Genomic DNA, 115,343 nt, shown 5'->3' with positions numbered 1-115,343 from the left:
CAACTGGTGGTGTTTCGGTAGGTGACTATGACTATTTACCAGCGATATACGAAAAGTTAGGCGCGTCAGTTCTTTTTAATAAAGTAGCCATGCGGCCGGGTAGCGTCACAACAGTAGCGCAATTAAACGGGAAATTGTTATTCGGATTATCAGGTAATCCATCTGCTTGTTACGTAGGTTTTGAGTTATTTGTAAAACCTAGCATTCGTACGTATATGTTTAGCGAAAAACCATATGTAAAACGAGAAAAAGCAATGCTCGGAGAAGATTTTCTAAAACCGAATCCATTTACAAGATTTGTACGAGGTAAGCAGAAGTATAACGAAGGACAACTAATCGCTTATCCATCAGGCTTTGATAAATCTAGTTCCGTTTCTTCATTAGCAGAATCAAACATTTTTATCGTCCTACAAGGCGGAACGAGAGGATATAAGAAAGGGATGTTTGTAGACATTCTTTTATTAGAAGATAACGAAGGTAGTGAATGGCCTTGGACATTCCGTAAAGTGGGGAGAGGTTTTGATGGGACAAGCACGATTTGAAATTGTAGATAATCCGATTGTAGTTCAAGAAGTAACGGATAAAGTAGCAAGACGAGAAGCAGGAGCAATTACAACTTTTATTGGAACGGTAAGAGAATTAACGAAAGGAAAACGAACGTTACATCTTGAGTATGAAGCATATAAACCGATGGCAGTAAAAAAGCTTACTGAAATTGGAGAAGAAATTAAGAAACAGTGGCCGGATGCAAAAATAGCAATCACGCACCGAGTAGGGCGATTAGAAATAATGGATGTTGCAGTTGTCATTGCAGTATCGTCACCACATCGTAAAGTAGCGTACGAAGCGAATGAATACGCAATTGAACGTATAAAGAGAATCGTACCAATTTGGAAAAAAGAATTTTGGGAAGATGGAACGGAGTGGATTGGAGATCAACTTGAAAATACTCCCTATCCAGAAGGAAAACCAAAGAAAGAAGAATGAGAGAATGATAACAATTTTACTGTTCGCAAATTTACGAGAAGAAGTCGGCTCAGAGAGATTAGCAATAATAGAAAAACGAGAGATGAATGTTTATCAATTGAAAAAATGGCTGAAAGATAACTATCAATTACAGACGCTAGAAAAAGTTATGGTAGCAATTAATGAAGAATTTGTAGCGGACGAAGATATTGTAAAAGCCGGAGATACTGTTGCGTTTATCCCGCCTGTAAGCGGAGGGTAATTTTTTATTCGAGTATTAAATCTTTCATACGTTAAGGAGGATCATTATGAGTGAATTTTCACACTGGAATGAAGAAGGAAGAGCTAAAATGGTTGATATCTCTCAAAAAGATATTTCAACACGTACAGCTGTTGCACAAAGTACAATTTCTTTATCAAATGAACTATTTGAAGCAATTCAAAGTGGTGGATTGAAAAAAGGAGACCCGCTCCAAGTAGCGCAAGTGGCTGGCATAATCGGTGCTAAAAAAACATCGGATATTATCCCTATGTGTCACCCAATATTAATCCAAGGAACAGACTTTACGTTCCATTATGAAAAGAAAACCGATGGCTATGAGTTAATCATACGAGCGACAGTAAAATGTAGTGGGAAAACAGGTGTAGAAATGGAAGCATTAACTGCCGTATCGATTGCCGCCCTTACTTTTTACGATATGTGCAAAGCTGTTGATAAAACGATGGTTATGAAAGAAACATATTTAGTTCAAAAAACGGGTGGGAAAAGCGGAGACTTTTTTCACAAGGTAAAATAATTACAATGGAAGGAATGTGTATGATGATTACTCACGAACAGATTATGAACGCTTTAAGCGATGTAGAAGATCCAGAATTACACAAAAGTATTGTGGAATTAAACATGGTAAGGAATATACAAATTGATGGTATAGAAGTTGGGCTAGAAGTAGTTTTAACAATTCAAGGCTGTCCGTTGAAAGCAAAAATACAACAAGATATTGAAGACTCACTTCGAAACGTTGGGGCATCAAAAGTTTCCGTAACATTTGGCTCAATGACACCGGAAGAACGAGCGTCATTAACAGCGTCTTTAAAGAAAGAAGCTAGAACAGAAACAGGAATGCCTAGTATGCTTCGACCTGATTCAGGTGTGCGTTTTATTACTGTAACGAGCGGAAAAGGAGGAGTTGGTAAATCAACTGTGACGATTAACCTTGCTACTACTTTAGCTCGTATGGGAAAGAAGGTTGGGATTTTAGATGCAGACATATATGGATTTAGCATCCCTGCTATGATGGAAACGAATGAAAAGCCAACAATGATCGATCAAACAGCAATTCCAGTCGTAAGTCACGGTGTTAAAATTATGTCGATGGGATTCTTTACAGATGGTAATAACCCAGTAATGTGGCGAGGACCGATGTTAAACAAATGGATTCAAAACTTCCTTGCGAACACGCACTGGGGAGAACTAGACTATCTTCTTCTCGATTTACCACCTGGAACAGGAGACGTTGCGATAGATGTGGCTGCGATGATTCCGCAAGCGAAGGAAATTATCGTTACAACTCCTCATAGTGTAGCTTCATTTGTCGCTTCTAGAGTAGGAGTAATGGCAAAACATACGAAACACGATATTTTAGGTATCGTTGAAAACATGGCATATTACGAAGAACAAGACGGCTCAAGAAACTATCTCTTCGGAAAAGGCGGCGGTGAAACGTTAGCAGAACAACTGCAAGCAGAAGTAATCGCCCAAATACCGTTTGCGAAGCGTGAAGAAAATAAAGGCTCATGTGTATATGATGAAGACTCACTTGTTGGGGAGATCTTTACTTCTTTAGCTGAGGATATTATTTATTATGAGGACTAGTATATAAAATAAGAGGAGAGATACATAGTGTATGTGTATCTTTCTTTTATCTTTTATGAATTGCTTACGGCTGTAGTAAATTAGAAATGTTTTGTGAAACTACATTAAGAACAATTAAATGCGTATTCTTTCTTAGGACTGCCAAATATGCTCTTTTATAAATTGATGTAGTCATTGTTTTAAAGTTATTAAAAGGGTACGAAAACAAAAATGGAATTTTTACTACAGAGGGGGAAAGTAGGGACTGCCTGCTTCTATGCATGGATGTATTTTCTACCTAAGCGATAAAAGGGAATTTATCGCTCTTTATCTATATATAAAGAAAAAAGAACTTCTCTATAAATAGAGAGGTTCTTTCATGAAACTAACTCAAATGGTTTATTGTAATAATTTAGAAACCATTTGAGGAGTTTGGTTTGCTTGAGAAAGCATACTAATACCAGCTTCGTTCAAGATTTTGAACTTAGTCATTTCAGACATTTCTTTCGCCATGTCAGCGTCTTCAATTTGAGAAGCAGAAGATGCCATGTTAGAAGCTTGGTTATTTAAGCTTTCTACGTTAAAGTCTAAACGATTTAATGTAGCACCTAAATCAGCACGGCTACCTGCGATAGATGCGATCATGCCATCGATAGCTTTAATTGCTTCGTTAGCATTATTGATAGCAGCAGTATCACCTTCAGTACCAGCTGTTCCATCAGCGCCTGCGTTTGTTGCTGAGATAGAAATTTGGCTAAGTTTCTTACTATTACCTTCTAAATTAGCGCTGGTAACATTTGCTAGTGTGATATCGATAGTGCCGTTAATAGCAGGTTTTGGAGTTTCAATACCCCCTTCATCAGATGTACCCTCATCAGCTAATGCTGGAGCTGAAGTTGCTGCTTGTCCATCATCATAACTATGAATTTTAACAGATCCATTATCACCATTTAATAATGTTTTTCCGTTAAATTGAGTGTTAGTTGCAATGTAATCAATTTGATCTCTTAATGCAGAAAATTCTTTTTCTAGTGCACCACGGTTTTCGTTTGTGTTTGTACCGTTGGCAGATTGAACTGCTAGGTCACGCATACGAAGTAAGATGTTTGATACAGAGTTCATTGCTGAATCAGCTGTACGAATCATAGAAATACCGTCTTGTGTATTACGAGATGCAACACCTAATCCGTTTTCTTTTGCGCGCATACGAGTTGCGATAGCAAGTCCTGCTGCATCGTCAGCTGCACTGTTAATACGTTTACCGCTTGATAAGCGATTCATAGAAACGTTCATTTTGTCTTGGTTTTGGCGCATGTATTCTTGCGTACGCATGCTATTAATGTTTGTATTAATTCTCATGGTAAGAACCCCCATTTTTTATATTGATTTTTCTGCGAATTTAAAAATTCAAATATACGAAAAAATCGATTTCGAATTCATTGTAAGTCCTGCTATATCAAGTGTCAACTGAAAATTTGAATTAATAAATATAAAAAAATAAAATTTTAACAATTTAGTTGTTTTTTTATTACAAAGGATTATTGCAAATTTTTTTAAAAAACTCTAATATTATATTATCTTTATTTATCGAAAAGGTGATATTATGGTAGTTGGAAATATTGTAAAAGAAGTTCTTGTGTATAAAAAAGGACTAATTCAGCAAAAGTTAAGTAGTCCGCAGGCGTTCGTTAGTAGTCGTTTTCAAGATCAATTGCAGAGTGAACCTGCGAAGGAGACGAAGGTTACTCCACAAGCGGAAAAAGTAGAGGCTATGAACCAGTCGGTACAATCTACGAAAATAGAAACGGTTGTTAATAAGCCGATAGAGCCTATTAAAGCAGAGGAAACGAGTAAGCTTGAGGAGACGGAGAAAGCTGAAACGAAGAAAGTGGATGAAGTGCAAATCGCACAAAAAGAGTTTAAGCGACGTTTCTCAGAAACGAAAAATGAGTCTGCTGATACGTGGAGATTAACGAAAAAGTATAATATTCAAAAGATACGTTATTCAAATGAAGGTAAGTATGAGGATATTATTGATCGCGCTAGTCGTACATATGGAATTCCGAAAACGTTAATTCAAAAAATGATTGAAGTAGAGTCTAATTTTAATCCGAAAACGGTGTCACATGCAGGAGCGATGGGGCTGATGCAGCTTATGCCAGCAAATGTGAAAGAGATGGGTATAAAAAATCCATTTTCACCAGCTGAAAGTATTGACGGTGGTGTGAAAGAGTTAAGCGGTTATTTAAAGAAAAATAACGGTGATCTCATACTAGCACTTGCTTCTTATAATGCTGGTCCTGGTAATGTGAGAAAGTACGGAGGCGTACCACCATTTAAAGAAACGCAAGGGTATATAAAGAAAATATTGAATATAGACGCTTCGAAATAAGAAATTTCATTTATATAAAGTGAAACTTTAATCAGTGTTTTGTTCATCCACCACTGATTATTAGCCTTCACCAATCGGGCTTTTATGGGCAGTGGATCCCCCACCTAACTTCTTTGCTTTCGCTGAATTTTGGGGGAGGGGTCTTACTGCCCGCAAATAGCGGGATAAATAGAGAATATGAAATGTTCGTGAACATGATATGGGAGTTGGCTAGATTTGAAATTACAAGATGATATTCCGTTAACAATTTATTTTGAAATCGGAAATACAAAAAAGAAGATTGAAGATCTGCTTCATATTACGAAAGGTACATTGTATCGTCTTGAAAATTCAACGAAAAATACGGTGCTTATTATGCTTGAGAATGAAGATATTGGAACCGGAAAGATTTTGACGAAGAATGGAAAAATGTACGTTGAAATTGTTGAATTGAAAAGGTAGGGAAGGAGATTTTCATGAGTGGCGATAAATTAAGCCAAGAGCAAATTGATGCCCTGTTGAAGGCGGTCAATGAAGGCGAGGAAATGCCAGCTTTTGCACAAGAAGCAGGGAAACAAGATAAATTTCAAGAGTACGATTTTAATAGACCGGAGAAGTTTGGTGTTGAGCATTTACGTAGTTTGCAAGCGATTGCGTCGACTTTTGGAAAACAGACGTCACAGACGTTTTCAGCTCGTATGCGTATTCCGATTGAACTAGAGCCGTCGACTGTTGAGCAAGTTCCGTTTACGAGTGAGTATGTGGAGAAAATGCCGAAAGATTACTATTTATATTGCGTTATTGATCTCGGTCTTCCAGAGCTTGGAGAAATCGTAATTGAAATTGATTTAGCGTTCGTTATTTATATTCATGAATGCTGGCTTGGCGGGGATAGTAAGCGTAATTTTACGATGCGTCGACCGTTAACTGCGTTTGAGTTTTTAACGCTTGATAATATATTTGCTCTTCTTTGTAAAAATTTACAACAATCATTTGAAAGCGTTGTTGCGATAAAGCCGAAATTTGTAACGACGGAGACAGACCCAAATGCGCTGAAGATTACAACAGCGAGCGATATTATTTCATTACTGAACGTAAATATGAAAACAGATTTTTGGAATACGACAGTTCGTATCGGGATTCCATTCTTATCTGTTGAAGAAATTATGGATAAGTTAACGTCTGATAATATTGTCGAAAATTCTTCGGATAAGCGTAAAAAGTATACATCTGAAGTAGAAGTGAAAGTAAATCAAGTGTATAAGCCTGTACACGTTGCGATTGGTGAGCAGAAGATGACAATGGGCGAGATTGAGCAAATTGAAGAAGGTGATATAATTCCGCTCCATACGAAAGTAACAGACCAACTACGTGGTTATGTAGATGGAAAACATAAATTTAATTGTTTTATCGGGAAAGATGGAACGCGTAAGGCGCTCCTATTTAAAAGTTTTATAGAGTAGGAGGATCCATATGAAACATGAAGTATTTCCTGTGTCACTAATGGGGTTGGAAGAATTTGCAAGGGATTGAAATGAAGCGGGGAAGGCACATATTGATACCATTTCAGATATTTCGATTGAACTTGGAGTGAAACTGGGGAAGTCATCTATTACGCTTGGTGATGTGAAGCAATTAAAAGTTGGCGATGTTCTTGAAGTAGAGAAAAATTTAGGACATAAAGTAGATGTATATTTAAGCGACATGAAAGTCGGTATTGGTGAAGCGACAGTAATGGATGAGAAGTTCGGCATTATTATTTCTGAAATTGAAGCTGACAAGAAACATGCAGCGCTTATGAAGGTGCAAAATCAAATGCAGGATAAAGAGTAGAGGAGGAGTCATATGTCGTATATGACGACCTTATTTTAAGTCGTTTTACTGTTTGGTGCGTTCGGCTACGGTGCGTATTATATGACGAAAAAGACGCGCAAACAGCAGTTTTTTAAGCAAGGTGAAAATGGCCATATTCAAGTGAAAGACGGCGTGTATTTAAATCATCAAACGAGCGCCTTTTTATTTGAAGTGGACGGGAAGCAAGTGTTCACTATTATTAGTAATAACGGTGTGCAATCTGTGCAATTAACAGGGACAGGAAATCAGTTTCAACAAGCACTAGAAGACGCGGTGAAGAGTGAAACGAAAAAAGTAGAGGATCCATCATGAAAATAAAGAAACAGTTATCGTTATTTGCCGTTATTTTCGCATTTTCTATTATTTTTTCATTTGTTTTTGTAAATCCAGCGTATGCAGCCCCGAACGGTTTTATTAATTTCGAAAATGGAAAAGAGTTTACGAGTAATTCAAGTGTACAGTTATTTGCACTCGTTCCCCTTCTATCATTATCTTCTTCTATCGTTCTTTTATTTACGCATTTTACTTATTTTATGATCGTTCTTGGGATTACTCGTCAAGGACTTGGGGTTATGAATTTACCACCAAACCAAGTGCTTGTTGGACTTGCTTTGTTTTTATCACTATTTACGATGCAACCGGTGTTAGGTCAGTTAAAGAGTGATGTGTGGGATCCGATGACGAAAGAACAAATAACAGTAAGTCAAGCTGCGGAGACGACAGCTCCGATTATGAAAGATTATATGGCGAAGCATACATATAAGCATGATTTAAAAATGATGCTGAAAGTACGCGGTGAAGAGTTGCCGAAAGATTTGAAAGATCTTTCATTATTTACGCTCGTACCATCCTTTACGTTAACGCAAATTCAAAAAGGATTATTAACGGGGATGTTCATTTATTTAGCGTTTGTTTTTATTGATTTAATTATTAGTACACTTTTAATGTACCTCGGGATGATGATGGTACCGCCGATGATTTTAAGTTTACCGTTTAAAATACTCGTTTTCGTATATTTAGGTGGATATACAAAAATCGTCGATATAATGTTTAAAACGGTCGCCTGAAGCGTTTGATGCTATGTGATAGGAGTCATATAAATGAATACGTCACCAATTATAGATATTTTTCAAACCTTTTTTTATAAAGGGGTTATGATTTTAATGCCGGTTGCCGGTGTAAGTATGATTGTCGTTATTATTATCGCGGTCATTATGGCGATGATGCAAATTCAAGAGCAAACGCTGACGTTTTTACCGAAAATGGCGAGTATTGTGCTCGTTATTATCATTTTAGGTCCGTGGATGTTTCAAGAGTTAACGACACTTATTTTAGATTTATTTGATAAAATCCCATCGCTATTGCGTTCTTACTAAGATAGGTGAACTGAAATGAATATGGAATTATGGGCGGCGACGTTTTTTGCGTTTTGCCGCATTACTTCATTTTTATATTTTTTACCGTTTTTCTCAGGACGATCGATTCCGGCGATGGCAAAGGATAATAAAACAGAAAAGGCCACCCCGCAGAAGCGTAAGAAATCGCGTGAAGAAGGGAATATTGCCCGGAGTAAAGATTTAAATAATTTATTTTCCATTCTCGTATTAGCAGTTGTCGTTTATTTCTTTGGGGATTGGCTCGGTTATGAGATTGCCAATTCCGTAGGGGTGCTGTTTGATCAAATCAGAAAAAATACAGATTCGACCGAGTATTTTTATTTAATGGGGATTTTGCTACTAAAAGTATCGGCTCCTATATTAATACTCGTATACGCTTTTCATTTATTCAATTATATGATTCAAGTAGGTTTCTTATTTTCTTCTAAAGTCATTAAGCCGAAGGCGTCGCGTATTAACCCAAAAAACTATTTTACGAGACTGTTTAGTCGTAAAAGTTTAGTAGATATTTTGAAATCACTATTTTATATGGGACTAATCGGTTACGTTTCTTACGTTCTCTTTAACAAGAATTTAGAGAAAATCGTTAGTATGATTGGATTTAACTGGACTGCGTCACTTACTGAAATTATTAGGCAAATTAAATTTATCTTTTTAGCTATTTTAATTATATTAATCGTTCTTTCTATTATTGATTTTATTTATCAAAAATGGGAGTACGAACAAGATATTAAGATGAAAAAAGAAGAAGTAAAAAGGGAGCATAAAGATAATGAAGGGGACCCGCAAGTAAAAGGGAAACGAAAAAACTTTATGCATGCGATCTTGCAAGGGACAATTGCGAAGAAGATGGATGGTGCAACATTTATTGTAAACAATCCGACTCATATTTCGGTCGTACTTCGGTACAATAAACAGGTTGATGCGGCGCCAATTGTCGTTGCAAAAGGGGAAGATGAGCTCGCATTATATATACGAACGCTTGCCCGCGAACAAGAAATACCAATGGTGGAAAACCGTCCGCTTGCTCGTTCTTTATATTATCAAGTCGAGGAAGACATGGCGATTCCAGAAGATTTATATGTAGCTGTAATTGAAGTTATGCGCTATTTAATTCAAACGAATGAACTTGAAGTATAATAGCGCGGTTGGAGGAGATCTCTTGTGTTTAAGATAGATTCTGCAAGAACCTATTTTTCTATCTTTTTAGCAGCGTCATTCGTAGTGGCGCTCTTAATTCCACTTCCACCATTTATACTTGATATCGTTATCGTTTTTTTACTAAGTATGTCAGTGCTTATTTATATGCGAGCAACAAGTATTAACGAGTGGGATGAATTAAAGTCATTTCCGACGATGTTGTTATTAATCGGGATTTTCCGCGTATCGATTAACGTTTCGACGACGCGAGCGATTTTGACAGACGGAAATGCCGGTCATGTTATTGAAGAGTTCGGCCAGTTCGTAATTGGCGGGAACTTATTAATTGGTATCGTTATTTTTACAGTATTAATCATATTCCAGTTTATTGTTGCAAACGGTGCGTCTCGTACAGCTGAAGTAGCAGCTCGTTTTACGCTTGATTCTTTACCAGGGAAACAAATGTCTATCGATGCTGACTTGAATCAGCGCATTATTACTGAGAAAGATGCACAAGCAAAACGAAAAAAATTAAATATGGAAACAGAGTTTTACGGAGCGATGGATGGTGCCGGAAAGTTCATTAAAGGGGACGTTATTTTCGGAATTGTCATTTTATTCGTAAACATTATTTTCGGTTTAATTGTCGGTATGATGCAGCAAGGAATAAGTTTTGGAGAAGCAGCCATTCATTATACACAGTTAACTGTCGGTGACGGAATCGTAAACCAGATCGGTTCGTTAATGCTTGCAATTTCAACAGGTATCATCGTAACGCGAGTATTTGACGGTTCACCTGATACAGTAACAGAAGGAATCTTTAAAGAGTTATTAGCGCATGAAGTTGTTGTATATGCGCTCGGTGGTTTATTTATCGCAATGGGTATTTTTACTCCGCTACCATTTCTACCATTCGCTCTCGTTGGAGGCACGATCATCTTCTTAGGTGTTCATAATAAAAAGCGAATAAAGAAAGAAAAAGAAGACGAGCTTCAAAAAGAATTAGAAATGATTCAAGGCGATGAAGAGCAATTGCAACAAGTGGAAGATTCATTCGGCGTGTTTACAGATAAATATCCAATTATCGTAGAGCTTGGTTTAGATTTAGCGGCACTTGTAAAGCAGAAGATAAACGGGGAAACAGCTCGTGATAAAGTTGTTCTGATGCGGAAATCGATTATTACCGACCTCGGTATTAACGTTCCTGGAATTAACTTTAAAGATAATACGAGTTTTAGACCGCGCGGACGTTACATTATTCGTATTAAAGGTGCGAAGGCGGCTGAAGGTGTTTTAAAATCAGGTTACTTATTAGCACTGAAAACACCGAATGTAATGGCCGATTTAGATGCAGAACCAGCGAAAGATCCGATTTTCGGTGAAGATGGATATTGGATTTTAGAGCATATGGTACAAGATGCACAAATGAAAGGCTATCAAGTGTTAGAGGCACTTAGCATATTAATAACGCATTTAGATGTTGTCGTTCGACGTAATCTTCATGAGTTAATTCAGCGTCAACATGTAAAAGACTTAATTAACTCGCTTGAAAATGATAACGGGGTTTTATTAGAAGAGATTAAGAAGAAGGAAATTGACTTATCACTCGTTCAAAATGTTATTAAACAACTGCTAAAAGAAGGTATTTCTATTCGTGATTTACCAACCATTATCGAAGGTATTATTGATGGGAAGGAAATTTATCAAAACCATGTTGATGGTGTCACTGCATTTGTTCGTGAATGTATTTCAAAAGTTATTTGTGAGAGTGCGAAAAATCCTGATGGGAAAATCTATGCGGCGCTCTTCTCTGATTCAATTGAATTGGATGCAGATGTTGTGAATAATTCATACCAAGGTTATTTATTAAACTGGGATTTAGATTTAGAAACGCGAGTAGTAGAGCAAGCACAGCGCATTTTCAAACAAACTCGTTTAATGGGAAGAGAGCCAGTATTATTAACACGCAGAAAAGATTTCAGATTTGCGATTGTGAGACTTCTTGAACGTTATCAAATAGAAGCTAAAGTATTATGTATTAGTGAACTAGCACCAGAAATTGTTGTAGATCAAATTGCTTATATTGAATAGTAGGGGGTGAAGTAATGGAAAGTACAGAAAAAAAAGAAGTGTTAATGCGAATAAAAGCAGCCTCGAAAAATGAATTGTATCGAAAGTTATTTGACCAATATAGTACAGATTATTACTATGTTGTCGATGAAAGTGTAAAACGAAACATCCCGTTTTTTTGGAAAAAGAATTATGAAATGTTAGTCGCTTTTCCTGAAGATAAACAGGAAGAAAGTAACGAAGGCGTAACTCAATTTCATGAACAATTAATGGATGTTGTAAATGAACCTTCAGAAGAAATCGTGAAGGCGAATGGAATTCAATCAGTCTTGCACAATTTAGAAAACGTGACGACTTCTATGTCATATGCGGCAATGCAAACAGGAAATAGTGAAGGATGGACGAGAAAGAAAGAGAAACTATTAAAGTTGTTTGAAAAAGGAATCGTCGTTGTGAAACAGACGGAAGAAACGAAAGTAATGAAAAAGAAAAAAGCTGTAAAAAAAGAAAAGCAAGAATCTGTACCGTTTATTATTCAAAAAGTAATTCGGATGCTAGAACAAAACGATGTGGAACATTATTTCATTCATGCATATGCTGAAAAATTAAAAAAGAAGTTTGAGAATGCAACGATGATTACAGAAGAGGAAGTCATCGAATACATATTGGAAGATATGAGATCTCATTTTAATACTGAAAACGTATTTGAAAAAGAAGTACAAACGATTGCATTAATCGGTCCAACTGGTGTTGGAAAAACGACGACACTTGCGAAAATGGCATGGCAGTTTCACGCTAAGAGAAAAACAGTTGGTTTTATTACGACAGACCATTCTCGCATTGGAACAGTGCATCAATTACAAGATTACGTAAAAACAATTAGATCAGAAGTAATTGCTGTGCGAGATGAAGCAGCTATGACAAGGGCACTCACTTATTTTAAAGAAGAAGCACGCGTCGATTATATATTAATAGATACAGCCGGGAAAAATTATCGTACGTCAGAGACAATTGAAGAAATGATTGAGACGATGGGACAAGTAGAGCCAGATTATATTTGTTTAACGTTATCAGCTTCTATGAAAAGTAAAGATATGATTGAAATTATTACGAACTTTAAAGATATTCATATAGATGGTATCGTGTTTACGAAATTTGATGAAACAGCGAGCAGTGGTGAATTGTTGAAAATTCCAGCTGTATCATCAGCTCCAATTGTATTCATGACAGATGGACAAGACGTGAAGCAACATATACATATCGCTACAGCTGAACATTTAGCGAAACAAATGTTACAAACATCGTAAGAAGAGAGGTGAAGAATAAGGCATCTGCCTTATTCGAAGGAGTATGAACGGTCTTTATATAGGTTCTATGGGTATGATGAATTACATGCAGCGCATTAATGTTCATTCGAATAACGTTGCAAATGCTCAAACGACAGGATTTAAAGCAGAAAATATGACTTCTAAAGTATTTGATGTGCAAGACACATATCGCCGCGGAGATGGATCCACGACAAATATCGGTTCGGTCGATTACGCTGTAGTACCAGCTGCGACGCATGTGAACTTAGTACAAGGGAATGTACAAATTACAAATAGCCCTACAGATTTCTTTTTAGATGACGGTGCAGCCGGCACATCATCATTTTTCGTTACATTTAAAAACGATGAAACATTTTTAACGAGAGATGGTAGTTTTACATTAAATAGTGATCGTTATTTGCAAACATCGTCTGGTGCATATGTTATGGATGTAAATAATGAACGTATTCGTATTCCTGAAAATGTGAATTTCTTTGTATCTAATAATGGAGAAATTTATAGAGAAATTAACGAGGGAACTTTGCAAAAACCAGATATTCAGAGAATCGTAATTGCACAGTTGCAAACAAAAACAGTAGATGCAGAAACGAATGCTCGTCTCGTGCAACGTGAAAACAAAAGCTTTACACTAGCAGAAGGAAATATTGCTAATTTACTGAACGGAACAGGAATAGTAAAAAATCACATGCTAGAAAATTCAAATGTGGATATGACGAAAGAAATGGCCGATCTTATGACGAATCAAAAAATGATTCAAGCATCGCAGCGCATCATGACTTCATTTGATAAAATTTACGAAAAAGAAGCGAATGAAATATTGAGATAAAGGACTTCCCGTTAGTGGGAGTCTTTTTTTATTGCATTTATTTCAGTAACACCATAAAATGATATTGATAATCATTATCATTTTATGGTGTTTAATAAGAATGGAAGCTGTGATGGTCGTATCACTTGTTTAACTAGGTGAATTAAAAACTAAGGGGAAGGTGTATTTATGTCTACTAAAAAGCAACTTTGCATTGGATTATGTTTAATTTCTAGAAAGAAAGAACAAGAGAGTATGTTTAATTCAGGGATAGATGAACAAGTAGAGTTGGCACTACAGGCAGAAAAGGCTAAGTTAGATTTTGTTTTTAAGGCAGATTATTTAGTGGCACACCCTGATTTAATCGCTCGTAATAAGGGGAATGTAATTTTAGATCCAACATTATTATTTACTGCTATTGCTTATGTAACAGAAAAAATTGGAGTTGTTACGACAGCTTCAACATCATTTTATCCACCATACATACTAGGGAGGCAACTACAATCTTTAAATTGGATTAGCAATGGCCGAGTAGGATGGAACATTGTCACATCCATTGACGGTGCTGAAAACTTTGGTGAGGCAGGGATGCCACCATCTGAGGAACGATACGCGAAAGCGGCAGAATGTACAGAGTTAGTAAGAAAACTTTGGAGGAGTCATCCTTATGAGGCTTTGAAAGAAGATAACGCAGATGTAATTAGAGAGATGGTACAGCCAATTGAGCATCGTGGTGAACATTTTGAGGTGAAAGGTCCGCTTAATGTCCCTCAGCACATTTCTGGAGAAATGCCATTATTTCAAGCGGGTGCTTCAGAGTCAGGGCGGAATTTCGCTGCTTCTGTTGCTGATGCAATTTTCGCTGCAATGCCAGATGTAGAATCAGGAATCGAACTTCGTCAAGATTTAAGAAGAAGAGCAGAGCAACATGGTCGTCAGTCAGATGATATACGTGTATTGCCTGGTTTATATTTCTTTATTGGTGATTCATATGAGGAAGCACTAGGAATGCATAGGCAAGCTCATCAACATCTTACAAAAGAGAAGAGGTCCGCTTTACTCGAAATGGTTCTCGGGTTAGACGTTAGAGGGCTTCCGTTAGACAGTAAGGTTACTGAATGTATGCTACCAAGTAGGAATCAAGCTGTACGTAGTAAAACACATGCCGAATTATTACGGAATTTCATCATTAAAAATGAACCAACTGTTGAGCAAATACTAGAACGACCAGAAGTTGTTGGTTCTGCTCATTGGGTCGCTATCGGTACACCACAAGACGTTTTTAAGCAAATTATGGAAAGATTTGAAGCAGGAGCATTAGATGGATTTATTGCAATTCCAGGTGGGCCTCAGAAATCATTGGATCTATTCTTTAGTGGAGTTATTCCGTTATTTGTGAAAGCAGGTGTATTTAGAGAAGAGTATACAGGTTCAACCTTGCGTGAGCATTTGGAGGGGAACATATCAAATACTTTGCAGTTAAAATAAGTGGAATAGTATGTACAAAAAGCCTTTCACAAGAAGGCTTTTTATTCTGTTTTAAAATTCGGAATTATCAATTGACTTTATAGGTCTTCTTTTTTATATTGGTAGGTATAGTAATAACTACTAATATAAAATGCATCGTTTTGAAATGAGAGTTATTTAGATTGTGAGGGATTACCGATGGATGAAATTATAAAAGAATTACAAAAGTTAGGTTTTTCTCAATATGAATGTAAAGCATATATTGGTCTATTAAAACATTATCCAGTAACAGGTTATGAAGTTAGTAAACAAACAGGAGTACCCCGTTCAATGATTTATGAGGTACTCGGTAAGTTGATGGATAAAGGAGCGGTACATATCGTTCCTTCTGAACCAGTGAAATATGTGCCAGTACCAGCTACGGAATTAATGTATCGAATGCGAAAAGACTTTGAAAAGTCCTTTGAATTTTTAGACCAAAAATTAAATTGTTTAGAGCAGGAGCGACAAATTGATGTAATTTCGCATATTCGCTCAAATGATCGTGTTTTAAAAGAAATATGCAATATAATTAGTAGAGCAAAGGAAGAGTTATGGATTTCTGTATGGGAAGATCAAGTGCATGAGATTGAACCGCTTATTCATATAAAGGAAGCGGAAGGAGTACATATATTTTCAATCTTATTTGGTGCCCCAGAAACAAAAATAGGAGCGACATTTCATCATAATTATATGACGCCTCACGTTGTTGAAAAGAGAATGGGGGGTCATTTAACTGTTATCGCACGTGATGGGGAAGAAGTGTTAATTGCTAACTTCTCAAATGATAGTACTTCATGGGCCGTTACAACGTACGACCCAGCTTTAGTTCTCGTTGCTACGGAGTATGTGCGGCACGACATTATGGTGGAAGAGATTACGAAGGAATTTGGAGCTGATAAGTTAGATACGTTATGGCGAGAAAATATAGATTTAGTTCACGTTGTAACAGGAAAACGTAGTATGGAAGAAATGGGGGGAGAGAAAGGTGAATAAAGCTCAGGCACATATGACATTGCAGAGTGATGATACATTTCAACAAGGTGTAAAGGATTGTTTACCAACTGTATTTGGATATTTGAGCATTGGTATAGCGGCTGGTGTTATTGCAAAAACAGCGGGTTTTTCCATTATAGAAATTGCCTTTATGTCCACTTTAATTTATGCAGGTTCTGCCCAATTCATTTTAGCGGGTATGTACGCAGCTGGTGCTCCGGCTTCGGCAATCATTTTTACCGTATTTTTTGTTAATCTACGGCATCTTTTAATGAGCGCAGCGCTCGCACCCTACTTCACGAAAATTCCTCTATTTAAAAACTTGATCATTGGTTCGCAAATTACAGATGAAACTTTCGGCGTTGCAGTGCAGCATGCAGCGCAAAAAGGTTATTTAGGTGAAAGGTGGATGCTAGGACTAAACGTAACAGCATATTTAAATTGGATTCTTGCTACAGTTATCGGTGGGCTCTTTGATGAATGGATACCAGATCCGCATACGTACGGGATGGATTATGCATTACCAGCGATGTTTATCGGATTATTTGTACTTCAGCTAATAAGTAGTAAACCGAAACTGGCAATTCATCTAAGTGTTGCAATTATAGCGATTATTATCGCATATGTTTCACACTTATTTATGCCAGATAGTATAGCAGTTATTATCGCAACGCTGTTAGCTGCGACTATTGGGGTGGTGATTGAGAAATGGAAATGAGATTAGAAGTATTATTACTTTTACTAGCAGCAGGAGCAGTTACGCTTGTGCCCCGTATATTACCTCTACTCGTATTTAGTAAACTACAAATTCCAGACTGGGGTTTGAAATGGTTGAATTATATACCGATTGCGATATTAGCAGCACTTTTAGCACAAGTATTACTTATGCATGAGACGATGCAATGGGATTATCTTATCGCCGCAATTCCAACATTTCTTGTTGCGATATATACTCGTAGTTTATTAGGAACAGTATTAACTGGAGTCATTGTGATTATTTTGTTACGTTTATTTTTCTAAAAAGGATTCAGCTCATATAATAGCGAAAGGTGTAATAACATGAAATATATAGGGGTGGTGTTATGATACTTTTAACGATAGGAGCAATATTGTTAACGTTGTTTATTTTTTTTATTATCGGATTTATTACGTTTATGATGTTTGTGGATAAGGCGACACCTCAAATTTACTACACACCTTGTGAGTCAGTGACAGTGAAATCTAAAGGTAAACATAGAAGGAAGAAAAGTTGATGTTTGGCTTTTCTTCCTTCTATTTTATCTGATTCTTCTGTATAATTTAAGTTAGTTATTCAACTAACTTAAAAGGTGGTGATATAAATGGCTAAACCGAATGTTGTTAACAAACAGAAGTTGCTAGAAGCAGCAAAAGAAATTATTGCAGAGCACGGGATGGAAAAATTAACGTTAAAAGCAGTTGCAGAGAATGCTAAAGTTACACAGGGAACCGTATATTATCATTTTAAAACGAAGGATCAATTATTACTTGAAGTGACTGAATCGTTTTGTAAAGCATCGTGGGAACAAATAGGAAGGGATGTACAGCTAGAAAAGGCTTTACAATCGGCCAAAAGTAGATGTGTGAAAGATTCAATGTATCATCATTTGTTTTTTCAATTAGTAGCTAGTGGACTACAAAATGATGCGATGAAAGATAAAATTGGTGAACTGTTACATTATGAAAATCAAGAATTAAAAAGAGTTTTAGATAAAAAAGTAGGAGGTGCAATTACGTCTCAAATTTCAGCTGAAACGTGGAGCATTGTATGTAATGCATTAATTGACGGATTGGCATTGCAAGCTTTATTCAATCAATCTTTTTCTACAGAAAGAATATATGACGATTTGTCTTTGCTTTTAGAAACATTTATGAGATTGCAAAAGGGAGGGAATGGTAGTGAATAAAAAATTATGGATTACCATTTTGTTTTCTGTCGGTATTTGGTTTGTTGCCTCAGCGTTTTTTATTGTCCTCGGTTCTTCAGTTTTAGAAGAGTACACATCAAGTAAATTTTTTCTACACATGACCTTTCTAGAATTAGGAACGGCAGTAGCAATTTATTTTGTGATGTGGTTATATGAAAAACTAGACTCCTCGAAATATGCAGTTATTAAGTTAGGTATATGCGGTACAGCAATTGGATTAATTTTAGATTCTTACATCTTGTATAATTCTTCCAGTATACTTTCACAATTATCCTCACAGCAAATCATATCATTTACCATTTGGATGGTTATTGCTTATGCTTTATATTTAATAATTCCTTTAGTCATGGAACGAAAAAAACTGTTGTAAAGAGGTTTTTATCTTCTTTACAACAGTCACATTCCCGAAAGAACTAACAACAATAATCCAAGTAGAAAACTAATAAAAGAAAGAAAACCGATAGAGATGGAAAAAACACGATTGTTTTTCCATTCGCGTGAGAAAACGATAAAGCCTAAAACGCAAAGGAAAAACCAAATAGGTAGAAATATAAATCGACTAACTTTCTCAGGTAGCAATGAATAAAAATTTGTTAAATATAATATCCAATTCGCAAAAAATAGAGCACATACGATGAATGATTGTAAGTATGGTCTGTTTAAAAAATTTCCTTTTTTAACTGTCATAAAAATGAGAGCTAATGCTGAAATAAAGGGAATGATTATGAATATGAGCAATAGTAATGTTAGTGGCATATGAAACTCCTTTACAACATAATTTTCATAAGAAACGAATCTATTATTTTGTATACTTGCGTTGTAGATTGTTCGTTATATGTTACTGCGGATGGATTTAAAAATCCATGTTCGCCATGTAGTTGTTTTATTCCTAATAACGGATTGTCTTGTTGATGTAATGTTTTGATCAAGGAGGATACTGAAAAACTCACTTCTTTTTCAGGGAAAATAAGCAATGTAGCGCATGCAGGTTTTATTTGTAAATAGTCGCGTATACGTGAACCGTAACATCCGATGATAAAATCTATTTTTGGATTGTTACTACAGAGCCAGGCGATGGTAGCCCCAACACTAAAGCCGATAAGTCCTATATGCGTGTAATCATTTGAAAGGGTAGAAATTACCTCATTAATTTGTTCTTTCCCATAATCAAATCCAGTATGATTCATAAAATATTGATATGCTTTTTCTTCATCACTATAATGAAATGAATTTTGTAGTTGTAGAAGGTTAGGACAGAATACATCTGTATTAGATGATGTGAAGTGGTCTATAACGTGCTGCATATGATCATTCACACCGTATATTTCATGAACAACAACGAGAGCCAATTTTTTCTTCATAAGTTACAAGGTACCTCTATGAAACTTATATTCTTTCTCAACAAGGCAGATACGCAGGTGGAAGTTTTCATACCATTGTTCACGGCCTCTTTTTTTCGCTTCTTTATGTAAGGCGTTTTTTTTCCAATTTTCAATTGCTTCAAGTGAATCCCAATAAGAAATAGTAATTCCGAGTCCCGAATTATCACGTGCGCTTTCGACACCTAAAAATCCAGTTTGCTGTTTCGCAAGATCCTCCATCTTTTCGGCAACGGCATTATAGTCTGTTGTATCATTCGATAGATTAGAAGTGAATATAACTGCATAATAGGGCTTGTTTTTTTCTAAATCAGATTTCATTATCTTTCCCCCTTAATGTATAGTGCGAATAATTAATTCATAGTTTGTATTTTAGCAGGTTAAACAAAGAAAAGAAGTAGAAGATTCTTATTTTTTAGGTGTTGTAAAACAGAGGGTAGAAGGAATTTATATTAAGTAATCTAAAGTAAGAAAAATACCACTTCAAAATCGAAGTGGCATTTCTTATATTTCCTCTAAGCTATTAACTGGAACAGTTAATTCGCGACCTGGATTTTTTACTTCATATATGCGGGCGGTTTCGTTGCTTTCGTCGACGTGTTGAATCATAACAGGCATGCCTTGAAAACTGACATTAGCATGTTCCGCTGACACAGAAAGCTCTTTAGCACGTTGAATATTCATTTATATTCCTCCCATCATTATTATCTTTGCTAAAAAGGAGGAATAATATACCATTTCTAGACATTTTTAAAGTTTTTGTATTATTTGTAATGTTTCCTTAATAAATGATGAAAAGATGGAATCCGGATAAGGTTGTATTTTTTGAGCTGCTTCGATTGCTTCTTCAAGCGCTCTTTGCTTATCGTTAAGTTTTACATAACAAAGGGCACGATATGCACCTGCTGTTGTAAGCCATGCTTGATCAAGTGGATGCATCATATAATCTGGTATTTTAGCACGTTGAAAAGCTTCCAGAGCTTCCTCGTATTTCTTTAATCCGTACAAAGCTTTTCCAGTTTCGAGGTAATACAACCCATCTTCTTGGAAAATCGGTTCGTCTTTTAGTTTTTCTCGAAATTGTTCTACATGTTCTAATGCAATTGTATATTCTTTAGTAATCGTGTTGTAGTAATACGCTTTTAATATATCTACGATCGCAACGGATAAAGTGTCTTCTGTAAAAATGGCGAATTGCTCAGATTTCTTAATGTAATGTAAATACTGTTCTTTATCAGCCGTCATGACTTTTTGATAAGATAATATGCGATAAAATTCATCTGTTTTATAATACACTTGATGTTTTTTTGAAAATGCTAATGCTTCTAATATGATTTTTTCACATTCCTCATATTTGCCACATGCGAGTAAAATAATGGCTTCTTTTAAGCACAATCTGATATGTATAATAAGATCCATTTCTAAATGGTTCGCTTCATAATCATCTCGAATACGAGCAATAAGCTGCAAACATTCCTCATACTTTTTACGTGAGAATAACGTATAAGAAAATGTTAATTTTGTTTCAGTACTGTCTCTGTATAAAATATATTTTTCAAAAATAGAAGTTGCTTTTTCAACGTAAGACTCAATGCTGTAATCTTTCATTATAGCTGCTCCAGTAATAAATTGTTTATATAATCGGGCAGTATTTAAAGTGAGAGGGAGTTCCTTTTGAACGATAGGAAGTAAAGTTTCATACACCTTATCACATTTATTAGCCTTTATAAGTTGATCCATTTGTTGAATGAGTTCTACAATTTCTACATCATCATCTTCTAGTAAAAAACTCGTTTCGCACCCAAGTTTTTCAGCGATATATTGTAATGTTTTCATGGAAGGTGTAGCTTTTCCATTTTCAATTTGACTAAGCATGCTTTTTGTCAATTCGGAACCTGCTAGTGCTGTTTGTGTAAGTTTTTTTTCTTTTCGTAATGCTTTAATTTTTTCTCCGAGAGTTGCCATATTATTGCTCCTTTATAATTAAGAAAGTTAAATACAATTTAACTTTTTGTTGTAAAAATTTGAAAGTTAATTATATAATAAGTTTAACACAATTTAACTTTTGAGGGGAGAGTGTCATAATGGGGGATGTAAGTATAGTTCCAAATGATTCAAAAATGAAGACTGCAACGAGAAATATTATTTTAATGATGATTGGAAAGATGACGTCTTTGCTAGGGGCAGGTATTTATACGTTCGCAATGGGGTTATACGTATTAAAGACAACTGGTTCAGGGATGGGGTTTGCTACTACGCTCGTTTGTGGATCACTTCCAAGGATGATCTGTGGTCCGATTGCAGGTGCTGTAGCAGACCGTGTTAATCGAAAATGGCTTGTCATTGGCACTGATTTATTAAGTAGCTTAACGATGCTTATTATGTTTATTCTTGCTACTATATTTGGACCATCACTTCTTTTTATTTATATTTCAGCAGCATTATTATCAATTTGTGCAAGTTTTTATTCTGTTGCATTAACTTCGTCTATTCCGAGTTTAGTAGATGAGGGGCGTATTCAAAAAGCGAGTGCTTTAAATCAAACGGCAGCTTCTTTATCAAATATTTTAGGGCCGATTATTGGTGGAGTTGTATTTGGTTTCTTTTCAATCAAGTCGTTCTTTTTGTTAAATAGTATTACGTTCTTTTTAGCGGTTATTTTGCAATTATTTATTGTATTTGATTTATATAAAAAAGAAGTGGCTGAGAGTAAAGAGCATTTCTTGACGAGTATAAAAGAAGGTTTTTCATATGTAAAACGACAGCATGAAATATATGGTTTAATGAAAATAGCATTGTGGGTAAACTTTTTTGCGTGTGGGCTAACAGTTGCACTTCCATACATTATCGTCCATACATTGCATTTATCTTCAAAGCAACTCGGTACTGTAGAGGGAATGTTAGCAGTCGGGATGTTAATGGGTGCGATTGCTTTATCAGTGCGTAAAGAAGTGAATAATCTGTTTCGTTCTATTTATAGTGGACTGTTTTTATTTGCGGGTTTGAGTTTATGTACAGTTTTCCCGTTGTTAGTTACCATTCCGAAAGTAGCAAGTTTTATTTACTATATTGCTTTTATGATGTTAACTGGTATATCAATTATGATTGTAAATATTCCGATGCAAGTACATATGCAAAAGACGACAGATCCGAGCTATTTAGGGCGTGTGTTCGGCCTACTTGAAACAATTGCTACTGCAATCGCGCCGCTTGGTATGATTGTATATGGATTCTTATTAGATATGTTGCCAACTAGCATTGTTATGATGACAATAGGTGGAGGATTATTGTTAGTTGTATTAGTTGGAGTAAAGCAGCATATGGCGAAAAGAAAAGTGAATGTTTCAGCTTAAAGGAAAATTTTAACGGAATAAAAATGACTAAATTAGTATTTTAGTTTTTGAAACTCTTTTTCATGTATGTTACAGTAAAGTGAGCAGGCAAAGAAAAGGAGAAAACATCATGAAAAAATTAAGTTTTGTTATGCTTTTTCTGTTAGTAGTAATGACTGGATGTAGCAATTATGATACGTATATTGAAACAGGTATGCAATCATTGAAAAATGAAAAATATAGTGATGCAACGATGTGGTTTGAAAAAGCAGAAAAAGAGAAATCAGGAAATGAAGCGAAATCATATAAAGAAATGGCCGAGAAAATGGATCACGGAGCAACAGCATTAAAAGACGGTAAGTATTTAGAAGCGAAAGATATTGCAAATGAAGTGTTACAAATGAAAAAAGACGATGCACTTGAAACAGCTGTGACATCAAATGCAGAGAATATGCTTCAAAAAGCAAAGGATGTGGAAGAAAAAGTAAATGAAAGAGTGGCAAAGAGTAGAAAGGTAGAAGAAGAAGGAATCGATAAACTTATTAAAGCTGTCGATAGTATAGATGACGTGAAAGAAAAAGAGAAAAAAGTTTCAGAAGCATTAGATAAGACTGAAGAGGCACAAGCAAAAATTGAGGCGAAGAAAAATAAATAGAGTTTTAGTTTAAAAGGCTGTCGTGTATAACGACAGCCTTTTAATTTTTTTCTGCAAAAGAAGTAATGCTATGTAGTAAAAAAGAAATTATTTTAGAATTCCACCTGTCCTCATGATGAATGGTATAAATATTACGCTGAAATTCAAAATCAGGGATCGGTATATAGCATAGCTCATTTCGATGCACTTCTTGCTCAATAGCAAGTTTAGAAATAAAAGCGACACCATCACCATATTTTAAAATTTGTTTCATCGTTTCTAATGAATCTAGTTCAATTTCAGATTGGAATGTAATGTTATGTGCTAGCATCCATTGTGTAAGTAAATCTCGCGTTGTAGATGGGTTTCGATGCAATAATATGCGTTCTTTTTCAATATCTTGTAATGATATATTTGCTCTTTTAGAAAAATGATGTTCTTTGGAAAATGCAAGAACTAGTGTATCAGGTATTATATTTGCTTGTTTTAAAAGTGGTTCATCAAATGGTGCAGCAGAAATTACCCCGAGATCAATTTCATGATTTTGTAGCATCGTACGAATTTCAGGAGCCGTTTTTACCATGAGTGTTATTTTTATATTAGGAAATTCGCATTGAAATTGGTGAACAACTTCTGGTAAAAGATAAGTCGCTGGTACATAACTAGCACCAATTGTTATAGCACCTTTATGAAAATCTTTAAACTCTTGTGTGACCCGCCTAGCTTCTTTCATAAGTGCATCTATTTTACAAGCATAATGATGTAATGCCTCGCCAGCCTCTGTTAAGAAATACCTTCCGGAACGTAATTCAAATAAAGACACACCGAGTTCCTCTTCTAAGCTTTTTATATGAAATGTAATAGTGGGTTGTTTCACGCCAAGTTTTTCTGCAACAATCGTAAGCTTTTTGTATTTCTTAATAAGCACTACAATTTCTAATTTTAAGAGATTCATTATGAATTGTCCGCCTTTTTTATTTTAACTATAGAAAAAATCTATAGAAATAAATAGTTTATTAGAAGTTTTTTAATTTAATCTTTACAGTACATTAACATTCAGTATAAATCTTCCATATAGAATGAAAGCAGGTTAAGAATGAGGGGAGAGAGGTGAAACGATGGATATTAAAATTAGTGGATTAGAAAAGACGTTTGGAAAAATGCAGGCGTTAAAACCGCTACAAATTGTAATGAAAAAAGGGGAATTTACCACACTTTTAGGGCCTTCGGGATGCGGAAAAACGACTTTACTTAGAATGATTGCAGGGCTTGAAGAGCCGGATAGAGGTGAAATATATTTTGGAGATAAGTGCATGTATTCTGGTGCAAAAAAAATAAAAACATCTCCTCATGAACGGAATATCGGTATGGTATTTCAAGATTTTGCTTTATGGCCGCATATGACAGTGTTTGAAAATGTTGCATTTGGATTAAGGGCTACAAAGCAAACGAATCATTTACGAGAAAAGGTAGAAGATGCGATAAAGCGAGTTCGTCTGCAAGGTATGGAGAAAAGATATCCGCACGAACTTTCTGGTGGACAGCAGCAACGTGTTGCATTTGCTAGAGCAATTGTAACAAAACCTCATTTTATTTTGTTTGATGAACCGTTAAGTGCACTCGATGCAATTTTGCGTGAAGAAATGCGCTTAGAGCTTATGGATATCGTTCATTCTATTGGTTTAACGGCATTGTATGTAACGCATGATCAAACGGAAGCTATGTCAATGTCAGATCAAATTATTGTCATGAAACAAGGAGAAGTATTACAAAAAGGAACGCCAGAAGATATTTATGTGAAGCCGTCTCATGAATTTGTTGCAAAGTTTGTTGGTAAGGCAAATTGGCTTGTAGAGGGTAAACAAATGATTCGTCCAGAGCATGTGAGCTGGACGAAAAATGAAGTGTGCGACATGTATACAGGTGAAATTCAGCACGTTACATATGTAGGAGAACGTTATGAAGTAAAAGTAAATATGGGGACACTCGGTGTATGGACAGCTTATCACAATAGTAAGCTAAGCGTCGGTAAACCGGTATCGTTATATGTACCAAAAAAATGTATTCATCATATAGGGGGAGAATCGTATGAAGAAATTCAGTTCGCTTAAGTCTTTATTTGTATGCACTTTACTATTTTCTGCTGTAGTAGCAGGTTGTAGCTCAAAGACAGGTAATGTAGATGCAAAAAATAAAAATACTAATGAAAAGAAAATTGTTGTATATAGTGCAGGGCCAAAAGGGTTAGCAGAAAAAATTCAAAAGGACTTTGAAAAGAAAAGCGGTATAAAGGTGGAAATGTTTCAAGGAACAACTGGTAAGATTTTAGCGAGAATGGAAGCTGAAAAGAAAAATCCAGTCGTTGACGTTGTCGTACTCGCTTCTTTACCAGCGATGGAAGGATTAAAGAAAGATGGTCAAACGTTAGCTTATAAAGAAGCGAAACAAGCTGATAAGCTTCGTCCAGAATGGTCGGATGATAAAGGACATTATTTCGGGTATAGTGCTTCAGCATTAGGAATTGTGTACAACACAAAAAATGTGAAGACAGCGCCTGAAGATTGGAGCGATATAACGAAAGGAGAATGGAAAGGCAAAGTGAATCTCCCAGATCCAGCACTTTCAGGTTCGGCTTTAGACTTTGTAACAGGATACGTGAAAAAGAATGGACAAGATGGATGGAAGTTATTTGAACAGCTTAAGAAAAATGAAGTTACAGTAGCGGGGGCAAACCAAGAAGCGTTAGATCCAGTTGTAACAGGTGCGAAAGATATGGTAATTGCGGGTGTTGATTATATGACGTACAGTGCAAAAGCAAAGGGTGAACCTGTGGATATCGTATATCCAAAAAGCGGAACAGTCATTAGTCCACGTGTGGCAGGCATTATGAAGGATAGTAAAAATGTAGCAGGTGCAAAAGAGTTTATTGATTATTTATTATCAGATGATGTGCAAAAACAAGTTTCTAAAGCGTACTTATTGCCAGGTAGAACAGATATAAAAGCTGAAAATAGACCAAATGTAGAAGAGATTCCAGTATTAAATATTGATTGGAAAACAGTTGAGAAAGAACAAGATGAAATAGCAAAACAATTTAAGAAAGTATTTCAATAAGATGGTGATTACATGGTAAATCGATTCGTATCAGTAAGACAATTTGGAGTGACGGTAGCGTTGTTACTTGTGGCGATGTTAATCGTCATTCCGCTTTGTCTCATTTTATTTTCTAGTGTATATGAAAATAGCGGTTGGAATTTTTTAAAGCCTTTTGAAGTCATGCAGAGTGGTGGATTAGCTGGGATTTTTCTAAATTCGATGCTCCTAGGTGTACTCGTTGTAATAGGAGCTACCATATTTGCATTTCCATTGGCGTTCATTATGAGCAAAACAGATGTAGGAAAGTATAGTAAGTTAGATATTGTTTTTATGATTCCATTTATGACCCCGCCTTATATCGGATCAATGGGATGGATTTTGTTTATGCAACCTAACGGCTATTTTGAACAATTTTTTCCAGGCTTAAAGTCGATCTCATCATCGTTTTTTAGTTTAGGTGGTATGGTTTTAATTATGAGTCTGCATTTATTCCCATTCCTTTACTTCATGTTGAAAAATACGTTACTTCAAATTGGAAGTAGTAAAGAAGAAGCGGCAGCAGTTCATGGTGGAAGCTTTTTCTATCGTTTAAGAAAAATAATACTACCGTTATTGTTATCAAGTTATGTGATGGGTGCTTTACTTATTTTCGTAAAGACGATTGCTGAATTCGGAACACCGGCTACATTCGGACGTAGAATAGGATTTCACGTGCTAACATCAGAAATCCATAAATTTATTTCGAGTTGGCCAATTGATTTTAGTAGTGCAACAGCATTATCTTCTTTATTACTAAGTGCGTGTATGCTTATTTGGTATATGCAAAATGTATTGAATCGAAAGTATTCATATGCCATGGTTAGTGGAAAAGGTGTGAAATCTAAAAGGTATACTTTGTCTATAGTTACACGTTTTATAGCATGGATTTATGTAATTGGTTTACTAATAGTAGCAATTGGAATCCCATACTTTTCTATACTTATTGCTTCTTTGTCAAAATTAAGAGGCGGTGGCTTACATTTAAATAACTTTACAACAAACCATTATGAGGCATTGTTTACAATGGGATCCCCAGGGTTAGAAGCTTTATGGAACAGTTTTCTTTTTTCACTTGTAACAGCGATTGTTGCTGTAATTATTGGAGTCTTTTTAGCACTTATGATTCGAAAGGGGAAAAAGTCCTCTGAAAAATGGCTTGATATGTGCGGTATGTTACCGAATATGGTACCAGGAATAGTGATGGTTGTAGGGCTTATTTTATTTTGGAATTCACCATATATGCCTATGTCAATTTACAATACACCAGTCATGGTTATCGTAACGTATGTTGTTCTTTTTTTACCTTATACGGTGCAGTATGTAAAAGCTTCGCTCGGACAAATTGATGATTCCCTTGTACAGGCAGGGAGTATTTTTTCTGGAAATTATATTTATATTTTTAGAAAAATAATATTGCCTCTTATAATCCCGGGCGTTCTTGCTGGATGGGCGATGACATTTACGATTTCGATAAGAGAGTTAGTAGCGTCGCTTCTCGTACTACCTCCATCAGTAGAAACGTCAGCAACGTTTATTTTTGCTCAATTTGAACAAGGGGAAGTATCTATAGGAATGGCGATGGCCGTTGTTTCTGTTGGACTTACAACAATGTGCTTATTACTTCTGCAACATATGGAGCAAAAACGAAAAGGGGTAGCATGATGAGGATAGAAGTATGGGGAGGAGCAGGAGAATACGGTCGTTCCTGCTACTTCGTAAAAAATAAAGAGACGAAAATATTATTTGATTGTGGTATTAATCGATCCTATGAGGATAGTTATCCAAAAATAGTGAGAGAAGTTGTTCCATTTTTAGATGCGGTATTTTTATCACATATTCATGAAGATCATACGATGGGTTTACCTTTATTAGCGAAGTATGGATATAATAAAAAAATTTGGACGACTCGTTATACGAAGGAGCAACTGCCGTTATATTATGAAAAATGGAGAAACTACAATCTGATGCAAGGGTGGAATTTACCTTATAGCGACCAGCACATAAAAGATTTAAATTATGTATGTATTGATGAGATTAGTAATCCAAATGAATGGATACAAATTACTCCTACATTGCGGTTTCAATGGGGATATAGTGGGCATGTATTAGGAGCTGTTTGGTTTTTAGTTGATATGTGTAGTACATACGTATTTTATTCAGGCGACTATTCAGCAGAGTCTAATATACTACGAGCTAATTTACCTGAGAAATTAGGCCACAATATAAAAGTTGCAATTGTAGATGCCGCTTATCATACTGATGATGTTTCGCAACATGAACGAGTAAACGAACTATATGCAGAAATTGAACGAGCTGCGGGGAAAAAAGGAATAGCATTACTACCATTGCCACCGCTTGGTAGGGCGCAAGATATCGTATTGTATTTATATAAAAAATATAAAGAACATAAAGAACATAAAGAACTTCCCATTATAGTAGATCAAGAAATTTTAGATGGATTCCAAGAGATGATTATATATAAAGATTGGATCAAAAATAATGAAGAACTTGAAGAGCTAATGGAGAGTTTAAAAAGAAACATAATAGTTATGGATGATGACAGCGGTATGCAACATAGTTATGGAATAGTTGTAATGAGTGATGCAAATATGCAAACGAAACGAGCGCAATTATATTATGAACAACTTCGGCATGAAGAACGAAATTCTATTATCTTTACTGGGTATATTGCAAAAGGGAGTTTTGCAGAAAAAGTTTTGAAAGAACGTGTAGGTAAAGAATGTAGGGTGAAGCGAGTGTCATATAAAGTTCACCAAAGTATAAGTGATGTGAAAGAGATGTTAAATACACTATTACCAGAACATACGGTGTTAGTACACGCTTTGAAAGAAGATACGGATCGATTGCAGAAAAAGCTTAGTATAGCAGGATATGAAAATGTATATTCACTTGCAATGGAATGTGTAGAATTGACTTAACATGTATAGGAAAAAAAAGAATCCATAGACATATGGATTCCTTTTTCTAATATATGAGTATTAAGCTAAATCAGCTGACACGAACATATCATTATTTTGAAGGTTTTTAGAGCGTAAACTATAAGCAACTACCTTCTTTTTATGTTGCTTTACAACATCAACATGCTCTTCATGACTATAAATATAAAATGTAAACTCTTTTTTGCCACGTTTTGCATTGATAATTAAAGGTGTGCCCTCATTGTGAGGCGGTGCATAATAGCGATCTAAAAATAAGCCTTCGTTAAAATCATGAATAATTTTGGATTTCTGTTCGCCTTCTAAATTATTTCCATTGATTGTAACAGTCACATTCTCTTCTTCAAGTTGTGGATGTGTTTCGTACTTGCTAATGATGGATTCAATAACAGAGTTAGGAAGGCTAGAAACGATAATTTTAAATGCTCCAAATACAACTAACATTACAATAAACCAAGTCGTCATAGTATTTCATCCCCTTTATCCCGCATTAATGGTCCGTAAAATCCTGGTTAGTGCGGGCTAATAATCAGTGTGGGATGATCCCCCTTACTGATTAAAATTTCACTTCATCCTATTTAACAATATAACTCATATGGTAATAGTACATATGGTTAAGTTTTGTATATTTTGTGAAAAATTTTCCTTTTCCTGAACGAAATATTAGAAAAAACAATTTTTTTACAAAAAGTTGAAATCAAAGCTTTTTATAAAAAAAAGGTTTATAATAAAAATATAACTAATTACAAGGAAGTGTAACTATGAGTACTGTAGCTATCGTATATGGTATTATTCTTTCCACAATTATTATTTTATTTTTCGTTGGGGTTTCACGTTATATTCATAAATGGAAAGAAGGCGTTGCGAAATTAAATCACATTGAAGAAGAACTTAGTGATTTAATGTTACATCATGGTAAGTAAAAGAGTTATTTTTTAACTAAACAATGTGAAGGATATCACAAAACATGCTCTCGTAATGAAAGCATGTTTTTTTGTTATGTTGTTAATAGGCACATTCCTAAAAAATTCCCATACGATACAGTGTGAAATCAGAAATGTTCGGATCGGGAAAGAGGGATAAAATGAGTAATTCAGGTTATGTTACAGATAATAAAAATTTAAAGAAAAGCTCAGGAACGCCAAATCTTTTCTTTGATTCAAGAAAAAATGTCTTTTTTAAAAGAGATGAGAAAAATGTTGCGTATGAAGTTACGTCAACACAGTTACCGGCGATGATCGGAGGAGCATTTGTTGATTTGTTTATGACGAAGGGTCATATGCGAGAACCACATTGGCATCCGAATGCTTGGGAATTAGATGTTGTTGTCTCAGGGGAAGCAGTTACATCCATTTTAAATCCCGAAACGAATCAATTGCAAAATTATCATTTGAAAGCGGGGCAAACGGTCTTTATTCCAATGGGGTGGTGGCACTGGATCACGGCCGTAACAGAAGAAGTACAATTACATTTATTCTTCAATAACGATCAGTTTGAAACAGCAGAAGGATCGGACGTACTTAGATTAACGCCTCCAGAAGTATTTCAAGCAGCTTACGGTGTAAGTGCAGAGAAGCTAGCGATGGATCTTTCACCAATTAAAGAGTCAGTTGTAATTGGGCCGCCCACATCAAATCGTTCAAAAAGTGATAAACAGACTGACGATTCAAATATAGTAGTTACGTTAAATGGACAAATAACTTCATGTGAAATAGAATAACTCTTTCTATTATTAGGAAGAGTTATTCTATTTTGTATAATTTTGTAATTGGATTCGTTATAATTATGATATAGAAGGGAATGTATTAGAGGGGGCATATTGTGAACATATTAAAGATTATAGGAATTGTTGCAGGAGTCATTATAGTAGCCGTTATAGCTTTCTTTGTTATTATGAAGTACTATTTGTCAAAAGAAGATCCTGATTACGTATTAAAGTACATAAAAGAACATAAAGGTGATAAAACATGTTCATTACTGATTAGAAAAAATGGGGAAGTATTAACATCTATAAATGAAAATGTAAAATTGCCATTAGCGAGTACGGCCAAAATCGTAATAGCAGTTGAATTTGCTAAGCAAGTATCAGAAGGGAAAATAAGTCGAGATGAACAAATTTCATTACAGGAGCTAGAAAAATATTACGTTAAAAACACTGATGGTGGAGCACATCCTGACTGGTTAGAAGATGCCAAAGCGAGAGAATTAGTGAAAAATGGACAGATTACTTTAGAAGAAGTCGCTAAAGGGATGATTCATTATAGTTCTAATGCAAATACAACATATTTGTTAGAAAAGCTTGGAATAGAAAGAGTAAATGAAAGTATAAAAGAGTTAGAGCTTACCGGTCATGACAAGTTCTCCTCATATACTGCTTCACTATATATGAGAGGATACGTAGAAAAAGAGCTTCATGAGCCAGAAACTCAATCGTTAGAAACGATACGTAACATGTCAAAAGATGAATATAATAAACATGTGTTACAAATACATGAATGGATGAAAGATGAAGAAGAATGGAAAAAACGGGATATCCCATTAAAAGTAGATATGGAATTTCAGCGGATTTGGTCAGATCGATTAGTGGGTGCAAATGCTAAAGATTATATGAGTATAATGGAAAAGATAAATAGTAGAAATTATTTTCCAAAATCAATGCAAGATGAAATTGAGAATGTTTTTAAAGGAACAGTTGAAAATAGTAAGTTTGAATATGCTGGTCAAAAAGGTGGTTCTACCGCATTCGTATTGACAAAAAGCTTGTATACTACAGATAAGCAGGGGAATAAGGTAGAAGTTGTAATCATGTTTAATGATATAGATAATCAAATTACGCACCAAAAGCTTAAAAATAATATAGATTACTTTATTCGAGATGTTATAACAAGTGAAGAATTCAGAAGAAAGTTATAATGGAATAATTTTATTATGTAAACAAAAGAGCGCTTTTTAAAAGGTGCTCTTTTCTATTCATGATACAGGATTTCCTATTTACTGCATGGAATATAGATTGAAACTAAGAAAGGAAGTTGAATAATGACTACAGTATATTTCGTGCGGCATGCTCACTCTACATATACAAAGGAGGAAAGGGAACGGCCCTTATCTGAGAAGGGACACTGTGATGCAGAGAATGTAACAAGATTATTAAAAGATAAACATATTGATGCTGTGATTTCTAGTCCGTATAAAAGGGCGATTCAAACCGTGCAAGGGATTGCGAATACATATAATTTATCAATACAACTGGAAGAAGATTTAAGAGAGAGGTTATTAAGTAAAGAGCCAGTAACAGATTTTAACGATGCTATTCAGAAAGTGTGGGAAGACTGGACTTTTGCATACGAAGGCGGGGAATCAAGCAATATAGCGCAAAGGCGTGCTGTAATATGTATGCAAAATATATTGGGAAAATATAAAGGTAAAAATATTGTAATAGGTACTCATGGGAATATTATGGTTTTACTTATGAATTATTTTGATCCGAAATATGATTTTCAATTTTGGAAAACCCTTCATATGCCTGATGTGTATAAATTAACTTTTGATAATAATCGTTTCATTTCTGCTGAAAGAATAGAGAAAACAGGTCATCGGATAAATATTTTGTAAAAGTTTATCAAAAAAAGAGGAAAGAGAGAAGGTATTGTAGAAGTATGACTTTGTAACATAAAAAATATTGGTTAAAGGAGGCTGTTTACATGTTTGAGAAAGAGAAAGAAGGGCTTATTGAAGTTCACAACGTATATGAAATCGCACCAGCAGATGGAGCAATTATAGGTATGGCAACGGAAGAAGAAATGGAGATTGCTGCTGAACTAGAGTTACAGTACTATGCCCATTCTCGTTTATTAGAAGCAAATATTCAGTTAGACGGTTCCTCCTATAAAGAGTTACTTCAGGAGTTCCAGGAGTACGAAAGAAAATCAATGAACTTTTGGAGAGCAATACATAAACGTTTAGCTGTGCCATGGGCATGGGTATTACGTATTGATGTTGCGAATGGTCCTATATATGTAAGCAATGGGAGTTCGTATTATGAAGAAGTTGATGATGACGAAGAAGACTATGAATAGATAAGTAAGGAAGCAACTTCAGTTGCTTCCTTTTTTTATTGACAATGAGTGAATGGCTTCAATGATAGTATCTGGGCGATCATTTTCTATCCCATGACTAGCATGTTCAGCCAAAATATATTGGCTATTTATTGAGAGATTTAGTTGTTCACGAATAAGTTCTTGCCACATATCTTCAAGTTGTGTAGCTTCTTCTTTTGGCATACCACCCTCAATTAATTGATTAATAGAATATTGAGGATCTCTACCGATAACGATTAATGGTATTACTAATGTTTTATGTTGTTTTTTTATTGAGTGAGCGCAATATTTCCACTCGGACAGCTCAGCAGCTGTCGCTTTATATAAGGAAGGAGATGTGGAAAATTTGATATGCTGTTTTGTTGTATGGACAAGCATTGATTTTAGTTCATTATAAAGTGCTTCTGCATCCATGTTGGAGTAAGTATGATATTTTTGTAGCCACATATCATCAGAATCAGTTTGATCAGAAACCGGTAAATGCAGTTCATCTAATCGGTGTAAGTTCATGGAAGTAGAATCAACTAAAAGAAGTGCTTGCAGCCTATCTTCATGTAACATTGCAAAATGTTGTGCGCATAAACCTCCATAGGAATGACCGATTAAAATGATTGGATCATAAATATCAAGTTCATGTAGTAACATATGTAGTTCTTTTACAACTTGCATTGTTGTACGTCGATTAGTTCCTAGCTCACTTTCTCCGTAACCTGGGCGATGATATGAAATGACTGTAAAGTTTTGTGAAAGCTTTTCTATAATAGAAAGCCAATCGTAAAATGAGCAACCCATTCCTGTTTGAATGACTACAGTTTGTTTACTACTACCTCTCATATATACTTCTACATTTTGTCCAAATATCTCTACTGATCTATTAATAGTAATTCCCCCTAAGCTTGAAATACTTTTTGGCAAGTAAAGACGATACACCAGGCGACTATGCCGAAGAGTATAGATGTACTAAGTGAAAAGGAGTTCTTTAAACCGATATAAACAATAAATAATAGTAGTGCAGATGCAGGAAATCCATATAATACGCCTAAAGCGAATTGACTTAATTCCTGTTTACTCCCACCTTCGAAAGAAATCCAAACTAAACTAAGCAAACTAATAAGAGGAAGGGCTGCGATAAAGCCACCAAGCGTACTAAAATATTTGGCAAATTCGGTTACACTCCCAATAATGAGGGCGGAGACGATGACCTTAACGAGGAAATGCATATTTTGCCTCCTTAGCTAATAACGAAAAGGCTTTTTCTATTAGTTGTTGTTCTTCTTTTGATAACTGTGATTCTAATATTTGTATCTTTTCTTTGTCTAGCAAAGTATGCTTTTCTAATGCTTCAATTCCTTCTGTCGTTAATGTAAGATTCACAACTCTTTCATCTTGTTTATTTCTTTCTTTAATGATAAATCCTTTTTGAATAAGGCGTTTTACATGTTCGGACGCTGTATTATGAGATAAACCAAGTTCAGAAGCAATTTTTCCAATTGTTATATCTTTCTCTCGAGAAATGATTTGTAAAATACGAATTGCTTGATGAGAAAGATTGTCTTCATATTCATAGCGTAAGTGATAGTATATTGTCTCCCAATGTGGATTAATGTCTTTCATATTATAATTCCCCCTGATTTTTATATCGTATTATAAGATATATTCGCTTTGTAAGAATTAAATTCCTGTTATTTTCATAATAAATGTTGAAAAAGTTTATTTTTATTGAAATATAAGGTAATCTATGTGTAAAGGTATACATTTAGCAAGAGAGAGGATGATAGCTGTGAATACATTTAAATGGATTAGTCATGAAAAGATGTATGTAGATCAAATACATGTTGAAAAATGTGGTCCTCTTTCAGTCGGCGTATATGGAGGAAATCAAGAGAGTGATGCATATGAAAGAGGAGATGCAGTGCTAGCTTGGTGGGATCCGAAATTAGAATTTGAATTTGTTATGATTTTTGATACACATCATAAAACGAAAAATATACATTATATAATAGAAGCGATTTCAGAAAGAGAAGAAAAACTAAAAGAGTTATTTTCATACCCAATCCATTTAGCTTTTCATCATACACATATGTATTTATTAGCGTTATTTACAGATGAGCTCTTTATCGAGAAATGTGACCAAGATGATGAGGAACTTGCATGTTTAATTTGTTTACGAAAAGGCGAGTTCTTATATTGGCTATCAGTTGGTGATTGCTTCGCGTATTTATTCCATTCAGAGCAAACGAAAAATGGAAAAGGTAGGCTAAATAAGCGTAAGAACTATGAATATATAGGAAGAAAAAATGTTTTTGCAGCGAATACACCTTGCTTTACATCAGGGATAAGGGGATTAGAAAAAGGTCAAAATCACATTGTAATGGCAACAGATGGTATTTTAGAATGTGATAAACGAAAGTTTGATGATGATCAATCTTTAATAGAAATATTACACGACGGAAGTTGCTTACAGATTGAGCCAGTATTAACAAATGTACTGCAGTGGAAAGGGAGAGATTGTGCCACTATTATTGGATGGTCCATTGATACTGAAAATAGACAATGTGCCAATTAATAAATGAAAGAGAGTTCAAGGGTTTTTGTCCTTGAACTCTTTTTTGTTAAGCAATATGAATATGATACGTTTTTAACCATTCATTTACTTGTAGCATATACTCCATAGCACTTCTTGCTTCAAAATTGTTAATCACTTTATTACTTTGATCAGCAATTGCAAGTAATATGGAATGGTTAATGAGTGAGAAAACAGGATTGTTTTTATTACTGCACATATCAAGTGTTAAATTACGGATTGTTTGTAAGTAGTGTGGATCTTGTGAAGTTGGATAAGCACTTTTTCTTCTATTTCGGACGTCATCAGGTAAAGCTGGTTTCAGTGCCCTACGTAAAATTCCTTTTTCAATATTATCAATACTTTTTATGTTGAAAGGAACGTTCCATAAATATTCAACTAATCTATAATCGCAAAACGGTACACGAACTTCAAATCCTACAGCCATACTCATACGGTCTTTACGGTCGAGTAAGAACGGAAGGAATCGTGTTAAAAATAAATAAAACATTTGACGTTGTTTCGCGGATTTTTTACTTTCCCCTTCAAGAGTAGGTACTTCAAGAGCAGCCTCATGGAATCGTTTATTAATATAATGCTCAGGATTACATTGATTTGTTACTTCGCTTAATAATAGAGAAGATGTGTTTTTCCAGTTTGTTAACCATGGAAACTTATCTACATATAATAGTTCTTCTTGATGAAACCAAGGATATCCCCCGAATACTTCATCAGCAGATTCTCCAGATAAAGCTACGGTTGCATCTTTTTTCATTTCGCAAAATAGTAAATAAAGTGAAGTTTCCATTTCGCCAGCACTCGGTAAATCTTTCGCGTGAAGGGGAACGAATAAGTGATTTGCTAATTCTTCAGCATTCACAATTATGTCATGATGCGATGTCCCCACATAATCAGAAACACGTTTTACCCAAGGAGCATCTAGACCAGTGCGAGCAAATGTAAGTTCGAAATCTTTTGCGCTATTTACAAAGTCAACGGAATACGTATGAAGTGTTTTATTTTTCGCTGCAAATTCTTTACCCGCTAGTGCAGTAATACCGCTAGAGTCTAATCCGCCTGATAACATACAAACGAGGGGAACATCGGCAATTAATTGTCTTTTCACTGTATCTTGTAAAATAGATAAAATATGTGAAGATGTGTCTCTGGTAGAGTCTGTATGGACATTACTTTCTAAATTCCAATACTTCTTAACTATTTTTTTATCACGTGTAAATGTTATAGAATGTCCAGCACGCACTTCCTGAATACGTTTAAAGACACCACATCCAGGAGTTCGAAATAAGCCTAATCCAAATATTTCATTTATGCCATCCGCATCAATTTCAGCAGGAACAGATGGATGAGCTAGTAGTGCTTTTATTTCAGATCCGAAAATAATGCTGTCATTTCTTTCAGTATAAAAGAGTGGCTTTACGCCTAAATGATCACGTGCTAAAAATAATTGTTGCTTTTGATCATCCCATAAGGCGAAAGCGAAAATTCCGTTTAAATGTTGTACGCAATCTTCTTTCCATTCTAAATAAGCATGTAGTAACACTTCTGTATCTGAATGCGTTTCAAATGCATGACCACATTTTCGAAGTTGTTCTCTCAGTTCACGGAAATTATAAATTTCTCCATTATAAGTAAGAGCATACGTATAATCATCAGCACGAAATGTCTTCGGCTGCGTCCCGCCTTCTGGGTCAATAACAATTAAACGTCGGTGTGCAAAGGCCGCACGAGGAGAAAACCAAAATCCTTCAGCATCAGGACCACGATGCTGAATACTATTTGCCATCTTTTCTAAAATAACATGTTGATTTGAAAGATCCTTTTTCCAATCTACCCAACCTGTAATTCCACACATACATATCTCATCTCCTAATTTAAAATTATAAAAATAGATTAATTAAATGAAATGTACATCAGGTTAAAGAATGTCTGCATAAACAGTGTACTACACTAATTGAATTCCAGACTTGAGAAAATTTTCTTCAAGCTTATATTTATATGAGACAATGGCTAAGGAAAAGTCTCCCATTACATACAAAAAATAAAAAAAGATGAGAGAAAAAATTTCCAAAACGTTATATAGGGTGTAAAAGCTTTTACAAAAAAATAAGGGGAATCGCTACATGAAATCAAATGAGAAAAATTTTATAAAAAGATTGCAGCGGCAAAAAGAAGATGCGCTAGAATTTGTTGTCGATACATACTTACCGCTCATAAAGGGGATAACGCACAAAGTTCTTCTTCCAGTTCAAAATGATGGATTGATAGAGGAATGTGTAAATGATATATTTCTTTCCATTTGGAATAACGCAAATAAGTTTCATGGAGAGCCGAGTGATTTTTAAAAATGGATTGCAGCGATTGCAAAATTTAAGGCAATTGATTATTACCGAAAAGCGAATAAAAAAGTAGAAATCATTTCAGATGAGTTGCATATAAGTACGGAAAAATCGGCAGAAGACGAATTAATCGTTATGGAAGATAGGGCAGAATTATTGAAGCTTATTAATCAATTAGAACCGTTAGATCAAAAAGTATTCATCATGAAATATCTTCTCGGTATGAAGACAGAGGAAATAGGTGACAAATTAGGATTAACCAGGGCGGCGATTGATAACCGTGTGTACCGTGGAAAAAAGAAACTACAACAAAATGCTACGAATATTAGTTTTGGAGGTAGTGCAATATGAAAGACATTTATGAACTATTAAATGATATTGATATAGATGAAAAAGAACTTGAGGAAATTGAGGCTTCTGAAATTGAAAAAGAAAAAGTGAAGCGTAATGTAAAACAATCAATACGTACGAAGAAAAAGATGAAAAGTTGGAAAAAAGGTGTCGCTGCTGCATCTATTTTAGTAGGATTATCAGTTGCAACGCTTGGTATCGGATTTCCTACATATGCCGGGGGATTGCCAATTGTAGGTGACATATTCCGATTTTTAGATAATGGTAGAACAGGGTTATATGAAAATTATAAAGAGTTTTCGACTGAGTTGAATATGACGAGGGAGAGTAATGGGGTTAAGGTTACAATTAATGATGTAATTTCTGACGGCAGAACATTATCTATAACGTATTCACTGGAAAGTGAGCAAGACTTAGGGGATGATCCTATCATATTAGGCGGATTGGATATAATGGACGCTCATGGTAGTTCAGGAAGTGGGAAAATGACTAAAGTTACTGAAAAAAAGTATGTAGGTATGGTAACAACGACACACCATGATAGTAATAAAAAGGACAAAATAAACTTTAGATGGAATATAGAGGGAATAGAGATACCAGATAGGAAAAAATCAATACAAGGTAATTGGAATTTCGCGTTAACTGTAAAATCAATGGATAGTAAAGAGAGAACAATTGGTGGAAGTTCGGAAAAAGAAGGTATAAAAGCAAATATGGAAAAGGTCGCAATGTCGCCGGTTTCATTTATTCTTTATTACAATCAAGAAGTTTCTAAGGGTGCGAGGAAAGAATGGGATAGTGTAGATGTTGAATTGACGGTTAAGGATGATTTAGGGAATGATTATTCGGGTGAAGGAAATGGGGGAAGTGGCAACGATCCTTACAATATTCGATGGAGTGCTACATTCCAAAAGTTAAACGAAAATGCAACAAAGATTATCGTTACACCTCGTGTACACTTGCGAGTTCATACACCTGAAAATCATGGTGGAGTGGAGTATGTGAATGGAAAAGAGAAGAAAATAGAAGTGCCGAAAAAAGAAGCGAAGAGTAAAGATATTGTTCTAGATGATATCGTAATTGATTTAAAGAAATAAAAGAGAGACTGCCTAAAACCGTTAGGCAGTCTTTTTTTCGTTAAGAACTAGTAACGAGCAATGCATGCGGATGCTGCGTTTTATATTCATCTTTCCACGGAATGTTTAGTTGTTCCCACGATTCGCCGCTATCATTGGATTGAAACACGCCGTTGTTATTTAAAGTGTAAAACGTATGTGGTTCTGCTTGATTTGTAGCAAACATCGAAATGACTGTACCGATTGCAGATGGTAGACCTTGCTGTACTTGCTCGAAAGGAGTATCTTTCGTTTTTCGATAAATATAAGATTCATAAGGAATACGGTGATGAGCGAGATCAGCACTCGGTGCGGCAGAAACGAGAATTGTATTACAATCAGCTGGATCGATAGCCATGCTGTATAAATAATGATGCTCAAGTCCGTCACTACATGAGATCCAGCTGTTTCCACTGTTATAACTTTCAAGATATGCACGATCAGGTCCGCCCATAAATCCATCACCACATGATGCATAAAGGCGATTTGGGGCTTCAGGGTGCATAAGTAATTGATGAGCATCGATAGGAGCACCGAATTTTTTATCAATCCATGTATGCCCTTTATCATTACTTTGAATAACGGCACCAGCTTCGATTGAAACATGGATTGTATTTGGGTTAGTTGGATCAACTGTAATCCAGCGTACGTGATGGGTAAAAGGTCTAGGCGGAAAAGCCCACGTATAGGAAGATAATAATGATTTCATATTTTTAAGTTCAGTCCACGTTTCACCACCATTTTCTGAACGGAATAAAGTACTAGGTTCTGTACCTACATAAACGACACCATATCCGTTAACTTGTTCATTAGGGCTTATCGTAATGGAAGTAATCGAAGAATGTAAAATACCATCTTCTTTAGGGAAATCAAAGTAACGATAAGAATCTCCAATCGGTCTCCAGGAATCTCCGCCATCGTCACTTAGCCATAAACCTCGTCCAAAGGTGCCGCAATAAACACGATTTGTTTGGAAGGGATCAACCACAATACAGGTAGGTTGCATATTTTGTAAATGATATGTGGTTTCATAGTTACCATATTGTTCTTTTATTACAACAAGTTCACGCTCCATGCAGAGAAATAAACGTTTCATTTTAGTAACCTCCTTAAAAATTCTTTCATTATTAAACAATATGAAGTTGAAAAAGAAGTAGTCTTATTTTTTGTTGAGAAAAAGGACTTGTTTGAAAAGTAGCGAAGAGTGTATACAGAGGAAGCGGGCGTTTACGAGCAGTCAATTCGGGATAAAGATGGGGAGTTTGTTTCATACTAACATACAGATATTGCACTTAAAGGAGTATAAGTATGGGACATTCACATGATCACGGTCATTCAAAAAATAAAAAGGCGTTATGAATTGCCTTCCTATTAACAACAAGCTTTATGATTGCTGAAGTTATTGGCGGGTTTGTAACAAATAGCTTAGCACTATTGTCTGACGCAGGGCATATGTTAAGTGATGCAGTATCCTTAGCTTTAAGTTTACTTGCGTTCAAGCTTGGAGAAAAAACGGCAACGGCCGCGAAAACATATGGGTATAAGCGAGTCGAAATGTTAGCGGCATTATGTAATGGTGTCGTTCTTATTGTCATTTCAGTATATATTTTTATTGAAGCAATTCGTCGTTTTAAGGAACCAGTTGAAATCGCCAGTAATGGAATGCTCGTTATTGCTGTGCTTGGTCTGCTTATTAATATTGTATCAGCTTGGATATTAATGAGAGGCGGAGATGTGAAAGGTAATTTGAATTTAAGAAGTGCTTTCTTACACGTACTAGGCGATTTATTAGGTTCAGTTGGAGCGATTATTGCTGCGTTACTTATTAAATTTTTCGGATGGACTGCTGCAGATGCGATTGCTAGTATTCTTGTGTCTATTTTAGTCATTATTAGTGGGTGGCGTGTAACACGTGATACGGTCCATATATTAATGGAAGGTGTACCGCAACACATAAATGTTGAAGAAGTAAAAAGTACATTATTAAATATTCCGATTGTAAAAGAAGTTCATGATTTGCACATATGGTCTGTCACATCTGATTTTCAAGTATTAACTTGTCACCTTATTATAAAAGGTAATGAGACGCAAAGTGTATTAGAAGAGGCAACGGATGTATTAAAGGAGAGGTTTCATGTAGAACATGTCACCATTCAAGTAGAAATAGACGGTGAATTCAAGCATAGTGAAACAACTTGCAAAGTATGAAAGAAAAAGGATAAGAAAAAGTGTCATAACATTTTTCGCAGGGCATACATATATATAATGTGGCCACAAATACTTTGTAAGGTAAATATTTCATAAGATTACTTTACTTATTAAGAATCATCTTTTATAATCAAAAGTGGTAATTGATAAAGATTATCATTTTCAATGATCGTAGAAAGGAGTTTTTTAAAAGATGAGTAGTCAACTCCGTTTTGCTGTTGAAAATCGTAAGAGGCATTTAATTGATGAGTTAATTGGAGCAGGGGTGTTTAAGATTCGCGACCGACAATTATACGAGCTATCTTTAGAGGAATTGGAAAAAGAGTACGAAGATATTGAAGATTACGCAAATATTCAGGCATAGCATATAGATTATTAAAGAAGGAGCTGGTTACACTTTTGTGTAACCAGCTTTATTCTTCTTTCATAGAAATCATTTTTTGTATTTCTTTCATGGGACGGAGCCAGTTTTGAGCCATCATTTGTTCCATTCGTTTTTCGTCCTGCTTTTGAAGTGCTTGAATGATAGAGTGATGTTCTTTAATAGATTGACTTGCAGGCACAAAGTTTTGGAAAAACAAATATTCAAGCCGTAAAACGTGAAGCTGCATATTTTCTAGAAAAGGTTCAATATATCGGTTTTTTGCAATAGAAGTAATTATATTGTGAAATTGTATATCTAGTTTTAAAGCTTTTTTTGAATCTTTTTCATGTATAGATTGTTGAAAAGTATCATTTATCTCGGAAAGTAGTTTAATATCAGCATCTGTAACTTTTTGAAGTGCTTGTTTTCCTATAATTGAGTGAAGACCGGCCAGCGTCTTATAAATGATAGATACGTCTTCTAATTTAATAGGAGCAATTTTCGTTTTTTGACCGGGAATCATTTCTACTAGCCCAGAGAGCTCTAAAATTTGTAAAGCTTCTCTAACTGGTGTTCTACTTACTCCTAGTGCTTCTGCCAATTCCCCATCATTAATTTTTTCATCTGGTTGTAATACACCTTCTATAATCCAATCTTGTAGTTGGGTTAAAACGAGTGACTTTGCGGAAACTCTTCCAGGTTTTTTATAATTTTGAGGGACAGGCATAAATAATTCAATCCTTTCATTGTATATTTTGTTTTTTTCTACTCATAAGTTTTAGCTTCGGTTTTCCTTCATCCGGCTTTTGGCTTAATATAAGCACCATTACAATGACACAAAAAGCACCTAATAACTGAAAAGATTGAAACGGTACGTGCAAAATAAGTACGGAAGAAATAATAGCTGCGAGCGGCTCCGTACAACCAAATAACGTTGTTTCTTTCGGCGTAAGGTATCTTATGCTATCTAAGTATAAATAAAATGCTATGAGTGTCCCGAAAATGACTACGAATGTAATGAGCGGGAGGGTACTTAAATTTACATAGTTCATAGTGGATAATAAAATGAATTCGTTTGTGGAAATAAAGTGTAAAATCGTTACACCAATCCCCCCAATAATCATACCCCAGACAACGATAACAGATGAAGACCACTTTTCTAACAATTCTTTTGAATACAAACTATAAAATGCAAGAGATAGTCCAGAGAAAATGCCCCAAATGATAGCTGGTGTAGATACAGCTAATCTATGCATAGACCCGTTTGTTAATAAGAGAAAAGTCCCTACTAATGAGAGTGTAATTGAAATATAATCAATTTTTGATGGACGAACGTTCCATTTGAAAAGTAAGTATACAGTGATAAATATAGGGGCTAAATATTGTAACAAAGTTGCAACAGCAGCGTTTCCTTCTTTAATAGAGGCGAAGTACGTGTACTGTACAGCAAGCATGCCTAAAAGACCGAACAAAATCATTTTACTAGCGTCGGATTTTTGCTTCCAGATGGCAAAGATCTCTTTTTTTCTCGTTCCGAATGATGAAATAATGAGTAAAATAACCCCAGATATAAGCAAACGGATCGTAACTAACCATTCGGCTGAAACATTTTCATATTGAAAAAGTTGTTGCGCGGCTGTTCCTGACAACCCCCATAAACAAGCACCGATTATGACCATTATAATTCCTTTTAATCGATTTGGATTCATAAGGTATATAGTCCTCCTTCCAAAATATATATTGGATACAATATGCAATATATCACGAAATGGGGGATTTATAAATTGAAATTTCTGATTTCCTTAAATGGAAATCGTATGAAGTGTAGTTTGGTCTATAATACAAGGAAGTAGGTTAAATAAAGCAAGATAAAATTATAAAATTAAATCATAATCAAGAGGATAAAAAAATAAAGATAAGAGTAATTTGATTTGTTAAAAATATGTGTATAAGGAGATATGTGATGAGCTGGGTCACCCATAAACCAACATTTGAATTCGATAATTATAGTCATTTTATTCGGACGAATACAGCGTGGATTGGGCATTTAAATTTCGCATATGATTTAGTAAGGTTTGAAAAGCCGGAAGTATTAGTTGAGTTAGGGACACATTTAGGGGCTTCCTTTTTCAGTTTTTGTCAAGGGGTAAAAGATGGAGGATTAGGTACAAAATGTTTTGCTGTAGATACTTGGACGGGAGATGAGCATACAGGTCCATATGGGGAAGGTGTTTTTCAAATAGTAAATAAAGTAGTAAATACGAGTTATCCTAATATAGGTAATTTAATTCGCTCTACTTTTGACGAGGCTGTGGATCAATTTCAAGATGGAACGATAAATTTGTTGCATATTGATGGCTATCATACGTACGAAGCAGTTTCTCATGATTATAAAACATGGTTACCGAAACTTGCGGATAAAGGTATCGTTTTATTTCATGATATTGAAGTTAAAGAACTTGATTTTGGGGTGTATAAATTTTGGGATGAAGTTAAAGCGAAGCACCCTCATTTTCAGTTTGAGCATTCATATGGGCTTGGTGTATTATTTCCGAAAGGTTATAGCGATAAGTTTGTGGAAATACTTAAAAATAAAGAAGAAATACAAAATATGTATAAGTAGAAGTGGAGCATGCATCATTTTAATGATGTGTGTTTTTTTTATCTGGGAAATAATAGGGCTGCGTAAAAGGTGAGGATAATAGTAAAAAGTTTTGTCGTGGCAAATATTAAAAAAGTTACTCTTGGATTGATCTTTATAAATAAAAATATAATATTTTTATTTTTTTCATTGCGAAAAGTAGCATCTACTTTTACAATAGAAAGGGTTGTGAATATATTATACTGAAAAAATAAATCGAAATAATATGAAAATTTTGTTTTGTCTTCGCTAATTGTATACTACATACACGTAAGACGACATACATCATGTTATCGACTTGTAAGGAGAGAAGAAAATGAAAAGTGTAAGATTACCCTCGATGCTAGAAATCATCATTCTTTTATTCCTATTTCTTGCTGTCGTCTTTTCCTTCCAAACGATTTTTGATCTCCCAATTCAATTAGCGCTATTTATTTCATGGTTTTTAGTTATTGCGCTTGGATTAAGGTTAGGATTTCGTTATCAAGAATTGCAAGATGCAATTACGAAAGGGATTTCTAATGGATTAGAAGCAATTCTTATTTTAGTTGCAGTTGGAGCTTTAATTGGAACATGGATAGCTGGTGGTGTTGTACCCACATTAATTTATTATGGATTAGAATTCATTCACCCTAGCATATTCTTATTGGCAACTTTAATTATTTGTTCCATAACTTCTATCGCGACAGGAACATCATGGGGAACAGTTGGAACAGCTGGTATTGCTATGATGGCGATTGGTGAAGGGCTTGGATTACCACTTCCGCTTGTTGCGGGTGCAGTCCTTTCAGGAGCTTATTTCGGGGATAAGTTATCACCACTTTCTGATAGCACAGTTCTTGCAGCCTCTATGGCGAAAGTAGATGTTATTGCTCACGTTCGGGCTATGCTCGTGTTAGACGTTCCGGCTTATATTATTACCAGCATTATGTTTACTGTTGCTGGATGGATGTACGGCGGGGACAATGTAGACTTGAATAGAGTAGAGTTTTTAAAAGAATCTTTATTAAAGCACTTTGATATTAAAATATGGATGCTTGTTCCAGCAGTCATTGTTATTGTGCTATTGGCGCTGAAGAAACCTTCTATGCCAACAATTGCTATGGGAGCTTTAATTGGTGCAATTTGGGCAACTCTTTTCCAAGGAATGAACTTTGGAGAGGCGATTGGAACAGCATATAACGGATTTTCAATTCAATCGGGTGTTGAGTTTGTAGATAAGTTATTAAATCGTGGTGGAATTAACGGTATGCTTGGTTCAGTAGCCGTGATTATTTTCGGATTAGGTTTTGGTGGACTACTTGAAAAGCTAGGTGTTTTAAAAGTAATCGTATCAAAATTTGAGAAGAAATTAAATTCTGCAGGTAATGTAACATTGTCTACATTAATCGTGGCATTCTTAGCTAATATATTTGGTTGTGCGATGTACGTATCACTTATTTTAACACCGAAAATTATGGAAGATAGTTATGATAAATTAAAAATAGACCGCCGTGTATTAGCGCGTAACTCAGAAGTAGGTGGAACGTTAACTTCTGGTATGGTTCCGTGGTCGGATAATGGTATTTTTATGGCTGGTATTTTAGGTGTGGCAACGTTCTCATACGTTCCATTTATGTGGTTAAGCTTCGTTTCATTAATTTTGGCAGTTATTTACGGATATACAGGAAAATTCATTTGGTATGTAGATGACGTTGAAAAAGGAAAGCAAGCATCATAAAAAAAATACCTTCTGCGGTGGCAGAAGGTATTTTTTTTATATATAATAGTGAGAATTCTTATCATTTGGGTGGAAGTCTGTTAAAATGAGAAATGTAGGTATTTTATTTTCAAGGGGATGAAAAAATGGAGTACAGAATTGAAAGAGATACATTAGGAGAAATAAAAGTTCCAGCTGATAAATTATGGGCAGCGCAAACGCAGCGTAGTAAAGAAAACTTTCCAATTGGAACAGAGCAAATGCCGCTTGAAATTGTAAAAGCATTTGCAATTTTAAAGAAAAGTGCAGCACTTAGCAATCAAAAATTAGGAAAGTTATCAGAAGAAAAAGCAGGAGCCATTGTGGAAGCTGCTGATGAAGTAATTGCAGGGAAATGGAATGAACATTTTCCACTTGTCGTATGGCAAACAGGTAGTGGTACACAATCGAATATGAATGTAAATGAAGTAATTGCAAACCGCGGTAATCAAATTTTGAAAGAAAAGGGATCTGACGTACATATTCATCCGAATGATGACGTGAACATGTCTCAAAGTTCAAATGATACGTTCCCAACAGCGCTTCATGTAGCGTGTGTAATTGCGGTAGAAAATCATGTATTACCAGCTATTACGAAATTAAAAGAAACATTAGCAGAAAAAGTGACTGCATTTGAACATATTATTAAAATCGGTCGTACGCATTTACAAGATGCAACACCGTTAACATTAGGACAAGAAATTAGCGGATGGCACCGTATGCTTGAAAAAACAGAGCGTATGATTGCGGATAGCAATACATATATGAAAGAATTAGCAATTGGTGGTACTGCGGTTGGAACAGGTATTAATGCTCATCCTAAATTTGGTGATATGGTAGCAGAGGAAATTAGTCAATTTACAGGTAAGAAATTTATTTCTGCACCAAATAAGTTCCATGCGTTAACGAGTCATGATGAAGTTGTATTTGCACACGGAGCATTAAAAGCATTAGCTGCTGATTTAATGAAGATTGCTAACGATGTACGCTGGCTTGCAAGTGGTCCACGTAGTGGTCTAGGAGAAATTATTATTCCGGCAAATGAGCCAGGAAGCTCTATTATGCCAGGTAAAGTAAATCCAACGCAAAGTGAAGCGTTAACGATGGTTGTAGCGCAAGTTATGGGGAATGACGCAACAATCGGATTCGCTGCGAGTCAAGGTAACTTTGAGTTAAACGTATTTAAACCTGTTATTGCCTATAACTTCTTACAATCAGCTCACTTATTAGCGGATGCGATTGTTTCATTTAATGATAATTGTGCAGTAGGTATTGAAGCAGATGAAGAAGTAATTAATGAAAATGTGAATCGTTCATTAATGCTTGTAACAGCATTAAACCCGCATATTGGATATGAAAACGCAGCGAAAATTGCGAAGCATGCTCATAAAGATGGGTTAACTTTAAAAGAGGCAGCGCTGCAATCTGGATTACTAACAGAAGAGCAATTTGATGAAATTGTAGATCCGAAAAAAATGATTGCTCCGAAAGAGTAATAGAAGAAGCCAAGGTTCTTAGTATAGAATCTTGGCTTTTTTTGATATTCATTTTTATGTTTCCGCCACTTGTACTACTGCAAGCTCCAAAAGATATTATTTGTTAGCAGACGTATTCATTACTTTCATATGTGGGCAGTTCTCTTTTAAGAGGGAAATGAATTTTTCTTCTTCTTGTGGTACGAAAGTTGTCACAGAGTCAAATAAATTATAATCAATTTCTAATTGCTGCCTAGTCCATTTTTCTGAACGGAGTGTTTTGCCAGAATATTTAATGTGACGAATATCTTCAAATGGAATTTCAGTACGTAATATGAAACCGTGTTTTACAATAAGAGAAGATTCCGTTATGTTGTAGTGAGAGAAATAGAATGAAGAGAGATTCACGATATTTAACAGCATCATGAGAGTGAAAAAAATAGAATTCTCATTTTGCAAGAATAATGAAATGAAAAAAAAATTATAAATAATGTAATGAAAATGACGTGAAATGGATTTTTTTTTGCTTTAAATTTCAAGTTAGTCACCTCGGTATACGTGTTCTTTAAATAAATTAAATCACAACATCGTAATAAAACGTGGAAATATGCAGAATTGCATATTCTTTCGGTTTATTATTCGTGTAAAATTTTTTGATAGGATAAATTTAAATGAAGTTTTTAGTAGTGGAGTGGCATAAAGTGACTAACAAGAATAGAAGTGTAGTGCTAGTTATAATTAGTTGTATGATGATTATGAGTGGCTGCTCAAATAGATTCGTTGAGGATGGAAAGCGAAAACATGTATTTGTACAAGCGAGTAAAGTTTTAGTGGAAGTTGTTTATAAAATATATAAAGGGTAAAAAGGGTGTTTCTATATGTGGAAACACCTTTTTTGTAGTTAAAATTGAATGCTGAAGTTTTGGAATGTATGAATGCCGGTTCCATGTTGAATTAGGTTTTTATCACTTAAATATTGAACAGCATATTTCACTTCTTTCAATATAATAGGCGAAAGGCCAAGGGTGTGATGTGAACCATAAATTTGTTTAATAGGAGAGAAATTTGTAATTTTGTTTAGAGACTGAACTAAATCTACAGGGTTTGTTGATGGATAAAATGCAAAAATTGTGCCTTCATAAAGTAAATCTCCTGTAAATAAAAACGCAGTCTCGTAATCATATATACAAATATGTCCCGGTGAGTGACCAGGAGTATGTATAATTTGAACTTTCCGATTTCCGATATCAATAAGATATCCATCTTCTAGTAATTTTGTTGGTGTTCCTTGAAATGGTTTGAATGTTTCAGGTTGAAATGTTTTAGGGGGAGGTAAAGTGATATCACGAGCGATGTCTTTCCGGATTTGAGAAATAGGAAGTCCTTTTATACCGTTAATGAGCCAATCTTCTTCTAAAGCATGTACATAGATTTCATCATATTGTCCGTGACTACCAATATGATCCCAATGAACGTGTGTCGTGACTACTATAATTGGTAAGTTTGTTAGTTTGTCAGTAATACGTTTTATATTATCAATACCTAGTCCAGTATCGATAAGCAGTGCATTTGTATTGCCCGTAAGTAAGAAGGAATGTACTTTCTCCCAATGGCCATATTCACTAATTGCATATGTATTTTTCGCGATTTGTTTTATGGTAAAGCAAGGATCTTTCATAGTAACCATATTTTATTTCACATCCTAATAATAAGTGGTTTATTAAAACACATTCGCTGTTTGTTGTGATAAGTCCTTTTTATAATGTATAAATAGATGTTTTTATAAAAGTTTGTAAAATAGGCAAACGAAATATTGAATTGTTTGCTTTTGTTATGTTAAGATGATGGAGTGATAATAAACGATATCTTAATTTGTTTATGGTTTTAATAAACTTTTTGGAGGAATGTTTAGTATGAGTGATATTTCAGAGAAGTTTTGGGATGCGTCGGTAGAGGATTTGAAGAAAGGGTATGTGTTTGACGAGGTAGCAGAAGAATATATTTGTTTAGCTTGCGGAGAAACGTTTATAAAGGGGGTTATTTATCAAGATAATCAGGTTTTGTATGAAGCAGAGAAGTTTGTACAATTGCATATTCAAAATGAACATTCGTCTATGTTTGAGTATTTATTAAATCTTGATAAAAAGTTTACAGGTTTAACCGATTTGCAAAAGAAGATGGTTCAGTTTTTCTATATGGGACTTAATGATAAAGAGATTGTAAAAGAGATGGATGGCGGGAGCACATCAACAATTCGTAATCATCGATTTACATTGCGAGAGAAGATGAAGCAAGCGAAAGTATTTTTAGCGTTAATGGAATTGTCAGAAGAAAAATCAAAAGTTCAATCGAAATTTGTACCGATTCATAGAACAGCTACGATGGTGGATGATCGATACAATATTACAGAAGAAGAAAATAATGAAGTTTTAACAACGCATTTTACAGAAGGATTGGATGGGCCGCTTTCTAAATTTCCGAAAAAGCAAAAGCGTAAATTAATTATATTACGTCACTTAGTGAAGAAGTTTGATAGTAATGAAAAGTATACTGAAAAAGAAGTAAACGCAGTTTTAGAAAGTGTATATCCGGATTTTGTAACTTTAAGAAGATATTTAATCGAGTATGGTTTTTTAGATAGAACAGCCGATGGAAGCCAATATTGGGTGAAATTATAAGAATGAAGCAAAGCAAAGAAAGTGAATAGAAGCACATCATAAAAACAACTATACAAAGAGATAGGGATTGAAATATGTAGCACATTATAAAGACAAAAAAACGTATGTTGAAAGTATGATGAGCTTGAAGCATGAGAGGTCTCAAAAAGAAAGGGAATGGGCATTTCAATATCGAAAGTAGAATTGAAAAAATGCAACAGTACGGAGCACACGGGTGTAACCGTGCAAACTTTTAATAAAAGGAGAAATGAAATTTGAAACCACCTACAGATAACAATGAAGAAGGTGTAGAGTCACAGCAGTCAGAAAAGGGAAATAAACCAATATGGAAATCGATGTCTATGTTTTTAGTTCCGTTACTATTAAGTAATGTATTACAATCAGTTGGACAATTATTTGGTATGGTAGTCGTAGGGAGATGGCTTGGTGTAAATGATTTAGCGGCTATATCGGCATTCTTCCCATTATTTTTTCTACTCGTTTCATTTGTAATTGGAATTGGTTCTGGTAGTTCTATTTTAATTGGTCAGGCATTTGGTGCTAAAAATGAAGAACGTTTAAAAGCTATCGTTGGTACGACGCTTACGTTTACTTTTATTATCGGAGTTGTGTTGGCGGTAGTAGGAAGTGTGTTTGCACTGGATATTATGCGCATCATGGGAACTCCAGAAAATATTATTAATATAAGTGTACATTATGCACGTATTTTATTTATATCTATGCCAATTTTATTTTTATATTTTGCGTATACAACTTTTATGCGAGGGACGGGAGATTCCAAAACGCCATTTTACTTTTTGATCGTTAGTACAGCACTAAATATGTTATTATTACCGATTCTTATTTTTGGTTGGTTAGGACTTCCGAAATTAGATGTTTACGGAGCAGCATATGCTTCAGTTATATCTACAGTTATTACGTTTATTGTCATGCTAGTGTATTTAAAGAAGAAAAATCACCCACTACAACTAGATACAACGGTAAGAAAATATCTTCGAATGGATTTGGAGTTATTAAAGCTATTGTTACGACTTGGTATTCCAGCGAGTATTAATATGATATTAGTTTCATTATCTGAAATTGCGGTAATCGCGTTTGTGAATCGCTATGGATCAGATGCAACAGCGGCGTATGGTGTTGTGAACCAAGTTGCAAGTTATGTACAAATGCCAGCCGTTAGCCTAGGCATTACAGTATCGATTTTTGCAGCTCAATCAATTGGTGCGAACCAATTTGATCGATTACAGAAAGTTGTTAAGGCCGGAATTATCATGAATTATATCATTGGTGGTGTATTAATATCACTTATTTACTTGTTCTCAAGAGATATTTTAGCGTTATTTTTGACAAGTCAAACTACAATTGAAATTGCTCATAGCTTAGTTATGATTACTTTATGGAGTTACTTAATTTTCGGTCATGCACAAATTATTAGTGCGACAATGCGAGCAAGTGGTACAGTACTTTGGCCAACTGTGATTGGGGTTGTATCCATCTGGCTTGTTGAAGTACCTGTAGCGTATTATCTTTCTTACCATACGAGTCTTGGTATAGAAGGAATTTGGATTGGATACCCAGCGGCATTCATCGTCAGTTTAATATTACAGTATGCGTATTATAAGCTTTCATGGCAGAAGAAACGAATTACACGATTAGTGAGTTAAAAAATGAAAATGTCCCTAAGTCATTATACTTAGGGACATTTTTTTGATGAATGCTTATAAATAACTTTTTAAAGTTATGTCAAAATGTTGTCTAATGAGTTTTCCATTATTCATATAAAACTCCCAAGCTGTATCTGGCTCACCGATAATTTCAAATGAACCTTCTGTAATATATAAAGCACAATTATCTTCTAATGCAATGCCTTCTATATTACCTTGGTGAGTTTGTAAAAACGTATGGAAAGCATTCATTCTATTTAATTGATTGTAATGAGGGCAAAATCTTTTATTAACAATGCTCCAGCCACTACTTTCTATATAACCAGAACCTTCATAATCTGAACGAATGCTAGATGTGAACCAGCACATCGCACCGGCACTATACCCTGCAATAAGTGTTCCACGTTTTAAAGCAAATAGTAACTTTTCATCTAGTTTATGTTCTTTCCATTGTTCAAGCATGTGAACGTAATTTCCACCGCCAAGATAAATTAAATCGGCAGAATGAATCATCTCATCTATTTCATATTTAGTAGGTGTTTCGGTTGAAATGCGTAAAATTTGAACCTCACAATGTAATTGCTTTTCAAATGTTTCTAAAAATAACTTTATATATCCTTCATCATCACGACTAGCTGTAGGAATGAATAATACTTTTGGGTATTGTTTATTCGTTAATTCTATAAGTCGTTCATTAATATGCAAGTGATTTGGATCTTGTAAATCACCGCCACCAATGACAGCTAATTTCATAGTAAAGCACCACCTAATAATATTTGTTATGTAAAAATTCGATAGTGGGGAGTTACATTCCTTCTGTGATTTAATGAATAAGGGGAAATAAAGTGAACAATATATTAGAATAGCATAAGGAGTCGATAGCTCTGGATAGAAAGGAATTAGAAGCAGTTTATCCCGCTATTTGCGGGCAGTAAGATTCCCAACTCAAAATTCGACTGGATCAAAGCAGTTAAGTGGAAGCCCTGCTGCCCGTAAACGCCCGATTGGTGAAGGCTAATAATCAGTGGGGGATGAACAAAACCCCCACTGATTAAAGTTTCACTTTATTGATATATAATACTGGATAATATTGTTTCAAAGTATGGAAACAATATGTTTAAATGAATATAACGGCGTACTAATTAATATTGAAAGAGTGTTTATATTTAAAAAGTGCGGGGAATACCAGAGGTTTTACAAAAGCGGTTTTTACTTTTTATTGGAAGTTATTTTATAATATGGTAAAATTATATTAATATATTTATTGGCGTAGACTGAAAAGAGGGAGCGTGAAAGAGTGGATTTTCGATTTGAGTTCGCAGCGAAGGTGAAAGAATATTTAGATGATGAAAAAGATGAAAAAATAATAAAAGATGGACACAGAGATATAATTTATAAATATTTATATCCGTTAGAGAGTGAAATTGGAATTTTTAAAAATCCTAACTTTACTTTTTTTGCATCAGGAAGACGTTCACATATAGTATTAGAAAATATTGAATTTAAAACAGAAGTAAACGTAGAAAGTAATATAATTGAAATTACAAAAATAGTGGATAATGTGGCGATTCCATTAGATACTATCGTAGCTAAAGATCGGGAATTATTTGCACTCGGGCGTAATGAGAAATTTAGTGTGCAAATATTAGAATATTATCTCTATGATACATTTGGTGAGAAGTTAGGTTTACAATGAATCGAACGCGGTACAGCTAACTAATTAGTGGAGATTAGGATTCATTTAAGTATCAGTTAGTATCATTTATGTTTGACCTTCTATATATTTTATACTACAATCTGTAGTGTGAAAGGGGCCATACGATGTTTACTCAAAACTACAAGTTAAATGAGCAAGGGTTAAATCACTTTTTCGGACCGCTTGAAGCGAAAATAATGGAGATTGTTTGGGCTACGGAGGGTATTACCATTAAAGATGTGCAACAGAAATTAAGTGAAGAATCCCCGGTGAATTTTAATACTGTAATGACAGTTATGAACAGATTAGTAGAGAAAGCACATTTAGAAAAGCATATTGTGAAAAGAAGTGGTATGTATCGTACTACACAAACGAAGGAAGAATTTTTATCTAATCAAACGAAGAAAATGACACAGGAATTAATGGGTGAATTTGGGGCTCTTGTTGTGAACCATATGATAGATGAGTTAGAACAAGCTGATCCATCTTTAATAAAAAAATTAGAAGAGAAATTAAGTCAGCTAAAAAAAGAGGACCGATAAAATGAAGTGGCAAATGCGTAAAATCATTTTGTTAGCAGTGACTATTAGTGTGCTTTTTTTAAGCATGTTAGTATACTATGTTACATACCCATTTCTTTTTCAAAATAAAGCATTTTTCCTTTCGCAATTTTGTTTATTTGAATTACAAAAACATATGAGGGAACTATCGATACTTCGTATAATGATAGCCGGATTACTGTTATTTACTGTAATCATTATGAGTAAAAGAATTTGGAAGCAATTTTTTTATAGTAAAAGATTGAAAAGAAATCTCGTGTCCATTACTAGAAAAGGAAAGCAAGTGTACGTATTATCAACGTTACAGATTACGGCATTTACAATTGGATTATTTCGACCGAAAATTGTCATTTCAGAAGGAATGTTTCAGGCATTTTCTGAGGAAGAAATTGATGCGATTGTATTACATGAGGAATATCATCAAAAAAATCGAGATCCATTAAAGTTATTTTTCTTTACCTTGTTAGCTGAGGGAATGATGTATATTCCTATATTAAAAGGGATGCTGCAGCGTTATCATGTATATCAAGAGCTATCAGCTGATAAATATGCGATGCAAAAAATGAAATCTTCATTTGAGCTAGGTAGTGCATTATTAAAGTTAATTAAAATAAAGACGATGGAAAATCAATGTATTACAGCGTCGTTTGCGAAAACCGCAATTAATTTACGAATTGAGCAAGTATTGAATGAGAAAGTTGTTAAGCTGAATATGCCATTACATACAAATTCAGTATATGTAACGTTAGGGCTATTTTGTATGTCGATTGTACTTATTGTCGGAGAGTGCATATAGCCTCTTTTTTTAATAATCAACACTACACGTTGTAGTGTTTTTAGGAGGGATAAAATGAATGCGACGGATTTAACAATTTGGCTAGTAGTAGGGGCGGGGATACTTTCATTTATATCACCATGTTCTTTACCGCTATATCCATCTTATTTATCATATATTACAGGTGTTTCTATTCAAGATTTAAAAGAAAATCGTGGAATTATGCAAAAGTCAGCGATTATACATACAGTATTTTTTATGATCGGTTTCTCGGTTATTTTTTATGCGTTAGGTTTATCGGTAAGCTGGATTGGGATCACTTTTTCATCTAATCAAAGGTTGATTCAGCAAATTGGTGGGATATTTATTATTTTGATGGGGCTATTTATGACTGGATTGATTCAGCCTAAGTGGCTTATGGCAGAGAAAAAAGTACAATATAGAAGAAAATCGACAGGCTATATTCGCTCAGTTTTGGTCGGCATGACATATGCAGCAGGATGGACACCGTGTGTTGGACCAATATTTTCTGCAGTGCTTATGCTTGGTGCGACCAATCCTGAAAGTGCGCTTCTGTATATTACAGCGTACACCCTTGGATTTGCGGTTCCGTTTTTCGTGATGGCATTTTTTATTGGAAAGGTAAAATGGATTGTTACATATGCCAATGTCATGATGAAAATTGGCGGTGGAATTATGCTTGTAACAGGAGTTTTATTATATACAAATCAAATGACGAAAATTACAGCATTTTTTATTCGTATATTTGGTGGATTTACAGGATTTTAGAAATGAGGAGGAAGAAAAGTGAAGAAACTAATTGCTATTATACTGGCCGGGGCATTAATTTGGGCAGGGGTTAACTTTTATAATACAAAGAAAGAAGAAAAAGAAAGAAAAGCAAAACAAGCGGAGTTACAAGAAACAGAAGTATTACCACAAGTAGGATTTAAAGCGCCAAACATAACATTAAAAGGATTAGACGGGAAGCTGCATTCGTTAAATGATGCAAAGGGAAAACCATATGTTATTAATTTTTGGGCATCATGGTGTGGGCCATGTGAAATGGAGGCTCCTGATTTAGTTCGTTTGTATGATAAATATAAAAAGGATGTTGAAATTTTTGCGGTAAATGCAACAATCGGGGATCCAGTACAAGAAGCGAGTGCATTTGCAGATCGTCACGGATTTAAATTTCCTGTTCTATTAGATATGGACGGAGTAGCTGGAATAGATTATAAAGTATTTTCTTTACCAACGACATTTTTTGTTAATAAAGATGGAATTATTGTAGATCATGCACGAGGTGTATTACCTCCAGATCAATTAGAAGAGAAGTTTAAAAAAATAATTGAGAATTAAGAGGGGATTTCATAGTGATGGAGTGGATGGTGAGGTTACAACCAGTTTCTCTTATAATAGGAAGTCTATTTGGATTTACTATGATGAAACTAAGGATGAAAAAGCAAAATATTCAATATGAAAAAATGATGGATGCGGTAACGAATGGTTTTCTCATCATTGTATTAGCATGGAAATTCGCACCGGCAATTTTAAATCCGGTATGGGCCATTGGAGCGCCACTGCAAGCATTATTAGCTGTAGGAAGTATGCAGCATATTATAGCAGGATGTGTAATTGCGAGTGTATACATTGTTTGGAAAAGTAAAAAGGGACAATTTTCGCTTTGTATTTTACTTGATGCATTGCCTATTGGACTATGTATGAGTATTATTTTTTATTTTCTATTCAACCACAAAATAGGTGTACAAACGACACTGCCTTGGGGTGTGAAAATATATGAATCAAAATTTTTATATCACCCTATTTTCGTATATGAGATTATCCTTGCTCTTTGTATAATGGGCTTGTTATGGGTGAAAAATGAAAGACTCGGAAATGGAAAGAATATAAGTGTTTTTCTAATTATTGAGGGCGTTGCTCATATTATTATTTCGCTTATTAGTGAGCAAAATTCGGTTCTACTTGGTTTATCAATACAGCAAATAATGAGCTTCTTTGTTATTAGTTTAGGGATTTTGTTCGTGCCGAAAAAATAAAAAGATAGCTACATATGGAGTATGTCCATGCGTAGCTATCTTTTTATTTTATATTAAAAAATCGGCGGAGTAACAGAAAATAAAACAATCGCATTTTTCTTGAATTGATTTACCCATTTATGTTTTAAATAAGCTGGTATTTTTACGCTATCACCAGTTTCTAATGTGTATTCTTCTTCATTTAAGTGCAATGTGATTTTTCCGTCTAATACAAATGCTAATTCTTCTCCTTTATGTTCTAAAGGATTTTCTGATGAAGAAGTATTTGGAGGAACAGTCATAATTGCTGTTGCTAAATTTCCTGTGAAATCAGGCGATAACAATTCATATGATAAATTATCGATAATCATTTTTTTTCGTTTATGAGAGCGTACGATTAAATCGTCTGTATTTGTCTCTTCAAGTAAAAAACTAAATGTTGGAACATCAAGAGCTTTAGCGAGCACCTTTAATGTTTGAATAGAAGGGTTAGCAGAACCACGTTCAATTTGACTGAGCATAGATGGTGTGATTTCAGCCATCTTTGCTAGTTCTTTACTAGTTAACCCTTTTTCTTTTCTTTGTTTTTCAATCTTTTTTCCAATATCTATATTTTCCATAACGCATTCTCCTTAATAATTATTAAATTATATTTAAATAAATTAAATTGAAATTAACCGAAACTGAATTTTATGTTAAACTATATTTAAATTAATTTAATTATAATTTATTGTATGGCGAGCTACAAGGATATGAGGAGGAAGAGGAATGAAGGAGATAGAGGTATTAAAAGAACGATTCCCATTAGTAAATAACCTTATTGCAACGGAAGAAGTATTTTGGATAAATCCGAATACAGAAAAGTATGAAACGGCAATAAAAGATTCTCCATTGAATGAAGGAAATGTAAAAGATGCCGAAGAGAGGTTAAAGCGTTTTGCACCATATATTGCGAAAGTTTTTCCGGAAACGAAAAAAACGAGTGGCATTATAGAATCTCCTTTAGTGAAAATACCTACTATGAAACAATCTTTAGAGAAAAATTACGGGCAATCTATATGGGGAGAATTACTATTAAAATGTGATAGTCATCTTCCGATATCAGGTTCAATAAAAGCTAGAGGCGGAATATACGAAGTGCTGAAACATGCCGAGCAATTAGCACTTCAGCATGGAATGTTAACAGAGGAAGATGATTATTCAATTTTAGATAGTGATACATGTAGAGAGTTTTTTGCGAAATATTCAATTGCGGTAGGTTCGACAGGGAATTTAGGACTGAGCATTGGGATTATGAGTGCGAAACTAGGTTTTAACGTGACTGTTCATATGTCAGCAGACGCAAAACAATGGAAAAAAGATTTATTAAGAAGTAAAGGTGTAAATGTTATTGAATATGAGGCTGATTATAGTAAAGCAGTAGAGGAAGGAAGAAGGCAAGCAGATGCTGATCCTACCTGTTATTTTGTAGATGATGAAAATTCACATGATTTATTTTTAGGGTACGCAGTAGCAGCATCCCGTTTACAAAATCAATTAAAAGAGTTAGAGATTGTAGTAGATGAAGAACATCCTTTATTCGTTTATTTACCATGTGGTGTCGGAGGCGGACCTGGCGGAGTGGCATTTGGCTTAAAGTTATTATATAAAGACAACGTTCACTGTTTCTTTGCAGAGCCGACGCATTCCCCGTGTATGTTACTCGGGTTAATGACAGGACTTCATGATAAAATTGCTGTTCAAGATATCGGGATTGATAATGTAACAGACGCGGACGGACTTGCAGTAGGAAGGCCATCTGGATTTGTCGGTAAAACGATGGAACCATTTTTGAGTGGAAATTACACAGTGAGTGATGAAGAGTTATATAGATTATTAAAAGAACTGGCTGATACGGAAAATATTTATTTAGAGCCTTCTGCGTTAGCGGGTATGATTGGTCCGCTTAATGTATGTAAAGCTGAAAATGGGTATTTACAAAAGCAACAGTTAACTGAGAAGGTGAAGAAAGGTACTCATATCGTGTGGGGAACTGGTGGGAGTATGGTTCCAGAAGACGTGATGAATGGGTATTATAAAACAGGTGTGGAATTAACGTTAAAATGAAAATGAGGCTATTTGCAGCCTCATTTTTTTCATGTACATAAAATTCTTTGTTATTTTCACAATAGTTCTTTATAGTATATATAAAGGATAACTAATATTGAATAAATATAACAAACAGCTTTATTTTACATAATAAGAGGATGTGTATACGATGTCATTACAGACTAAATATATAGCGGGTATTTCGCTTGGGGTTATGGGCGTAGGTTTTGCGGCTTCAATCCCTTTTCAAGGAACGGTAGCTGGAGAGATTATTCAAGGGGGATTTGAAGCTGGTTTAGTTGGTGGACTTGCGGATTGGTTTGCGGTTACAGCTTTATTCCGTCATCCGTTGGGAATTCCAATTCCACATACAGCATTATTACCTAAAAATCGGAAGCGGGTAACAAAGGGACTCGTTTCTACGTTAGAAAATGACTGGCTGACGAAAGAAAGTATTACAAGTAAAGTAAAAGAAATGCAGCTAGCACAAATGGTACTGCAAATTGCTGAGAAAGAGTTACAGTCTGATGCTGTGAAAAAAGGGATTGTAACAATTGCTGAGAAAGCGATTCTTCAAATAGATACGGAAAAATTAGCAGTTATTATTGAAAAAGAATTGAAAACATATTTGCATACAATTAACACAAGTAACATATTACAAGTTCTCGTGGATCAATTAGTTGTGCAAGAATATGATGAAAAAACACTTGATTACATATTAGTAAAAGTGAAAGATTGGACAGCTCAAGATGAAGCACGTTATCAGCTCGGAAGCTTAGGAATGAAGGCGATGGAAAATATAAAAGTAGATGGATTCTTACAGTTTACTTTGAAATCATTTATGAATATTGTAGATGAAGATAAAATTGGCGGCATTTTGCAGAAGTTTATTATTAGCAATATTAACAGCTTACAAGATGCGGATAATAGCACAAGACAACTTATATTATCGAAAATTCGTCAAGAAATTATAAATGTAAAAGAGAATGAAGCGTTACTACAAGAATTAGAAAATTGGAAAGAAAAATGGATTGCCAATTGGGATGCTACTGACAAAATTAAAGAGATGCTGGAGCAAGTACAGAGTAGGGCGGTTACCTTTGTGAAGAATGAAGAATTTGCCGATAAATATGTTGTTCCATTCTTACAAACACAAATGAATAAAATAAAAGAAGACGAACTGACTGTTCAAAAAATAGAAGATTGGTTACAAAAACAAGTTGTTACTATTGTTGAAAAAAATCATTCGAAAATTGGAAAGCTTGTGCAAGAAAACCTTGATAAGTTAGATGATAAAACATTAATCGAAATGATTGAAAATAATGTCGGTAAAGATTTGCAGTGGATACGAGTGAACGGGGCGGTTTGCGGATTTATGATTGGATTAGTGTTAGAAGGAATTAAAGCGATTATATGAGAAAAACCTTCCGCAATTGCGGAAGGTTTTTCTTATTTTTCAATAACGCTCATATTTAAATTATAAGCTTTCTCAATATTTAACTTGTACGTGCCATTTCCAGTTTTAATTGAATTTTTATACCAATGTTCTTGGTTGTTTAATTCTGGATGTTCTTCTGAAGAATTATTTTCTTTTTTCGTTAAATCTTCTACTTGTTCCCAAGGTGTACTTCCATGTGTTTCTTTTTGATTCGTTACTGCTGTTAAAGATACATCACTCTCTTTTGCAAGATGGATAGACACTCTTGAGCTTTCCTGTACAAACCAATTATTTTGTAATTGACCTGGATAAAGAGATAGTTCGTTATTTGAAGCACGGATTTCCACATTTTTATTTTGCGGAAGAACAAGCGTTGGTTTCACCTGTGGTGCTGAATTAAATAACGTATGCTGAACAGGTAATGATTTTAAAGTGATATACATCGTTTCTCCAGCCGTTTGAACTGAAAGGAAATCATCTCGTTTTAAATTGAGTTTTTCATTTGCTTTCGTCGTCATTTCATAAGTTCCCAAAAGATGAATTTGATTTGTATTATTTCCCTCTATCGTTAGAGGTTGATGTCCTGCATCTACTACGATTTTTTTGATAGATTCAGATATATCAAATTGTCCGTCTGGAATATTACTCGTTTGTCTCGTTGTGTTAATAGAGTGACGAACTTCTTCTAGTAATCCAGTTGATAATAAACAGTAAAAAGCAATTCCGACGCTTCCTAAAACGCCGATAAAGAAAATGCTAAAAATATCATATTTAATAAATGATTGTTCCTTCTTAGAAAATAAAAGGTATAGTAAAACTTCAGCTCCAAGTATAATAAGTAAAACTGGCCACCATGCAGTTAGTGTATCTAATACTTGAATTCCTTTTACGACTGAAAATAGTAAAAAGCATCCTAACGATATAATAGAAAGCCCCATTGAGAATGTTCCAACACGCCAAGTCCTCATTCGCTTGTCCCACCTTTGTTTTCTTTATTTCCAAGTAACAATTTAAAGCCGCCGCCAATTAAAAGGAGCGCAACGATAGATGTTTGGAAATAGCGATAATATAGTTCACTAAGATGAATATTAAATATAGTTACAAAATAATCATTCAAAATAGGAAGGACTGTTTGATCTAATAAATAATAAACACCTAATGCGATTAATCCGATACCAATCCATCTTTGATGATTTATAAAATAATCGATAATTGGTTCGTCTTGTACTCGTTCTTTTCCGTATTTTGCTGTTTGCTGTAACGCATCAAAAAAGCTATAGAACCAAATGATTGGTACTAAAAATAAAAATGCAGAGAGTCGTAATAAATCGAGTAAATAAATAGATAGTAAAAAGGCTGCCATAAGCTGAAGACCACGACGTTGTAAACCTAAATACATATGTCCTGCTCCAGGGAACATCGCTAAAATAGAAGCAAATGTTTTACTTTTCTTTCCTTGTTCCCGATGTTCTTCAAAATCTTCGAAAATAGTGCGATCATCTAGTTGCTCGCCACGTTCTTTTTTCTGTAGTTGCTGAACGACATCGAAGAAATTATAAATCCATAAAACAGGTAACGTAATAAGAAAGATAAGGAAACTTCCTTGAGATGTTAATAAAGTCACAAATATAATCATGCTGCCCAAGCCAGCACAAGCGACTAAAAATGTAAGACCACGTTGCATAAGTCCTAATTGGAAATGGCCAAGTCCAGGGATGATGGATAGGAGAATGATATAAAATCGTTCGCTCTCTTTAGAGGAATTTATCAATTCTCCAGTTTCTTGTTTTTTCGTTTGTTTTATAATGGTGATAACTAAATCTAGTAAGTTAATTACCCATAGAACAGCTAGTAAAAATAGAGAAAGAAAAGCAATATCACGTTCTCTTACTACTATGGTACAAAATACTGCAAAGGAGAATAGAAATAAAGATCCTCCGCTATATAAAATAAACCGTCCTAGCTTTTTTAAGTATAAATGTCCAAGCCCAGGAATTAGCCCTAATACAAGTGCTAAAAAGGGGTTTTTATTCATGCTTTGAACCTCCGTCCTTTTTTGGTGTGTCTACCGATTTGTTTACAATTTGTTGTGAGATAGAAGTCTCATTGTGTTTCGAAGATTTTTCGAAATTTGATGTCGCTGTGAAAATATAATGGAATAAACCACTTACCATAAAAATAATTGTAGCCGCCGTCGCAATTATGTAGTGAATAATCGTACGCTTTAGCTGGTTTGATTTCATATTTTCATTAGGCTGTAACGTTTCGAAATTAATTTGCGATATAACTTCGTTCGTAAATGAATCATCATTTATCATTGGAAGGTTTTCATGTTGTTCATCAATATTTTCCATATAAAGTGCTAAACAATGATCACATTCATAAAGGTGCTCTTCCATAGATTCACGTTCATTGCTTGCTATAACATCTAATGTATACTTGTGCCAATCTTCTTTTGAATAATGCATCATAGAAACTCTTCCTCCTTCCAATGTTTTTTAATCCATTTTCTTGCCCGATACAGTTTCATTTCGACCGTTTTCACTTCGATGTTTTCTTGGAAAGCAATTTCTTGATAACTTTTTTCCTCTAAGTAATGCGCGAGAACGACGTCACGGTAATTGTCGGGAAGTTCTCTTAGTTTTTGAGCAATGAGTAATTTTTGCTCTTTCGTCAATAGTAAAGCTTCAATGTTATGAGAGGATTTTATATTTTCCTCTGTTTCTTTACATAAGGAGAGTTCTTCGTTTTCTCTAGCTTTCTTTCTCTTATAATCAATAGCGTGATTGGTGGCAATACGTGCCATCCACGTTTTTAATCCGCGAAATTGATAATTTGGGAGAGAGTTGTGAATTTTTACGAATACTTCTTGTGTAACATCTTTAGCATCTTCTTCATGTCTTAAAATAGAAAAGATAACTTGAAAAATATAATGACGATATGTTTGTACAAGGATACGAAAAGCATGCTCGCTTCCTTGCTGTGCTTTTTCAATTAATTGTTTTTCCTCAATCGGTCTCTCCCTCCTTTTTGACGCATTCTATTATATAGACGTAAAGAATGATAAGTCACCCTACACATTTTGTAAAAAAAGAATAATATATTTTTAGCAGGAGGGCTATATGAAAAGGTGTGAAAAAATGGTAAAGAGAAGTATATAATGAGCAAAGAGGAAATGCTACATGGAGAAAGGATGTGAATGTTAGTAGGATAAGGTCCATACTAACAAACATGAAAATTAAAATATTAATAGCCGATGATAATTCTTTTATTAGAGAAGGTATGAAAATTATTTTAAATACATATGAAGAGTTCGAAGTATTAGATACTGTAAATGATGGAAAAGAAGCTGTAGCGTATTGTAAAAAGCATGAAGTTGATATTGCGCTTTTAGATGTTCGTATGCCAAACATGAACGGGGTAGAGGCGACGAAAATAATTTGTGAAGAGACAAAAACAAAACCGCTTATTTTAACGACGTTTGATGATGATGAATATATTTTGGATGCAGTAAAAAACGGAGCGAAAGGTTATTTATTAAAAAATAACGATCCGGAGCGTATTCGTGATGCGATAAAAGGAGTATATAACGGTCAAACTGTTATGCAAGATGTAGTCCTTGATAAAATTAAGTCTAATTTAATGGAAAGTAAAGAGGAAGAATGTAAAATTGATAAGAGCCTTTTCACAGAAAGGGAGCTTAGTATTATCGCATTAATTGCAAAAGGTTTCTCAAATAAAGAAATTTCGAAACAGCTTTTTATATCTGAAGGAACAATCGCAAATTATATTACATCAGTTTTAGGGAAAACGGGACTTGAACACCGCACACAAATTGCGATTTACTACTTAACAGGGAAAGTAGATTAATGATATGGAATTTTGGTTAACTGTAAGTAAATTAATTGTCTTTATATATATTGTGTTCAGTTACATACATTCAAATGTTACGAACTTACCATGGGTTATATTTGCTTTGCTTTTATATCTTTCTGTAAACGTGCTGATCTCTATATTTAAAAAAGATACGTACAAAAAAATATTAATCTGTATTTCAATTAGTGTAGTTATGTTATTAACATGGAGGGTTCATCCATTTTTTATTTTGTTTTTACCTTTGAACTTATACGAAATTACATTCCATTACATAGAAAAGAATTGGTCACGCTTTGTGATTATGATGCTCCCAATTACGATTACAGATGAAAGTATTCGAATGACCTATGGATTAATTGTTGCATTTTCTTTTCTCATTTTAACTATGGCAGATCGTTATATCCCTCGTGTATTAAAGCTTGAATCACAAAATGATAAGATGCGAAAAGATATGCAACGACTGACGAAAAGCCTAAATGAAAATAAAGAGTACATAAGGCAATCAGAGTACACATTTAAGTTAGAAGAGAGAAATCGACTATCTCAAGAAATTCATGATAAAATCGGTCACTCAATGACAGGTGCACTAATTCAAATGGAAGCAGCAAAGAGATTAATGGAAATAGATAAAGAAAAATCTGCGGAATTATTACAAAATGCCATTCATATTTCAAAAGATGGAATCGAAAGCATTCGGATTACATTAAAAAATATGAAGCCGCCAACTGAACAAATTGGAATTCATCGTATGAAATTATTCATAGAGGAATTTGCTGGTAAGCATGATATAAATATTCCATTCGTATATAAAGGGAACTTAGATATGATTTCACCGATTCAGTGGAAGATTATCGGTGAAAATGTTATGGAGGCACTAACAAACGCGATGAAATATGCTGATGCGACAGTCATTTCAATCGATATTCATGTACTGAACAAGATGATCAAAGTACAAGTAAAGGATAATGGAAAAGGTGCAGCTCTTGTTAAGAAAGGTCTCGGGATTATGGGGATGGAGGAGCGAACAGCATCAGTAAACGGAAAAATTATTATAGATGGAACAAGTGGTTTTTCAGTAACGATGTTGTTGCCGATATGAGGGATGAATCATCTCATATGAAAAAAGTGAATAATCTCATGTGAAAAGAGTGAACTTCTGCACTGAGCAGGTTCATTCTTTTTGCTTATAATAAAGTGAAACTTCAATCAGTGGGAGTCTTACTGATCGCAAATAGCGGGATAAAAGCAGAGAAACCGAAATAGGGGTGAAATGATGAACACATTAGAAATTAAAAATTTAACGAAAAAATTTGGTGATTTCATCGCGGTAGATAATATGTCTTTATCTATTAAAGAAGGAGAAATATTTGGATTTTTAGGATCAAATGGTGCTGGTAAAAGTACAACAATTAATATGATTGCTGGCTTATTAAGAAGTAATGAAGGTGAAATTAGCATACTAGGAAAAAATATAAAGAAACATAATCGATTTGCGAAAATGAATATTGGTATCGTTCCGCAAGATATTGCGATTTATGAAGAGTTAACTGCCTATGAAAATGTGAAATTCTTTGCTGGATTGTATGGATTACGAGGAGCCGAGCTAAAAGCGAGAGTAGAGGAAGCACTTCAATTTGTAGGCCTTAGTGATAAACATAAAAGTTACCCGAAAAACTTTTCTGGCGGGATGAAACGAAGGCTGAATATCGCTTGTGCAATCGCTCATAGACCGAAGTTAATTATTATGGATGAACCGACAGTTGGAATTGATCCACAGTCAAGAAACTATATCCTTCAGTCTGTTCGGAAATTAAATGAAATGGGAAGTACGATTATTTATACAAGTCACTACATGGAAGAAGTAGAAGAGATTTGTACGAAAATAGCAATTGTAGATCACGGTAAAGTAATTGCAGAAGGCACGAAAGAACAGTTAAAAGCGATTATTACCGATACGAAAGACATTTGGATTGAAGTGAAGTCAGTAGAAAATCTAGACGTCGAAAAATTAAAAGAGATAAACGGTGTGAAAGCTGTTCAAATTGAAGAGAACGTAATCAAAGTAAATTCTGATGCAGGATTAAATAATTTAAATAAAATTATTCAACACTTTATTAATCATGATATTGAAATTCGTTCATTAGAAGAGCAGGCTCCGAATTTAGAAACAGTATTCCTTACATTGACCGGAAGAAACTTACGAGATAAATAAAGTGATTGTAAGAATAGGAAAAGGGAGGTTCATCGATTGAACATCTTCAATATTGCAGTTATGCACATTAAAAGAGATTTCAGGGACGTAAGAACTTTAGTTTTTATGTTAGCATTTCCGATTGTGCTTATGCTTGTATTAGGAACAGCGTTAAGTAACGCATTTAATAGCGATAGTCATTCGATTAAAGATATACAAGTACTTTATAAAGATGAAGCGGGAAGCACGTTTTCTCAATCATTTGAAGCATTTACGAAAGAGGTCGATAAATCGGGTATCCATTTTAAAAAAGCTTCCGAAGGTATAGAGGGGAAAGAAGAAGTGAAGCAAAATAAATATGCTGCATATGTAGAATTGAATAAAGATGGTGCGAAATTTTACGGAAGCGACAGAAGTAGTATTGAAGGAAGTATTGTTGAAGGAATGTTTACGACATTTGTTGATAAGTACAATGTAGCGGCAGAAGTTGCAAAAGTAGATCCAAGTAAGGTTAGCACAGTTATTTCAAATGGAAATCATAATGATTATATTAAAGAAACATCTTTACAAGCTGCTAAAAAACCAGGTTCTATGGATTACTACGCGGTTGTAATGACGACAATGATTGCATTGTATGCTGCAATGGGTGCGAGTTTTTTAATTCGAGGAGAACGAGTACGTAAAACAGGAGATCGTTTAATTGCAGCACCTATAAGTAAGGCTGAAATTTTCATTGGGAAAGTGCTCGGTAGTCTTGTAGCAAATGCACTTTGTCTATTACTCGTCGTTATATTTAGTAAATTTATTTTTCAAGCGAATTGGGGCGACCATCTTGGAATCATATTTATTATTTTACTAACAGAAATCTTTCTAGCAATTAGTTTCGGTTTAGGAATCGGATTTATTACAAAAACAGGTGAGGCATCTCGAGCAATTATTATGGTTGTTGTGCAATTAGCTTCTATTTTTGGTGGTGCGTATTTCGTAGTGGAAGAAAATGTCGTTACGAATTTATCACCATTAACGTGGGCCAACACAGCTATTATGAAAATTATTTATGCAAATGACATAGGAGCAGCACTGCCGGTTATTTCTTTAAATCTTGGAATTTCAGCAATCTTTTTATTAATTGCGATTATCGCATTACGTAGACGGGAGGGGCTGTAATATGAAAGATATTTTATGGCTCATACGAAAAACATTAGCTGCGCTTTTTAAAAATAAAAAAGGATTATTACTTATTGTAAGTTTGCCGATAATAGGAACACTCATTTCTTTTTCAATATATGGTAATGTAGGGCAAGGAACGTTAAATATTGGGGTTATAAATAAAGAAAATCAGCCTATCGCAAATGATACAGTAAAATTTTTAGAAGGACTCAATCATGTAAATGTTAGTAAAATTAAGGAATCCGAAGTGGAAGATAAACTCATTTCAAAAAAACTTGATGGTGTTATTACATTACAGTCTGGTTTTTCCGAAAGTGTTCGAGCAGGGAAACCGAGTCATATTGAAGTTTCATCGATTAAAGGTGATCAAGTAACAGTATTTATAAAATCATATTTATATAACTATGTTGATAATATAGCTGCGATTAGTAAAGTGGCAGGGGCGGATCAAAGTACGTTTGATAGTATGTACGCTGGTTATCAAAAAAGTTCATTTAAAGTAAAAGCAGAGACACTTGAAGATACTTCGAAAAATAAGGATATGACAAATCAAACGATTGGTTATCTTATCATGTTTATGCTATTTTCGGCAGCGAATTTATCTGGAATTATTTTAAAAGAAAAAGAGAACAGAACGTATTTTAGATTATTATCGACACCGATAGATGGAAAGAAATTTATATTATCTAATGTCGCGGTGAATATGATTATACTAACAGTGCAAATTGTAATTGCCGTATTATTTATGAAGTATGTTTTCCATACAAATATAAATATGCCTTTCACAGTGATGATTGGTGTACTCATGATATTTGCTTTAATCGCAATTGGTTTATCATTAGTCATTGTGTCTTTTTCAAAAAGTTCAACTGCTTCAAATGCGATGCAAAATGTTGTTATTGTACCGACATGTTTATTAGCGGGATGTTATTTTCCATATGATATTATGCCGAAAACGGTACAAAAAATAGCTGATTTCTTACCGCAACGCTGGCTAATGGACACGATTTCGAAATTACAGCAAGGAATTCCGTTTTCAGAGTTGTATTTAAACATTTTAATCTTATTCGCTTTCGCGATAGCATTCTTCTTAATTGCGATTTATAAGTTTGGAAGAAATAATGATGCAAGGAACTTCATTTAATGAAAAGGTGTGGCGCAATGCCACACCTTTTTTGTATTCGTAATTTAAAGTATCTTTTGTAATATAGGAATGCTTTTGTAGAGCACTTCGTTATGTGAAGCATGCACAACATATTTATTTCCCTCTAGAAGAAAAACGCTATGTAGAACAGCGTTACCATCACCATGTTTTGTAAGTATATCACCGACGACTTTTCCGTCTGTCCATTCCAGTTTTGAATATGAAGGGACGACTTGTAAATATTGAATCGTTTCTACTCCATCTCCTGCAATGAGTGTAGTTTCAATATTTCTTTTCTCGATAATAAATCTATTTTTATTTAATGTATCGAGGAAAGGATTTTTCGTTTTCATCTTGTTATAAGGAAGAAATGTAATAGAAGAGCCGGATCTTATAAATAAATAATTTCCGTAATCTTTACAAGGAATAACATCTTGTAATCCTGGAAAGTAACGGTGTATTGCTTCAATTTTATTCATTTTGTGTAAGGTGCTTACGTAGTGAATGTATTGTTCCATATAAAAATGAACAATATTTATTTTAGAAGAGGCATGAACAGGGAGACTACCCCCAGTCCAATAACTATAATTGGGAGGAGATCCAGCGTTTGGTGTACAGAGTATAATAAGTTGCTCCACATCATTTTCATATTCTTCACTTTGAACGTAAGAACGTGCAAGAAGTCCACCCATACTATGACAAACTAAATTTAGTTTATCGTACCCTGTAAATTCTTTAACATAAGCAATCGTTTTTAATAAATATTTTTGAGTAGAAACAGCAATACGCTGACGCCAGTCATAAAAACAGATAAACAGGTTTTTATTTCGTTCATAGCCTATACTTTCTAACATCATGATGAATGGTTCATAGATAAACGAAGAAAGTCCAAAGCTCCAATTACCAGTACCCGGAATAATAATATTACTCATTGAACCGAAAAGACCTGGGATAAAAATAATAGGGATTTTTCCTTTTCTCATACTCTTCTCTCCTTTACCTGTTTAACATCGATAAAAATTAAGAACTACATTTCGTATGAAAACATATTTAAATGAAACACTACGGAGTAGAACGTAATTTGAGCGGAAGGAAATCAAAATGATTAAAAAAATATTGCGAGTTACTTCTATTATTATGGCTATTGTTATTTTTATATTAATTTGGATGCATATTGACGTTACGCTCGGAAGAAAAATGGAAGCCGGAAAAAATATGCCGACAGAGTACGCGCCTCATTATAGTGATTTTCAATTATATGTAGAAGGAAAGTCATTTTATAAAAAGTTATTTACTGATGTAAGAGAAGCGAAGCAATCTATTTACACGTATTTTTTTATTTTGTCGGATGATAAAAGTAGCCATACTTTTTTACACTTATTAAAAGAGAAGGCAAAAGAAGGAGTAAACGTCTATTTATCAGTTGATCGCATTAATGATTTATCATTTGAAAGAAAGATGAAAAATGAATTGCGGGAAAGTGGTGTACATTTTACATATAGTAGAAAACCTGAATTGCCATTCGGATTTTATTCACTGCACCATCGTAATCATCGCCGCATTACGACGATTGATGGGGGGATTGGCTATACGGGTGGCTTTAATATGGGGGATGAGTACTTAGGGAAAGATAAGCGTTTTGGATATTGGCGTGACTATCATGTGCGGATAAGAGGAGAAGGAGCAAAGGACTTAGAGGAACAGTTTGCTTTAGATTGGAAACGAGATACGAAAGAAGATATAAAGAGAAGTACGAATAAAGCTAGTAAAGGGAACACATTACATACTATGACTAGTTACAATGGACACCACGTCGCTGAAAAATATATAGAGTTAATAGACCAAGCGAAGCATTCAATTGTCATTACAACACCATATTTTATAGCGAAAAATAAAGAATTAATGAATGCTTTAATTGGAGCGCAAAAGCGTGGTGTTACAGTGAAAATACTTTGGTCATATAAACCGGATATACCTCTTATTAAAGAGGCGGCATATCCTTACATCCGTCAAGCTGTTAAAAATGGGATTACTGTGTATGGTTATAAAAAAGGGATGTTTCATGGAAAGTTAATGCTGATTGATAATGAATTAACTGTTATCGGTACAACGAACATAACTGCACGTAGCTTTTATATAAATGATGAGATGAATTTGTATATTCATGGTGGTCCTATCATAGCACAAGTGAATGAGGCGTTAACGCAAGACATTGGTGATTCGAAAGAGATGACAGAAACATTTTTTGACAACTTATCTATCTGGGAGCGTTGTAAGGAGAAAGTAGTTGGATGGGTTGATTTTTATTTGTGATGATTAACGAAGAAAGGGTGTCTATAAAAGGCACCCTTTTGTTAATGAAAATAACTATTTTTCATGCACAAGCATCGACGCATCATCATTAATCAAAGTCCCGACATGCTCACCTAAACAAATTCTTTTCATCACTCCAGGCTCATCAAAGTTAAAGACGTGTGCCGGTAAATTATAATCTCGAGCAAGCAATAAAGCGGCTTGGTCCATTACTTGTATGTTTTGCCTAACAATATCGTTATAGTTCAGTTTACTGTACATTTTCGCTGATTTGTTATGTTTCGGATCACTTGTAAAGACGCCGTCGACCCCTTGTTTTGCGACTAAAATGGCGTCGCTATTCATTTCAATGGCTCTTTGTACACTTGGATAATCTGTCGTAACGAATGGCTGCCCATTCCCGCCTCCAAAAATGACGATATAGCCGTTATCTAAATGATGTACTGCACGCAAGCGAATATATGGTTCAGCTACTGCATTAAAAGGGATGGAAGTCATAACACGTACTTCTCTATCTGTTTTACTTGTTAAAACGCCGCGAAGCATTAAGCTGTTAATAATCGTACCTAGCGTACCGATATTATCAGCTTCTACACGATCAATTCCCCATTCTTCAGCTAGATGACCTCTGAAAATGTTACCGCCGCCGATGACAATGGATACTTCGATACCTAGGTCAATAATGGATATAATTTCGTTTGCGATATGCTCTAATCGTTTGGAGTTAAAGCTATTTCCAGATTGATCAGCAAGTGCGCCACCGCTTAGTTTAATTAAGACGCGTTTATATGGTTTCATAACAATTCCCCCTATATAAATGGCAATAAAAAAGGAACAAAGGCGAATGCCTTTGTTCCTTGCTGAGAAAATGAAAAAGAAAAGAAGAAGATAGGCTGAATTTCTGTACATAATTTTTCATAACATCCACTCCTTTTCATTTCAATTTATTGTAAGTGTATATCTTTTTGATTATACAAAATAATCCGATTACTTATCAAGTATATTTTATCACTTTTTAACAAAATGGTGTCAATGAAAAATATAAGAAAAAAAATTGAATTTTTTGTGACGAACTTGTAGGTTTTTGTATGATTTTGTAGGTTCGCTTATATCATGTGTGAGTAAGCTTTTATAAATATGAAATGAAAGCGTTCGCATGAAGGGGATGAACATAAATGAAAAAATTCGGATTGGCAACACAAATTTTTGTCGCACTTGTTTTAGGGATTGTAGTAGGGGCAATCTTTTATGGAAATAAAACGGCGATTTCTTATATCACACCAATTGGGGATATATTTATTCACTTAATTAAAATGATTGTAGTACCGATTGTTATTTCAGCATTAATTGTTGCGGTAGCTGGTGTAGGAGATATGAAAAAGCTTGGGAAACTAGGCGGGAAAACAATTCTTTATTTCGAAATTATTACGACAATTGCTATTTTAATGGGATTACTTGCAGCAAATATATTCCAACCAGGTACTGGCGTTGATATGAATAATTTACAGCAAACTGATATTTCTTCTTATAAACAAACAGCAGATGCAACAGAGAAGAAAGGATTTGCAGAAACGATTGTTCATATTGTACCGAAAAATATATTTGAGTCTATTACACAAGGTGACTTATTACCGATAATATTCTTCTCAGTACTATTCGGTTTAGGAGTTGCAGCAATCGGTGAAAAGGGAAAGCCTGTTTTTAACTTTTTTGAAGGTGTGCTCGAAGCGATGTTTTGGGTTACAAATCAAGTGATGAAATTTGCACCATTTGGTGTATTCGCATTAATTGCTGTTACGGTTGCAAAATTTGGTGTAGCAACACTACTTCCTTTAGGAAAACTAGTGCTAGCTGTATACGTAACTGTTATACTATTCGTTGTGATTGTATTAGGTATTAATGCACGAATGGTTGGAGTAAACATTTTTACATTAATGAAAATATTAAAAGAAGAACTTATTCTTTCATTTACGACAGCAAGTTCAGAAGCTGTTTTACCTAATATAATGAGAAAAATGGAAGAGTTCGGTTGTCCAAAGGCAGTTGCCTCTTTCGTAATTCCGACAGGTTATACATTTAACTTGACTGGATCAGCTATTTATCAGGCGTTAGCGGCATTGTTTGTTGCACAAATGTACGGTATACACATGTCACTGACAGAGCAAATAACTTTATTATTCGTTCTCATGTTAACATCCAAAGGTATGGCGGGAGTTCCGGGTGCATCATTCGTTGTTGTATTAGCGACGTTAGGATCAATGGGCTTACCGCTAGAAGGCATCGCATTAATTGCGGGAATTGACCGTATTTTAGATATGATTCGCTCAGCTGTCAATGTATTAGGAAATGCATTAGCGGCCATTGTTATGTCGAAGTGGGAAGGCGAATTCGATGATGAGAAAGCAAAACAATATGTAGAAACAGTCAAACAAACAAAAGCAGCATAAGAAATCGTTAAGGAGTGAAAAGTCATGTCAACATTAACTGAAGTTAAAAATGGAGTACGAATTGAAAAAGATTTTTTAGGTGAAAAAGAAGTGCCAAATTATGCGTACTACGGTGTACAAACAATGCGTGCAGTAGAGAATTTCCCAATTACAGGATATAAAGTCCATGAAGGTTTAATTAAAGCGTTAGCAATTGTAAAAAAAGCGGCAGCACTTGCTAATACAGATGTAGGAAGATTGGAATTGACAAAGGGTGGTGCTATCGCAGAAGCATCACAAGAAATCCTTGATGGGAAATGGCATGATCATTTCATCGTTGATCCAATTCAAGGCGGTGCAGGAACTTCAATGAATATGAACGCAAATGAAGTCATTGCCAATCGTGCTCTTGAATTATTAGGAATGGAAAAGGGAGACTATCATTATATTAGTCCAAACAGTCATGTAAATATGGCGCAATCAACAAATGATGCATTCCCAACAGCAATTCATATTGCAACATTAAATGCATTAGAAGGCTTATTACAAACGATGGGTTATATGCATGATGTATTTGAATTAAAAGCAGAACAGTTCGACCATGTTATTAAAATGGGTCGTACACATTTACAAGATGCTGTGCCAATTCGTCTTGGACAAGAATTTAAAGCATACTCTCGCGTACTTGAACGTGATATGAAACGTATCAAGCAATCACGTCAACATCTATATGAAGTAAATATGGGAGCAACTGCAGTTGGTACAGGCTTAAATGCGGATCCAGAATATATTGAAGCAGTTGTAAAACATTTAGCTACAATTAGTGAACTACCACTTGTTGGTGCAGAAGATTTAGTAGATGCAACCCAAAATACGGATGCGTACACTGAAGTATCTGCAGCACTTAAAGTATGTATGATGAACATGTCTAAAATTGCGAACGACCTTCGTCTAATGGCATCAGGTCCACGCGTTGGATTAGCGGAAATCATGCTACCGGCTCGTCAACCAGGTTCATCTATTATGCCAGGGAAAGTAAACCCTGTTATGCCAGAAGTAATTAATCAAATTGCGTTCCAAGTAATTGGTAACGACCATACAATTTGCCTTGCTTCAGAAGCAGGACAATTAGAATTAAATGTTATGGAGCCAGTACTTGTTTTCAACTTACTTCAATCTATTAGCATTATGAATAACGGTTTCCGTGCCTTTACAGATAATTGCTTAAAAGGAATTGAAGCGAATGAAGACCGCCTAAAAGAGTATGTTGAGAAGAGTGTAGGAATTATCACAGCCGTGAACCCTCATATCGGCTATGAAGCAGCAGCTCGCGTTGCGAAAGAAGCAATTGCGACAGGGCAATCCGTTCGAGAACTATGTGTGAAAAATGGTGTATTGTCACAAGAAGAATTAGAGTTAATTCTAGATCCATTCGAAATGACACATCCAGGGATTGCAGGAGCAACTCTTTTAAAGAAAAATTAAAAGAAGAGGGGGACAATCCCCTCTTTTTTGTTTACAATATAGAAATGTTATATATGAATAGAGGTAGGGATGTTATGAGTAAGTTTACAGTGGCTTCTAATGGTTCATTAGAAACGACATTAAGAGGAGTAGAAGTATTATCAACACCACTTTTAAATAAAGGGGTAGCTTTCACGCAAGAAGAAAGAGAAGAATTAGGTTTAAAAGGGTTATTACCGCCAGCAGTTTTAACGCTAGATGAACAAGCACGTAGAGCGTATGAGCAATTTTGTTCTCAGCCGGATGATTTATTAAAGAATGTATACTTAACAGCGTTACATGATCGAAATGAAGTATTATTTTATCGTATTTTAACAAATCATTTACGTGAAATGTTACCAATCGTATATACACCTACTGTTGGTGTAGCAATTCAAAGATATAGCCATGAATATCGTAAACCACGCGGTGTTTATTTATCAGTTAATGATCCTTCAGGTATTGAAGAAGCATTTGCAAATATCGGTGCAACAGCTGATAATATTGATTTAGTTGTTGTAACAGATGGAGAAGGTATATTAGGAATTGGTGACTGGGGTGTTGGTGGTATTAACATTGCGATTGGAAAGCTAGCAGTATATACGGCCGCAGTTGGAATCGATCCTAGTCGCGTGTTACCAGTAATTTTAGATGTAGGTACAAATCGTGAGGAACTATTGAACAATCCATTTTATATTGGAAATCGTCATCCACGTGTAACTGGTGAAGCTTACGATGAATTTATTGATACATTTGTACAAGCGGTAGGCAATAAGTTCCCGAAAGCACTTTTACATTGGGAGGACTTCAGTTCTCGCAATGCACGAAAAATTTTAGATAAATATCGTCATGACGTTTGTACATTTAATGATGATATTCAAGGTACAGGTGCAGTTTCACTTGCTGCTGTATTATCGGCAGTAAAAGCTTCTGGTGTACCGTTAAGTGAGCACCGTGTCGTTGTATTTGGTGCTGGTACAGCTGGAATCGGTATCGCAGACCAAGTAAGAGATGCAATGGTTCGCGTCGGCTTATCAGACGAAGAATCTCATAATCGTTTCTGGTGTATCGACCGTAACGGGTTAGTTACAGATAATATGGAAGATCTTCTTGATTTCCAAATTCCGTATGCCAGAAAAGAAGCTGAAGTAAGTGAGTGGAAACAAAATGGTGTGATCGGACTTGCTGAAGTTGTGAAACATGTAAAACCGACAATTTTAATTGGTACATCTACTGTTGCCGGCGCATTTAAAGAGGAAATTATTAAAGAAATGGCTTCTCATATAGAGAGACCAATTATATTACCAATGTCGAATCCAACGCCACTTGCGGAAGCGAAACCAGCAGATTTAATCGAGTGGACAGAAGGAAGAGCGTTAGTTGCAACAGGAAGTCCATTTGAACCAGTTACATATAACGGTGTAACGTATGTGATTGGGCAGTCAAATAACGCACTTATTTTCCCGGGACTAGGTCTTGGTACAATTGTTGTTCGTGCAAGCGTCATGACTGATGGTATGTTCGCAGCAGCTGCTGAAGCAGTTGCAAGTATGGTAGATGCAAGTAAACCAGGAGCACCTATCTTGCCAGAAGTTGAAGAGTTACGTAATATCTCTGAAATGGTTGCAATTGAAGTAGCGAAAGTTGCTGTTGCAGAAGGTGTTGCTAGAGAGAACTTAAGTGATGACGATATTAAGATAGCAGTGAAAGAATCAATGTGGACGCCTGAGTATCGTCAAATAAAAGCGGTAGAAAAGGTTAACATATAGAAAAAAGCCCGTTTATAATAATAAACGGGCTTACTTGTATAATATTGAAAAAATACATAGGAAGTGGCACTTTTGAATTGGAATCAATTATGGAAAAAAGATATATCTCTTTTAATTATTTTAATGGTTGTTGTTCCGATTGCTGGAGAGCTAAATTTTCATCCTTTTAATGATACGTTTCGCGTTAGCTTTGGGACACCGCTTTTCTTCTTTTTATTACTATTTTTAAGAAGAATACCAGCAGCGGTTGCAGGTATTCTTGTTGGTATATCTGTAGTCTTATTCCGTGTATGTCTTGACTGGGTATTGCAAGGTTCATTTTATATGACAGAATCATTTTATTTGCGCTATCCTGTGTTCTTTTATTATTTTGTTTATGGAAGCTTATTTTCGCTTTGTAGAGTGAATAAGTTCCATCAGAATCCAGTTGTAATTGGGTGCCTTGGAATTACAATTGAAATTATCGCAAGTATGTCAGAACTTGCGATTTATCACATGGTAGTGCTCAGTACAACAATAACAGTTTCTGAAATAAATAAACTAATCATAATTGCTATTTTCCGTAGTTTCTTTGCACTTGGTTTTTTAAATATGATGAATTTATATGAAACAAAATTAAAAGAATCACAAGTTCGAAAAGAAAATGAAAAAATGTTGATGCACCTTTCTAACTTATATGTGGAATCTGTTCATTTGAAAAAAACGTTGCAAAATGCGGAGTTAATTACACAAGAAGCGTATCAATTATATCGGAATTTACAAGCGAACGATGATTCAAGTAGTAAAACAGCATTGAAAATAGCAGGAGAAGTGCACGAAATAAAAAAGGATAATCAAAGGATTTTTGCAGGACTATCTAAACTATTATTAGATAAAAATGTAGCTGAGTATGTAGAAGGACATGAGCTTGCAGAAATGATTGTGAGAATAAATGAGAAGTATGCTGAAATGTTGGAAAAAGATATTTGTTTTTCTAAACATATAGAAGGTGAGCATGCAGAATATCATGTGTATACGGTCTTATCAATTTTTAATAATTTAGTTGCAAATGCGGTTGAAGCAATTGAGGGTAGTGGTGCTATCATTATTAAGTTATATAAAATTGATAAACGTATATTTTTTGAAGTAATTGACGATGGGCCTGGTATTGCGCAAAAATATAAGAAACTAGTATTTAAGCCAGGGTTTACTTCGAAGTATGATCAAACAGGAACACCATCTACGGGAATTGGACTTTCTTACATAAACGAAATGGTAACTGAGCTCGGAGGAGAAGTAAGATTGGAAGATGGGGAAATTGGTGAAGGCTGTAAGTTTGTCGTTTGTTTGCCGGAGTGTAGTTTAAAGCGGGAAGGGGAATAAAGTTGTTTTATTATATCGTAGATGATGATGAAGTTTTCCGCTCCATGCTTTCACAAATTATTGAAGATGGTGATCTTGGGGAAGTAATTGGAGAATCGGAAGACGGAGCTTTTATTGAAGCAGATCAATTAAATTTTAAAAAAGTAGATATTTTATTTATTGATTTATTAATGCCAATGCGAGACGGCATTGAAACAGTTCGCCATATCGCATCCTCTTTTACTGGGAAAATTATTATGATTTCTCAAGTTGAATCGAAGCAGCTTATAGGTGAGGCGTATACACTCGGTGTTGAATATTATATTACAAAACCATTAAATAAAATTGAGGTTATATCTGTTGTACGTAAAGTAATGGAACGTATTCGTTTAGAGCGCTCTATACATGATATTCAAAAATCATTGAATAACGTTTTTAAGTGGGAACAGCCGCAAGTTCGAAATGAGCCAATGCAAGAAGGGAAAAAAATAACGGATTCAGGACGCTATTTATTATCAGAACTTGGTATTGCGGGAGAGAATGGAAGTAAAGATTTACTTAGTATGCTGGAATATTTATATGGACAAGAAAAAGCACAAACCTTTGACTTTGGATTTCCTGCGCTAAAAGATATCTTTCACCATATAACTATAAGGAAATTAGAGAATATAGCTTCAGATGCACATATAGATAAGGAGAGAAAAGCATCTGAACAAAGGGTACGTAGAGCGATTTATCAATCGTTAAATCACTTAGCTTCCCTTGGATTAACAGATTTTTCAAATCCGAAATTTGAAAGCTATGCTCCGAAATTTTTTGATTTCACTGTAGTTAGAAAACGTATGACAGAAATGACAAAGGAAGAAGTAGCAACTTCCGGACATACGCGAATTAATACGAAAAAGTTTATTCAAGTGTTGTATTTTGAGGCGAAACGGTTGATGGAGATAGAGTGAAAAGGTGCTTATAAATAAGCATCTTTTTTTGTTAAATCTACATTTTATATTTTCTCTTGGAGCATGTAAAATGTTAGTTGAGAGAAACTGGTTTAAATTAAGGAAGTGTAAAAAATGAGTTTTACATTAAACAAATCGATTATTAAAGAAGTATGCGGAGAAACCTCATATAAAAGAGGCGAAGCTTATTATAAAGCAAATAAAGTGATAGTAAATCATTATGATGAAAATAAAGAAATTTGCGAGGCAACGGTAAAAGGGAACGAAGATTTTCATGTTACAGTAGAAAAAGCTAAAAAAGGTGATGTTGTTGCGAAATGTAGTTGTCCGTCGTTAGCTTCTTTTCAAACGTATTGTCAACATGTTGCAGCAGTATTGATACAAATAAATTATAATCAGCAAACGGGTGGAATGCTCCCCGCTAGTAGCGAAAGCATGAGCGGAAATGAACAATTAACAAGCGGGATGTTTCAGTTATTTGCAGACAAACCACTGCGGCCAAAAAGTAAACAACACCGCTTTGATACACGTGAATTACTTCATGTTGAATTTATTTGTACACCAGTAGTTACGAAAAAGGGCGGGGCACTTCTGGGAATTCAGTTGATACTTGCCAAAACGTATTTCGTAAATCATATTAGAGAATTTCTTTCTAATGTGGAGAAAAGAGAACCTTTTAATTGTTCTAATGAATTCACATACATACCAGATGTACATAGCTTTAGGCAAGAAACGGATACGATTATTCAGCAACTTATTAAAATGTATCATAATGAAAAAATGTATGAAGATACACTAGAAGTACATGCAAAACAAGATGATAGCATGATTTTAATACCGCCAGCTTCGTGGATGGATATGCTTTCTTTCCTTTCTAAAGCTGAGTTTGTCAGACTTAATCAAGATGGACAATCTTTTCACGGTTTACAAATTTCAAAAGGACTACTTCCTTTACATTTTGAGTTTAATAAAGGGAGTAACGGTGGGTTTACACTTTATATTGACGGCTTACAACAAGTAGACGTAATGGATACGTATAGTTATGCTCTATTTGGAGGGAAACTGTATCAGTTGAACGCTGAGGATTGCAAGCGGCTTATCGAATTACAAAAAATGATGAATCGTTCTAGTAGTAACCAATTGTATATTCCAGCAGATAAGATGGAGCACTTTGTAGAAAAAGTTGTACCAGGGTTAATGAAGCTAGGAACTGTGCGAATAGATGAGGTAGTATCAGATCGTGTTGAAACACCCGCATTAAAAGCGAAATTATATTTAGATCGAGTGAAAAATCGCTTATTAGCAGGTCTTGAATTTCACTATGGAAACGTCCTAATTAATCCGTTAGAAGAGGATGGACAGCCGGCTGTTTTTAATCGTGATGAGAAAAAGGAAAAAGAGATTTTAGACATTATGCGTGAAAGTGCCTTTGCGAAAACGGAAGGCGGTTATTTTATGCATAATGAAGAAGCTGAGTATAATTTTTTATATCATGTTGTTCCAACGTTAAAAGGTTTAGTTGATATTTATGCGACGACAGCAATCAAATTACGAATTCATAAAGGAGACACAGCTCCTCTTATAAGAGTTAGGAGGAAGGAGAGAATTGATTGGTTATCATTTCGCTTTGATATAAAAGGTATTCCAGAAGCTGAAATTAAAGGGGTATTAGTAGCTCTTGAAGAGAAACGTAAATATTACCGATTAGCGAACGGTTCTTTATTATCACTGGAGAGTAAAGAGTTTAATGAAATTAATCAATTTGTAAAAGAAACGGGTATTCGGAAAGAATTTTTACATGGGGAAGAAGTGAATGTTCCGCTTATCCGTAGTGTAAAATGGATGAACGGACTTCACGAAGGAAATGTTTTAAGTTTAGATGAGTCTGTTCAAGAGTTAGTAGAAAATATTCAAAATCCGAAAAAATTAAAGTTTGCTGTGCCAAATACGTTAAATGCAGAAATGAGAGAGTATCAAGTATACGGATTTCAGTGGATGAAAACACTCGCACATTATCGTTTTGGGGGTATTTTAGCAGACGATATGGGACTAGGAAAAACGTTGCAAAGCATTGCTTTTATAGATTCTGTTTTGCCGGAAATTCGAGAGAAAAACATGCCTATATTAGTCGTCTCTCCGTCATCCCTCGTTTATAATTGGCTGAGTGAATTGAAAAAATTCGCCCCGCATATTAGAGCAGTTATTGCAGATGGAAATCAAATAGAGCGCCGAAAAATTTTAAAAGATATAGCAGAATTTGATGTCATAATTACGTCATATCCATTGCTAAGAAGAGATATAAGGTTGTATGCAAGACCGTTTCATACACTATTTCTTGATGAAGCACAAGCGTTTAAAAACCCTACAACGCAAACTGCAAAAGCGGTGAAAACGATTCAAGCGGAGTATCGTTTCGGGTTAACAGGAACACCTGTAGAAAATTCGTTAGAAGAGCTATGGTCTATCTTCCATGTCGTCTTCCCAGAATTATTACCTGGAAGAAAAGAGTTCGGTGATTTAAGACGTGAGGATATAGCGAAGCGAGTGAAACCATTCGTATTAAGACGATTAAAAGAGGACGTATTAAATGAGTTGCCAGATAAAATAGAGCATTTACAGTCATCGGAGTTGTTACCAGATCAAAAGAGATTGTATGCTGCATATTTAGCGAAATTAAGGGAAGAAACGTTAAAGCATTTAGATAAAGATACGTTACGTAAAAATAAAATTAGAATTTTAGCTGGTTTAACGAGATTACGACAAATTTGTAATCATCCCGCTTTATTCGTTGATGATTACAAAGGCAGTTCAGCTAAATTTGAACAACTGTTAGAGATTTTAGAAGAATGTAGAAGTACTGGGAAGAGAATTTTAATCTTTTCTCAATTTACGAAGATGCTTTCCATTATCGGTCGTGAGTTAAACCGTCAAGCGATTCCATACTTTTATTTAGACGGGAGTACACCTTCGCAAGAGCGTGTAGAGCTATGCAATCGGTTTAACGAAGGTGAAGGTGATTTATTTCTTATTTCTTTAAAAGCTGGTGGTACGGGTCTTAACTTAACTGGTGCAGATACAGTGATATTATATGATTTATGGTGGAATCCAGCTGTTGAACAGCAAGCAGCAGATAGAGCATATAGAATGGGACAAAAAAATACGGTGCAAGTTATTAAGTTAGTAGCCCACGGAACAATTGAAGAGAAAATGCATGAACTACAAGAAACGAAGAAAAATTTAATTGCTGAAGTAATTGAGCCAGGAGAAGGGAAATTATCCTCCATAACTGAGGAAGAAATTCGAGAAATTCTTATGATTTAAAATAAAAAAGCTATGCTTTCAAATTTATGAGAGCATAGCTTTTTTGTTGTAATAATTATATTTTGTTTTGAACAAAGTAAAGAAATCAAATGGTATTTAAATTACTTCTTTGTGCCTTTACTTTTGTATGGTTTTGCTGCTTTCTTTTTCTTTGCACTTGATTGCCAACGGTTCCATCCCTTACTTCCTGTACCTTGTCCTACACCTTTTTTCGGTTTCGCTTTCGTTTTGCTCATATGATCACTCCGTTATATAAAAATCTTGTTTGATAATAGTCAATGAATTAGAAAATACTCTTGATAAATGACTATGTTTGCTTTAAGTAAAAACAAACTGCTTGAATGCTATAGTATATCATGAAATTGCAAGTAAACTGAAAGGAATTACAAAGAAAATGAAAATAATAAGAAATACTGCGGATTCTATATTTCGAACGATTACACTAATAGTTGTGTATACGTTAGTTTCGGTTAGTGAAACATTTTTTGGAATGACGAGGCAGAAGAAGTAAAGATGTTAAATTAACAACAATCAATAAAGCCGTAAAATAAAGAATTGAAAAATTTTTTAAAACTTTTTGTTGACTTTCTTTGTTTTTTGTATAGAATAATCATTAATAAAATGTTTCAGAGATGTGACAACAAAACGACTATGAAAGGACGAGTAGTAGTGGGATGTAGTTTAAGCGAGTCAGGGACGGTGTGAGCCTGATACGAAGCCTATTATGAAGAACCTCCTGGAGTCGCTAACCGAAATCCTTTATAGGAAAGTAGACTTAGCCGGGAACTTCGCCGTTACAAGAAGAACAGTATCGAGATTTTTTCATCTCCGTATTGTATAAGTGAGCAACCTCTGTTGCTAATTTGGGTGGTACCGCGGAACCAAAGCCTTTCGTCCCAGTTTTTTGGGATAGAAGGGCTTTTTTTGTTGGCTTCTTTTCACAACATCCAAACATTTTAGGAGGAAACCACCATGTATCAATCATTAATGACAGTAAGAGAGACTCAAATCGCAATTAAGGAAGTTAAAACATTTTTCGAGGACCAATTAGCAAAACGTCTTGAACTATTCCGCGTATCTGCACCATTATTCGTAACGAAAAAATCAGGATTAAACGATCATCTAAACGGTGTAGAACGTCCAATTGAATTTGATATGCTACATTCAGGAGAAGAATTAGAAATTGTTCATTCACTAGCGAAGTGGAAAAGATTCGCACTACATGAATACGGCTATGAAGCTGGTGAAGGCTTATATACAAACATGAACGCGATTCGTCGTGATGAAGAACTAGATGCAACACATTCCATTTACGTTGACCAATGGGATTGGGAAAAAATTGTTCAAAAAGAATGGCGCACTGTAGAATACTTGCAAGAAACAGTACGAACAATTTATGGAATATTCAAAGATTTAGAAGATCACTTATTTGAAAAGTATCCGTTCCTTGGAAAGTATTTACCAGAAGATGTTGTTTTCATTACTTCCCAAGAACTAGAAGATAAATATCCAGAATTAACACCGAAAGATCGTGAACATGCAATAGCGAAAGAACACGGTGCAGTCTTTATTATCGGAATTGGTGATGCACTCCGTTCAGGTGAAAAACACGATGGACGTGCAGCTGACTATGATGATTGGAAATTAAACGGTGACATTTTATTCTGGCACCCAGTACTACAAGCTTCATTCGAATTATCATCCATGGGAATCCGTGTTGATAGTAAATCACTTGATGAACAGTTAACGAAAACTGGTGATGACTTCAAACGTGAGTATGATTTCCATAAAGGTATATTAGAAGACGTACTACCATTAACAATTGGCGGTGGTATTGGACAATCAAGAATGTGCATGTACTTCTTACGTAAAGCACATATCGGTGAAGTTCAATCTTCTGTATGGCCTGATGATTTACGTGAAGCTTGTAAGAAAGAAAACATTCATCTGTTTTAATAGAAGAGAGAGAATAGCTTAAATATAGAGCTATTCTCTCTTTTTTTATTGTGTAAACGAATAGTTTACAGTGGCTTTTACCAATAGTTTCTGTCATTTGTATCTCCTTTCATGTCATAATTTATTAAAGGAGGAGACGTTATGAGCATAGGAGAACCGCTAAAAAAACTACGAGAATCAAAGCTTTAAAGAGAAAATACATATTGATGAAGAAGAGGCGGATTTTGAGAAAGAGAATGAGTTTGGTTTTTATATTGGCTGCGGATTATTAATTATGAGTGCTTTCATTGACTATGAAGGAATTCAAGGGAAAGAGCGATAAGATATATAATGAAGAGTGGGAGGAGTCAGTTATATTTCCTAGGAAAGGATATAACGAATAATTTAATTGTTTTATAATAATTTTTTGATGTTGATAATATGTTAAAAAGCTGTTTGTGTAGAGGCTTGAAATCCATGTGTAAAATGATAATAAAGTTTTAAAAACTCAAACAAGTATAACCCCGTCCTAAAGTTAGGACGGGGTTATATTTATTTAATTTTGAATGAATTTCTGTTTGGCATAGCCAACGACTTTTTATCCCGCTAAAGCCCGATTGGTGAGAGCTAATAATCAGTGAGGAGGAACACCCTCCCACTGATTAAAGTTTCACTTTATAAAACGTCACTTACTTATTTGTTACCGAGTTCTTCCGCTAAACCGATTAAAATTCCTTCGGTTCCACGAATGTAGCAGAGTCGATACGAGTCCTCGTACTGAACTACTTCGCCAACGAGCTCTGCACCATGCTTAGTAAGTCTGGATACCATTTCGTCAATGTCCTCAACGGTGAACATGACACGCAGATAACCGAGAGCGTTTACAGGAGCTGTCCGATGATCTGCTATAGTAGGTGGGGTGAGAAATCGTGAAAGTTCAATTCGGCTGTGACCATCTGGCGTAACCATCATAGCAATCTCTACGCACTGAGAACCGAGTCCAGTTACGCGACCAGCCCATTCACCTTCGACAGTGGCTCGCCCTTCGAGGTTCAGGCCAATCTCTTCGAAGAAAGAGATTACGTCATCAAGGGATTCTACAACGATGCTGACATTGTCCATTCTTAGTAATTTGTTTTTTGTCATAGTCTTTATCTCCTTATGTGTAAAAATTTATCCCGCTATTTGCAGGCAGTAAGATTCCCACCTCAAAATTCGGCGAATGCGAGGAAGTTAGGTGGTAGATAACTGCCCAATTGTTGAAGAGAACGACTTGCTTCTATTTTTTAACAATTTTATTATTTTTCAAACGACTTTATTTTAAACTAAATAACCTTTTTCTCACTTTCCACTATGCAAACAGCTTTCTATTTATATAGGAAGGAAATAGATTAATATAATTTGTTGTAAGTTTTACTGGCGGAAATTAGCTCATTTGCACTAAAGGCTCAATTTTCGCCATAAATGATTGATGTAGTGCTTCCACACCATCTACTAAGTGAATTCGATCAATGACAACTGATACTTTAATTTCAGATGTACTTACCATTTTAATATGAATACCGTCTTCTTTTAAAGTAGTGAACATATTTGCAGCGACACCTGGGTTAGATACCATACCTGATCCTACAATTGATACTTTTGCTAAATGATTTTCATATTCCACAGATTCATAGTGAAGTGCTTCTTGATTTTGTTCCAATACTTCTAATGTTTCTCTTAAATCATTAGAATGGATTGAGAAAGAGAGGTGAACAGTTCCTTCATTTGTAATACTTTGAATAATAATATCTACATTAATATGTGCCGCTGCTAACGTAGAGAAAACTGTTGAAAGTGCACCTTGTCCTAACCCTTTAATTGTGACGCGTGTAATGTTATCCTCAAATGCAATACCTTTAACGATTGATTGTTGTTCCATGTTACATTCTCCCCTTACAATTGTTCCGTTTTCTTGTTCCATACTTGATCGTACTTCTAAAACTACATTATGATTTTTAGCAAATTCAACAGCGCGTGGGTGTAACACGCCAGCACCGAGATTGGCAAGCTCTAACATTTCGTCATAAGAAATTTCATCTAATTTATAAGCAGTTTTTACAACACGTGGATCAGTCGTATATACGCCGGTCACATCCGTATAAATATCACATTTTTTTGCTTTTAATGCCGCTGCTAATGCAACAGCAGTCGTATCGGAGCCACCGCGGCCAAGTGTTGTAATTTCATTTTCTTCACTTATTCCTTGGAAACCAGCTACTATAACAATCGTGCCTTTAGTAAGATAGGACTGAATACGATCAGTATTAATATCAGTAATCCGTGCACTACTATGTACAGATTCAGTCGTAATACCAGCTTGCCATCCTGTTAATGAAATTGCATTATAACCTTTTGTTTGTAGTGCCATTGTTAATAGTGAAATGGTTACTTGTTCTCCTGTAGATAGGAGTATATCCATTTCACGTTTACTTGGATTTTCAGTAATAGCGTTAGCAAGTGCGACAAGTTCATCTGTACTTTTTCCCATTGCTGAAACGACAGAGACAATGCTATGTCCTCGTTCATATTCTTCAATAATTAAGCTTGCTACATGTTGAATGCGTTCGACGCTTCCAACAGAAGTACCGCCAAACTTTTGTACAATCGTTTCCATTACGAATTCCTTCTTTCGTCCATTTTTAAGAATAGGTTAGGACATATACAAATCCCAATATTCCTGTAGTTACCAGAGAGAAAAACAAAAAACACCATCTCAAATAAGTGAGGATGGTGCTGTTACAGGAAAAGGGAAACAGAAAACGGAGCTAATAAAAAAACCGCCAAAAAAGGAATATCATAAAGATGATATCTCTTTTTTGTAGATAGCTCTTCACACGTACATGTCTGTACATATGACAGTTCTGTTTCTATTCGAAAACAGCCCCAATTGATAAATGCAGAGAAATTTATCAATTTCGGCAACACTTCCTTTCTTCTAAATTCATAGACATCTCTGTGTCTCCTTTAGAATACTTATAAGCGTTGCAACCTCTATCTCACGTTTTAGGCGAGAGTGTTTGATTTATGAAGTTGTTGGTAACATTTGTTTTATAATAATTTAAATTTTTCAGGGAATCAAGTGTTTTATATATTTTTTAAAAATTCTATCTTTTTCGAAGGTTAGTTTGTGAAAAGTGTAGCAAAATGAATTCGTTGCATGTACATTAAAAATATAGAGCATGGGAGGTGGAAGGATGGGCAAGAAAAAGCCTATTTATGTAGCGATAGAAATGAAAACAACAATGGAGAAATTATGGGAATATACGCAAGAACCGGACCTACATACAGAGTGGGATGCACGTTTTACAGAAATCTCGTATTTGGAGAAAAAGGAGGGGGAGCCGCAGAAGTTTTTATATAAAACGAAGATTGGTTTCGGACTTGAAATAGCTGGAGAAGGAGAATCGATAGGTGAAGTAAGAAAAGAAACTGGAGAGCGCATTTCTTCTTTAAAATTTTGGACAGACAATCAATTATCACTTATACAAATCGGGCGTGGTTATTGGAAATATACACCGAATGAAGAACATATTTATTTTGAGACGAAATATGATTATGATACAAGGTTTGGTCGTATAGGAAATGTGATAGATTCATATGTTTTTCGACCTTTATTAGGCTCTGCGACTGCTTGGAGTTTTGATGCTTTAAAATTATGGTTAGAAAAGGGACTTCATCCTAAGTTGTTAATTAGAAGAACGATGACGTATTGGCTCGTTTGCTTTTTATTTGCCTTCGTATGGTTATATCAAGGGATTGTACCGAAAGTGATTTTTACTCATCCAGAGGAACTGAAGATGCTTTCTGAGTTAATCGGATCGAATGAAAGTAGTATTTTTATACTTAAAATAGTTGGATTTTTAGAAATAATATGGGGTGTTATGTGGCTATTGCCATTTCAAAAACGAAAATTGTTTATATTACATATTGTTATGTTAATAGGTTTAACTATAGTGGCAGGAGTTACGAATATCACAAGTTTTACAGAGCCGTTTAATCCGATTACATTGAATTTTCTTCTAATAGGGTTATCAATCGTCGGTTATATGAATTGCACTAATTTGCCAAGCACAAAAAATTGTAAGAGGAAGAGAAAGGGATAAATATATGGCTAATATTTATGAAAGATTATTAGGAGATACCTATAAAAATCTTCATCCAAAATTACAGAAGCGATATGCGATTACAGAAGAGAATAGTTTTACAGGAGAAGGGGAAATGGATGAAATTTACGGTGGCTCTTTTTTCGTTAAATTGATTTTGAAAATTGCATCGAAGTTCCGAATGTTTTTCTCTGAGCGAGGAAAGAAAGTGCCATTTACGATACATAATACCGCTGAGCGAGATGAATATGGGAAAGAATTTGTAACATGGAATCGTACTTTTTATTTTCATAATAAGAAAAGATATTTTAACGCTGTTATGAAGTTGGATGAAGAGAATAATGAAATTGTAGATTATTTTGGTGAGCCACATATACTTGTTTCTACATTGAGTTTTTATATTGATGAAAAAGGCGGGATACATATTTCTTCAAAGAAACAATGGTTTTTTATGTTTGGAAGAAAAATACCGTTACCTAGATTTTTATACGGAGAGGCAAAAATTGTAGAAAGTTATGATGAAACACTACAATGTTTTCGAATTCATGTACAAGTACGGAATCCGTTAATTGGTTCGTTATTTTCATATAAGGGAACATTTGTGGAAAGGAAATAAACGAGATGAAAAATATACTATTTGGATTTGCTTGTTATATTGTATTTCTAATATACGAGTGGTCGAATGTAAATCCTGTTGAAGCAATTATTTTATTATCTATTTTGTTATTTATACCGATGTCATTTTGCATCATTGATAAGAAAACAAGAAATGGATCGTATGTATTCTTTTATAAATTGGTATCGTTTTTATATCCAATCGCAGCAATTAGTGCAATGTTAGCTTTCGTAACAAATCACTATTTCTTTGCGCTATTTTGGTTTGTATATACAGGAATTGTCGCGTTATTTGGTGTAAGTAGATTGCTAGAAAGAGGATGGAAACCGTTAGAAGAGACAGCTATTGATAGTGCCTTTATGTATTTGTTTTTAGGTGGTTTCTGGTTTTTTGCTTCTGTAGCAAAACTTTCAATTATGCACTTTAGTTCTGACATTGTTTTACTCACAGCTGCACACTTTCATTACTCGGCATTTTTATTGCCGTTATCAGCGGGTTTACTTGGAAGAAAAAGAGAACGGGGAAGTAAGTTATATGACGCTATTATGTTTATCATCGTCATTTCTCCAATGACAGTTGCAATAGGAATTACGTATTCGAGGGTGTTTGAATTCTTTGCAGTATTCATATATTTATGTGCCATTTATGGATATGGAATTTATGTATGGAGAACGAAATTCAATGCTATAAGTGCAAAGGTACTTTTAGTTATTTCTTCTAGTGCACTTATGGTAACAATAATGTTTTCACTCATATATTCATACGGAAATTTCAAACAAGTAATGACGATTACAATTGCACAAATGGTCTGGATTCACGGCGTGGTAAATGGGATTGGGGTAGCGTTACCAGCTTTTCTCGGTTGGATGATTGAGAAGAGTATTCCGAATTATAAATACTATGGAAAACCAATGAGCCACTTAAAAGGGAGTTTTACAGTTGGAGAGCGTTTTTTACATATCCAAGGATTAGTAGATAATAAGGAATATAGTGGATTAGTTGATAAAATGAGTAATTTTCATAGTGATACATTTGATGAAACAGAGATACCAATAAGTATTAATCGCTTTTATGAACATACGAAAGAGTATCATTTACAAGCAAACATTAAATGGGCTCGTTGGTTTCGTCCATTTGCATTTTGTTATGCAAAAATGAGTAAACGTGTAGCGCAAATACATTTAGGAATCGGTGGTAAGTGGGAAGCAATGCAAGGTTCTATCGTTAGTGTAAAAGATGAAAGTGATGGTAGGGAAAACGTGAGGGCATGGATAAGAAAGAATGGAGAGGGGGAAACGATTTTTGTAGCCCTTTATTCAAAGCATGTATACAAGAACGAGACATATATGAATATCGCATTGCCTTTACCATATTCGAATATGACTGGTATTTTGAAGTTAGCTAATGATGCAAACAGTTTAGTTATTACAAGTAAGCTAAGAGAGAGTTGTAAGGGAGATGAAGGGATATACTTACACACTGGCTACTTTACAATACGCTTACCATTAGCAGAGACTTTTATCATTAAAGAGGGCACGGATCAAATGTTAACAGCTAACCATAGAATGTGGATATTTGGAGTTAAGTTTTTAGAAATTGATTATGAGATTAAGAAAATAGAGGAGAAGTAAGCGAAGCTTGGAGATATTCCAAGCTTTTTTATGTAGGGGTAATTGTCATAGCAACTTGTTTATCTAAGTCACGATCCCAAACACGTTGAATTTCGAAAGTGCTTTTTTCAAAAAATAATGGGAATCTTTCTTTAAACCACTCTTGCATGGGAAGCTGTAACGCAGAGTCAATTGGAACCCATACTAATTCTCCTTCTGGAGGGTGAGGAAGAAGGCTACCTTCAAATGAATCTGTCCAATAATTGAAAACCATATAGCGAACTTGTTCTTTTGGATTTACATATTCGTCTAATCCTTTAAAGATTAAATTAGAAACAAGTAATCCAGTTTCTTCTTTTACTTCTCTTATAGCGGCTTGAACGATACTTTCTGGGAAATCTACTTTTCCGCCTGGAGCGATGTAACCAGGGAAGCCTAGATGATCCGGCCGTTGTATTAGTAATATTTCATTGTTACGCTGAATCATACACATTGTATAAATGCGGTGTTCGATACTTTTCCAATTCGTACTCATACGAATCTCTCCTCTTATAAAATGAGTCTCTTATAGTTTAACTATAGTTATTTGTTCCAAAAAATACAATAATAAGACAAAATTATACAAAATACAATTGACTATTACTAATTTTCAGAACTATAATTACTCTGTTACATAAAACATTGTACTTGAGAGGGGAATATATTCTATGAAAAATAGAATAATCACAGCAGGAATAATCGCAGCTAGTATATTATCTTATTCATCTAGTAGTTTCGCACAAACAAAAACATTTCCAGATGTCCCAGCTAAACACTGGGCAGAAGATTCTATTAACTATTTAGTAGAAAAAGGTGCAGTTAAGGGTAATGATGCAGGAATGTTCGAGCCTGAAAAGGAAATCACTCGTGCAGAAGCAGCTACAATGATGGCTAAAATCTTAAACTTACCAATCGATAAAAATGCTAAACCATCTTTCGGTGATTCTCAAAACCAATGGTATACTCCATTCATCGCAGCTGTAGAAAAAGCTGGTGTTGTTAAAGGGAAAGGCCCAGGCGTATTTGATCCAACTGGGAAAATCGACCGAGTTTCAATGGCCTCCCTTATTGTAGAAGCTTACAAATTAGATTCTAAAGTAAATGGTACTCCAGCAACTAAATTCAGTGATTTAGAAAAAAGCTGGGGTAAAACAAAAGTTAACATCCTAGTTGAATTAGGGATTTCTGTTGGTACTGGTAACAAATGGGAGCCTGAAAAAACTCTAACTAAAGCAGAAGCAGCTCAATTTATTACAAAGGCTGACAAAATTCAAGTTGGAAATCCATTAGTGGAAAAGGTAGTTATTATTGACCCTGGTCATGGAGGATTTGATCCAGGGAATCCAGGGCAAGGTGAAAAGGAAAGTGAAATTGTATTTGATACATCTTTAAGATTACAGCAATTGTTAGAAAAAAATACACCTTTAAAAGCTTTGTTAACACGTGAAGAGAACGGAAATCCAGGAAGTAACAAGAATGAGTCTCTTGTGAATCGAGTGAAATTTGGTCAAGAGAACAATGCAGATATATTTGTAAGCATTCATGCAAATGCTTCTGAAAATCATGATGGTCATGGAACGGAAACATATTATTATAAAAAATCCAAGTCTGGGGAAGAGACACAGCTTGAAAAGGATAGCGAAGTATTAGCACAAAAAATTCAAAAACGAGTAGTAGAAGCACTACATACAAGAGATAGAGATATAAAAGACAATCATTCATTTTATGTAGTAAATAAAAATACAGTACCAGCAGTTTTAACAGAGCTTGCCTTTATAGATAACAATATAGATAATGGCAAATTAGCTACTGAGTCAGGAAGACAAATTGCTGCAGAGGCAGTTTATGCTGGGATTTTAGATTATTATGAGTGGAAAGGTTTCAATGTTACAAAGTATCGATTAGCTAAATAAAAAAACATCGTTTAAAAAGCCCATCGTCTATATAGAGATGGGCTTTTTATATGGATTTATATAATTTTGTATCGAAATAAAAAGATGTATCGTATTATGATGATTATAAATAAAATAATGGTAGATTAGTTTATTTTTATCACGTATACTTTTACTGTTGACTAATTAATTGACTTAAAAGTTTGTTAGTTTAATAGGGAAAATTTTATTAAAAAGGGAGGCAAGTTAACACGGGACAAGCATATACATAACGTGTTAAAAAATATGAAAAAATTTATTTCTAATGTGTTAGCAGTGACAGTCGCACTTCAAGTAGTGATGGCTCCAGCAACTTCATTTGCAGCTGAAAAGGAATTTCCAGACGTTCCGAAAGATCATTGGTCATATAAAGCAATTATTAATTTAACGTCAAAAGAAATTATTGCAGGATATGATAATGGTAAGTTTGGATTTGGGGATGTTGTAAATCGTGAGCAAGTAGCCGCATTAATATATCGTGCATTAAAACCAGAAGCGAAAAGCGAGTATAAAAATCCATACTCTGATATTAGCGAAGGGACAACAATGTTCCAAAAAGAAATTTTAGCTTTAACAGATATGGGGATTTTCGTAGGTGATGGTAAAGGAACATTTAGACCGAAAGAATCTTTAACTCGTGCTGAAATGGCTGTAATTTTACAGAAAGCTTTTAAACTAAAAGTAAAAGCTAATCATACATTTAATGATGTTCCGAAAAATCATTGGGCAAATGATGCCATTAGTGCATTAGAGTCTAACGGCGTTGCTGCAGGTAATGGTGCAGGTGCATTTAATCCAACTAGTGTTTTAACACGTGAAGAATATGCGCAATTTTTATATAATGCCATGGCATCATATATCGATTTAGATGTAACATTACCTTCTAATGTAACAGCTCAAGAGATTGATAATTATATTAAAAGATATCATCCCGATAGTCCGCTTGTTGGAGTTGGACAAGACTTTATTAAAGCGCAAAACGAGTATGGCGTAAACTCTTTATATTTAGCAGCACATGCAATCTTAGAGTCTGGATACGGGAAATCAGAAATTGCATATCGTAAACATAATTTATTTGGACTACGAGCGTATGATTGGGACCCATTCGCACATGCAAAATATTTACCATCTTATGGATTAAGTATTTCATACAATGCTGATTATGTGAGGAAGAATTACTTAGAACAAGGTGCTAAGTATTTCAACGGTTATACATTATCTGCGATGAATGTAATGTATTCAACTGATAAAGAATGGGCTGGCAAAATTGCTAATATTATGGAACGTATTAAGCCTTTCAATAACAAAGATTATCAAAATGTAAACCGATTGCCGAAAAACCCTAATACATTAAATGTAGAGGCATTAGGCGAAACAATTCCATATAAAGATTACGCAAAAGATGCGAAAGCTACTGTTCAAACTGTAGGATCTTACTATCAAGTTCCATTCCCGTTTAACAATCCAATTAAGAGTGTACCAAACGTTACACAAAATGAAGTTGGAAAATTAGAGAATGGTACAAAAGTAAATGTATATCGTGAAGATCCCAATGGCTGGGTAGAATTCTCATTTGAAAATGCTCAAGAAAAGTATTGGACATTGAAGAAGAACTTAAAATTATAAATAGAAAAGGTGTTTTCATAAATGAAAACACCTTTTCTATTTATATTCAACACGTGATATGTGTAGATTCATTATGATTTTCTTTTTTATATTTTTACTAATAATTTAACAGTTTCATATATAATTAAAGGTGTTAAAGATTGAATTTTCTGTATTTAATCTTGGGTATTAACTTAATTTGAAAAGAGGAGAGAGATATGCAAGGAGAAATACCAACAGAAAAACATTTAGGTTATGTCGGTAAATTGTTATTGCCAGTTAAAGTGTCACCACACTTTAAGTTTTTATGGCTTGGGCAATTACTTTCGACTTTAGGTAGTTCGATAACGATGGTTATTCTGCCAGTCGTTGTATATTCATTAACTGGTTCAACAGTTGTAATGGGAATGACTATGGCAATGTACATGCTTCCTAATATTCTTGCGTTACCGTTTGCTGGATTAGTCGTGGATCGAATTGACCGGGTAAAATTGATGTTATTTACAGATATAATCCGTTGCATATTAATGTTATTACTTGCAACACTTATATTTATGGACGTTTTAACAATTCCACTTCTATATGTATTCGTAGCATTATATGGACTTATGGAAGGGATATTTCAGCCGGCGTATGCGGCTGTAAGAGCGAAAGTATTTGTACCGAAAATTCGAAATGCAGCTAATGCATTAACTCAAATGAGTAATCAAGGTATACGACTAATTGGACCGGCTCTTGGAGGATTGATCGTTTCAGTTGCATCTGCCGGAATAGGATTTTGACTGGATGCAGTAACATATTTGTTATCATTTTTATGTTTATTATTTTTAAGAGAAATCAAGTTTCAAACAGTAAAACCTATTGAAAAGAGTAAGATCGATTACAAACAAGAGTTTATGGAAGGTGTTTTAGTTTTGAAAAGTCACCCGTGGCTGTGGATTACAATTTTAGTCTTTTCTTTCATAAATATTTGTTATGCAGGAATTATCGTTGTATTAATTCCATGGTTGTTTAATGTTCATCATCATTTTGAAGCTTTCGTGTATGGATTGGGTATGGCTTCTTCTGGTGCTGGAGCTGTAATTGCAGCACTAATTTTTGGTGGGCGGCAGCAGTGGCGTAAGAGGGGAGTACTAGCATATGGTGGTGTGTTAATAAGTGGAATAGCACTATTAATTATGCCTTTCGTTTCTTGGGCACCTGCTTTAATAGCTTTAATGGCAATAGAAGGATTCGGTATGATGATATTTGGGCTCATTTGGGAAACAAGTTTACAAGAGCTTGTACCAGAAGAAGCATTTGGAAGAGTGGCAAGTCTTGATATGTTAGGTTCATTTGCTTTATTGCCATTAGGGTATGTGATTGTAGGCTGGTTAGCCACTGTAATAGGTGGCAAAATAACAATTATAATGCTAGCTATTTTAGTACTCATAACAATTGGAATGGCATTGTCTGTACCAAGTATTCGGAGGTTCGATTGATTATGTAGGCTAAAAGGGGGATATAGTATATGACAATAGAAAGCCTAAATGATTTAGTAGTAGATGAGTTAGGATGTAAATATGTTTTGGGAGAAAAGGTATTTGAAGCAAAGAATTTTACGGTGTATATTGCGACTCCTATAGAAAGTAAAATGGCATATAGTCAATTGATTTTAATGAAGCATCTTTCTAATAAAAAATCATCCGTACATATTTGGTATAAAAAACTTTGTATGGAAGCAACGACAATGGAAATTGCAAAAGAAGTGACAGATGCAATTCAATCTGGTTTTGTAAATGAAGAGTAAGCCCTAATCCAATTAGGGCTTACTCTTCATTAAACACAAATGTTTGTTTTATTTTTTTACTCTCATTTACTGGATGGCCGTTGTAAGAGAAATTCTTTTCCTCCCAAGTAATGACGACTTTGAAATTATGGCTATTAAAGTCTAATGGGAATACCATGTAGTCAAAGCTTGTATGACTTTTTGAAACGTTGTTATTTAATGTAGTAGGATTGAAGGTAGCTTTAGATGTAGGTGTGTTATCAAGTATTTCTACAGATACATTTGATACATCATTACCAATATTTTTTAAGAGTAAACTATACGTATCATATACACCTTGTTTTGGCTGCACCGCTTGCTTGTTTGAGTTATGAGATTTGTCAATTTCGATATACCATTGTTTAGACTTTGATGCAATTGGTAACGACTGAAATGTGTAAGCATTAGCTTGCATTGGTAGTGCTAAACATATAAGCGTAAAGAGAGTTATTATTTTGTGTTTCATTTTAGAGAGCTCCCATTCTTTAATGGATTTATTTGTTATTATCTTCTCTTTTTGAGATAATATACCACGTGGGATTGTAATAACATTATTATCAATATTAGTTAGTGGATTTACAGTGTGTGCTTACTTTTTATCAGAAGGAGATATTCCGCCTGTAATTCGTTTGTAGTATAAGTGAAGCGATAGAGCTCCTATCTTTTCGTAATTAATCTTCCCAAGTATGTCACACACACATTTAAAAAAACAAGGAAACTGTGTAGAGCTTTTTCGGCATAGTTTCCTTGTTTTGTTTTTTTGATTAATAATAAATGCTTGCTAAAGGATACTAAAAAGTAAATCTGGGGGGGATTTATCAATTTAAAGATGCGTCCGACTTACAAAGGATAGATACAGGTGGAGGGGATGAGTATTAGTCAAAAGGAATGTTAATATGAAAAAATTCCCAATAAATATGTTAAAATAACATTGTCATATAACAAGGGGGATTTGTTTGATGGAAAAAGAGCATCTGGCTAAAGTAGATTTAACGAAAAGAATTGATTCGAAATCTAAGTACAATAAGAAACTCGAAAAATATCAAATGCGCTTATTAGCACTACAGCAAATTTTAAAAGAAGAAAAAATAGCCGTTATGCTTGTTATGGAAGGCTGGGATGCAGCAGGTAAAGGCGGAGCGATTAAGCGAGTGACTGAACATCTTGATCCGCGTGGATTCCAAGTGAATCCAATTGGCGCCCCTGCTCCACATGAAAAACGGTATCATTATTTGCAACGTTTTTGGCGGAAAATTCCTCAATATGGGCAAATTACTATATTCGACCGTTCATGGTATGGGCGGGTATTAGTTGAACGTGTTGAAGGCTTTGCTACAAACGAAGAGTGGACGAGAGCGTATGATGAAATTAATGATTTTGAAAAACTATTAACTGATGATCATTATATTATAGGAAAGCTTTTCTATCAGATTAGTAAAGACGAACAGTTGAAGAGATTTACAGAAAGAGAGAATAATCCTCTTAAAAGATGGAAAATTACAGATGAGGACTGGCGTAATCGGGAAAAATGGGATGAGTATGTCGAAGCAATGGAAGATATGTTTGAAAACACAAATAAACCGAATGCTAAATGGAATATTATTGCGAGTAATGATAAATTATACGCTCGTTTGAAAACATTGAAAGTGATTATTTCATTAATTGAGGATTATTTCTTAGAACATAATATAGAATTACCTTCGTATTATTATGAAATAAAAGAAGGTAAGAAAAAGGAAATTGAATCTGTGCAAGATGTAGAGGTTAAATAGCATAGAGAGATTTTGTCATTATTAGAGGTAGGTATAAAACATGAGGAGAAGCTGTCCCGTAAGTAGGTGAAACTAAACTATAGGACAGCTTTTTTTAGTTAGAATATACTTATATTAGATGGATTAATGAGAGTGTCTTTCAAGTAACGATTACAATTGTCATTGAATATGAAACAATAATTATAGTACATTAACAAGAGGAATTAATTTCAAAAGGAGGGTGAGAAAATGCTAGGTAAGGCGGATGAATCAATAAGTAACCATATGTATACAGAAGAAGAGCAACAAAAATTATATAAACGAACGTTACTAATCGTAAGTATTTCACAAATGTTTGGTGGGGCAGGGTTAGCAGCTGGAATTACAGTAGGTGCACTTCTTGCGCAGCAAATGCTTGGGACAGATGCATATGCAGGATTACCGGCTGCTATGTTTACAATGGGATCTGCGGTAGCGGCTTTCTTTGTTGGGAAGTTATCGCAAAAATATGGTCGCCGAATAGGACTTGCAACAGGGTTTATAGTAGGTGGGCTAGGGGCTATTGGAGTTGTATTGGCTGCTTTAACAAATAGTATTATTCTATTACTAGTCTCTTTACTCGTATATGGTGCAGGTACAGCGACGAATTTACAAGCTCGTTATGCTGGTACCGATTTAGCAGATAAGAAACAACGAGCAACTGCTATTAGTATTACGATGGTTATGACGACTTTCGGTGCAGTTGCAGGACCGAATTTAGTAGGCGTAATGGGAGATTTTGCCCATTCAATTGGAATTCCTAACCTTGCAGGTCCGTTTATATTATCAGCAGCGGCATTTATACTTGCGGGTCTTGTCCTTTTCGTTATGCTTCGTCCAGATCCGTTAATTATTGCTAACATAATAGAAACATATAAACAAGAACATACATATAAAGGGCAACCGGTAACAGAAGAAGCGAAAGAAAACAAACGAGGTATTACGGTTGGAGCAATCGTAATGATACTTACTCAAATAGTGATGGTTGCGATTATGACGATGACTCCAGTTCACATGGGACACCACGGTCATGGATTAAGTGCAGTAGGGCTTGTAATTGGTTTTCATGTAGGTGCAATGTACCTGCCATCACTTGTTACAGGAATGTTAATTGATAAAATTGGCCGTACTAAGATGAGTATAGCTGGTGGGCTGATTTTACTTGCAGCGGGTGTCATAGCTGCGATAGCACCGAGTGATTCTTTACTATTATTAATTGTTGCTCTTTCTTTACTTGGATTAGGATGGAATCTCGGATTGATTAGTGGTACAGCACAAATCGTTGACTCCACAACTCCTTCTACACGTGCTAAAACACAAGGGAAAATAGATGTTTTTATTGCGTTAGCCGGAGCTTCAGGTGGAGCGATGTCAGGAATGGTAGTAGCTAATTCCAGTTATGCCGCATTATCATTAGCGGGAGGATTGTTAGCATTATTGCTAATTCCTGTTGTGATGTGGTCTCGGACAGGTGAATAAGCTTAAGATAAAAGAAGCCGCATTCAAAGGGAAGTAACCAATCTTTGAATGGCAGCTTTTTTTACAATTAACTAATAGTCTAACTGGAATCGTTGATATATTTTGAGCTGTGATATATATATATTCAGAAAATCATTGATGTAATTGCATTTACCGTAATGTTAGCTGTATAAAAAAGTATTAGTCTAAATCCCATTCCACAATAACCCCTAAATGCGTAAGTCCACCGCCAAATCCGTACAGTAAAAGTGTATCTCCGTTATTTAATTTTCCTTCTTTTCTAGCTAAATCTAAAGCGAGTGGAATGGAAGCGGAAGATGTATTCCCCATGTATTTTACACTGGTTAAAGTTTTTTGAATTGGAATTTCGGTTTTCTCGCAAATAGATTCAATCATTCGTAAGTTAACACTGTGTGGTACGAACCAGTCTATATCATCTATTTGCATATTTGCGGTATGTAATAGTTCTTTTATACTTGCTGGTACCGTGCGTGTTGCCCATTTATACACTTCTCTCCCATTTTGAACGATTTTTTCATTTGTTTGCAGTGGTGTGCCATTCATAGTAGTAGATAAGTTTGTTCTGTATAGGTGAATGCCACCAGCACCATTTGTTCCCATGTGAGCAGCGATAAAGCTTGGTTTGATTTCATCTCTTTCTAATAAAATAGCTCCAGCACCATCGCCAAATAAAATGCAGGTCGTTCTATCGGAGTAATCAGTAACTTTAGATAATGTCTCTGTTGCTACGACAAGTACTTTTTCATGTGATCCAGAAGTAATCAAGCTATTACCAACGTGCAGGCCATATGTGAAACCAGCGCAAGTCGCATTTAAATCAAAAGCTAGTGTATGGGGTATGTTGAAGTATTGTTGTATTTGGCAAGCAACGCTAGGGAAAACAAAGTCAGCAGTAGTTGTAGCGACAATGATACAGTCGACATCTTTTAAGCTTTTCTTATATGTTTTACATAAATTTCCAATCGCTTTAATGGCTAAGTGAGAAGAGTATTCTTCTTCACTAGCGATTCTTCTTTCCTTCATTCCTGTTCTTTGCACAATCCATTCATCATTCGTATGGACCATCTTTTCTAAATCGTTATTAGACAATATTTGCTTTGGAACATAAGTACCGATTGCAGTAATACGAGATTTAGAATTCATAGGAACATCTCCTAACTTATTTTTATAACCTGATACTAATATCAGGTTATAAAAATGTCAATAAAGACTTTTATTGTATTGAAATGATAATGTTTAATTCACTATGGAATAATTTGGGAAATGACGTAAAAATAATATACGGAAAGCTTCTAAAATTGATAATGTGAAGGGGTTTGAGATTCTTGAAAAGAATCGTATATGTATTGTCTCTTGTTTTAATTTGTAGCTTTACTTATTTTATTTTACCAGAGAAGTCTTATGCTTGTGATTGTACTAAAGCATCACCAGAAGAGAGGTTACAAAAAAATGATGTAGTGTTTGAAGGTAAGGTGTTAGAAGTTCAAGAGAAAGATGGAGAAATGAAAACATTATTTGAAGTGAAGAAAATTTGGAAAGGGACAAGCTCTTCGCAAGCTATTATATATACAAGTTTTAGTAGCTGTGCATTTCGTTTTGCAGAGGGAGGAGAGTATCTAGTCTTTTCTTCTTATAGAGGAGAGGAAAAGTTAGAGACATCTATTTGCAGTGGAACTAAGAGATTAGATGAGGCAGAGATGGAGAAAAATACTTTAAGTCATATTGCAAAAGAGTCTGTTCCGACGAAGAAATTGGATTTAAAAGGTGAAATGATAAGCAGTTTAAGTTGGTGGCAAGTGGCTATCATTTCTATAGGTCTGTTATTGATAATTGCTGTTGTTATTTTTATTGTGAGAAGAATTCGCAAAAAATGACGATTAAAGTAAAAATACAAAGATTTTCTTTCTATTTTTATAGGTGGTTTAATCTTGTGAAAGCGAATTACTTATGCTACACTTTATGTAACTTAAAATGAACGGAGGGGCTTCCTTTGATCTTAATCAGATTACGTCTCAATACTTTGTGCCGATAATTGAATAGCGCTCAAAGGCTCTGTCTGTGTACAGAGTGAACGGGATTGGTCTGCCTATTTTAAAGGAACCCTTTATTAAGCTTATATGTGAAAAAGAGGGAGGGACGAATACGCCCTCTTTTTGTTTTGCCTTTATAAATAGAATGGGATAGTATAGGTGAACACTTGTTGGATACGTATACTATCTTGGGACTTTTTGACCATATTATAGAACGAAAGCACTGCTTTCTTCTATTTCTTTGGTGAACCCTTATCCGTTTACGAAAACACAGGCAGTGACCTGTGTTTTTTATTTTGCGTAATCGAAATGGAGGAATAAATATATGGAAGAATTATTACAAAGAGCAATATTAGTTGGAGTAAATTTAGGTAATGAAGCTGATTTTGCGTATTCGATGGAAGAGTTAGCGAATCTTACGGAAGCTTGTGATGTGGAAGTAATCGGTCAAGTGACGCAAAATTTACAACGAGTAAATCCGTCGCATTATATTGGAAAAGGGAAGATTGAAGAGGTAGCAGCGTATGTGAAAGAAGCCGATGCGAATATGGTTATCTTTAATGATGAATTATCTCCTTCTCAAATTCGAAACTTAGAAGAGGATTTAGATTGTAAAGTAATTGATCGTACCATTTTAATTTTAGATATTTTTGCGCAGCGTGCGAAAACGAAAGAAGCACAGTTGCAAGTAGAAGTGGCCCATCTTCAGTACATGATGCCTCGTTTAATCGGTCTTCGTGAATCGTTAGGAAGACAGAGCGGGGGAGTTGGCACGAAAAATAAAGGTGTCGGTGAGAAGAAGTTGGAATTAGACCGTCGTAAAATTGAAGAACAAATTGCAGCTCTAAATAAAGAATTAGAGGCACTTGTTGCACAGCGTCAAACGCAGCGTAAACAACGTAAGAAAAATGAAATTCCAGTTGTGTCATTAGTAGGATATACGAATGCAGGTAAATCAACAATAATGAATACAATGCTTGAAATTTTTAATGGTACTGTAGAAAAACAAGTATTTGAAAAAGATATGTTATTTGCGACATTAGAGACATCTGTACGAAATATTGATTTGCCGGATAATAAATCATTTTTATTAACGGATACTGTTGGATTTGTAAGTAAATTACCGCATCATCTTGTGAAAGCATTCCGTTCAACGCTAGAGGAAGTGGCGGAAGCAGATTTACTCATTCACGTCGTAGATTACTCAAATCCTAATTATGAGCAATTAATTGATATTACAAATGAAACGTTAAAGAAAATTGGCGTGGAAAATATCCCGACGATTTATGCATACAACAAATCAGATATAGTAGATGTTGAAATTCCGAAAGTGCAAGAAGATCGCGTTTATCTATCTGCGAAGAAACATGTTGGAATTGAAGAGCTTGTAGAAATGGTTCGCTCACACATTTATAAAGAGTATACGAAGTGTGAAATGTTAATTCCATATGATCAAGGACAGGTAGTTTCTTATTTCAACAATCATGCACACGTTTTATCTACGAGTTATGAAAACGAAGGTACGAAAATGGAACTAGAATGTAAGACGAGTGATTACGAGAAGTATAAGCGCTTTGCTATTTAATAGAAAAGGCGATCCTAATATTTTTTTAGGATCGCCTTGTTCTTCATAGTTGGACCCCTTTCCTTCGTCCTGTCCCAGTATAAAAGAAAATACAGAGAGTTCATATAAATAAATCCGACAAAGCATATAGAAAATATATATTTTTTAGAAGTTGAATTTCTGGAAAAAGAAACGAAACCAGTATAGAATAGAAATGTTTCAAAAATCAGAATTTATTACACCTACTGTAATAAATATATATTTTGTACAGAAAGGGGAGATTCATATATGCAGGCAGTTTCACAAAAAAGTACAGTGGAAACACCGACGATATATCGAATATTATTTGCGATTAGTTTCGGACATTTTTTGAATGATTCGATGCAAGCGGTTGTACCAGCGTTGTTTCCTATTTTGGAAAAAACGATGAATTTATCTTATATGCAAGTAGGGTGGATTGCGTTCGCGTTAAATATGACGTCATCGATTATGCAGCCGGTTTTTGGTATGTATTCAGATAAGAAGCCGTCACCATTTTTATTACCGCTCGGTATGTTTTCGAGCATGCTTGGGATGATTGGGCTCGCGTTTGCTCCGAACTTTATTATTGTTATTATTTCTGTTTTATTTATTGGATTAGGTTCCGCGGTCTTTCATCCTGAAGGTGCCCGCGTTGCTTATATGGCGGCAGGTGCCAAACGTGGTTTAGCACAAGCGATTTATCAAGTGGGAGGAAACACAGGGAATTCTCTAGCCCCTATTTTTACAGCATTAATTTTCGTCCCGCTTGGTCAAATTGGTTCTTTAGGTTTTACAGCCTTTGCAGCAGTAGGAATTGTATTACTAATTTTCGTATCAAATTGGTATAAAAATGAATTAGCCACTGGTGCTGTAAGAAGGAAAAAGAGGGCTGCACTTGAGGCTGAAAATGCGATTGTAAGTACGCACATTAAATTTGTTATTATACTTCTTGTCTTTCTAACATTTGTACGTTCTTGGTACGGTGCTGGTATCGGGAATTTCTATCAATTCTATTTAATAGAGCATTACGGCTTATCTATAAAAAACGCACAGTATTTCGTCTTTGCTTTTATGATTGCTGGTGTATTAGGTACTTTCTTTGGTGGTCCGTTAGCAGATAAATTCGGTAAGAAAAAGATAATTGTATTTTCAATGCTCGGTTCAGCGCCGCTTGCACTTTTACTACCTCACGTTTCGCTCGTGTGGGTTGTACCGTTATTTTTATGTATCGGTTTTATTAGTTCAAGTAGTTTTAGTGTAATCGTTGTATACGCACAAGAGCTTGTCCCGGGGAAAGTGGGAATGGTATCGGGATTAATTGTCGGCCTTGCGTTTGGCCTTGGAGCATTAGGTGCTGTAGTCCTTGGAAAATTAGCTGATATGTATAGCCTTCAATTTATTATGCTATTATGTAGTTGTTTACCATTAATTGGACTAACTTCATGGTTACTGCCAAATGATAAGAAAACGATAGAATAGGAGATGCGCTATGAAATTATGTGAAAACGTTACAGAATTAATAGGAGATACACCTGTTGTTCGATTATCTAAATTTATTCCAGAAGACGCAGCGGATGTGTATGTAAAACTGGAAATGTTTAATCCATCTCGCAGTGTGAAAGATCGTGCAGCCTATAATTTACTTCATGCCGCTGAGGAAAAGGGACTTATAAAACCTGGTGATACAATTATTGAACCGACAAGTGGAAATACCGGAATTGGCTTAGCGATGAATGCAGCTGCTAAAGGATATAAAGCGATTTTAATTATGCCAGATAATATGTCCAAAGAGCGTATTAATTTATTGAAAGCATACGGAGCAGAAGTAGTTTTAACACCAGCTGAACAAAGAATGCCAGGAGCAATTGCGAAGGCGGTAGAGTTACAAAAAGAAATTCCAAATAGTTTTATTCCGCAGCAATTTGAAAACCCAGCAAATCCGAATATTCATCGTTATACGACTGCACTTGAAATTTATGAACAAATGGAAGGAGAGCTTGATGCATTTGTAGCAACGGCGGGAACGGGTGGAACAATTACAGGGACCGGTGAAACGTTAAAAGAGAAACTACCAAACTTATATATTGCAGTAGTAGAACCGAAAGGATCACCAGTGTTATCTGGTGGTGTTCCAGGCCCTCATAAACTAGTAGGAACAAGCCCGGGGTTTATTCCAAAAAATTTAAATACAGAAGTGTATAACGAAATTATTCAAATTGCAGATGAAGAGGCATTAACTACAATGAGGAACTTAGCAAGACAAGAAGGATTACTAGTAGGGCCATCTTCAGGAGCCTCTGTTTACGCAGCAATTATGATAGCGAAGCGTCTAGGCGCGGGTAAAAAAGTTTTATGTATTGCACCTGATACAGGGGAACGCTATTTAAGTATGGGATTATTTGAATAAAAGTGCTAGAAACACCTTAATAGTAAGGATGAAAATCCTCTATTAAGGTGTTTCTTTTAGAAAAATAGAGAATGGACGAGTGGGGAGAATGACAATGAAGCTATTGAAACCAACATACGAATATAGCGAACAAATTATGGAGTATCGGCGGGCATTTTTAAATTCAGGAGAAGAACCGCACGGTAGTTGTTCTTTACAAAATTTTGATTCTCTTGATGAATGGTTTGAAAAAGTGAGTATACAAAAAGAAGGTAAAAACTTACCATTTAATCGAGTGCCGTCTAGTCAGTTTTTAAGTGTTGAGAACGGAAAAATAATAGGCTTTGTGAATATTCGACACCGGTTAAATCCAGAATTATTGCTGGAAAGCGGTCATATTGGTTATAGTGTGCATCCTAATAAACGTCGTCAAGGCTATGCGACGAAGCAACTTCGACTTTCATTAGCTGAAGCGGAAAAATTAGGATTGAAAAAAGTGTTGATAACTTGTGACAAAGTTAATATTGGCTCTGCTAAAACGATTCAAAAGGTTGGCGGTGCGTTAGAAAATGAAGTGATTTCTTCTAATACTGGTGAAATTGTTCAGCGTTATTGGGTAGAAATATGATTTGGTAGGAATTTGAAAAGGTAATATAATGTGCAATATCGAAATAGATAAATGAAAAGTAAGGGGAGTACTGCAATTTTAGGGGGAAATGAAATGGGATTAAAAGAGAAAGCGATAAAAATGTCGGAGGTTTATAGGCAAAACCCGAAAGTCGAAGCGATTATTTTAGCGGGTTCAGTAGCAAGAAAATTAGAGGACGAACATTCTGATATTGAATTACATATTTTATGGTCAGCACCGCCAGAGGATGAGGATCGTCAAGGACCTATTAACAATATTGGTGGAACGATTTTGTCATATCATCCTTACGAGGAAGAAGAATGGTCGGAAACATATTTGACAAAAGAAGGAATTAAACTAGAGATTAGTAATTTTTTAACAGTGACAGTAGAAAAGGTTATTTCAGAAGTTATAGAACAGCATGATATAAATTATGAAAAACAGTGTATTGTATCATCTGTTCATGATGGTGTTAGTTTGTATGGAGAAAAGAAAGTGAATGAATTAAAAGATAGAGTGGCAGTATATCCGGCTGAACTGGTGAATAAAATGATTTCAGAAAATCTTTGGTTTAGTAATCGTTGGCATAATCGAGAAGCTCTTTTAAAAAGAAAAGATTGGCTCATGCTATATGATGTTATTTGTGAAGTGCAAAGAAATATATTTGGAGTCTTATTTGGTTTGAACCGAATGTACGTGCATCATCCTGCATTTAAATGGATGCCATATAATGTGGAACGAATGAGTATTAAGCCTGAAAATTTATATGAGCGTATGGCGAATACGTTAATAGGGAAACCGGAGTATAGTGTACAGGAGTTAGAAGTGTTAATTGAAGAGGTATTACATTTAGTAGAACAATATGTTCCAGAATTAAATGTTGCTGAACAACAAAAGCGTATTCAATATGCAAAGTGAAAAAGAAGAGATGTAACAACGAGTTACATCTCTTCTTTTTTTATTTTACTAATTTTCCTAGTACGGGTAATCGTTGAACCCTATCACCGAGAATATGCGAAGCAAGTCCACTCGTTAGTACGAATAAAAGATAAACAAGTCCTCCTGCTGCGGCGCATATAAACACAATGATCAGTGATTCTATATAAGATTGTCCAGGAATAATCCAGCTTATAATTGCTCTTAATGCAATTACAACAGCAGACATTGCTGCGGAGTAAATCGTAATTAGAAATACTGTTTTTGCTGTTTCACCAATTTTGAATTTCGCAAACTTAACGATGCAGTACAGCATAATAATATTTGAAACGAGATATCCAAGAATTGTTCCAAGTACAGCACCATGTCCACCGAATAAATGTAAGAGCGGTGTGTTCACCACAATTTTAACGAGAATACCGACTGAGAATGCAATCATTGTTTTTCTTTGATAATCAATTCCTTGTAATATAGCAGCTGAAACTGTGAAAATCGCACTTAATACAGCAGAAGGTGCAAATGAAATTAAATATTGTGATCCACCAAGTGCAATTTCAGGATTTACATAAACCATGCGGAATGCATCGTAAGCAATACTAGCTAAACCGAATGCGGCTGGGATAGTGAAGAATAACAACACTTGGAATATCTTTGAAATTTGTTCTTGTAATTCTTCTAGTTTCCCACTTGTAAATGATTTTGTTATAGCTGGAATAATTGTTAATGAGAATCCAGTTGCAAGTGAAGCTGGAATCATAATTAACTTTTGGGCATAGTTCGTTATATAAGCGAAGACTGCATTAGCGGTTTCTAAAGGCTCTCCCATTGCTCTAAGGACATCAGCTACAGTATATTGATCTACTAACGTATAGAGCGGAATTGCAATACCGACAAATACAATTGGGATTGCATATCTAAGTAATTCTATATAAATATTTTTTAATGGAATATCGGATGCCCTTGACTTTAATTCACCTTCGGGAGGCTTTAATCCGTTATATTTTTTCCAGTACAGCATTAAAATAGAGACGCTGGCAAGTGCCCCAATAACAGCACCAAACGTAGCAACTGCAACAGAAGAAGCTACTGAACCCCCTAATAGTTTTGAGACGATAAAACTACCAACTAAAATGAAGACAACGCGTGCGATTTGTTCCACAACTTGAGAAACAGCACTTGGTTTCATATGTTGAAAACCTTGGAAATAACCACGTGTAACACTCATAGCTGGTACGATAATAAGCGCGAAACTTAATGCTCGCATTGTAAGTGTTACGTCGGCGATAAATTGTGGATCGGGCGTTTTCGAGCGAATAATAAATTGTGATATGTACGGTGCTCCAATAAATAAAATTAAAAATCCTAAAAAGCCCATAAACAACATCAATTTTACGCTAGAGTTGTATAATTTTTTACTTGTACTATAATCACCAAGTGCATTATGTTTTGCAACAAATTTGGAGACGGCAATAGGAATACCAGCTGTTGAAAAGCTTAATAAAATACCGTACCAAGAGTATGCATATCCGTATAAAGCGACCCCTTGCGTTCCAACTAATAATTGAAAAGGGAAGAAGTATATAAAACCTAAAATTCGTGAAATCATTGTTGCACCACTTAATAAAGCAGTGCCTTTTAAAACTTTTGAAGTAGACAAAATTCTTTCCTCCTACTCGTGCTGTCTTGCATTCATCGTATACTACTATAAACCTGCTAGAGAAGTTAATACAGTATAAACCATAAATGTTCTAATACTATTCATACAAAAGTCATATTTTGAATTTTTGAATAGAATGTAATACATAAAAATTCAAAATATAAGTTGACACTATTTTTAATGTGTGATAAAAATGATAGTAATCAATTCGGAAAATAATATTTGGGCAATGAAAGGGTATAGTAGTGAAAATCTCCCTATTTCAGAGAGCTGATGGTTGGTGTGAATCAGTATATAGATTATTCATGAAGTTCGTCCTGGAGCATCTTTCATAAATCTCATATTTTGAGGAAATGAAAGACGGTAGTTTATACCGTTATCAAATAAAGTGGTGAAGATTGTTTCACAACTAGGGTGGTACCGCGATATTTATCGTCCCTACGTATTTACGTAGGGACGTTTTTTATTTAGGTCCTAACTTTGGTGTGGCTTCATAACTAGGGTGGTACCGCGATATTTTATCGTCCCTACGTATTTGCGTAGGGACGTTTTTTATTTAGGTCTTACTTTTGTTGTATCTTCATAACTAGGGTGGTACCGCGATATTTTTGTCGTCCCTACGTATTTACGTAGGGGCGTTTTTTATTGTTAGGGAGGAAGTGAATGTATTAGAAAAGAGTATGGATAGAACAATATAAATACCGGATTGTAAAACAGAAAAAGATAAAGAGAGGAGATTAACAAATGAATTCACAGCAATGGACATCGAAATTAGGTTTCGTATTAGCTGCAGCAGGTTCAGCGATTGGTCTTGGAGCGATTTGGAAATTCCCGTATATGGCCGGCATCGGAGGAGGCGGCGCGTTCTTCCTTATTTTCATCGGTTTCACATTATTAATTGGTTTACCGCTACTATTAGCAGAATTCGTTATTGGAAGAAGTACACAAAAAGAGGCCGTTGATGCGTACAGAGAAATTGCACCTAAAACGCTATGGCCGTGGTTAGGTAAGTTGGGGATTGTAACATGTTTCATATTACTTTCTTTCTACAGTGTTGTAGGAGGTTGGATTATATTATATTTATGGAATGCAATTACAGGTAGACTATGGGAAGGAAATGGTGCGTACGAAGCTACGTTTGGTGAAATCATTTCCAATCCATATTTAGCAGTTGGATCACAGCTATTATTCATCCTTATTACTATTTTTATCGTAAGTAAAGGAGTACAAAATGGTGTTGAAAAAGTAAATAAATATTTCATGCCAGCACTATTCGTTTTATTCTTTGTATTAATCGTTCGTGCACTTACATTAGACGGTGCTGGAGAAGGAGTTCGCTTCTTCTTACAACCTGATTTCTCAAACGTAACATCAGAAATTATTTTATATGCGATGGGGCAATCGTTCTTCTCGTTATCTGTCGGTGTAGCCGTTATGGTAACGTATAGCTCATACTTACCGAAAGAAGAAAGTTTACCGCGTTCAGCATTTTCTATCGTTGCTTTGACGCTTGTTATTACTTTACTTGCAGGACTTGCGATATTCCCAGTTGTATTCGCATTTGGAATGGAACCATCGCAAGGACCAGGGCTATTATTTATCGTATTGCCAGCTATTTTCAGTAAAATGGCGTTCGGAAAATTATTCTTCATCGTTTTCTTATTACTATTCTTCTTTGCTACTATTACATCAGCAATTTCGATGTTAGAAATTAGCGTTGCATCTTTAACTGCAAAAGGAAAAGGGAAACGTGAAAAAATGGCCTTAATCGTAGGGTTATTAATCTTCGTTGTTGGGGTACCATCAGCATTATCATTCGGTTTGTTAAGCGATGTGAAACCATTTGGAAAAACAATTTTTGATTTAGCAGATTATGCGGTTAGTAACATACTAATGCCGCTGGGTGTTTTATTAGTTTCCATCTTTGTTCCTTTAAAAATGAAGAAAGATGTATTAATGAAAGAGCTTGGTGTAAGTAAAAATAAAGGCTATAAATTATTTGTATTATGGTTATTCTTACTTCGCTATATTGCACCAATTGCGATTATTATCGTATTCCTAAATGTACTTGGAATTATATAAAAAGAGAGGTAGCGCATCGCTCTATGATACGCTACCTTTTTATTTTGCTCTTTTTTGCAATTCATTTACTGTCACGAACTGATACCCTTTTTTAGATAAAGAGTCTAAAATACCTTCAATGGTTTGTAAATTTTCATTAGACTCATCGTACATAGAGTGTAATAAAATGATAGAACCGGGTTTTATATTCTCATTGACGTAGTCAATTTTATCAGATGCAGATTTATAAAAAGTATCAGGTTCAAGATCCCATGTAATCGTTTCGATATTGTTGTTATTTAAGTAATATGGTAGTCCAATTAATTTCTTGCCGTTAGGGGGTCTAAAATCAATTTCACCTGTATATCCTGTTTGGTGGATTAATGAATTCGTTTTTTCTATTTCTTCTTTAATAAAAGAAGGTGTTTTGAAAACCATTCTATTATGAGAATATGTATGGTTTCCAAGTTGGTGTCCAGATCGAACAATCGCTTCACCTAATGGTAAATTGTTTTCTAATTCGTTTCCGATAACAAAGAAAGTAGCTTTAGCATTGTACTTATCTAGTAGTGGTAGTATTTGTTTTATATTGTTAGTAGGGCCATCATCAAAAGTTAAAGCAATCACCTTTTCATTCGTTTCAACGCGATTTGTTAAGTCTCCAAATAATTGAAAGCTTCTTGCGTTCATTAATTTGTACGTTCCGAATAATGCTATAGTAATAATGAATAATGTAACTATTGTAATGATTATTTTTTTCTTCATAACGCAACCTCACTATACTTTTTGATTGGAATAAAAAGTATTATATCAAACTAAGTAATTTCGTGCTTTAAAAAGGATGTGGATGCAAGGGGAAGGGATTTATCATATAATAAAATGCAAAAGGTATATTAGGAGGTGTTTATATGGCGATTATAATTCAATTGCCAGACACTGCAACGTCTCATGCAAAGCCAAGTATGGAAATGGCGATACTTTGCGTGAGGTAGACAAGTAATATACAATCGCCAAGATGAGCTCGTATCATTTTTTATATTTGGCTTTGCACCTTATTGAAATGAACCATAAAAAATAAGGGGCGAGCAGAAATGAAATACGTAAAGGCTAAGGCCGTTTTACCAGAAAGTTTAATTGCTGAAATTCAAAAGTATATACAAGGTGAAACAATTTACATTCCAAAACAAGAAACAAAACATTATAAATGGGGTACACAATCTGGCGGAAGAAAACAACTGGATGAAAGAAATAAAGCAATTAAAGACGCTTTTAAAAGTGGAATTGCAATTCATCAATTAGCAGAAGAATATTTTCTTTCCGGAGAAACGATTAAGAAGATAGTGTATTCCAAATAAATTTTAAAAAAGAGTCTGATTCATATGTTATTTTGAATCAGATTCTTTTTTTTATAGGTTCATTACAAAATTGGATTCGATATTTTTAGTATAAATGGGCATGATAATAGCAAAAATGAATCGCAATTGTATAGTATTGGGGCGTGGATGGGAAATGAAAACGTTATATTTCATATGACAGAAAGGTGAACCTATATGAATCATCTTGGACAAATAACAATAGAATTGATTTTTGGTTTTTTTGTTCTATTGGTTGCTACAAAAATACTAGGGAAAACACAAATATCGCAGTTAACGCCTTTTGATTTTATTTCTGCTATTGTTCTCGGAGAATTGGTCGGAAATACTATATATGATCCGAAAATAAAAATATGGTCTATTTTATATGCAGTACTTGTATGGGTAGTACTAATTTATACAATAGAAGTAATAACGCAAAAATTTAGAGGGACGAGAAGTTTTTTTGAAGGCTCTCCGTCAATCATTATCCGTAATGGATATATTGACCGGGAACAACTAAGTTCAAATCATTTGGACATAAACCAATTACAGCAAATGCTACGGCAGCAAAAAGATATTTTTTCAATCCAGGAAGTTGAATATATGATTTTGGAACCTAACGGAAACATAAGTGTTCTGAAAAAAAGTAAATATGAAACTCCTACTATAAATGATTTAAGTTTAAAACATAAGCCTGTATACTTACCCATTTCATTAATTAGTGATGGAAAAGTAGTGAAAGATAATTTGAGGGAAGCAGGTTTTGATGAAGGATGGCTTTATAAACAAATAAAACAAAAAGGGATTACTAAATTTGAGGATGTACTATATGCGGAATGGAAAACAGATGATGGATTCTTTTGTCAGGAAATGCAGCGGTAGAGAATAATCGATGTATGTAATATTCTTTTCTAAGTTATCTTTTACATATCAAAAAGTTGAATCATTGTATACAATAAAACTAGATCAACAATTTGTATGGAGTGATAAAGATGGAAGCTTTTATTAGAAGTGATCAATATAATTTTATAAAATCACAAGCTTATATTTTAGCAAATGGGCATGCAACGGCAAATGATAGAGGTGTAATTCAAGCGTTAAAATCACTTGCGATTGAAAAGATAATACATGTATTTGAGAATTTAACGGATGAACAGAAAGAGTTAATTGATACGGTATTAACAGTTCAAAATAGAGAAGATGCAGAATCGTTTTTAATGAAAATAAATCCGTATGTAATTCCGTTTCAGGAAGTTACAGCACAAACGTTAAAGAAATTATTTCCTAAGGCGAAAAAGTTAAAACTTCCTGATATGGAAGAACTGGATATGAAAGAATTATCTTATTTAAGCTGGATTGACAAGGGATCAAGCAGAAAATTTATTATAGCGAAAAATGATAAAAATAAGTTTGTTGGTCTGCAAGGGACATTTCAAAGTTTAAATAAAAAAAGCATTTGTTCATTATGTCATGGGCATGAAGAAGTAGGGATGTTTTTAGTTGAAATTAAAGGTGATGTACCAGGGACTTTCGTTAGAAAGGGAAACTATATTTGCAAAGATGGTGTAGCTTGTAATCAGAATATGAAATCACTTGATAAATTGAACGATTTTATTGAACGATTGAAGAAATAAAGAAGGAACCTCTAGTATTTAAACTGGAGGTTTTTATTTTTTGAAGAAGTAATAATAGGCTTCTTTTGTAGCTGTAATTTTATAAAAAAAGTCATGTCATTTATAATGAAATTTGATAAAAATATCAATTTGGATATAGTTGCTTATATGCAAGGAGGTAAAACATGAATTACATTTCACCGAAAGAAGAGATGTTAAAAGTGAAACGGTGGCCTAAAGATACGATAGCGGCAGGTCGTGGTCATACAGTTGCTCTTAAATCGGATGGAACGGTGATAGCAGTGGGCCGAAATAAAGAGGGAGAATGCAATGTAAGTGGCTGGCGTGATATTGTATCGGTCGCAGTGGGCTGGAATAAGCATGATCAATGTGATGTGAACGACTGGCATAATATAGTATCGGTTGCGGCAGGATGGCGTCGTACCATTGGTCTTAAACCGGATGGCACGGTAATAGCGGTGGGCCGAAATAAAGAAGGAGAATGTAATATAAGCAGCTGGAGAGATATTGTGGCGACTGCGGTGGGTGATTGGCATACAGTTGGTCTTAAATTGGACGGCACAGTGAC

At 34.9% G+C, this 115,343-nt stretch carries 114 protein-coding genes, 6 pseudogenes, 1 riboswitch and 2 other annotated features (1 of these 123 running past the window's edge); of the genes and pseudogenes, 87 read left to right on the top strand and 33 right to left on the bottom strand.

Annotation, left to right across the window (positions count from 1 at the left end; genetic code table 11):
* The 5 genes in view from BAU27_RS03045 to BAU27_RS03025 are tightly spaced (at most 46 nt apart) and all read left to right on the top strand, a layout consistent with a single transcriptional unit that may run on beyond the window.
* Positions 1-542, top strand: the final stretch of a protein-coding gene (locus BAU27_RS03045; protein ID WP_071770147.1) for a molybdopterin molybdotransferase MoeA. It extends 772 nt beyond the left edge of the window; 542 of the gene's 1,314 nt are visible here — the last part of the coding sequence; its start codon lies off the left edge, out of view; the stop codon is at positions 540-542.
* Positions 523-987, top strand: coding sequence for a molybdenum cofactor biosynthesis protein MoaE (locus BAU27_RS03040; RefSeq protein WP_071770087.1), 465 nt, complete (start codon positions 523-525; stop codon positions 985-987). Before BAU27_RS03045 ends, BAU27_RS03040 begins: the two co-directional genes overlap by 20 nt.
* Before the next feature lie 4 nt (positions 988-991).
* The gene (moaD, locus tag BAU27_RS03035; RefSeq protein ID WP_071744998.1) at positions 992-1,228 is read left to right on the top strand and encodes a molybdopterin converting factor subunit 1; all 237 of its coding nucleotides are present in this window, start codon (positions 992-994) and stop codon (positions 1,226-1,228) included.
* 46 nt (positions 1,229-1,274) lie between these two features.
* Positions 1,275-1,763, top strand: coding sequence for a cyclic pyranopterin monophosphate synthase MoaC (moaC, locus tag BAU27_RS03030; RefSeq protein WP_071744999.1), 489 nt, complete (start codon positions 1,275-1,277; stop codon positions 1,761-1,763).
* 20 nt (positions 1,764-1,783) lie between these two features.
* Entirely contained in the window at positions 1,784-2,839 is a 1,056-nt protein-coding gene (locus tag BAU27_RS03025) for a P-loop NTPase (RefSeq protein WP_139254600.1), read from the top strand.
* Positions 2,840-3,217: 378 nt separating this feature from the next.
* On the opposite strand, the gene BAU27_RS03020 is transcribed toward BAU27_RS03025, so the two are convergent.
* Complete coding sequence (locus tag BAU27_RS03020) at positions 3,218-4,177, bottom strand: flagellin N-terminal helical domain-containing protein (protein WP_071770086.1); 960 nt, start codon at positions 4,175-4,177, stop codon at positions 3,218-3,220.
* Positions 4,178-4,421: 244 nt separating this feature from the next.
* Here BAU27_RS03020 and BAU27_RS03015 point away from each other — a divergent pair, with 244 nt between their 5' ends.
* The 18 genes and pseudogenes from BAU27_RS03015 to BAU27_RS02930 all read left to right on the top strand — a co-directional run bounded on the left by BAU27_RS03015 (position 4,422) and on the right by BAU27_RS02930 (position 18,601).
* Positions 4,422-5,210, top strand: coding sequence for a lytic transglycosylase domain-containing protein (locus BAU27_RS03015; protein ID WP_071770085.1), 789 nt, complete (start codon positions 4,422-4,424; stop codon positions 5,208-5,210).
* A gap of 216 nt (positions 5,211-5,426) precedes the next feature.
* Positions 5,427-5,651: a flagellar motor switch protein FliN gene (locus tag BAU27_RS03010; protein ID WP_071745002.1), complete on the top strand. Its 225-nt coding sequence runs from the start codon at positions 5,427-5,429 to the stop codon at positions 5,649-5,651.
* Positions 5,652-5,665: 14 nt separating this feature from the next.
* Positions 5,666-6,652: a flagellar motor switch protein FliM gene (gene fliM / locus BAU27_RS03005; RefSeq protein ID WP_071770084.1), complete on the top strand. Its 987-nt coding sequence runs from the start codon at positions 5,666-5,668 to the stop codon at positions 6,650-6,652.
* A gap of 10 nt (positions 6,653-6,662) precedes the next feature.
* A pseudogene (gene fliN, locus BAU27_RS03000) lies at positions 6,663-7,022 on the top strand (flagellar motor switch protein FliN).
* Between the two features lie 81 nt (positions 7,023-7,103).
* Positions 7,104-7,355, top strand: a complete 252-nt coding sequence (locus BAU27_RS02995; protein WP_254797932.1) for a flagellar motor switch protein FliN — start codon at positions 7,104-7,106, stop codon at positions 7,353-7,355.
* Complete coding sequence (locus BAU27_RS02990) at positions 7,352-8,110, top strand: flagellar type III secretion system pore protein FliP (protein WP_071770083.1); 759 nt, start codon at positions 7,352-7,354, stop codon at positions 8,108-8,110. Before BAU27_RS02995 ends, BAU27_RS02990 begins: the two co-directional genes overlap by 4 nt.
* Positions 8,111-8,143: 33 nt before the next feature.
* Positions 8,144-8,419: a flagellar biosynthetic protein FliQ gene (locus BAU27_RS02985; protein ID WP_001098085.1), complete on the top strand. Its 276-nt coding sequence runs from the start codon at positions 8,144-8,146 to the stop codon at positions 8,417-8,419.
* A gap of 114 nt (positions 8,420-8,533) precedes the next feature.
* On the top strand, positions 8,534-9,580 hold the full coding sequence (flhB, locus tag BAU27_RS02980) for a flagellar type III secretion system protein FlhB (RefSeq protein ID WP_071770145.1): 1,047 nt from the start codon (positions 8,534-8,536) through the stop codon (positions 9,578-9,580).
* 24 nt (positions 9,581-9,604) lie between these two features.
* Entirely contained in the window at positions 9,605-11,671 is a 2,067-nt protein-coding gene (gene flhA / locus BAU27_RS02975) for a flagellar biosynthesis protein FlhA (protein WP_071770082.1), read from the top strand.
* A 14-nt stretch (positions 11,672-11,685) separates the two neighbouring features.
* Entirely contained in the window at positions 11,686-12,957 is a 1,272-nt protein-coding gene (flhF, locus tag BAU27_RS02970; protein WP_071770081.1) for a flagellar biosynthesis GTPase FlhF, read from the top strand.
* Positions 12,958-13,000: 43 nt separating this feature from the next.
* Positions 13,001-13,804, top strand: coding sequence for a flagellar basal-body rod protein FlgG (locus tag BAU27_RS02965; protein ID WP_071770080.1), 804 nt, complete (start codon positions 13,001-13,003; stop codon positions 13,802-13,804).
* A gap of 168 nt (positions 13,805-13,972) precedes the next feature.
* Positions 13,973-15,271 (top strand): NtaA/DmoA family FMN-dependent monooxygenase, encoded by a 1,299-nt coding sequence (locus BAU27_RS02960; protein WP_071770079.1) that lies wholly within the window; start codon positions 13,973-13,975, stop codon positions 15,269-15,271.
* 177 nt (positions 15,272-15,448) lie between these two features.
* Positions 15,449-16,285 carry a TrmB family transcriptional regulator gene (locus tag BAU27_RS02955; protein ID WP_071770078.1) on the top strand — a complete coding sequence of 279 codons (837 nt, stop codon included), beginning with the start codon at positions 15,449-15,451 and terminating at the stop codon, positions 16,283-16,285.
* A gap of 13 nt (positions 16,286-16,298) precedes the next feature.
* Positions 16,299-17,003, top strand: coding sequence for an AzlC family ABC transporter permease (locus BAU27_RS02950; RefSeq protein WP_483295352.1), 705 nt, complete (start codon positions 16,299-16,301; stop codon positions 17,001-17,003).
* A complete protein-coding gene (locus tag BAU27_RS02945; protein WP_071745014.1) occupies positions 16,994-17,305 on the top strand; it encodes an AzlD domain-containing protein in 312 nt (103 codons plus the stop codon). The genes BAU27_RS02950 and BAU27_RS02945 overlap by 10 nt, the downstream gene beginning before the upstream one ends.
* Before the next feature lie 62 nt (positions 17,306-17,367).
* Positions 17,368-17,538, top strand: a complete 171-nt coding sequence (locus BAU27_RS02940; RefSeq protein WP_016088508.1) for a DUF3951 domain-containing protein — start codon at positions 17,368-17,370, stop codon at positions 17,536-17,538.
* 87 nt (positions 17,539-17,625) lie between these two features.
* Positions 17,626-18,210 (top strand): TetR/AcrR family transcriptional regulator, encoded by a 585-nt coding sequence (locus tag BAU27_RS02935; RefSeq protein WP_071745015.1) that lies wholly within the window; start codon positions 17,626-17,628, stop codon positions 18,208-18,210.
* Positions 18,203-18,601: a DUF5367 family protein gene (locus BAU27_RS02930; RefSeq protein WP_002149064.1), complete on the top strand. Its 399-nt coding sequence runs from the start codon at positions 18,203-18,205 to the stop codon at positions 18,599-18,601. Before BAU27_RS02935 ends, BAU27_RS02930 begins: the two co-directional genes overlap by 8 nt.
* Before the next feature lie 26 nt (positions 18,602-18,627).
* On the opposite strand, the gene BAU27_RS02925 is transcribed toward BAU27_RS02930, so the two are convergent.
* The 5 genes from BAU27_RS02925 to BAU27_RS02905 form a co-directional block, all read right to left on the bottom strand.
* A complete protein-coding gene (locus tag BAU27_RS02925) occupies positions 18,628-18,987 on the bottom strand; it encodes a DUF2768 family protein (protein WP_071745016.1) in 360 nt (119 codons plus the stop codon).
* Between the two features lie 11 nt (positions 18,988-18,998).
* Positions 18,999-19,592, bottom strand: coding sequence for a dienelactone hydrolase family protein (locus BAU27_RS02920; protein WP_071745017.1), 594 nt, complete (start codon positions 19,590-19,592; stop codon positions 18,999-19,001).
* Between the two features lie 3 nt (positions 19,593-19,595).
* Entirely contained in the window at positions 19,596-19,931 is a 336-nt protein-coding gene (locus BAU27_RS02915) for an antibiotic biosynthesis monooxygenase family protein (protein WP_071745018.1), read from the bottom strand.
* Between the two features lie 183 nt (positions 19,932-20,114).
* Positions 20,115-20,294, bottom strand: coding sequence for an H-type small acid-soluble spore protein (locus BAU27_RS02910; RefSeq protein ID WP_001025738.1), 180 nt, complete (start codon positions 20,292-20,294; stop codon positions 20,115-20,117).
* Between the two features lie 66 nt (positions 20,295-20,360).
* A complete protein-coding gene (locus tag BAU27_RS02905) occupies positions 20,361-21,575 on the bottom strand; it encodes a helix-turn-helix domain-containing protein (protein WP_071770076.1) in 1,215 nt (404 codons plus the stop codon).
* A 119-nt stretch (positions 21,576-21,694) separates the two neighbouring features.
* Between BAU27_RS02905 and BAU27_RS02900 the strand changes: the two genes are divergently transcribed.
* Both BAU27_RS02900 and BAU27_RS02895 read left to right on the top strand, forming a co-directional pair.
* Positions 21,695-22,963: an MFS transporter gene (locus BAU27_RS02900; protein WP_071745020.1), complete on the top strand. Its 1,269-nt coding sequence runs from the start codon at positions 21,695-21,697 to the stop codon at positions 22,961-22,963.
* 109 nt (positions 22,964-23,072) lie between these two features.
* Entirely contained in the window at positions 23,073-23,597 is a 525-nt protein-coding gene (locus tag BAU27_RS02895; RefSeq protein ID WP_071745021.1) for a COG3014 family protein, read from the top strand.
* A 40-nt stretch (positions 23,598-23,637) separates the two neighbouring features.
* Here BAU27_RS02895 and BAU27_RS02890 read toward each other — a convergent pair whose 3' ends face one another.
* Positions 23,638-24,531 carry a LysR family transcriptional regulator gene (locus BAU27_RS02890; protein ID WP_071745022.1) on the bottom strand — a complete coding sequence of 298 codons (894 nt, stop codon included), beginning with the start codon at positions 24,529-24,531 and terminating at the stop codon, positions 23,638-23,640.
* A 163-nt stretch (positions 24,532-24,694) separates the two neighbouring features.
* Between BAU27_RS02890 and BAU27_RS02885 the strand changes: the two genes are divergently transcribed.
* The 4 genes from BAU27_RS02885 to BAU27_RS02870 are packed head-to-tail and all read left to right on the top strand — an operon-like array spanning position 24,695 to position 29,650.
* Positions 24,695-25,687, top strand: a complete 993-nt coding sequence (locus BAU27_RS02885; protein ID WP_071745023.1) for an ABC transporter ATP-binding protein — start codon at positions 24,695-24,697, stop codon at positions 25,685-25,687.
* Positions 25,665-26,690, top strand: a complete 1,026-nt coding sequence (locus BAU27_RS02880) for an ABC transporter substrate-binding protein (protein WP_071770075.1) — start codon at positions 25,665-25,667, stop codon at positions 26,688-26,690. Before BAU27_RS02885 ends, BAU27_RS02880 begins: the two co-directional genes overlap by 23 nt.
* Positions 26,691-26,702: 12 nt before the next feature.
* Positions 26,703-28,373: an ABC transporter permease gene (locus tag BAU27_RS02875; protein ID WP_071745025.1), complete on the top strand. Its 1,671-nt coding sequence runs from the start codon at positions 26,703-26,705 to the stop codon at positions 28,371-28,373.
* Complete coding sequence (locus BAU27_RS02870; RefSeq protein WP_071770074.1) at positions 28,373-29,650, top strand: MBL fold metallo-hydrolase; 1,278 nt, start codon at positions 28,373-28,375, stop codon at positions 29,648-29,650. The genes BAU27_RS02875 and BAU27_RS02870 overlap by 1 nt, the downstream gene beginning before the upstream one ends.
* A 60-nt stretch (positions 29,651-29,710) precedes the next feature.
* On the opposite strand, the gene BAU27_RS02865 is transcribed toward BAU27_RS02870, so the two are convergent.
* Complete coding sequence (locus BAU27_RS02865; RefSeq protein ID WP_071745027.1) at positions 29,711-30,133, bottom strand: YfmQ family protein; 423 nt, start codon at positions 30,131-30,133, stop codon at positions 29,711-29,713.
* A 296-nt stretch (positions 30,134-30,429) separates the two neighbouring features.
* Here BAU27_RS02865 and BAU27_RS02860 point away from each other — a divergent pair, with 296 nt between their 5' ends.
* The 5 genes from BAU27_RS02860 (at position 30,430) to BAU27_RS02840 (ending at position 33,744) form a co-directional block, all read left to right on the top strand.
* Positions 30,430-30,591, top strand: a complete 162-nt coding sequence (locus BAU27_RS02860) for a hypothetical protein (RefSeq protein WP_002158451.1) — start codon at positions 30,430-30,432, stop codon at positions 30,589-30,591.
* 161 nt (positions 30,592-30,752) lie between these two features.
* The gene (locus tag BAU27_RS02855) at positions 30,753-31,388 is read left to right on the top strand and encodes a cupin domain-containing protein (protein WP_071745028.1); all 636 of its coding nucleotides are present in this window, start codon (positions 30,753-30,755) and stop codon (positions 31,386-31,388) included.
* A gap of 101 nt (positions 31,389-31,489) precedes the next feature.
* Entirely contained in the window at positions 31,490-32,581 is a 1,092-nt protein-coding gene (locus tag BAU27_RS02850; protein WP_071770073.1) for a serine hydrolase, read from the top strand.
* Between the two features lie 123 nt (positions 32,582-32,704).
* A complete protein-coding gene (locus tag BAU27_RS02845; RefSeq protein ID WP_071770072.1) occupies positions 32,705-33,280 on the top strand; it encodes a histidine phosphatase family protein in 576 nt (191 codons plus the stop codon).
* Positions 33,281-33,369: 89 nt separating this feature from the next.
* On the top strand, positions 33,370-33,744 hold the full coding sequence (locus BAU27_RS02840) for a hypothetical protein (protein WP_000461761.1): 375 nt from the start codon (positions 33,370-33,372) through the stop codon (positions 33,742-33,744).
* An 18-nt stretch (positions 33,745-33,762) separates the two neighbouring features.
* Here the strand turns inward: BAU27_RS02840 and BAU27_RS02835 are convergent, their stop codons facing one another.
* Genes BAU27_RS02835 through BAU27_RS02825 form a run of 3 tightly spaced genes read right to left on the bottom strand, consistent with a single transcriptional unit; the run spans position 33,763 to position 35,379 of the window.
* A complete protein-coding gene (locus tag BAU27_RS02835) occupies positions 33,763-34,695 on the bottom strand; it encodes an alpha/beta fold hydrolase (protein ID WP_071770071.1) in 933 nt (310 codons plus the stop codon).
* Positions 34,656-34,985, bottom strand: coding sequence for a DUF3147 family protein (locus tag BAU27_RS02830; RefSeq protein WP_071770070.1), 330 nt, complete (start codon positions 34,983-34,985; stop codon positions 34,656-34,658). Before BAU27_RS02830 ends, BAU27_RS02835 begins: the two co-directional genes overlap by 40 nt.
* On the bottom strand, positions 34,969-35,379 hold the full coding sequence (locus tag BAU27_RS02825) for a MarR family winged helix-turn-helix transcriptional regulator (protein ID WP_071745033.1): 411 nt from the start codon (positions 35,377-35,379) through the stop codon (positions 34,969-34,971). The genes BAU27_RS02830 and BAU27_RS02825 overlap by 17 nt, the downstream gene beginning before the upstream one ends.
* Positions 35,380-35,503: 124 nt before the next feature.
* On the opposite strand from BAU27_RS02825, the gene BAU27_RS02820 reads away from it, so the two are divergent.
* Complete coding sequence (locus BAU27_RS02820) at positions 35,504-36,331, top strand: PP2C family serine/threonine-protein phosphatase (RefSeq protein WP_071745034.1); 828 nt, start codon at positions 35,504-35,506, stop codon at positions 36,329-36,331.
* Positions 36,332-36,377: 46 nt separating this feature from the next.
* On the opposite strand, the gene asnB is transcribed toward BAU27_RS02820, so the two are convergent.
* The gene (asnB, locus tag BAU27_RS02815; RefSeq protein WP_071745035.1) at positions 36,378-38,201 is read right to left on the bottom strand and encodes an asparagine synthase (glutamine-hydrolyzing); all 1,824 of its coding nucleotides are present in this window, start codon (positions 38,199-38,201) and stop codon (positions 36,378-36,380) included.
* A 268-nt stretch (positions 38,202-38,469) separates the two neighbouring features.
* Between asnB and BAU27_RS02810 the strand changes: the two are divergent.
* Both BAU27_RS02810 and BAU27_RS02805 read left to right on the top strand, forming a co-directional pair.
* Positions 38,470-39,036, top strand: a pseudogene (locus BAU27_RS02810) (sigma-70 family RNA polymerase sigma factor).
* Positions 39,033-40,133, top strand: coding sequence for a DUF4179 domain-containing protein (locus BAU27_RS02805; RefSeq protein WP_071770069.1), 1,101 nt, complete (start codon positions 39,033-39,035; stop codon positions 40,131-40,133). Before BAU27_RS02810 ends, BAU27_RS02805 begins: the two are co-directional and overlap by 4 nt.
* A gap of 40 nt (positions 40,134-40,173) precedes the next feature.
* Here the strand turns inward: BAU27_RS02805 and BAU27_RS02800 are convergent, their stop codons facing one another.
* A complete protein-coding gene (locus tag BAU27_RS02800; RefSeq protein ID WP_071770068.1) occupies positions 40,174-41,247 on the bottom strand; it encodes a WD40/YVTN/BNR-like repeat-containing protein in 1,074 nt (357 codons plus the stop codon).
* Positions 41,248-41,510: 263 nt separating this feature from the next.
* On the opposite strand from BAU27_RS02800, the gene BAU27_RS02795 reads away from it, so the two are divergent.
* Both BAU27_RS02795 and fbpA read left to right on the top strand, forming a co-directional pair.
* Positions 41,511-42,359, top strand: coding sequence for a cation diffusion facilitator family transporter (locus BAU27_RS02795; protein WP_254797933.1), 849 nt, complete (start codon positions 41,511-41,513; stop codon positions 42,357-42,359).
* Positions 42,360-42,552: 193 nt separating this feature from the next.
* Entirely contained in the window at positions 42,553-42,723 is a 171-nt protein-coding gene (gene fbpA / locus BAU27_RS02790; RefSeq protein ID WP_000098300.1) for a Fur-regulated basic protein FbpA, read from the top strand.
* Positions 42,724-42,772: 49 nt separating this feature from the next.
* Here fbpA and BAU27_RS02785 read toward each other — a convergent pair whose 3' ends face one another.
* Positions 42,773-43,450 carry a GntR family transcriptional regulator gene (locus BAU27_RS02785; protein WP_071770067.1) on the bottom strand — a complete coding sequence of 226 codons (678 nt, stop codon included), beginning with the start codon at positions 43,448-43,450 and terminating at the stop codon, positions 42,773-42,775.
* Positions 43,451-43,466: 16 nt separating this feature from the next.
* Positions 43,467-44,432 carry a DMT family transporter gene (locus BAU27_RS02780; RefSeq protein WP_071770066.1) on the bottom strand — a complete coding sequence of 322 codons (966 nt, stop codon included), beginning with the start codon at positions 44,430-44,432 and terminating at the stop codon, positions 43,467-43,469.
* 254 nt (positions 44,433-44,686) lie between these two features.
* On the opposite strand from BAU27_RS02780, the gene BAU27_RS02775 reads away from it, so the two are divergent.
* The 3 genes from BAU27_RS02775 (at position 44,687) to fumC (ending at position 48,598) form a co-directional block, all read left to right on the top strand.
* Positions 44,687-45,346 (top strand): class I SAM-dependent methyltransferase, encoded by a 660-nt coding sequence (locus tag BAU27_RS02775; RefSeq protein WP_071770065.1) that lies wholly within the window; start codon positions 44,687-44,689, stop codon positions 45,344-45,346.
* A 334-nt stretch (positions 45,347-45,680) separates the two neighbouring features.
* Positions 45,681-47,084 carry a Na+/H+ antiporter NhaC gene (nhaC, locus tag BAU27_RS02770; protein WP_071745042.1) on the top strand — a complete coding sequence of 468 codons (1,404 nt, stop codon included), beginning with the start codon at positions 45,681-45,683 and terminating at the stop codon, positions 47,082-47,084.
* Positions 47,085-47,209: 125 nt separating this feature from the next.
* Positions 47,210-48,598: a class II fumarate hydratase gene (gene fumC / locus BAU27_RS02765; RefSeq protein ID WP_071770064.1), complete on the top strand. Its 1,389-nt coding sequence runs from the start codon at positions 47,210-47,212 to the stop codon at positions 48,596-48,598.
* A 96-nt stretch (positions 48,599-48,694) separates the two neighbouring features.
* On the opposite strand, the pseudogene BAU27_RS02760 reads toward fumC, so the two are convergent.
* A pseudogene (locus tag BAU27_RS02760) lies at positions 48,695-49,116 on the bottom strand (PH domain-containing protein).
* A gap of 132 nt (positions 49,117-49,248) precedes the next feature.
* Here BAU27_RS02760 and BAU27_RS02755 point away from each other — a divergent pair.
* Positions 49,249-49,440: a hypothetical protein gene (locus tag BAU27_RS02755; protein ID WP_071745044.1), complete on the top strand. Its 192-nt coding sequence runs from the start codon at positions 49,249-49,251 to the stop codon at positions 49,438-49,440.
* A 38-nt stretch (positions 49,441-49,478) separates the two neighbouring features.
* Here BAU27_RS02755 and BAU27_RS02750 read toward each other — a convergent pair whose 3' ends face one another.
* On the bottom strand, positions 49,479-50,264 hold the full coding sequence (locus BAU27_RS02750; protein ID WP_071770063.1) for an MBL fold metallo-hydrolase: 786 nt from the start codon (positions 50,262-50,264) through the stop codon (positions 49,479-49,481).
* 226 nt (positions 50,265-50,490) lie between these two features.
* Here BAU27_RS02750 and BAU27_RS02745 point away from each other — a divergent pair, with 226 nt between their 5' ends.
* The gene (locus tag BAU27_RS02745; RefSeq protein ID WP_071745046.1) at positions 50,491-51,255 is read left to right on the top strand and encodes a DUF2087 domain-containing protein; all 765 of its coding nucleotides are present in this window, start codon (positions 50,491-50,493) and stop codon (positions 51,253-51,255) included.
* Between the two features lie 254 nt (positions 51,256-51,509).
* A complete protein-coding gene (locus BAU27_RS02740; RefSeq protein ID WP_071745047.1) occupies positions 51,510-52,919 on the top strand; it encodes an MATE family efflux transporter in 1,410 nt (469 codons plus the stop codon).
* Between the two features lie 54 nt (positions 52,920-52,973).
* On the opposite strand, the gene BAU27_RS02735 is transcribed toward BAU27_RS02740, so the two are convergent.
* A complete protein-coding gene (locus BAU27_RS02735; RefSeq protein WP_071745048.1) occupies positions 52,974-53,672 on the bottom strand; it encodes a peptidase E in 699 nt (232 codons plus the stop codon).
* 544 nt (positions 53,673-54,216) lie between these two features.
* On the opposite strand from BAU27_RS02735, the gene BAU27_RS02730 reads away from it, so the two are divergent.
* The 6 genes from BAU27_RS02730 to BAU27_RS02705 all read left to right on the top strand — a co-directional run bounded on the left by BAU27_RS02730 (position 54,217) and on the right by BAU27_RS02705 (position 58,010).
* Complete coding sequence (locus BAU27_RS02730) at positions 54,217-54,615, top strand: DUF3942 family protein (protein WP_071745049.1); 399 nt, start codon at positions 54,217-54,219, stop codon at positions 54,613-54,615.
* A 125-nt stretch (positions 54,616-54,740) separates the two neighbouring features.
* On the top strand, positions 54,741-55,157 hold the full coding sequence (locus tag BAU27_RS02725) for a BlaI/MecI/CopY family transcriptional regulator (protein WP_071745050.1): 417 nt from the start codon (positions 54,741-54,743) through the stop codon (positions 55,155-55,157).
* 1 nt (position 55,158) lies between these two features.
* A complete protein-coding gene (locus BAU27_RS02720; protein ID WP_071770062.1) occupies positions 55,159-55,971 on the top strand; it encodes a M56 family metallopeptidase in 813 nt (270 codons plus the stop codon).
* 54 nt (positions 55,972-56,025) lie between these two features.
* Positions 56,026-56,739 (top strand): cytochrome c-type biogenesis protein CcdA, encoded by a 714-nt coding sequence (gene ccdA / locus BAU27_RS02715; RefSeq protein ID WP_071745052.1) that lies wholly within the window; start codon positions 56,026-56,028, stop codon positions 56,737-56,739.
* An 18-nt stretch (positions 56,740-56,757) separates the two neighbouring features.
* Positions 56,758-57,312 carry a TlpA family protein disulfide reductase gene (locus BAU27_RS02710; RefSeq protein WP_071745053.1) on the top strand — a complete coding sequence of 185 codons (555 nt, stop codon included), beginning with the start codon at positions 56,758-56,760 and terminating at the stop codon, positions 57,310-57,312.
* Positions 57,313-57,329: 17 nt separating this feature from the next.
* Positions 57,330-58,010 (top strand): prolipoprotein diacylglyceryl transferase family protein, encoded by a 681-nt coding sequence (locus BAU27_RS02705; protein ID WP_071745139.1) that lies wholly within the window; start codon positions 57,330-57,332, stop codon positions 58,008-58,010.
* 53 nt (positions 58,011-58,063) lie between these two features.
* Here BAU27_RS02705 and BAU27_RS02700 read toward each other — a convergent pair whose 3' ends face one another.
* The gene (locus BAU27_RS02700) at positions 58,064-58,609 is read right to left on the bottom strand and encodes a helix-turn-helix domain-containing protein (RefSeq protein WP_071745054.1); all 546 of its coding nucleotides are present in this window, start codon (positions 58,607-58,609) and stop codon (positions 58,064-58,066) included.
* Positions 58,610-58,757: 148 nt separating this feature from the next.
* Between BAU27_RS02700 and BAU27_RS02695 the strand changes: the two genes are divergently transcribed.
* Both BAU27_RS02695 and BAU27_RS02690 read left to right on the top strand, forming a co-directional pair.
* Positions 58,758-60,095, top strand: coding sequence for a D-serine ammonia-lyase (locus tag BAU27_RS02695; protein WP_071770061.1), 1,338 nt, complete (start codon positions 58,758-58,760; stop codon positions 60,093-60,095).
* Positions 60,096-60,246: 151 nt separating this feature from the next.
* Positions 60,247-61,494 (top strand): DUF445 domain-containing protein, encoded by a 1,248-nt coding sequence (locus BAU27_RS02690; protein ID WP_071770060.1) that lies wholly within the window; start codon positions 60,247-60,249, stop codon positions 61,492-61,494.
* 32 nt (positions 61,495-61,526) lie between these two features.
* Here the strand turns inward: BAU27_RS02690 and exsE are convergent, their stop codons facing one another.
* The 4 genes from exsE to BAU27_RS02670 are packed head-to-tail and all read right to left on the bottom strand — an operon-like array spanning position 61,527 to position 64,471.
* A complete protein-coding gene (gene exsE, locus BAU27_RS02685; RefSeq protein ID WP_071745057.1) occupies positions 61,527-62,483 on the bottom strand; it encodes an exosporium protein ExsE in 957 nt (318 codons plus the stop codon).
* Entirely contained in the window at positions 62,480-63,550 is a 1,071-nt protein-coding gene (locus BAU27_RS02680; RefSeq protein WP_071745058.1) for a hypothetical protein, read from the bottom strand. The genes exsE and BAU27_RS02680 overlap by 4 nt, the downstream gene beginning before the upstream one ends.
* Positions 63,543-63,986 carry a hypothetical protein gene (locus BAU27_RS02675; RefSeq protein WP_071745059.1) on the bottom strand — a complete coding sequence of 148 codons (444 nt, stop codon included), beginning with the start codon at positions 63,984-63,986 and terminating at the stop codon, positions 63,543-63,545. The genes BAU27_RS02680 and BAU27_RS02675 overlap by 8 nt, the downstream gene beginning before the upstream one ends.
* A complete protein-coding gene (locus BAU27_RS02670) occupies positions 63,983-64,471 on the bottom strand; it encodes an RNA polymerase sigma factor (protein ID WP_071745060.1) in 489 nt (162 codons plus the stop codon). Before BAU27_RS02670 ends, BAU27_RS02675 begins: the two co-directional genes overlap by 4 nt.
* A gap of 275 nt (positions 64,472-64,746) precedes the next feature.
* On the opposite strand from BAU27_RS02670, the gene BAU27_RS02660 reads away from it, so the two are divergent.
* From BAU27_RS02660 to BAU27_RS02640, 5 genes are all read left to right on the top strand, one after another.
* Positions 64,747-65,385 carry a response regulator transcription factor gene (locus BAU27_RS02660; RefSeq protein ID WP_046959036.1) on the top strand — a complete coding sequence of 213 codons (639 nt, stop codon included), beginning with the start codon at positions 64,747-64,749 and terminating at the stop codon, positions 65,383-65,385.
* Positions 65,386-65,389: 4 nt separating this feature from the next.
* The gene (locus BAU27_RS02655; protein ID WP_071745062.1) at positions 65,390-66,490 is read left to right on the top strand and encodes a sensor histidine kinase; all 1,101 of its coding nucleotides are present in this window, start codon (positions 65,390-65,392) and stop codon (positions 66,488-66,490) included.
* Positions 66,491-66,664: 174 nt separating this feature from the next.
* Positions 66,665-67,603 (top strand): ABC transporter ATP-binding protein, encoded by a 939-nt coding sequence (locus tag BAU27_RS02650; protein WP_002148977.1) that lies wholly within the window; start codon positions 66,665-66,667, stop codon positions 67,601-67,603.
* A 36-nt stretch (positions 67,604-67,639) separates the two neighbouring features.
* On the top strand, positions 67,640-68,749 hold the full coding sequence (locus BAU27_RS02645; RefSeq protein WP_071770059.1) for an ABC transporter permease: 1,110 nt from the start codon (positions 67,640-67,642) through the stop codon (positions 68,747-68,749).
* Between the two features lies 1 nt (position 68,750).
* Positions 68,751-69,896, top strand: coding sequence for an ABC transporter permease (locus tag BAU27_RS02640; protein ID WP_071745064.1), 1,146 nt, complete (start codon positions 68,751-68,753; stop codon positions 69,894-69,896).
* Between the two features lie 44 nt (positions 69,897-69,940).
* Here BAU27_RS02640 and BAU27_RS02635 read toward each other — a convergent pair whose 3' ends face one another.
* On the bottom strand, positions 69,941-70,879 hold the full coding sequence (locus BAU27_RS02635; RefSeq protein ID WP_071770058.1) for an esterase/lipase family protein: 939 nt from the start codon (positions 70,877-70,879) through the stop codon (positions 69,941-69,943).
* 118 nt (positions 70,880-70,997) lie between these two features.
* Here BAU27_RS02635 and BAU27_RS02630 point away from each other — a divergent pair, with 118 nt between their 5' ends.
* Positions 70,998-72,209, top strand: a complete 1,212-nt coding sequence (locus BAU27_RS02630; protein WP_071770057.1) for a phospholipase D-like domain-containing protein — start codon at positions 70,998-71,000, stop codon at positions 72,207-72,209.
* Positions 72,210-72,263: 54 nt separating this feature from the next.
* Here BAU27_RS02630 and pyrH read toward each other — a convergent pair whose 3' ends face one another.
* Entirely contained in the window at positions 72,264-73,007 is a 744-nt protein-coding gene (pyrH, locus tag BAU27_RS02625) for a UMP kinase (RefSeq protein ID WP_071770056.1), read from the bottom strand.
* Positions 73,008-73,384: 377 nt separating this feature from the next.
* On the opposite strand from pyrH, the gene BAU27_RS02620 reads away from it, so the two are divergent.
* The 6 genes from BAU27_RS02620 (at position 73,385) to BAU27_RS02595 (ending at position 83,525) form a co-directional block, all read left to right on the top strand.
* Entirely contained in the window at positions 73,385-74,656 is a 1,272-nt protein-coding gene (locus tag BAU27_RS02620) for a cation:dicarboxylate symporter family transporter (RefSeq protein ID WP_071770055.1), read from the top strand.
* 24 nt (positions 74,657-74,680) lie between these two features.
* Entirely contained in the window at positions 74,681-76,120 is a 1,440-nt protein-coding gene (gene aspA / locus BAU27_RS02615; RefSeq protein ID WP_071770054.1) for an aspartate ammonia-lyase, read from the top strand.
* A gap of 74 nt (positions 76,121-76,194) precedes the next feature.
* Positions 76,195-77,907 carry an oxaloacetate-decarboxylating malate dehydrogenase gene (gene malS, locus BAU27_RS02610; RefSeq protein ID WP_071770144.1) on the top strand — a complete coding sequence of 571 codons (1,713 nt, stop codon included), beginning with the start codon at positions 76,195-76,197 and terminating at the stop codon, positions 77,905-77,907.
* A gap of 63 nt (positions 77,908-77,970) precedes the next feature.
* The gene (locus BAU27_RS02605) at positions 77,971-79,269 is read left to right on the top strand and encodes an ATP-binding protein (RefSeq protein ID WP_098888141.1); all 1,299 of its coding nucleotides are present in this window, start codon (positions 77,971-77,973) and stop codon (positions 79,267-79,269) included.
* Between the two features lie 2 nt (positions 79,270-79,271).
* The gene (locus BAU27_RS02600; RefSeq protein ID WP_071770053.1) at positions 79,272-80,204 is read left to right on the top strand and encodes a response regulator; all 933 of its coding nucleotides are present in this window, start codon (positions 79,272-79,274) and stop codon (positions 80,202-80,204) included.
* 114 nt (positions 80,205-80,318) lie between these two features.
* Entirely contained in the window at positions 80,319-83,525 is a 3,207-nt protein-coding gene (locus BAU27_RS02595) for a DEAD/DEAH box helicase (RefSeq protein ID WP_071770052.1), read from the top strand.
* Between the two features lie 101 nt (positions 83,526-83,626).
* Here BAU27_RS02595 and BAU27_RS02590 read toward each other — a convergent pair whose 3' ends face one another.
* Positions 83,627-83,761, bottom strand: a complete 135-nt coding sequence (locus tag BAU27_RS02590; RefSeq protein ID WP_000047591.1) for a DUF3934 domain-containing protein — start codon at positions 83,759-83,761, stop codon at positions 83,627-83,629.
* Between the two features lie 406 nt (positions 83,762-84,167).
* Positions 84,168-84,427 (top strand) — a binding site (T-box leader).
* 70 nt (positions 84,428-84,497) lie between these two features.
* Between BAU27_RS02590 and asnA the strand changes: the two genes are divergently transcribed.
* Both asnA and BAU27_RS33495 read left to right on the top strand, forming a co-directional pair.
* Entirely contained in the window at positions 84,498-85,481 is a 984-nt protein-coding gene (gene asnA, locus BAU27_RS02580; RefSeq protein WP_002118166.1) for an aspartate--ammonia ligase, read from the top strand.
* 178 nt (positions 85,482-85,659) lie between these two features.
* Positions 85,660-85,788 (top strand): annotated as a pseudogene (locus tag BAU27_RS33495) (helix-turn-helix domain-containing protein); the annotation flags it as partial.
* A 365-nt stretch (positions 85,789-86,153) separates the two neighbouring features.
* On the opposite strand, the gene BAU27_RS02575 reads toward BAU27_RS33495, so the two are convergent.
* Positions 86,154-86,606 (bottom strand): VOC family protein, encoded by a 453-nt coding sequence (locus BAU27_RS02575; RefSeq protein ID WP_071770051.1) that lies wholly within the window; start codon positions 86,604-86,606, stop codon positions 86,154-86,156.
* A 280-nt stretch (positions 86,607-86,886) separates the two neighbouring features.
* On the bottom strand, positions 86,887-88,116 hold the full coding sequence (locus BAU27_RS02570; protein WP_071770050.1) for an aspartate kinase: 1,230 nt from the start codon (positions 88,114-88,116) through the stop codon (positions 86,887-86,889).
* A 201-nt stretch (positions 88,117-88,317) separates the two neighbouring features.
* A riboswitch (Lysine riboswitch) is annotated at positions 88,318-88,504 on the bottom strand.
* 192 nt (positions 88,505-88,696) lie between these two features.
* On the opposite strand from BAU27_RS02570, the gene BAU27_RS02560 reads away from it, so the two are divergent.
* From BAU27_RS02560 to BAU27_RS02550, 3 genes are read left to right on the top strand one after another with little or no spacing between them, the layout of a single operon-like run.
* Positions 88,697-89,605: a DoxX-like family protein gene (locus BAU27_RS02560; protein ID WP_071770049.1), complete on the top strand. Its 909-nt coding sequence runs from the start codon at positions 88,697-88,699 to the stop codon at positions 89,603-89,605.
* A gap of 4 nt (positions 89,606-89,609) precedes the next feature.
* Positions 89,610-90,221 (top strand): DUF4166 domain-containing protein, encoded by a 612-nt coding sequence (locus tag BAU27_RS02555; RefSeq protein WP_071745076.1) that lies wholly within the window; start codon positions 89,610-89,612, stop codon positions 90,219-90,221.
* 5 nt (positions 90,222-90,226) lie between these two features.
* Complete coding sequence (locus tag BAU27_RS02550; RefSeq protein WP_071770048.1) at positions 90,227-91,852, top strand: YndJ family protein; 1,626 nt, start codon at positions 90,227-90,229, stop codon at positions 91,850-91,852.
* Between the two features lie 28 nt (positions 91,853-91,880).
* Here BAU27_RS02550 and BAU27_RS02545 read toward each other — a convergent pair whose 3' ends face one another.
* Positions 91,881-92,366 carry an 8-oxo-dGTP diphosphatase gene (locus tag BAU27_RS02545; protein WP_071770047.1) on the bottom strand — a complete coding sequence of 162 codons (486 nt, stop codon included), beginning with the start codon at positions 92,364-92,366 and terminating at the stop codon, positions 91,881-91,883.
* A 172-nt stretch (positions 92,367-92,538) separates the two neighbouring features.
* On the opposite strand from BAU27_RS02545, the gene BAU27_RS02540 reads away from it, so the two are divergent.
* The 4 genes and pseudogenes from BAU27_RS02540 (at position 92,539) to BAU27_RS02525 (ending at position 97,195) form a co-directional block, all read left to right on the top strand.
* Complete coding sequence (locus tag BAU27_RS02540) at positions 92,539-93,783, top strand: N-acetylmuramoyl-L-alanine amidase (RefSeq protein WP_071770046.1); 1,245 nt, start codon at positions 92,539-92,541, stop codon at positions 93,781-93,783.
* A 264-nt stretch (positions 93,784-94,047) separates the two neighbouring features.
* On the top strand, positions 94,048-95,427 hold the full coding sequence (locus BAU27_RS02535; protein ID WP_071745141.1) for an S-layer homology domain-containing protein: 1,380 nt from the start codon (positions 94,048-94,050) through the stop codon (positions 95,425-95,427).
* Positions 95,428-95,624: 197 nt separating this feature from the next.
* A pseudogene (locus BAU27_RS02530) lies at positions 95,625-96,887 on the top strand (MFS transporter).
* Between the two features lie 29 nt (positions 96,888-96,916).
* Positions 96,917-97,195 (top strand): hypothetical protein, encoded by a 279-nt coding sequence (locus tag BAU27_RS02525; RefSeq protein WP_071770045.1) that lies wholly within the window; start codon positions 96,917-96,919, stop codon positions 97,193-97,195.
* Positions 97,196-97,214: 19 nt separating this feature from the next.
* On the opposite strand, the gene BAU27_RS02520 is transcribed toward BAU27_RS02525, so the two are convergent.
* Complete coding sequence (locus tag BAU27_RS02520; protein ID WP_071745082.1) at positions 97,215-97,679, bottom strand: hypothetical protein; 465 nt, start codon at positions 97,677-97,679, stop codon at positions 97,215-97,217.
* A gap of 493 nt (positions 97,680-98,172) precedes the next feature.
* Here BAU27_RS02520 and BAU27_RS02510 point away from each other — a divergent pair, with 493 nt between their 5' ends.
* Both BAU27_RS02510 and BAU27_RS02505 read left to right on the top strand, forming a co-directional pair.
* Complete coding sequence (locus tag BAU27_RS02510; protein ID WP_071770044.1) at positions 98,173-98,985, top strand: polyphosphate kinase 2 family protein; 813 nt, start codon at positions 98,173-98,175, stop codon at positions 98,983-98,985.
* A 228-nt stretch (positions 98,986-99,213) separates the two neighbouring features.
* Positions 99,214-100,482 carry an MFS transporter gene (locus BAU27_RS02505; protein WP_071770043.1) on the top strand — a complete coding sequence of 423 codons (1,269 nt, stop codon included), beginning with the start codon at positions 99,214-99,216 and terminating at the stop codon, positions 100,480-100,482.
* A 180-nt stretch (positions 100,483-100,662) separates the two neighbouring features.
* Here the strand turns inward: BAU27_RS02505 and BAU27_RS02500 are convergent, their stop codons facing one another.
* Positions 100,663-101,646: a ketoacyl-ACP synthase III gene (locus BAU27_RS02500; RefSeq protein ID WP_071770042.1), complete on the bottom strand. Its 984-nt coding sequence runs from the start codon at positions 101,644-101,646 to the stop codon at positions 100,663-100,665.
* A gap of 182 nt (positions 101,647-101,828) precedes the next feature.
* Here BAU27_RS02500 and BAU27_RS02495 point away from each other — a divergent pair, with 182 nt between their 5' ends.
* The 6 genes from BAU27_RS02495 (at position 101,829) to BAU27_RS02470 (ending at position 108,050) form a co-directional block, all read left to right on the top strand.
* Complete coding sequence (locus BAU27_RS02495; protein ID WP_071770041.1) at positions 101,829-102,377, top strand: cobalamin biosynthesis protein CbiN; 549 nt, start codon at positions 101,829-101,831, stop codon at positions 102,375-102,377.
* Positions 102,378-102,858: 481 nt separating this feature from the next.
* A complete protein-coding gene (gene hflX / locus BAU27_RS02490; protein ID WP_071770040.1) occupies positions 102,859-104,118 on the top strand; it encodes a GTPase HflX in 1,260 nt (419 codons plus the stop codon).
* A 267-nt stretch (positions 104,119-104,385) separates the two neighbouring features.
* A complete protein-coding gene (locus tag BAU27_RS02485; RefSeq protein ID WP_071770039.1) occupies positions 104,386-105,597 on the top strand; it encodes an MFS transporter in 1,212 nt (403 codons plus the stop codon).
* A 10-nt stretch (positions 105,598-105,607) separates the two neighbouring features.
* Positions 105,608-106,525, top strand: a complete 918-nt coding sequence (gene cysK, locus BAU27_RS02480; protein WP_071770038.1) for a cysteine synthase A — start codon at positions 105,608-105,610, stop codon at positions 106,523-106,525.
* Positions 106,526-106,619: 94 nt separating this feature from the next.
* Complete coding sequence (locus tag BAU27_RS02475; protein ID WP_071770037.1) at positions 106,620-107,132, top strand: GNAT family N-acetyltransferase; 513 nt, start codon at positions 106,620-106,622, stop codon at positions 107,130-107,132.
* A gap of 93 nt (positions 107,133-107,225) precedes the next feature.
* Positions 107,226-108,050: a DUF4037 domain-containing protein gene (locus tag BAU27_RS02470; protein ID WP_071770036.1), complete on the top strand. Its 825-nt coding sequence runs from the start codon at positions 107,226-107,228 to the stop codon at positions 108,048-108,050.
* A 40-nt stretch (positions 108,051-108,090) separates the two neighbouring features.
* On the opposite strand, the gene BAU27_RS02465 is transcribed toward BAU27_RS02470, so the two are convergent.
* Positions 108,091-109,725, bottom strand: a complete 1,635-nt coding sequence (locus tag BAU27_RS02465) for a putative polysaccharide biosynthesis protein (protein WP_071770035.1) — start codon at positions 109,723-109,725, stop codon at positions 108,091-108,093.
* Between the two features lie 220 nt (positions 109,726-109,945).
* Positions 109,946-110,168, top strand: a binding site (T-box leader).
* A gap of 301 nt (positions 110,169-110,469) precedes the next feature.
* Between BAU27_RS02465 and BAU27_RS02460 the strand changes: the two genes are divergently transcribed.
* A complete protein-coding gene (locus tag BAU27_RS02460; RefSeq protein WP_001088176.1) occupies positions 110,470-111,807 on the top strand; it encodes a sodium-dependent transporter in 1,338 nt (445 codons plus the stop codon).
* A gap of 39 nt (positions 111,808-111,846) precedes the next feature.
* On the opposite strand, the gene BAU27_RS02455 is transcribed toward BAU27_RS02460, so the two are convergent.
* On the bottom strand, positions 111,847-112,551 hold the full coding sequence (locus BAU27_RS02455) for a polysaccharide deacetylase family protein (RefSeq protein WP_071770034.1): 705 nt from the start codon (positions 112,549-112,551) through the stop codon (positions 111,847-111,849).
* Positions 112,552-112,877: 326 nt separating this feature from the next.
* On the opposite strand from BAU27_RS02455, the gene BAU27_RS02450 reads away from it, so the two are divergent.
* The 4 genes and pseudogenes from BAU27_RS02450 to BAU27_RS02435 all read left to right on the top strand — a co-directional run.
* On the top strand, positions 112,878-113,141 hold the full coding sequence (locus tag BAU27_RS02450; protein ID WP_071745093.1) for a CD3324 family protein: 264 nt from the start codon (positions 112,878-112,880) through the stop codon (positions 113,139-113,141).
* Positions 113,142-113,336: 195 nt separating this feature from the next.
* A complete protein-coding gene (locus tag BAU27_RS02445) occupies positions 113,337-114,023 on the top strand; it encodes a DUF421 domain-containing protein (protein ID WP_071770033.1) in 687 nt (228 codons plus the stop codon).
* A gap of 110 nt (positions 114,024-114,133) precedes the next feature.
* Positions 114,134-114,775 carry a FusB/FusC family EF-G-binding protein gene (locus tag BAU27_RS02440; protein WP_071770032.1) on the top strand — a complete coding sequence of 214 codons (642 nt, stop codon included), beginning with the start codon at positions 114,134-114,136 and terminating at the stop codon, positions 114,773-114,775.
* Between the two features lie 164 nt (positions 114,776-114,939).
* Positions 114,940-115,343: pseudogene (locus tag BAU27_RS02435) on the top strand (chromosome condensation regulator); the annotation flags it as partial.

The sequence above is a fragment of the Bacillus sp. NH11B genome (genome assembly GCF_001884205.1).
GTDB classification, from domain to species: Bacteria; Bacillota; Bacilli; order Bacillales; family Bacillaceae_G; genus Bacillus_A; species Bacillus_A proteolyticus.
This window is presented reverse-complemented; position numbering and strand designations above follow the sequence as displayed.

Bases quoted from the DNA above. Each gene is read 5' to 3' on its own strand.
- BAU27_RS02940 (WP_016088508.1), top strand. From the start codon at position 17,368: ATGATACTTTTAACGATAGGAGCAATATTGTTAACGTTGTTTATTTTT.
- BAU27_RS02620 (WP_071770055.1), top strand. From the start codon at position 73,385: ATGAAAAAATTCGGATTGGCAACACAAATTTTTGTCGCACTTGTTTTA.
- flhF (WP_071770081.1), top strand. From the start codon at position 11,686: ATGGAAAGTACAGAAAAAAAAGAAGTGTTAATGCGAATAAAAGCAGCC.
- BAU27_RS02955 (WP_071770078.1), top strand. From the start codon at position 15,449: ATGGATGAAATTATAAAAGAATTACAAAAGTTAGGTTTTTCTCAATAT.
- BAU27_RS02905 (WP_071770076.1), bottom strand. From the start codon at position 21,575: ATGGCAACTCTCGGAGAAAAAATTAAAGCATTACGAAAAGAAAAAAAA.
- BAU27_RS02485 (WP_071770039.1), top strand. From the start codon at position 104,386: ATGCAGGCAGTTTCACAAAAAAGTACAGTGGAAACACCGACGATATAT.
- BAU27_RS02860 (WP_002158451.1), top strand. From the start codon at position 30,430: ATGAGTACTGTAGCTATCGTATATGGTATTATTCTTTCCACAATTATT.
- flhB (WP_071770145.1), top strand. From the start codon at position 8,534: ATGGCAAAGGATAATAAAACAGAAAAGGCCACCCCGCAGAAGCGTAAG.
- aspA (WP_071770054.1), top strand. From the start codon at position 74,681: ATGTCAACATTAACTGAAGTTAAAAATGGAGTACGAATTGAAAAAGAT.
- BAU27_RS02920 (WP_071745017.1), bottom strand. From the start codon at position 19,592: ATGAAGAAAAAATTGGCTCTCGTTGTTGTTCATGAAATATACGGTGTG.
- BAU27_RS02855 (WP_071745028.1), top strand. From the start codon at position 30,753: ATGAGTAATTCAGGTTATGTTACAGATAATAAAAATTTAAAGAAAAGC.
- BAU27_RS02520 (WP_071745082.1), bottom strand. From the start codon at position 97,679: ATGAAACACAAAATAATAACTCTCTTTACGCTTATATGTTTAGCACTA.
- BAU27_RS02805 (WP_071770069.1), top strand. From the start codon at position 39,033: ATGAAAGACATTTATGAACTATTAAATGATATTGATATAGATGAAAAA.
- BAU27_RS02935 (WP_071745015.1), top strand. From the start codon at position 17,626: ATGGCTAAACCGAATGTTGTTAACAAACAGAAGTTGCTAGAAGCAGCA.
- malS (WP_071770144.1), top strand. From the start codon at position 76,195: ATGAGTAAGTTTACAGTGGCTTCTAATGGTTCATTAGAAACGACATTA.
- ccdA (WP_071745052.1), top strand. From the start codon at position 56,026: ATGAATGCGACGGATTTAACAATTTGGCTAGTAGTAGGGGCGGGGATA.
- asnA (WP_002118166.1), top strand. From the start codon at position 84,498: ATGTATCAATCATTAATGACAGTAAGAGAGACTCAAATCGCAATTAAG.
- BAU27_RS02885 (WP_071745023.1), top strand. From the start codon at position 24,695: ATGGATATTAAAATTAGTGGATTAGAAAAGACGTTTGGAAAAATGCAG.
- BAU27_RS02965 (WP_071770080.1), top strand. From the start codon at position 13,001: ATGAACGGTCTTTATATAGGTTCTATGGGTATGATGAATTACATGCAG.
- BAU27_RS02640 (WP_071745064.1), top strand. From the start codon at position 68,751: ATGAAAGATATTTTATGGCTCATACGAAAAACATTAGCTGCGCTTTTT.
- BAU27_RS02505 (WP_071770043.1), top strand. From the start codon at position 99,214: ATGCTAGGTAAGGCGGATGAATCAATAAGTAACCATATGTATACAGAA.
- fumC (WP_071770064.1), top strand. From the start codon at position 47,210: ATGGAGTACAGAATTGAAAGAGATACATTAGGAGAAATAAAAGTTCCA.
- BAU27_RS02540 (WP_071770046.1), top strand. From the start codon at position 92,539: ATGAAAAATAGAATAATCACAGCAGGAATAATCGCAGCTAGTATATTA.
- fliM (WP_071770084.1), top strand. From the start codon at position 5,666: ATGAGTGGCGATAAATTAAGCCAAGAGCAAATTGATGCCCTGTTGAAG.
- BAU27_RS03020 (WP_071770086.1), bottom strand. From the start codon at position 4,177: ATGAGAATTAATACAAACATTAATAGCATGCGTACGCAAGAATACATG.
- BAU27_RS02635 (WP_071770058.1), bottom strand. From the start codon at position 70,879: ATGAGAAAAGGAAAAATCCCTATTATTTTTATCCCAGGTCTTTTCGGT.
- BAU27_RS02985 (WP_001098085.1), top strand. From the start codon at position 8,144: ATGAATACGTCACCAATTATAGATATTTTTCAAACCTTTTTTTATAAA.
- moaD (WP_071744998.1), top strand. From the start codon at position 992: ATGATAACAATTTTACTGTTCGCAAATTTACGAGAAGAAGTCGGCTCA.
- BAU27_RS02780 (WP_071770066.1), bottom strand. From the start codon at position 44,432: ATGAATCCAAATCGATTAAAAGGAATTATAATGGTCATAATCGGTGCT.
- BAU27_RS02825 (WP_071745033.1), bottom strand. From the start codon at position 35,379: ATGAAAGACATTAATCCACATTGGGAGACAATATACTATCACTTACGC.
- fbpA (WP_000098300.1), top strand. From the start codon at position 42,553: ATGAGTAGTCAACTCCGTTTTGCTGTTGAAAATCGTAAGAGGCATTTA.
- BAU27_RS02845 (WP_071770072.1), top strand. From the start codon at position 32,705: ATGACTACAGTATATTTCGTGCGGCATGCTCACTCTACATATACAAAG.
- BAU27_RS02690 (WP_071770060.1), top strand. From the start codon at position 60,247: ATGTCATTACAGACTAAATATATAGCGGGTATTTCGCTTGGGGTTATG.
- BAU27_RS02525 (WP_071770045.1), top strand. From the start codon at position 96,917: ATGACAATAGAAAGCCTAAATGATTTAGTAGTAGATGAGTTAGGATGT.
- BAU27_RS02470 (WP_071770036.1), top strand. From the start codon at position 107,226: ATGGGATTAAAAGAGAAAGCGATAAAAATGTCGGAGGTTTATAGGCAA.
- BAU27_RS02535 (WP_071745141.1), top strand. From the start codon at position 94,048: ATGAAAAAATTTATTTCTAATGTGTTAGCAGTGACAGTCGCACTTCAA.
- BAU27_RS02705 (WP_071745139.1), top strand. From the start codon at position 57,330: ATGGAGTGGATGGTGAGGTTACAACCAGTTTCTCTTATAATAGGAAGT.
- BAU27_RS02915 (WP_071745018.1), bottom strand. From the start codon at position 19,931: ATGAAATCTGATTTAGAAAAAAACAAGCCCTATTATGCAGTTATATTC.
- BAU27_RS02950 (WP_483295352.1), top strand. From the start codon at position 16,299: ATGACATTGCAGAGTGATGATACATTTCAACAAGGTGTAAAGGATTGT.
- BAU27_RS02890 (WP_071745022.1), bottom strand. From the start codon at position 24,531: ATGAATCTCTTAAAATTAGAAATTGTAGTGCTTATTAAGAAATACAAA.
- BAU27_RS02695 (WP_071770061.1), top strand. From the start codon at position 58,758: ATGAAGGAGATAGAGGTATTAAAAGAACGATTCCCATTAGTAAATAAC.
- BAU27_RS02875 (WP_071745025.1), top strand. From the start codon at position 26,703: ATGGTAAATCGATTCGTATCAGTAAGACAATTTGGAGTGACGGTAGCG.
- hflX (WP_071770040.1), top strand. From the start codon at position 102,859: ATGGAAGAATTATTACAAAGAGCAATATTAGTTGGAGTAAATTTAGGT.
- BAU27_RS02595 (WP_071770052.1), top strand. From the start codon at position 80,319: ATGAGTTTTACATTAAACAAATCGATTATTAAAGAAGTATGCGGAGAA.
- BAU27_RS02830 (WP_071770070.1), bottom strand. From the start codon at position 34,985: ATGCATTTCCTCGTTAAGGTCATCGTCTCCGCCCTCATTATTGGGAGT.
- BAU27_RS02700 (WP_071745054.1), bottom strand. From the start codon at position 58,609: ATGGAAAATATAGATATTGGAAAAAAGATTGAAAAACAAAGAAAAGAA.
- asnB (WP_071745035.1), bottom strand. From the start codon at position 38,201: ATGTGTGGAATTACAGGTTGGGTAGATTGGAAAAAGGATCTTTCAAAT.
- BAU27_RS02590 (WP_000047591.1), bottom strand. From the start codon at position 83,761: ATGAGCAAAACGAAAGCGAAACCGAAAAAAGGTGTAGGACAAGGTACA.
- BAU27_RS02555 (WP_071745076.1), top strand. From the start codon at position 89,610: ATGGCTAATATTTATGAAAGATTATTAGGAGATACCTATAAAAATCTT.
- BAU27_RS02750 (WP_071770063.1), bottom strand. From the start codon at position 50,264: ATGGTTACTATGAAAGATCCTTGCTTTACCATAAAACAAATCGCGAAA.
- BAU27_RS02865 (WP_071745027.1), bottom strand. From the start codon at position 30,133: ATGACGACTTGGTTTATTGTAATGTTAGTTGTATTTGGAGCATTTAAA.
- BAU27_RS02445 (WP_071770033.1), top strand. From the start codon at position 113,337: ATGAATCATCTTGGACAAATAACAATAGAATTGATTTTTGGTTTTTTT.
- BAU27_RS02550 (WP_071770048.1), top strand. From the start codon at position 90,227: ATGAAAAATATACTATTTGGATTTGCTTGTTATATTGTATTTCTAATA.
- BAU27_RS02820 (WP_071745034.1), top strand. From the start codon at position 35,504: ATGTGTAAAGGTATACATTTAGCAAGAGAGAGGATGATAGCTGTGAAT.
- BAU27_RS02545 (WP_071770047.1), bottom strand. From the start codon at position 92,366: ATGAGTACGAATTGGAAAAGTATCGAACACCGCATTTATACAATGTGT.
- BAU27_RS02675 (WP_071745059.1), bottom strand. From the start codon at position 63,986: ATGATGCATTATTCAAAAGAAGATTGGCACAAGTATACATTAGATGTT.
- BAU27_RS02725 (WP_071745050.1), top strand. From the start codon at position 54,741: ATGTTTACTCAAAACTACAAGTTAAATGAGCAAGGGTTAAATCACTTT.
- BAU27_RS02720 (WP_071770062.1), top strand. From the start codon at position 55,159: ATGAAGTGGCAAATGCGTAAAATCATTTTGTTAGCAGTGACTATTAGT.
- BAU27_RS02560 (WP_071770049.1), top strand. From the start codon at position 88,697: ATGGGCAAGAAAAAGCCTATTTATGTAGCGATAGAAATGAAAACAACA.
- exsE (WP_071745057.1), bottom strand. From the start codon at position 62,483: ATGAGGACTTGGCGTGTTGGAACATTCTCAATGGGGCTTTCTATTATA.
- BAU27_RS02840 (WP_000461761.1), top strand. From the start codon at position 33,370: ATGTTTGAGAAAGAGAAAGAAGGGCTTATTGAAGTTCACAACGTATAT.
- BAU27_RS02990 (WP_071770083.1), top strand. From the start codon at position 7,352: ATGAAAATAAAGAAACAGTTATCGTTATTTGCCGTTATTTTCGCATTT.
- nhaC (WP_071745042.1), top strand. From the start codon at position 45,681: ATGAAAAGTGTAAGATTACCCTCGATGCTAGAAATCATCATTCTTTTA.
- BAU27_RS02870 (WP_071770074.1), top strand. From the start codon at position 28,373: ATGAGGATAGAAGTATGGGGAGGAGCAGGAGAATACGGTCGTTCCTGC.
- BAU27_RS02510 (WP_071770044.1), top strand. From the start codon at position 98,173: ATGGAAAAAGAGCATCTGGCTAAAGTAGATTTAACGAAAAGAATTGAT.
- pyrH (WP_071770056.1), bottom strand. From the start codon at position 73,007: ATGAAACCATATAAACGCGTCTTAATTAAACTAAGCGGTGGCGCACTT.
- BAU27_RS02455 (WP_071770034.1), bottom strand. From the start codon at position 112,551: ATGAAGAAAAAAATAATCATTACAATAGTTACATTATTCATTATTACT.
- BAU27_RS02755 (WP_071745044.1), top strand. From the start codon at position 49,249: ATGAAGTTTTTAGTAGTGGAGTGGCATAAAGTGACTAACAAGAATAGA.
- cysK (WP_071770038.1), top strand. From the start codon at position 105,608: ATGAAATTATGTGAAAACGTTACAGAATTAATAGGAGATACACCTGTT.
- BAU27_RS02660 (WP_046959036.1), top strand. From the start codon at position 64,747: ATGAAAATTAAAATATTAATAGCCGATGATAATTCTTTTATTAGAGAA.
- BAU27_RS03015 (WP_071770085.1), top strand. From the start codon at position 4,422: ATGGTAGTTGGAAATATTGTAAAAGAAGTTCTTGTGTATAAAAAAGGA.
- BAU27_RS02575 (WP_071770051.1), bottom strand. From the start codon at position 86,606: ATGACAAAAAACAAATTACTAAGAATGGACAATGTCAGCATCGTTGTA.
- BAU27_RS02895 (WP_071745021.1), top strand. From the start codon at position 23,073: ATGAAAAAATTAAGTTTTGTTATGCTTTTTCTGTTAGTAGTAATGACT.
- BAU27_RS02655 (WP_071745062.1), top strand. From the start codon at position 65,390: ATGGAATTTTGGTTAACTGTAAGTAAATTAATTGTCTTTATATATATT.
- BAU27_RS02440 (WP_071770032.1), top strand. From the start codon at position 114,134: ATGGAAGCTTTTATTAGAAGTGATCAATATAATTTTATAAAATCACAA.
- BAU27_RS02650 (WP_002148977.1), top strand. From the start codon at position 66,665: ATGAACACATTAGAAATTAAAAATTTAACGAAAAAATTTGGTGATTTC.
- BAU27_RS02960 (WP_071770079.1), top strand. From the start codon at position 13,973: ATGTCTACTAAAAAGCAACTTTGCATTGGATTATGTTTAATTTCTAGA.
- moaC (WP_071744999.1), top strand. From the start codon at position 1,275: ATGAGTGAATTTTCACACTGGAATGAAGAAGGAAGAGCTAAAATGGTT.
- BAU27_RS02500 (WP_071770042.1), bottom strand. From the start codon at position 101,646: ATGAATTCTAAATCTCGTATTACTGCAATCGGTACTTATGTTCCAAAG.
- BAU27_RS02460 (WP_001088176.1), top strand. From the start codon at position 110,470: ATGAATTCACAGCAATGGACATCGAAATTAGGTTTCGTATTAGCTGCA.
- BAU27_RS03025 (WP_139254600.1), top strand. From the start codon at position 1,784: ATGATGATTACTCACGAACAGATTATGAACGCTTTAAGCGATGTAGAA.
- BAU27_RS02945 (WP_071745014.1), top strand. From the start codon at position 16,994: ATGGAAATGAGATTAGAAGTATTATTACTTTTACTAGCAGCAGGAGCA.
- BAU27_RS02450 (WP_071745093.1), top strand. From the start codon at position 112,878: ATGAAATACGTAAAGGCTAAGGCCGTTTTACCAGAAAGTTTAATTGCT.
- BAU27_RS02925 (WP_071745016.1), bottom strand. From the start codon at position 18,987: ATGCCACTAACATTACTATTGCTCATATTCATAATCATTCCCTTTATT.
- BAU27_RS02800 (WP_071770068.1), bottom strand. From the start codon at position 41,247: ATGAAACGTTTATTTCTCTGCATGGAGCGTGAACTTGTTGTAATAAAA.
- BAU27_RS02900 (WP_071745020.1), top strand. From the start codon at position 21,695: ATGGGGGATGTAAGTATAGTTCCAAATGATTCAAAAATGAAGACTGCA.
- BAU27_RS02570 (WP_071770050.1), bottom strand. From the start codon at position 88,116: ATGGAAACGATTGTACAAAAGTTTGGCGGTACTTCTGTTGGAAGCGTC.
- BAU27_RS03040 (WP_071770087.1), top strand. From the start codon at position 523: ATGGGACAAGCACGATTTGAAATTGTAGATAATCCGATTGTAGTTCAA.
- BAU27_RS02880 (WP_071770075.1), top strand. From the start codon at position 25,665: ATGAAGAAATTCAGTTCGCTTAAGTCTTTATTTGTATGCACTTTACTA.
- BAU27_RS02910 (WP_001025738.1), bottom strand. From the start codon at position 20,294: ATGAATATTCAACGTGCTAAAGAGCTTTCTGTGTCAGCGGAACATGCT.
- BAU27_RS02735 (WP_071745048.1), bottom strand. From the start codon at position 53,672: ATGAAATTAGCTGTCATTGGTGGCGGTGATTTACAAGATCCAAATCAC.
- BAU27_RS02475 (WP_071770037.1), top strand. From the start codon at position 106,620: ATGAAGCTATTGAAACCAACATACGAATATAGCGAACAAATTATGGAG.
- BAU27_RS02775 (WP_071770065.1), top strand. From the start codon at position 44,687: ATGAGCTGGGTCACCCATAAACCAACATTTGAATTCGATAATTATAGT.
- BAU27_RS02745 (WP_071745046.1), top strand. From the start codon at position 50,491: ATGAGTGATATTTCAGAGAAGTTTTGGGATGCGTCGGTAGAGGATTTG.
- BAU27_RS02785 (WP_071770067.1), bottom strand. From the start codon at position 43,450: ATGCCTGTCCCTCAAAATTATAAAAAACCTGGAAGAGTTTCCGCAAAG.
- BAU27_RS02630 (WP_071770057.1), top strand. From the start codon at position 70,998: ATGATTAAAAAAATATTGCGAGTTACTTCTATTATTATGGCTATTGTT.
- BAU27_RS02680 (WP_071745058.1), bottom strand. From the start codon at position 63,550: ATGAATAAAAACCCCTTTTTAGCACTTGTATTAGGGCTAATTCCTGGG.
- BAU27_RS02995 (WP_254797932.1), top strand. From the start codon at position 7,104: ATGACGAAAAAGACGCGCAAACAGCAGTTTTTTAAGCAAGGTGAAAAT.